General features: G+C 31.8%; 127 protein-coding genes, 5 tRNA genes, 1 other RNA gene, 4 pseudogenes, 2 riboswitches and 3 other annotated features (2 of these 142 only partly in view). Of the genes and pseudogenes, 18 read left to right on the forward strand and 119 right to left on the reverse strand.

All coding sequences use genetic code 11. The annotated features are described in order from the left end of the window. The 3 genes in view from FDN13_RS01225 to rsxC are tightly spaced (at most 14 nt apart) and all read right to left on the reverse strand, a layout consistent with a single transcriptional unit that may run on beyond the window. On the reverse strand, nt 1–426 hold the 5' portion of the coding sequence (locus tag FDN13_RS01225; protein ID WP_138978511.1) for an RnfABCDGE type electron transport complex subunit G. It extends 147 nt beyond the left edge of the window; 426 of the gene's 573 nt are visible here — the first part of the coding sequence; it begins with the start codon at nt 424–426; its stop codon lies off the left edge, out of view. Beyond that, nucleotides 427–1,359 (reverse strand): RnfABCDGE type electron transport complex subunit D, encoded by a 933-nt coding sequence (locus FDN13_RS01230; RefSeq protein WP_138978512.1) that lies wholly within the window; start codon nt 1,357–1,359, stop codon nt 427–429. It lies immediately after the preceding gene. A 14-nt stretch (nt 1,360–1,373) separates the two neighbouring features. After that, nucleotides 1,374–2,696: an electron transport complex subunit RsxC gene (gene rsxC / locus FDN13_RS01235; RefSeq protein WP_138978513.1), complete on the reverse strand. Its 1,323-nt coding sequence runs from the start codon at nt 2,694–2,696 to the stop codon at nt 1,374–1,376. A 393-nt stretch (nt 2,697–3,089) separates the two neighbouring features. Next, nucleotides 3,090–3,202, forward strand: a riboswitch (SAM riboswitch). A gap of 103 nt (nt 3,203–3,305) precedes the next feature. Between rsxC and FDN13_RS01240 the strand changes: the two are divergent. The 5 genes and pseudogenes from FDN13_RS01240 to metA all read left to right on the forward strand — a co-directional run bounded on the left by FDN13_RS01240 (nt 3,306) and on the right by metA (nt 9,555). Next, nucleotides 3,306–4,594: pseudogene (locus FDN13_RS01240) on the forward strand (homocysteine synthase). 27 nt (nt 4,595–4,621) lie between these two features. Further along, complete coding sequence (gene metF, locus FDN13_RS01245; RefSeq protein ID WP_138978514.1) at nt 4,622–5,512, forward strand: methylenetetrahydrofolate reductase [NAD(P)H]; 891 nt, start codon at nt 4,622–4,624, stop codon at nt 5,510–5,512. A 247-nt stretch (nt 5,513–5,759) separates the two neighbouring features. Next, nucleotides 5,760–6,206, forward strand: a complete 447-nt coding sequence (locus FDN13_RS01250) for a vitamin B12 dependent-methionine synthase activation domain-containing protein (RefSeq protein WP_138978515.1) — start codon at nt 5,760–5,762, stop codon at nt 6,204–6,206. Between the two features lie 37 nt (nt 6,207–6,243). Further along, nucleotides 6,244–8,622, forward strand: a complete 2,379-nt coding sequence (locus FDN13_RS01255; protein ID WP_138980996.1) for a homocysteine S-methyltransferase family protein — start codon at nt 6,244–6,246, stop codon at nt 8,620–8,622. 24 nt (nt 8,623–8,646) lie between these two features. Continuing rightward, nucleotides 8,647–9,555, forward strand: a complete 909-nt coding sequence (metA, locus tag FDN13_RS01260) for a homoserine O-acetyltransferase MetA (protein WP_138978516.1) — start codon at nt 8,647–8,649, stop codon at nt 9,553–9,555. Nucleotides 9,556–9,935: 380 nt separating this feature from the next. Here the strand turns inward: metA and FDN13_RS01265 are convergent, their stop codons facing one another. Together FDN13_RS01265 and FDN13_RS01270 are read right to left on the reverse strand one after the other, a co-directional pair. Further along, entirely contained in the window at nt 9,936–10,340 is a 405-nt protein-coding gene (locus tag FDN13_RS01265; protein ID WP_138978517.1) for a hypothetical protein, read from the reverse strand. A 39-nt stretch (nt 10,341–10,379) separates the two neighbouring features. After that, the gene (locus FDN13_RS01270; RefSeq protein WP_243120241.1) at nt 10,380–11,006 is read right to left on the reverse strand and encodes a hypothetical protein; all 627 of its coding nucleotides are present in this window, start codon (nt 11,004–11,006) and stop codon (nt 10,380–10,382) included. Nucleotides 11,007–11,320: 314 nt separating this feature from the next. On the opposite strand from FDN13_RS01270, the gene FDN13_RS01275 reads away from it, so the two are divergent. Next, a protein-coding gene (locus tag FDN13_RS01275; protein ID WP_243120242.1) for an IS3 family transposase occupies nt 11,321–12,465 on the forward strand; the annotation gives its coding sequence in 2 pieces (ribosomal slippage) (nt 11,321–11,567 and nt 11,567–12,465; 1,146 coding nt in all). 21 nt (nt 12,466–12,486) lie between these two features. Here the strand turns inward: FDN13_RS01275 and FDN13_RS01280 are convergent. From FDN13_RS01280 to FDN13_RS01440, 36 genes are all read right to left on the reverse strand, one after another. Further along, a complete protein-coding gene (locus FDN13_RS01280) occupies nt 12,487–12,777 on the reverse strand; it encodes a hypothetical protein (RefSeq protein WP_138978519.1) in 291 nt (96 codons plus the stop codon). Nucleotides 12,778–12,906: 129 nt separating this feature from the next. Next, entirely contained in the window at nt 12,907–13,095 is a 189-nt protein-coding gene (locus tag FDN13_RS01285; RefSeq protein WP_138978520.1) for a hypothetical protein, read from the reverse strand. A 178-nt stretch (nt 13,096–13,273) separates the two neighbouring features. Beyond that, a complete protein-coding gene (locus FDN13_RS14475) occupies nt 13,274–13,396 on the reverse strand; it encodes a hypothetical protein (protein ID WP_256372268.1) in 123 nt (40 codons plus the stop codon). Between the two features lie 208 nt (nt 13,397–13,604). After that, nucleotides 13,605–13,928, reverse strand: coding sequence for a phage holin (locus FDN13_RS01290; protein ID WP_138978521.1), 324 nt, complete (start codon nt 13,926–13,928; stop codon nt 13,605–13,607). 13 nt (nt 13,929–13,941) lie between these two features. Further along, nucleotides 13,942–14,673 carry an N-acetylmuramoyl-L-alanine amidase gene (locus tag FDN13_RS01295; protein WP_138978522.1) on the reverse strand — a complete coding sequence of 244 codons (732 nt, stop codon included), beginning with the start codon at nt 14,671–14,673 and terminating at the stop codon, nt 13,942–13,944. A gap of 12 nt (nt 14,674–14,685) precedes the next feature. Then, complete coding sequence (locus tag FDN13_RS01300) at nt 14,686–14,949, reverse strand: hemolysin XhlA family protein (protein WP_138978523.1); 264 nt, start codon at nt 14,947–14,949, stop codon at nt 14,686–14,688. Nucleotides 14,950–15,011: 62 nt separating this feature from the next. After that, the gene (locus tag FDN13_RS01305; protein ID WP_138978524.1) at nt 15,012–15,308 is read right to left on the reverse strand and encodes a hypothetical protein; all 297 of its coding nucleotides are present in this window, start codon (nt 15,306–15,308) and stop codon (nt 15,012–15,014) included. Between the two features lie 145 nt (nt 15,309–15,453). Beyond that, complete coding sequence (locus FDN13_RS14285) at nt 15,454–15,567, reverse strand: CD1375 family protein (protein ID WP_207670900.1); 114 nt, start codon at nt 15,565–15,567, stop codon at nt 15,454–15,456. A gap of 39 nt (nt 15,568–15,606) precedes the next feature. Then, nucleotides 15,607–16,751 (reverse strand): IS3 family transposase gene (locus FDN13_RS01310; RefSeq protein ID WP_243120242.1). Its coding sequence is split into 2 segments (ribosomal slippage): nt 15,607–16,505 and nt 16,505–16,751, totalling 1,146 coding nucleotides; the frame shifts between segments, so codons are not numbered across the junction. Between the two features lie 76 nt (nt 16,752–16,827). Beyond that, a complete protein-coding gene (locus FDN13_RS01315) occupies nt 16,828–17,154 on the reverse strand; it encodes a hypothetical protein (RefSeq protein WP_138978525.1) in 327 nt (108 codons plus the stop codon). An 18-nt stretch (nt 17,155–17,172) separates the two neighbouring features. Further along, on the reverse strand, nt 17,173–18,621 hold the full coding sequence (locus tag FDN13_RS01320; protein ID WP_138978526.1) for a hypothetical protein: 1,449 nt from the start codon (nt 18,619–18,621) through the stop codon (nt 17,173–17,175). Then, complete coding sequence (locus FDN13_RS01325) at nt 18,621–19,691, reverse strand: hypothetical protein (protein ID WP_138978527.1); 1,071 nt, start codon at nt 19,689–19,691, stop codon at nt 18,621–18,623. Before FDN13_RS01325 ends, FDN13_RS01320 begins: the two co-directional genes overlap by 1 nt. Next, a complete protein-coding gene (locus FDN13_RS01330; protein WP_138978528.1) occupies nt 19,684–19,998 on the reverse strand; it encodes a BppU family phage baseplate upper protein in 315 nt (104 codons plus the stop codon). Before FDN13_RS01330 ends, FDN13_RS01325 begins: the two co-directional genes overlap by 8 nt. Nucleotides 19,999–20,011: 13 nt before the next feature. After that, entirely contained in the window at nt 20,012–20,257 is a 246-nt protein-coding gene (locus FDN13_RS01335) for a hypothetical protein (protein WP_138978529.1), read from the reverse strand. A gap of 118 nt (nt 20,258–20,375) precedes the next feature. Then, entirely contained in the window at nt 20,376–21,113 is a 738-nt protein-coding gene (locus FDN13_RS01340; RefSeq protein WP_138978530.1) for a LamG-like jellyroll fold domain-containing protein, read from the reverse strand. Nucleotides 21,114–21,136: 23 nt separating this feature from the next. Next, the gene (locus tag FDN13_RS01345; RefSeq protein WP_138978531.1) at nt 21,137–22,618 is read right to left on the reverse strand and encodes a hypothetical protein; all 1,482 of its coding nucleotides are present in this window, start codon (nt 22,616–22,618) and stop codon (nt 21,137–21,139) included. Between the two features lie 17 nt (nt 22,619–22,635). After that, nucleotides 22,636–22,977, reverse strand: coding sequence for a DUF6711 family protein (locus tag FDN13_RS01350; protein WP_138978532.1), 342 nt, complete (start codon nt 22,975–22,977; stop codon nt 22,636–22,638). Beyond that, nucleotides 22,974–25,898, reverse strand: coding sequence for a tape measure protein (locus tag FDN13_RS01355; protein WP_138978533.1), 2,925 nt, complete (start codon nt 25,896–25,898; stop codon nt 22,974–22,976). The genes FDN13_RS01350 and FDN13_RS01355 overlap by 4 nt, the downstream gene beginning before the upstream one ends. A 13-nt stretch (nt 25,899–25,911) precedes the next feature. Beyond that, on the reverse strand, nt 25,912–26,169 hold the full coding sequence (locus tag FDN13_RS01360) for a hypothetical protein (RefSeq protein WP_138978534.1): 258 nt from the start codon (nt 26,167–26,169) through the stop codon (nt 25,912–25,914). A gap of 86 nt (nt 26,170–26,255) precedes the next feature. After that, nucleotides 26,256–26,594, reverse strand: a complete 339-nt coding sequence (locus tag FDN13_RS01365; RefSeq protein WP_138978535.1) for a hypothetical protein — start codon at nt 26,592–26,594, stop codon at nt 26,256–26,258. 12 nt (nt 26,595–26,606) lie between these two features. Further along, on the reverse strand, nt 26,607–27,221 hold the full coding sequence (locus FDN13_RS01370; RefSeq protein WP_138978536.1) for a hypothetical protein: 615 nt from the start codon (nt 27,219–27,221) through the stop codon (nt 26,607–26,609). Nucleotides 27,222–27,233: 12 nt separating this feature from the next. Next, nucleotides 27,234–27,620 carry a phage tail tube protein gene (locus tag FDN13_RS01375; RefSeq protein WP_138978537.1) on the reverse strand — a complete coding sequence of 129 codons (387 nt, stop codon included), beginning with the start codon at nt 27,618–27,620 and terminating at the stop codon, nt 27,234–27,236. A 2-nt stretch (nt 27,621–27,622) separates the two neighbouring features. Further along, nucleotides 27,623–27,997 carry a minor capsid protein gene (locus FDN13_RS01380; protein ID WP_138978538.1) on the reverse strand — a complete coding sequence of 125 codons (375 nt, stop codon included), beginning with the start codon at nt 27,995–27,997 and terminating at the stop codon, nt 27,623–27,625. Nucleotides 27,998–28,001: 4 nt separating this feature from the next. Next, on the reverse strand, nt 28,002–28,364 hold the full coding sequence (locus tag FDN13_RS01385) for an HK97 gp10 family phage protein (protein WP_138978539.1): 363 nt from the start codon (nt 28,362–28,364) through the stop codon (nt 28,002–28,004). Nucleotides 28,365–28,507: 143 nt separating this feature from the next. After that, entirely contained in the window at nt 28,508–28,981 is a 474-nt protein-coding gene (gene tnpA, locus FDN13_RS01390) for an IS200/IS605 family transposase (RefSeq protein ID WP_138978540.1), read from the reverse strand. 96 nt (nt 28,982–29,077) lie between these two features. Beyond that, nucleotides 29,078–29,389, reverse strand: a complete 312-nt coding sequence (locus FDN13_RS01395) for a hypothetical protein (protein WP_138978541.1) — start codon at nt 29,387–29,389, stop codon at nt 29,078–29,080. Beyond that, the gene (locus FDN13_RS01400; protein ID WP_138978542.1) at nt 29,386–29,859 is read right to left on the reverse strand and encodes a DnaT-like ssDNA-binding protein; all 474 of its coding nucleotides are present in this window, start codon (nt 29,857–29,859) and stop codon (nt 29,386–29,388) included. Before FDN13_RS01400 ends, FDN13_RS01395 begins: the two co-directional genes overlap by 4 nt. Before the next feature lie 99 nt (nt 29,860–29,958). Beyond that, on the reverse strand, nt 29,959–30,924 hold the full coding sequence (locus FDN13_RS01405) for a major capsid protein (protein ID WP_138978543.1): 966 nt from the start codon (nt 30,922–30,924) through the stop codon (nt 29,959–29,961). Nucleotides 30,925–30,948: 24 nt separating this feature from the next. Further along, a complete protein-coding gene (locus FDN13_RS01410; RefSeq protein ID WP_138978544.1) occupies nt 30,949–31,563 on the reverse strand; it encodes a phage scaffolding protein in 615 nt (204 codons plus the stop codon). A gap of 135 nt (nt 31,564–31,698) precedes the next feature. After that, on the reverse strand, nt 31,699–31,950 hold the full coding sequence (locus FDN13_RS01415; RefSeq protein ID WP_138978545.1) for a hypothetical protein: 252 nt from the start codon (nt 31,948–31,950) through the stop codon (nt 31,699–31,701). Next, on the reverse strand, nt 31,940–33,328 hold the full coding sequence (locus tag FDN13_RS01420) for a phage minor capsid protein (RefSeq protein WP_138978546.1): 1,389 nt from the start codon (nt 33,326–33,328) through the stop codon (nt 31,940–31,942). The genes FDN13_RS01415 and FDN13_RS01420 overlap by 11 nt, the downstream gene beginning before the upstream one ends. Beyond that, nucleotides 33,328–34,065 (reverse strand): phage portal protein, encoded by a 738-nt coding sequence (locus FDN13_RS14290; RefSeq protein ID WP_207670901.1) that lies wholly within the window; start codon nt 34,063–34,065, stop codon nt 33,328–33,330. The genes FDN13_RS01420 and FDN13_RS14290 overlap by 1 nt, the downstream gene beginning before the upstream one ends. A gap of 162 nt (nt 34,066–34,227) precedes the next feature. Further along, nucleotides 34,228–34,764: a phage portal protein gene (locus FDN13_RS14295; RefSeq protein ID WP_207670902.1), complete on the reverse strand. Its 537-nt coding sequence runs from the start codon at nt 34,762–34,764 to the stop codon at nt 34,228–34,230. A 4-nt stretch (nt 34,765–34,768) separates the two neighbouring features. Then, entirely contained in the window at nt 34,769–36,034 is a 1,266-nt protein-coding gene (locus FDN13_RS01430; protein WP_168190031.1) for a PBSX family phage terminase large subunit, read from the reverse strand. Then, nucleotides 36,015–36,473 carry a terminase small subunit gene (locus tag FDN13_RS01435; protein ID WP_138978548.1) on the reverse strand — a complete coding sequence of 153 codons (459 nt, stop codon included), beginning with the start codon at nt 36,471–36,473 and terminating at the stop codon, nt 36,015–36,017. Before FDN13_RS01435 ends, FDN13_RS01430 begins: the two co-directional genes overlap by 20 nt. A gap of 49 nt (nt 36,474–36,522) precedes the next feature. Beyond that, nucleotides 36,523–36,807, reverse strand: coding sequence for a hypothetical protein (locus FDN13_RS01440; RefSeq protein WP_138978549.1), 285 nt, complete (start codon nt 36,805–36,807; stop codon nt 36,523–36,525). Between the two features lie 719 nt (nt 36,808–37,526). Between FDN13_RS01440 and FDN13_RS14555 the strand changes: the two genes are divergently transcribed. Genes FDN13_RS14555 through FDN13_RS14565 form a run of 3 tightly spaced genes read left to right on the forward strand, consistent with a single transcriptional unit; the run spans nt 37,527 to nt 38,692 of the window. Then, nucleotides 37,527–37,655, forward strand: coding sequence for a hypothetical protein (locus tag FDN13_RS14555; protein ID WP_371414831.1), 129 nt, complete (start codon nt 37,527–37,529; stop codon nt 37,653–37,655). A gap of 18 nt (nt 37,656–37,673) precedes the next feature. After that, complete coding sequence (locus FDN13_RS14560) at nt 37,674–37,988, forward strand: hypothetical protein (RefSeq protein ID WP_371414832.1); 315 nt, start codon at nt 37,674–37,676, stop codon at nt 37,986–37,988. After that, nucleotides 37,985–38,692 carry a tyrosine-type recombinase/integrase gene (locus tag FDN13_RS14565; protein ID WP_371414833.1) on the forward strand — a complete coding sequence of 236 codons (708 nt, stop codon included), beginning with the start codon at nt 37,985–37,987 and terminating at the stop codon, nt 38,690–38,692. Before FDN13_RS14560 ends, FDN13_RS14565 begins: the two co-directional genes overlap by 4 nt. A 145-nt stretch (nt 38,693–38,837) precedes the next feature. Here FDN13_RS14565 and FDN13_RS01450 read toward each other — a convergent pair. The 6 genes from FDN13_RS01450 to FDN13_RS01470 all read right to left on the reverse strand — a co-directional run bounded on the left by FDN13_RS01450 (nt 38,838) and on the right by FDN13_RS01470 (nt 44,007). Further along, a tRNA-Sec gene (locus FDN13_RS01450) sits at nt 38,838–38,934 on the reverse strand. A 69-nt stretch (nt 38,935–39,003) separates the two neighbouring features. Further along, a complete protein-coding gene (locus FDN13_RS14530; RefSeq protein ID WP_305781723.1) occupies nt 39,004–39,678 on the reverse strand; it encodes a SelB domain-containing protein in 675 nt (224 codons plus the stop codon). Between the two features lie 155 nt (nt 39,679–39,833). Continuing rightward, nucleotides 39,834–40,910 carry a selenocysteine-specific translation elongation factor gene (gene selB, locus FDN13_RS14535; RefSeq protein ID WP_305781724.1) on the reverse strand — a complete coding sequence of 359 codons (1,077 nt, stop codon included), beginning with the start codon at nt 40,908–40,910 and terminating at the stop codon, nt 39,834–39,836. Nucleotides 40,911–40,914: 4 nt separating this feature from the next. Then, complete coding sequence (selA, locus tag FDN13_RS01460; protein WP_138978550.1) at nt 40,915–42,306, reverse strand: L-seryl-tRNA(Sec) selenium transferase; 1,392 nt, start codon at nt 42,304–42,306, stop codon at nt 40,915–40,917. A gap of 21 nt (nt 42,307–42,327) precedes the next feature. Next, complete coding sequence (selD, locus tag FDN13_RS01465; protein ID WP_138978551.1) at nt 42,328–43,362, reverse strand: selenide, water dikinase SelD; 1,035 nt, start codon at nt 43,360–43,362, stop codon at nt 42,328–42,330. A 63-nt stretch (nt 43,363–43,425) separates the two neighbouring features. Continuing rightward, nucleotides 43,426–44,007, reverse strand: coding sequence for a helix-hairpin-helix domain-containing protein (locus FDN13_RS01470; RefSeq protein ID WP_138978552.1), 582 nt, complete (start codon nt 44,005–44,007; stop codon nt 43,426–43,428). A gap of 115 nt (nt 44,008–44,122) precedes the next feature. On the opposite strand from FDN13_RS01470, the gene FDN13_RS01475 reads away from it, so the two are divergent. Further along, the gene (locus tag FDN13_RS01475) at nt 44,123–45,352 is read left to right on the forward strand and encodes a D-alanyl-D-alanine carboxypeptidase family protein (RefSeq protein ID WP_138978553.1); all 1,230 of its coding nucleotides are present in this window, start codon (nt 44,123–44,125) and stop codon (nt 45,350–45,352) included. Between the two features lie 9 nt (nt 45,353–45,361). Here the strand turns inward: FDN13_RS01475 and FDN13_RS01480 are convergent, their stop codons facing one another. Continuing rightward, the gene (locus tag FDN13_RS01480) at nt 45,362–45,745 is read right to left on the reverse strand and encodes a RidA family protein (RefSeq protein ID WP_138978554.1); all 384 of its coding nucleotides are present in this window, start codon (nt 45,743–45,745) and stop codon (nt 45,362–45,364) included. 84 nt (nt 45,746–45,829) lie between these two features. Beyond that, nucleotides 45,830–46,035: a binding site (T-box leader), on the forward strand. Nucleotides 46,036–46,081: 46 nt separating this feature from the next. Here FDN13_RS01480 and leuS point away from each other — a divergent pair. Continuing rightward, complete coding sequence (gene leuS, locus FDN13_RS01485) at nt 46,082–48,499, forward strand: leucine--tRNA ligase (protein ID WP_138978555.1); 2,418 nt, start codon at nt 46,082–46,084, stop codon at nt 48,497–48,499. A 24-nt stretch (nt 48,500–48,523) separates the two neighbouring features. Here leuS and rsfS read toward each other — a convergent pair whose 3' ends face one another. From rsfS to FDN13_RS01690, 41 genes are all read right to left on the reverse strand, one after another. Beyond that, nucleotides 48,524–48,865: a ribosome silencing factor gene (rsfS, locus tag FDN13_RS01490; RefSeq protein WP_138978556.1), complete on the reverse strand. Its 342-nt coding sequence runs from the start codon at nt 48,863–48,865 to the stop codon at nt 48,524–48,526. A gap of 64 nt (nt 48,866–48,929) precedes the next feature. Then, on the reverse strand, nt 48,930–50,108 hold the full coding sequence (locus FDN13_RS01495; RefSeq protein ID WP_138978557.1) for an LCP family protein: 1,179 nt from the start codon (nt 50,106–50,108) through the stop codon (nt 48,930–48,932). Nucleotide 50,109: 1 nt separating this feature from the next. Continuing rightward, nucleotides 50,110–50,682: a bis(5'-nucleosyl)-tetraphosphatase (symmetrical) YqeK gene (gene yqeK, locus FDN13_RS01500; protein WP_243120243.1), complete on the reverse strand. Its 573-nt coding sequence runs from the start codon at nt 50,680–50,682 to the stop codon at nt 50,110–50,112. A 1-nt stretch (nt 50,683) separates the two neighbouring features. After that, nucleotides 50,684–51,286: a nicotinate-nucleotide adenylyltransferase gene (gene nadD / locus FDN13_RS01505; RefSeq protein ID WP_138978558.1), complete on the reverse strand. Its 603-nt coding sequence runs from the start codon at nt 51,284–51,286 to the stop codon at nt 50,684–50,686. Between the two features lie 100 nt (nt 51,287–51,386). Further along, on the reverse strand, nt 51,387–51,677 hold the full coding sequence (gene yhbY / locus FDN13_RS01510) for a ribosome assembly RNA-binding protein YhbY (RefSeq protein WP_138978559.1): 291 nt from the start codon (nt 51,675–51,677) through the stop codon (nt 51,387–51,389). Nucleotides 51,678–51,687: 10 nt separating this feature from the next. Further along, entirely contained in the window at nt 51,688–52,956 is a 1,269-nt protein-coding gene (gene obgE, locus FDN13_RS01515) for a GTPase ObgE (protein WP_138978560.1), read from the reverse strand. A gap of 111 nt (nt 52,957–53,067) precedes the next feature. Beyond that, entirely contained in the window at nt 53,068–53,334 is a 267-nt protein-coding gene (gene rpmA, locus FDN13_RS01520) for a 50S ribosomal protein L27 (protein WP_138978561.1), read from the reverse strand. A 34-nt stretch (nt 53,335–53,368) separates the two neighbouring features. Further along, the gene (gene rplU / locus FDN13_RS01525) at nt 53,369–53,680 is read right to left on the reverse strand and encodes a 50S ribosomal protein L21 (RefSeq protein ID WP_138978562.1); all 312 of its coding nucleotides are present in this window, start codon (nt 53,678–53,680) and stop codon (nt 53,369–53,371) included. 120 nt (nt 53,681–53,800) lie between these two features. Beyond that, nucleotides 53,801–55,177, reverse strand: coding sequence for a ribonuclease E/G (locus tag FDN13_RS01530; protein WP_138978563.1), 1,377 nt, complete (start codon nt 55,175–55,177; stop codon nt 53,801–53,803). A gap of 4 nt (nt 55,178–55,181) precedes the next feature. Then, the gene (locus tag FDN13_RS01535; protein WP_138978564.1) at nt 55,182–55,880 is read right to left on the reverse strand and encodes a TIGR03936 family radical SAM-associated protein; all 699 of its coding nucleotides are present in this window, start codon (nt 55,878–55,880) and stop codon (nt 55,182–55,184) included. Beyond that, on the reverse strand, nt 55,852–57,717 hold the full coding sequence (locus FDN13_RS01540) for a TIGR03960 family B12-binding radical SAM protein (protein ID WP_138978565.1): 1,866 nt from the start codon (nt 57,715–57,717) through the stop codon (nt 55,852–55,854). Before FDN13_RS01540 ends, FDN13_RS01535 begins: the two co-directional genes overlap by 29 nt. Nucleotides 57,718–57,816: 99 nt before the next feature. After that, nucleotides 57,817–58,461 carry a murein hydrolase activator EnvC family protein gene (locus tag FDN13_RS01545; protein ID WP_138978566.1) on the reverse strand — a complete coding sequence of 215 codons (645 nt, stop codon included), beginning with the start codon at nt 58,459–58,461 and terminating at the stop codon, nt 57,817–57,819. 151 nt (nt 58,462–58,612) lie between these two features. Then, nucleotides 58,613–58,972, reverse strand: coding sequence for a methylglyoxal synthase (gene mgsA, locus FDN13_RS01550; RefSeq protein ID WP_138978567.1), 360 nt, complete (start codon nt 58,970–58,972; stop codon nt 58,613–58,615). A gap of 13 nt (nt 58,973–58,985) precedes the next feature. Continuing rightward, nucleotides 58,986–60,104, reverse strand: a complete 1,119-nt coding sequence (gene rodA / locus FDN13_RS01555; protein WP_138978568.1) for a rod shape-determining protein RodA — start codon at nt 60,102–60,104, stop codon at nt 58,986–58,988. Between the two features lie 133 nt (nt 60,105–60,237). Continuing rightward, nucleotides 60,238–60,513, reverse strand: coding sequence for a cell division topological specificity factor MinE (gene minE, locus FDN13_RS01560; protein WP_138978569.1), 276 nt, complete (start codon nt 60,511–60,513; stop codon nt 60,238–60,240). An 11-nt stretch (nt 60,514–60,524) separates the two neighbouring features. After that, a complete protein-coding gene (gene minD, locus FDN13_RS01565) occupies nt 60,525–61,322 on the reverse strand; it encodes a septum site-determining protein MinD (protein ID WP_138978570.1) in 798 nt (265 codons plus the stop codon). Between the two features lie 13 nt (nt 61,323–61,335). After that, nucleotides 61,336–61,959 carry a septum site-determining protein MinC gene (minC, locus tag FDN13_RS01570; RefSeq protein WP_138978571.1) on the reverse strand — a complete coding sequence of 208 codons (624 nt, stop codon included), beginning with the start codon at nt 61,957–61,959 and terminating at the stop codon, nt 61,336–61,338. A 212-nt stretch (nt 61,960–62,171) separates the two neighbouring features. Continuing rightward, complete coding sequence (locus tag FDN13_RS01575) at nt 62,172–64,568, reverse strand: penicillin-binding transpeptidase domain-containing protein (RefSeq protein WP_138978572.1); 2,397 nt, start codon at nt 64,566–64,568, stop codon at nt 62,172–62,174. 13 nt (nt 64,569–64,581) lie between these two features. Further along, a complete protein-coding gene (gene mreD / locus FDN13_RS01580) occupies nt 64,582–65,088 on the reverse strand; it encodes a rod shape-determining protein MreD (protein WP_138978573.1) in 507 nt (168 codons plus the stop codon). Between the two features lie 10 nt (nt 65,089–65,098). After that, nucleotides 65,099–65,932 (reverse strand): rod shape-determining protein MreC, encoded by an 834-nt coding sequence (gene mreC / locus FDN13_RS01585; RefSeq protein WP_138978574.1) that lies wholly within the window; start codon nt 65,930–65,932, stop codon nt 65,099–65,101. A gap of 14 nt (nt 65,933–65,946) precedes the next feature. Continuing rightward, nucleotides 65,947–66,978 (reverse strand): rod shape-determining protein, encoded by a 1,032-nt coding sequence (locus tag FDN13_RS01590; RefSeq protein ID WP_138978575.1) that lies wholly within the window; start codon nt 66,976–66,978, stop codon nt 65,947–65,949. A gap of 38 nt (nt 66,979–67,016) precedes the next feature. Beyond that, nucleotides 67,017–67,709 carry a RadC family protein gene (gene radC / locus FDN13_RS01595; RefSeq protein ID WP_138978576.1) on the reverse strand — a complete coding sequence of 231 codons (693 nt, stop codon included), beginning with the start codon at nt 67,707–67,709 and terminating at the stop codon, nt 67,017–67,019. A 1-nt stretch (nt 67,710) separates the two neighbouring features. Next, on the reverse strand, nt 67,711–68,301 hold the full coding sequence (locus FDN13_RS01600; protein WP_138978577.1) for a Maf family protein: 591 nt from the start codon (nt 68,299–68,301) through the stop codon (nt 67,711–67,713). Between the two features lie 8 nt (nt 68,302–68,309). Beyond that, nucleotides 68,310–68,570, reverse strand: coding sequence for a DUF4321 domain-containing protein (locus FDN13_RS01605; protein WP_138978578.1), 261 nt, complete (start codon nt 68,568–68,570; stop codon nt 68,310–68,312). Between the two features lie 178 nt (nt 68,571–68,748). Beyond that, a complete protein-coding gene (locus tag FDN13_RS01610; protein ID WP_138978579.1) occupies nt 68,749–70,485 on the reverse strand; it encodes an NADH-dependent [FeFe] hydrogenase, group A6 in 1,737 nt (578 codons plus the stop codon). A 21-nt stretch (nt 70,486–70,506) separates the two neighbouring features. Then, on the reverse strand, nt 70,507–72,300 hold the full coding sequence (gene nuoF / locus FDN13_RS01615) for an NADH-quinone oxidoreductase subunit NuoF (protein ID WP_138978580.1): 1,794 nt from the start codon (nt 72,298–72,300) through the stop codon (nt 70,507–70,509). A 14-nt stretch (nt 72,301–72,314) separates the two neighbouring features. Next, nucleotides 72,315–72,716 carry a (2Fe-2S) ferredoxin domain-containing protein gene (locus FDN13_RS01620; RefSeq protein ID WP_138978581.1) on the reverse strand — a complete coding sequence of 134 codons (402 nt, stop codon included), beginning with the start codon at nt 72,714–72,716 and terminating at the stop codon, nt 72,315–72,317. Beyond that, nucleotides 72,716–73,237, reverse strand: a complete 522-nt coding sequence (locus FDN13_RS01625; RefSeq protein WP_243120244.1) for an ATP-binding protein — start codon at nt 73,235–73,237, stop codon at nt 72,716–72,718. Before FDN13_RS01625 ends, FDN13_RS01620 begins: the two co-directional genes overlap by 1 nt. A 31-nt stretch (nt 73,238–73,268) precedes the next feature. After that, nucleotides 73,269–73,772: an NADH-quinone oxidoreductase subunit NuoE gene (nuoE, locus tag FDN13_RS01630; RefSeq protein WP_138978583.1), complete on the reverse strand. Its 504-nt coding sequence runs from the start codon at nt 73,770–73,772 to the stop codon at nt 73,269–73,271. 53 nt (nt 73,773–73,825) lie between these two features. After that, nucleotides 73,826–74,599, reverse strand: coding sequence for an SPOR domain-containing protein (locus FDN13_RS01635; RefSeq protein ID WP_138978584.1), 774 nt, complete (start codon nt 74,597–74,599; stop codon nt 73,826–73,828). Nucleotides 74,600–74,746: 147 nt separating this feature from the next. After that, nucleotides 74,747–75,133, reverse strand: a complete 387-nt coding sequence (locus tag FDN13_RS01640) for a C40 family peptidase (protein WP_138978585.1) — start codon at nt 75,131–75,133, stop codon at nt 74,747–74,749. Next, complete coding sequence (locus FDN13_RS01645; protein ID WP_138978586.1) at nt 75,097–75,279, reverse strand: hypothetical protein; 183 nt, start codon at nt 75,277–75,279, stop codon at nt 75,097–75,099. Before FDN13_RS01645 ends, FDN13_RS01640 begins: the two co-directional genes overlap by 37 nt. Before the next feature lie 74 nt (nt 75,280–75,353). Continuing rightward, a riboswitch (cyclic di-AMP (ydaO/yuaA leader) is annotated at nt 75,354–75,479 on the reverse strand. Nucleotides 75,480–75,541: 62 nt separating this feature from the next. Next, on the reverse strand, nt 75,542–76,060 hold the full coding sequence (locus tag FDN13_RS01650; RefSeq protein ID WP_168190032.1) for a GNAT family N-acetyltransferase: 519 nt from the start codon (nt 76,058–76,060) through the stop codon (nt 75,542–75,544). A gap of 220 nt (nt 76,061–76,280) precedes the next feature. Further along, nucleotides 76,281–76,364: transfer RNA gene (locus FDN13_RS01655), tRNA-Leu, on the reverse strand. Nucleotides 76,365–76,464: 100 nt separating this feature from the next. Next, on the reverse strand, nt 76,465–77,031 hold the full coding sequence (locus tag FDN13_RS01660) for a lytic transglycosylase domain-containing protein (RefSeq protein WP_138978588.1): 567 nt from the start codon (nt 77,029–77,031) through the stop codon (nt 76,465–76,467). Then, nucleotides 77,032–77,634, reverse strand: a complete 603-nt coding sequence (gene coaE / locus FDN13_RS01665; RefSeq protein ID WP_138978589.1) for a dephospho-CoA kinase — start codon at nt 77,632–77,634, stop codon at nt 77,032–77,034. A gap of 9 nt (nt 77,635–77,643) precedes the next feature. Beyond that, nucleotides 77,644–80,220, reverse strand: coding sequence for a DNA polymerase I (polA, locus tag FDN13_RS01670; RefSeq protein WP_168190033.1), 2,577 nt, complete (start codon nt 80,218–80,220; stop codon nt 77,644–77,646). A 100-nt stretch (nt 80,221–80,320) separates the two neighbouring features. Beyond that, complete coding sequence (locus FDN13_RS01675; protein ID WP_138978591.1) at nt 80,321–81,220, reverse strand: hypothetical protein; 900 nt, start codon at nt 81,218–81,220, stop codon at nt 80,321–80,323. A gap of 1 nt (nt 81,221) precedes the next feature. Continuing rightward, a complete protein-coding gene (locus FDN13_RS01680) occupies nt 81,222–81,770 on the reverse strand; it encodes an RNA polymerase sigma factor (protein WP_138978592.1) in 549 nt (182 codons plus the stop codon). 4 nt (nt 81,771–81,774) lie between these two features. Then, nucleotides 81,775–82,317 (reverse strand): hypothetical protein, encoded by a 543-nt coding sequence (locus FDN13_RS01685; RefSeq protein ID WP_138978593.1) that lies wholly within the window; start codon nt 82,315–82,317, stop codon nt 81,775–81,777. A gap of 208 nt (nt 82,318–82,525) precedes the next feature. Next, nucleotides 82,526–84,238, reverse strand: a complete 1,713-nt coding sequence (locus tag FDN13_RS01690) for an IS1634 family transposase (protein ID WP_138978594.1) — start codon at nt 84,236–84,238, stop codon at nt 82,526–82,528. Between the two features lie 335 nt (nt 84,239–84,573). On the opposite strand from FDN13_RS01690, the gene FDN13_RS01695 reads away from it, so the two are divergent. The 3 genes from FDN13_RS01695 (at nt 84,574) to FDN13_RS01705 (ending at nt 86,286) form a co-directional block, all read left to right on the forward strand. Next, complete coding sequence (locus FDN13_RS01695; RefSeq protein ID WP_138978595.1) at nt 84,574–84,903, forward strand: hypothetical protein; 330 nt, start codon at nt 84,574–84,576, stop codon at nt 84,901–84,903. A 71-nt stretch (nt 84,904–84,974) separates the two neighbouring features. Next, nucleotides 84,975–85,061, forward strand: a tRNA-Leu gene (locus tag FDN13_RS01700). 274 nt (nt 85,062–85,335) lie between these two features. Then, nucleotides 85,336–86,286: an L-threonine 3-dehydrogenase gene (locus FDN13_RS01705; protein ID WP_138978596.1), complete on the forward strand. Its 951-nt coding sequence runs from the start codon at nt 85,336–85,338 to the stop codon at nt 86,284–86,286. Between the two features lie 11 nt (nt 86,287–86,297). Here FDN13_RS01705 and FDN13_RS01710 read toward each other — a convergent pair whose 3' ends face one another. From FDN13_RS01710 to rnhA, 14 genes are all read right to left on the reverse strand, one after another. Further along, nucleotides 86,298–87,704: an aminopeptidase gene (locus FDN13_RS01710; protein ID WP_243120245.1), complete on the reverse strand. Its 1,407-nt coding sequence runs from the start codon at nt 87,702–87,704 to the stop codon at nt 86,298–86,300. Between the two features lie 15 nt (nt 87,705–87,719). Further along, nucleotides 87,720–88,664 carry a magnesium transporter CorA family protein gene (locus tag FDN13_RS01715; RefSeq protein ID WP_138978597.1) on the reverse strand — a complete coding sequence of 315 codons (945 nt, stop codon included), beginning with the start codon at nt 88,662–88,664 and terminating at the stop codon, nt 87,720–87,722. Then, complete coding sequence (locus FDN13_RS01720; protein WP_168190034.1) at nt 88,664–89,224, reverse strand: 5-formyltetrahydrofolate cyclo-ligase; 561 nt, start codon at nt 89,222–89,224, stop codon at nt 88,664–88,666. The genes FDN13_RS01715 and FDN13_RS01720 overlap by 1 nt, the downstream gene beginning before the upstream one ends. Before the next feature lie 17 nt (nt 89,225–89,241). Continuing rightward, entirely contained in the window at nt 89,242–89,469 is a 228-nt protein-coding gene (locus FDN13_RS01725; protein WP_138978599.1) for a DUF896 domain-containing protein, read from the reverse strand. A gap of 4 nt (nt 89,470–89,473) precedes the next feature. Beyond that, the gene (locus FDN13_RS01730) at nt 89,474–90,115 is read right to left on the reverse strand and encodes a TVP38/TMEM64 family protein (RefSeq protein ID WP_138978600.1); all 642 of its coding nucleotides are present in this window, start codon (nt 90,113–90,115) and stop codon (nt 89,474–89,476) included. A 46-nt stretch (nt 90,116–90,161) separates the two neighbouring features. Continuing rightward, on the reverse strand, nt 90,162–90,713 hold the full coding sequence (gene thpR, locus FDN13_RS01735; protein WP_138978601.1) for an RNA 2',3'-cyclic phosphodiesterase: 552 nt from the start codon (nt 90,711–90,713) through the stop codon (nt 90,162–90,164). Nucleotides 90,714–90,910: 197 nt separating this feature from the next. After that, nucleotides 90,911–91,891 carry a class II fructose-bisphosphatase gene (gene glpX / locus FDN13_RS01740; RefSeq protein ID WP_138978602.1) on the reverse strand — a complete coding sequence of 327 codons (981 nt, stop codon included), beginning with the start codon at nt 91,889–91,891 and terminating at the stop codon, nt 90,911–90,913. Between the two features lie 112 nt (nt 91,892–92,003). Further along, nucleotides 92,004–92,363: a phage holin family protein gene (locus tag FDN13_RS01745; protein WP_138978603.1), complete on the reverse strand. Its 360-nt coding sequence runs from the start codon at nt 92,361–92,363 to the stop codon at nt 92,004–92,006. 92 nt (nt 92,364–92,455) lie between these two features. Continuing rightward, nucleotides 92,456–92,530 (reverse strand) — tRNA-Glu (locus tag FDN13_RS01750). A 9-nt stretch (nt 92,531–92,539) separates the two neighbouring features. Further along, nucleotides 92,540–92,614, reverse strand: a tRNA-Glu gene (locus FDN13_RS01755). A 55-nt stretch (nt 92,615–92,669) separates the two neighbouring features. Further along, nucleotides 92,670–92,846, reverse strand: a non-coding RNA gene (gene ssrS, locus FDN13_RS01760) — 6S RNA. A gap of 91 nt (nt 92,847–92,937) precedes the next feature. Beyond that, entirely contained in the window at nt 92,938–93,366 is a 429-nt protein-coding gene (locus FDN13_RS01765; protein ID WP_138978604.1) for a YaaR family protein, read from the reverse strand. An 84-nt stretch (nt 93,367–93,450) separates the two neighbouring features. Further along, nucleotides 93,451–95,025: a phosphoenolpyruvate carboxykinase (ATP) gene (gene pckA / locus FDN13_RS01770; RefSeq protein WP_138978605.1), complete on the reverse strand. Its 1,575-nt coding sequence runs from the start codon at nt 95,023–95,025 to the stop codon at nt 93,451–93,453. A 96-nt stretch (nt 95,026–95,121) separates the two neighbouring features. Beyond that, nucleotides 95,122–95,583, reverse strand: a complete 462-nt coding sequence (gene rnhA, locus FDN13_RS01775) for a ribonuclease HI (RefSeq protein WP_138978606.1) — start codon at nt 95,581–95,583, stop codon at nt 95,122–95,124. A gap of 178 nt (nt 95,584–95,761) precedes the next feature. Between rnhA and FDN13_RS01780 the strand changes: the two genes are divergently transcribed. Continuing rightward, nucleotides 95,762–97,507 (forward strand): ATP-dependent metallopeptidase FtsH/Yme1/Tma family protein, encoded by a 1,746-nt coding sequence (locus tag FDN13_RS01780; protein ID WP_138978607.1) that lies wholly within the window; start codon nt 95,762–95,764, stop codon nt 97,505–97,507. Nucleotides 97,508–97,652: 145 nt separating this feature from the next. Here the strand turns inward: FDN13_RS01780 and FDN13_RS01785 are convergent, their stop codons facing one another. After that, a complete protein-coding gene (locus FDN13_RS01785; RefSeq protein ID WP_138978608.1) occupies nt 97,653–98,204 on the reverse strand; it encodes a hypothetical protein in 552 nt (183 codons plus the stop codon). Beyond that, complete coding sequence (locus tag FDN13_RS01790; protein ID WP_168190035.1) at nt 98,204–98,611, reverse strand: hypothetical protein; 408 nt, start codon at nt 98,609–98,611, stop codon at nt 98,204–98,206. The genes FDN13_RS01785 and FDN13_RS01790 overlap by 1 nt, the downstream gene beginning before the upstream one ends. Before the next feature lie 150 nt (nt 98,612–98,761). Here FDN13_RS01790 and FDN13_RS01795 point away from each other — a divergent pair. Then, a pseudogene (locus FDN13_RS01795) lies at nt 98,762–99,993 on the forward strand (nicotinate phosphoribosyltransferase); the annotation flags it as partial. Here the strand turns inward: FDN13_RS01795 and FDN13_RS01800 are convergent. From FDN13_RS01800 to FDN13_RS01845, 10 genes and pseudogenes are all read right to left on the reverse strand, one after another. Further along, nucleotides 99,975–101,111, reverse strand: coding sequence for a hypothetical protein (locus tag FDN13_RS01800; protein ID WP_138978609.1), 1,137 nt, complete (start codon nt 101,109–101,111; stop codon nt 99,975–99,977). The pseudogene FDN13_RS01795 and the gene FDN13_RS01800 sit on opposite strands and share 19 nt — an antisense overlap. Before the next feature lie 110 nt (nt 101,112–101,221). After that, entirely contained in the window at nt 101,222–101,926 is a 705-nt protein-coding gene (locus FDN13_RS01805) for a PHP domain-containing protein (protein ID WP_138978610.1), read from the reverse strand. A 1-nt stretch (nt 101,927) separates the two neighbouring features. Next, nucleotides 101,928–102,260: a DRTGG domain-containing protein gene (locus FDN13_RS01810; protein ID WP_138978611.1), complete on the reverse strand. Its 333-nt coding sequence runs from the start codon at nt 102,258–102,260 to the stop codon at nt 101,928–101,930. After that, nucleotides 102,250–103,275: a [Fe-Fe] hydrogenase large subunit C-terminal domain-containing protein gene (locus tag FDN13_RS01815; protein ID WP_371414839.1), complete on the reverse strand. Its 1,026-nt coding sequence runs from the start codon at nt 103,273–103,275 to the stop codon at nt 102,250–102,252. The genes FDN13_RS01810 and FDN13_RS01815 overlap by 11 nt, the downstream gene beginning before the upstream one ends. Next, entirely contained in the window at nt 103,214–103,504 is a 291-nt protein-coding gene (locus tag FDN13_RS01820; RefSeq protein WP_138978613.1) for a 4Fe-4S dicluster domain-containing protein, read from the reverse strand. The genes FDN13_RS01815 and FDN13_RS01820 overlap by 62 nt, the downstream gene beginning before the upstream one ends. Nucleotides 103,505–103,513: 9 nt before the next feature. Then, the gene (locus tag FDN13_RS01825) at nt 103,514–103,942 is read right to left on the reverse strand and encodes an ATP-binding protein (protein ID WP_138978614.1); all 429 of its coding nucleotides are present in this window, start codon (nt 103,940–103,942) and stop codon (nt 103,514–103,516) included. A gap of 73 nt (nt 103,943–104,015) precedes the next feature. Then, a complete protein-coding gene (locus FDN13_RS01830) occupies nt 104,016–104,291 on the reverse strand; it encodes a DRTGG domain-containing protein (protein WP_371414834.1) in 276 nt (91 codons plus the stop codon). Between the two features lie 172 nt (nt 104,292–104,463). After that, nucleotides 104,464–105,246 (reverse strand): annotated as a pseudogene (asnA, locus tag FDN13_RS01835) (aspartate--ammonia ligase); the annotation flags it as partial. Nucleotides 105,247–105,254: 8 nt separating this feature from the next. After that, a pseudogene (locus FDN13_RS01840) lies at nt 105,255–105,988 on the reverse strand (aspartate--ammonia ligase); the annotation flags it as partial. Nucleotides 105,989–106,081: 93 nt separating this feature from the next. After that, nucleotides 106,082–106,338: a binding site (T-box leader), on the reverse strand. Between the two features lie 206 nt (nt 106,339–106,544). Continuing rightward, on the reverse strand, nt 106,545–107,267 hold the full coding sequence (locus FDN13_RS01845; RefSeq protein ID WP_138978616.1) for a gamma-glutamyl-gamma-aminobutyrate hydrolase family protein: 723 nt from the start codon (nt 107,265–107,267) through the stop codon (nt 106,545–106,547). 156 nt (nt 107,268–107,423) lie between these two features. Here FDN13_RS01845 and FDN13_RS01850 point away from each other — a divergent pair, with 156 nt between their 5' ends. After that, complete coding sequence (locus tag FDN13_RS01850) at nt 107,424–108,578, forward strand: aminotransferase class V-fold PLP-dependent enzyme (protein WP_138978617.1); 1,155 nt, start codon at nt 107,424–107,426, stop codon at nt 108,576–108,578. 26 nt (nt 108,579–108,604) lie between these two features. Here the strand turns inward: FDN13_RS01850 and iadA are convergent, their stop codons facing one another. Continuing rightward, complete coding sequence (iadA, locus tag FDN13_RS01855) at nt 108,605–109,783, reverse strand: beta-aspartyl-peptidase (protein WP_138978618.1); 1,179 nt, start codon at nt 109,781–109,783, stop codon at nt 108,605–108,607. Between the two features lie 351 nt (nt 109,784–110,134). Continuing rightward, a complete protein-coding gene (locus FDN13_RS01860; RefSeq protein ID WP_138978594.1) occupies nt 110,135–111,847 on the reverse strand; it encodes an IS1634 family transposase in 1,713 nt (570 codons plus the stop codon). Nucleotides 111,848–112,144: 297 nt separating this feature from the next. After that, nucleotides 112,145–112,353 (forward strand) — a binding site (T-box leader). Between the two features lie 66 nt (nt 112,354–112,419). On the opposite strand from FDN13_RS01860, the gene argS reads away from it, so the two are divergent. Further along, on the forward strand, nt 112,420–114,111 hold the full coding sequence (gene argS, locus FDN13_RS01865) for an arginine--tRNA ligase (protein ID WP_138978619.1): 1,692 nt from the start codon (nt 112,420–112,422) through the stop codon (nt 114,109–114,111). A gap of 20 nt (nt 114,112–114,131) precedes the next feature. Here argS and FDN13_RS01870 read toward each other — a convergent pair whose 3' ends face one another. Further along, nucleotides 114,132–114,845, reverse strand: a complete 714-nt coding sequence (locus FDN13_RS01870; RefSeq protein ID WP_138978620.1) for an ABC transporter ATP-binding protein — start codon at nt 114,843–114,845, stop codon at nt 114,132–114,134. Further along, on the reverse strand, nt 114,838–115,343 hold the 3' portion of the coding sequence (locus FDN13_RS01875) for an ABC transporter ATP-binding protein (RefSeq protein WP_138978621.1). 265 nt of this gene lie beyond the right edge of the window; the window shows 506 of its 771 coding nt (coding positions 266–771); its start codon lies beyond the right edge, outside the window; its stop codon occupies nt 114,838–114,840. The genes FDN13_RS01870 and FDN13_RS01875 overlap by 8 nt, the downstream gene beginning before the upstream one ends.

A 115,343-nucleotide genomic window follows, 5' to 3' on the forward strand; every position in this document is an offset into this window, starting at 1 on the left:
TGGATCTATTGCTTTATCTTTATACTGTCCAGAAAACTCTTTACTTGGTGCATTCGCTCCAAGACCTGGAGTTTCTGAGTGAGATAATATTTTTATACCACTAACTTTCCCGTCCGTTGATATTCCAACCATCATTTCTATCATTCCACCATATCCCTTTGGTGTTACTTTAATTGCATACCCTACAACATCATTTCCTTTTTTCCCTTCATTAACTTCTTTAACTATACTACCATCTGGTATTGTTGCTTCTAATTTATTAAATTGTTCTGCTATTGGGAGTATTTCTCGCATGGCTTCATTGTTAGCTTTTATTGCCTGCTGAGCTATTGGTTCTTTAGTAATTGAGTAAGCCCATCCAAGTAGACATCCAGCTATTGCTGTAACTATTAAAAGTATTGCACCAAGTTTTAAATTTTCCTTCATTTACTTCACCTCCCCAAAAACTTTTGGGATTGTATATTTATCTATAATAGGTACGAATAAGTTCATTATTATTATTGAATAGGAAACTCCTTCTGGATATCCTCCATATATACGAATTATTGATGTTAAAAGTCCACATCCTATTCCCATTATTATCTGACCTAAAGGAGTTATAGGTGATGTAGAATAATCAGTTGCCATAAATATAGCACCAAGCATAAGTCCACCTGCAAATATTTCATACACAGGATTTCCTGACATAAATCCATGTCTACCTAATATTCCCATTAATACAAATACTGTTCCTATATAAGTAACTGGTATTCTCCATGATATTACTCTCTTATAAAGAAGATATAACCCTCCAATAATAAGAGCAAGGGCTGAAGTTTCACCTATACATCCTCCAACGTGACCGATAAAAACATCAAACAATGATGGGAGAGCAGATCCACCCTCTTTTAATATTCCAAGTGGTGTTGCGCTTGATACTCCATCAACCACCCATGAAGTCATCTGAACTGGCCATGATGCTAATAAAAATGCTCTCGCAGCAAGGGCAGGATTCATGAAATTCTGTCCTAATCCACCAAAAAACTGTTTTACAATTATTATTGCAAATATTCCTCCAACTACTGGAATCCAAAGTGGAACTGTTGGTGGAAGATTAAATGCAAGTAAAAGCCCGGTTACAGCAGCACTATAATCTCCTATAGTTATCTTCTGCTTTGTTAGTTTTTGCCAAACATATTCAGAAAGAACACATGATGCAACTGATACAATCATTACAAATAATGCCTGAATTTTAAAGAAATAAATGCCAGCAGCTGCAGCTGGAAGTAGTGCAATTATAACATCTCTCATAATCCCCTTAATAGTATCATTTGAACGAATATGAGGGGAAGATGAGACCGTAAATTTCATTTCAGCCATAATATCCCTCCTATTTAGCTTTTCTTTCTATTTGCAAGTATTGTTCTCTTTGCCGTACGGAAAGACTGAACAAGGTGTCTTTTTGCCGGACAAACAAAGGAACAACTTCCACATTCTATACAATCCATTCCATGAAGTTTTTCAAATTGCTCTAAATCATTTCTTAAAGCAAAAGAATTTAATGTTGCTGGTAGTAAATTCATCGGGCATGCCTCAACACACTTACCACATCTTATGCAGTTAAATTCCTCTGGGATAGCAGCTTCTTCTTCAGTTAAACATAATATTGCAGAGGTGCCTTTAACAACTGGAATATCTATGGAAAAAACTGCTGTTCCCATCATGGGACCTCCTGCAATTATTTTTGCAGGCTCTTTCTTAAATCCACCGCAAGCTTCAATAAGTTCTCTAAACGACATACCAAGCCTTACATTAAGATTTTTAGGTTCAGCAATAGCACCGCCCGTTACAGTTACAATTCTTCTCATAAGGGGCCTTCCTCTAAGAACAGCTCTTTCTATTGCAACCATTGTTTCCACATTTTGAACTATGCATCCAACATCTGCAGGAAGCTTTCCTGATGGAACTTCTCTTTTTGTTATTGAATATATAAGCTGTTTTTCTGCTCCTTGAGGATATTTAGTCTTTAAAACTTTAACTTCTATGTTCTTTTCATCTTTCACTATCTTTTGTACTGCTTCAATCGCATCCATCTTATTATCTTCTATTCCAATGTATCCTTTAGCTTCTGGGAATAAATGAAGTGCGATTTTTAGACCATCCACAACTCTTTTAGTTTCTTCAAGTAAAACTCTGTGGTCAGATGTAAGATATGGCTCACATTCTGCAGCATTTACAATTATTGTATCTATCTTCTTATCAGGAGGTGGTGCAAGTTTTACGTGAGTTGGGAATCCTGCTCCTCCCATACCTACAATACCAGCTTCTTGTATTATTTTTAGTATTTCTTCTTTTGTAAGATTCTTATAGTCCTCTCTTTTTTCCATACCTTCTACTTTTTCATAAAGTCCATCGTTTTCTACGATAACAGAAAGTACCTTTGAACCATTTGGATGAAGTACTGGTACAACATCTTTAACAGTTCCTGATACACTACTGTGTATTGGAGATGAAACAAATCCCTTAGCTTCTCCAATTTTTTGCCCCAGTAATACCCTATCTCCTTTCTTTACTATAGGTTCACATGGAGCACCTATATGCTGTATCATTGGAAATACAAGAATCTGTTTTGGTAATAAATATTCAATAGGCTTATGTTCTGTAAAGTGCTTACCATGAGGTGGATGCACCCCTTTTTTAAATGTTAGAACGCTCATAACAAATCCTCCATTCTTTTTTGAAAATGAAGCACATCTAATGTTAATCCCATCCAATACGGTGACAACATTCGACCATACAATTTTTATTTTATATTATTATAATAGCCATTGCAACATAGTTATTTTATTAACTAAATGCATTATGTTTTAATTTTCATACAATAAATGCTATACTTATACCATGCTTAATTTATATATCAATATTAAAATATGCTTCTGTATCAATTCCTATAATAAATAGTGTAATTTTGCATTTTAAATAAAAAACTACTCTTTTAAGTTGTAAATATTCAAAAAGTAAACCTTAAGTTTATATGATGTCTGCATATAAAAAATACTTGACAAAGTTATAAAGTAATGCTAATATTGAACAAAATTATTTATATTAAATTCTCATCAAGAGAGGTCGAGGGACTGGCCCAATGAAGCCTCGGCAACCTACAGGCTCATTTGCCTGAAAGGTGCCAATTCCTGCGCTTGATAAAACAAGCGAAAGATGAGAGAGGAAGGCTCTTATTAAAAGTACAATAACCTCTTTCATCATACTATGATGAAAGAGGTTTTATTTTTGGTTAATAAAATTTTATATAGAAGGAGAGATATATTATGAGTAAAAGAGAATTAAAATTTGACACGTTGCAAGTTCATGCAGGTCAGCAACCAGATCCTGCAACAGGTTCAAGAGCTGTTCCAATTTATCAAACTACATCTTATGTTTTTAACGATTCAGATCATGCAGCTAACTTATTTGCTTTAAAAGAATCCGGAAATATATATACAAGAATGATGAATCCAACAACTGACGTCTTTGAAAAAAGAATAGCAGCCCTTGAAGGAGGAGTTGGGGCTTTAGCCGTAGCATCTGGATCAGCTGCAATTACTTATGCAATTTTAAATATTGCTAGCTGTGGAGATGAGATAGTATCTTCCAACACCCTTTATGGAGGAACATATAACCTATTTAATTATACATTATCAAAATTAGGAATCAAAACTATATTCGTTAATTCCGATGACCCTGATAATTTTAAAAAAGCAATTACTGAAAAAACAAAGCTTATATACATTGAAACAATAGGTAACCCAAAATAAACCTTGTTGATATTGAAGAGGTTGCAAAGATAGCTCATGAAAATGGAATTCCTCTTATTATTGACAATACTTTTGGAACTCCTTATTTAATAAGACCAATTGAGTTTGGTGCAGATATAGTAATTCATTCTGCAACGAAATTTATAGGTGGTCATGGAACATCAATTGGTGGTGTAATTGTTGATTCGGGTAGATTTGATTGGGCTGCAAGTGGTAAATTTAAAGGTTTGTCAGAGCCTGATCCAAGTTATCATGGAATTAATTATTATGAAACTTTTGGAAAACAAGCTTATATTGTAAAAGCAAGGGTACAACTATTAAGAGATACAGGAGCTTCAATTAGTCCATTTAATTCTTTTTTACTTTTACAAGGACTTGAAACACTTTCATTGAGAGTAGAAAAACATGTATCAAATACTAAAAAAATAGCTGAATTTTTAAACAATCACCCCCTTGTATCATGGGTTAACTATCCAAGTTTGAAAGGAAATAAATACTATCATTTAGCTCAAAAATACCTTCCAAAGGGTGCTGGCTCTATATTTACATTTGGTGTTAAAGGGGGAGCAGAAGCTGGTAAAAAATTCAGTGAGAGTCTTGAAATTTTTTCACTTCTTGCTAATGTTGCAGATGCTAAATCTCTTGTTATTCATCCTGCAAGTACTACTCATTCTCAATTATCTAAAAAAGAGCAAGAAGCATGTGGGGTTACCCCTGACATGATAAGACTTTCAATAGGAATTGAAGATGTAGATGATCTAATTTATGACATAGATCAAGCATTACATAAAGCAACTCGTTAAATAAACATTAGGATAGGAGTGATATTATTGCTTATAAAAGATATTTTTAATCAAAAAAGGCCTGTTATATCCTTTGAAATATTCCCTCCAAAAAAAGAATATCCTATATCCACTATATATGAAACAATAGAAAAGCTGAAAGACTTAAACCCCGACTTTATCAGCGTAACTTACGGATCCGGTGGAGGAAATAGAGATAGAACTGTTGAAATCGCATCTACCATTAAAAATAACTATGGAATAGAATCTCTTGCACATCTTACATGTATAGCTTCTTCAAGAAATGAAATACAGGAAATTCTACATCATCTTAAAAATAATGGTATAGACAATATTCTTGCACTAAGAGGAGATTTACCAAAAGATTTAGATTCCAATAGCTGTATGTCATATATGTATGCAAAGGATTTAATCTCTCAAATTGTTAAAATGAACGGTTTTTGTATCGGTGCAGCTGCATACCCTGAAGGACATATTGAGTCTGAGAACTTAGAAGAAGATGTTAAATACTTAAAGGAAAAGGTAGATGCAGGCGCTGATTTTCTAATTACACAGCTGTTTTTTGATAATGAAATGTTTTATAATTTTAAAGATTTAACTGTCAAATACGGAATAAATGTACCCATTACAGCAGGAATCCTTCCTGTACTTAATAAAAGCCAAATATTAAGAATTATAACTTTATCTGGTGCATCTCTCCCCAAGAAATTTATAAGGATTTTGGATAAATACGAATACAGTCCCAAGGCACTATTTGAAGCAGGAATAGCTTATGCTACAGAGCAGATTATAGATTTACTCTCTTGGGGAGTTGATGGAATACACCTTTATACTATGAATAAAGCCGAAGTTGCTATAAAAATTATAGATAATATTAGTGAAATAAAAAATGCTCTTAATCAAGTAAATTTTGCATAATAGAAAGTGATAATATGAATATAAACAAAAATGAAGTTTTAAGATACCTTGGGATAAAAAGTAACCTTAATGATAAAAAACTAGATTCAATTGTTGACTCATGTATACAAGAAACATTAGAGTACATTGACCCTAAATATATCTTTAAGATATTTAATTTGGAAAAAAAATAAACTATATAGCTATTAATAAAACAACATTAGTATTAAAAGGAAGAGATATTTATAATCATCTATCCAAATCAGATATGTGTGCTTTTTTAGCAGCAACTTTAGGAAGTAATATTGATAATAAAATAAAATATTATGAAAAAACAGATTTTACAAGAAGTATAATATTGGATGCATGTGCTACAACAGCAATAGAAGAATTATGTGATATGGTAGAAGAAGAAATAAAAGCAATTGCTTTAGAAAAGTATAAAAAAAATATAACAAATAGATACAGTCCTGGATATGGAGATTTAAGTCTTGAATACCAACCTTCTATCATTAATTTACTTGATGCAAACAAAAGGATTGGCCTTACAGTAACTGATAGTTTAATACTAATACCTAGGAAATCAGTAACAGCTATTATAGGATTTCAAGATGATTATATAATAAAAGAAAGTTCAAAATGCAACAAATGCAAGAATAACTCTAACTGTTTCTATAGAAAAGGAGAGAACTACTGTGAAAAACAAGATACATAATATTTTAAATAAGAAAATTATTTGTTTTGATGGAGCAATGGGAACAATGCTTCAGGAAGCAGGACTTTTAGGAGGAGAAATACCAGAAGTTTATAACATAATTCATCAAGATATAGTTGCAAACATTCATAAAAAATACAAGGATGCTGGTGCTGATGTTATTACTACAAATACTTTTGGAGCAAATAGATATAAGCTAAAAAATACTGGATATACTGTGGAAAAAATAATTACAGAAGCAGTTAAAATAGCAAAGTCTTATTGTAGCGATAAATTAATCGCACTGGATATTGGTCCTATTGGACAACTTATTGAGCCCTCTGGAACTTTAAAATTTGAAGAAGCCTATGATATTTTCAAGGAACAGGTAATAGCCGGAACTAAAGCAGGTGTTGATTTGATACTAATAGAAACAATGACAGATCTATATGAGACTAAAGCAGCTGTTCTTGCTGCAAAAGAAAACAGCAACCTTCCAATTTTTACAACAATGACCTTTGAGAAAAATGGCAGAACAATGATGGGAACTGACGCAAAAACAATGGTTTTTGTACTTCAAAGCCTTGGAGTTGATGCTGTTGGAGTTAACTGCTCGCTTGGACCTAAAGAAATAATGCCAATTGTAGATGAGATACTAAAATATTCAACAATACCTGTAATGGTTCAACCTAATGCAGGTTTACCAAGCTATGATGGAGAAAAAACATTTTATAATATAACACCAGATGAATTTGCATTTTACATAGACATTATGGTAAAAAAAGGAGTAAAAATTGTAGGCGGTTGCTGCGGTACTACTCCTGAGTTTATTAAAAAGTGCAAATCATATATTGAAAAAGTTGAGCCTAAAGAAATTGATGTAAAACGCCTAACAGTAGCCTGTTCTTCAACAAAAAGTGTTATTTTTGATGATGGCATAAAAATAATTGGTGAAAGAATTAATCCAACAGGAAAGAAAAAATTAAAAGAGGCTCTTAAAGAAAGCAATATAGATTATGTATTAAATGAAGCAATCCTTCAAAAGGAAGCTGGTGCAGATATACTTGATGTAAATGTTGGACTCCCTGAAATAAACGAAAAGGAATTGATTACCAAAATAATTCGTGAAATTCAAGGTATTATGGATATTCCTCTCCAAATTGATAGCTCTAATTATGAGGTACTTGAGGCAGCAGCAAGGATTTATAATGGTAAACCAATAATTAATTCTGTAAATGGAAAAGAAGAAAATATGAAAAAGATTTTTCCTATAGTAAAAAAATATGGTGCATTAGTAATTGGATTGACTATTGATGAAAAAGGAATTCCTGAAACAGCAAAGGAAAGGGTTTTAATTGCAGAAAAAATAATTAAAACTGCAAATAATTATGGTATACCAAAAGAAGATATATTAATCGATTGTCTCGTTTTAACAGCATCTGCACAGCAAAAAGAAGTAATTGAAACAATAAAGGCTGTTGAAATAATAAAAAAAGAGTTTGGAGTTAAAACTGTGCTTGGAGTAAGCAACGTTTCTTTTGGACTTCCAAACAGGGAAATACTTAACAGAACTTTTCTTGCAATGGCCTTAACAGCTGGACTTGATGCCCCAATAATTAATCCTCTATCTTATGATATGCTTGAAACTATATATTCCTTTAAAGTTTTGTCAAATATGGATAAAGAAGCAGAAGAATATATTAAATATTGCAGTAGCTCATCATACACAGCTATCAAAAGAGAATATAAAAATACCTATGAAAAAGAGCAAAAAAATATAGATACGAATTTAATTCCAGTAACTGATAATAATGATTTTTCAAATATACTAATCAATGCTTCAAAAGAACAGATTACTGAAAAAACAAAGGAACTTTTAAATAGTTATAAACCTCTTGATATTATTAACCTTTTTTTGATACCCGCACTTAATGTTGTGGGATTGAAATATGAAAAAGGAGAATTATTCTTACCCCAACTAATAAAAGCTGCTGAAGTTGCAAAGAAATCCTTTGAAATACTTAAAGAAAATATGAAAGAAGATAGTAAAACAACATTTGGTAAAATAGTTCTTGCAACTGTAAAAGGTGATATACACGATATAGGAAAAAATATCGTAAAAATATTACTTGAAAACTATGGATTTAAAGTTATTGATTTGGGAAAAGATGTACCGCCTGAAGAAATACTAAAAGCAGTAAAGGAAAATAATATAAAACTTGTTGGTCTTAGTGCTCTTATGACAACTACAGTTAAAAGTATGGAGGATACAATAAAATATTTATCGGATTCCAACCTATCCTGCAAAGTAATGGTAGGTGGTGCTGTATTGACACAAAAATACGCAGATATGATAGGTGCAGATTTTTATGCAAAGGATGCTATGGAAGCCGTTAGAATTGCACAGAAAGTATTTAATGTTAATACTGATATTTAACAAAGCATATAAGGAGGAATAAAAATGCCAATTAATATACCTGATAATCTTCCAGCAAAAGAAATTTTAAAAAATGAAAATGTTTTTATTATGATGCATGAACGTGCTATACATCAAGACATCCGTCCACTAAAAATCGCAATACTTAACTTAATGCCAACTAAAATAATTACAGAAACTCAGCTATTAAGGCTTCTTGGCAACACTCCACTCCAAGTTGAAATTTCACTTATTCATACAAAGACACATACATCTAAAAATACACCTGCTGAACACTTAATTACGTTTTATAATACATTTTATGAAATAAAAAATCAAAAATTTGATGGACTTATAATTACAGGAGCACCAGTTGAAAAAATGGAATTTGAAGAAGTTGAATATTGGGATGAACTCACTGAGATTTTTGAATGGAGCAAAACAAATGTGACCTCAACATTCCATATATGTTGGGGAGCTCAGGCAGGGCTTTACTATCATTATAATATAAGAAAATATCTACTACCTGAAAAAATGTTTGGTGTGTTTCCTCATCATATTACTAAGAAAACAGAACTCCTAAGTGGTTTTGATGATGAATTTTATGTACCACATTCGAGACATACAGAAATTAGAAGAGAAGAGATTGAACAAGTTGAGGAACTTTCAATTTTATCAGAATCTGTAGAAGCAGGTGTTTACATTGTTGCATCAAATGATGGAAAACAAATATTTGTAACAGGTCATTCGGAATACGATCCTTTAACATTAAAAACTGAATATGAAAGGGATTTAAATCTAAATTTAGAAATTAAAATACCTAAAAATTACTTCCCCAATGACGATCCTACAAAGGAACCTATTGTTAGATGGAGAAGTCATGCAAATTTACTTTTTTCAAATTGGCTTAATTATTATGTTTATCAACAAACACCATATAATCTTTACGAATAAGTATTTATTATAATTACATATCAACTAAATAAAAAGGTTATAACTACTTTAGTAAAAGTAATTATAACCTTTTTATTTTACTAAATTTTGGCGGGAGTATGTGGGAATCGAACCCACCCGTCGAATTTTTTGTATTTATATATTTCTACAAATCCCTAAAAGCATTGATAATACTGGATTCTTTCACTTTATCAAACTAAAGCATTTTACCTTTATCTAAAACTATTGTGGGAAAAGTGTGGGAATAAAAATCAGCTTAAAATGCAGTTATTTCATATACTCATCTATAAACAGTCAAAAGCAACTCACACTTTTAGACCACATTTCCCCCCGCCAGCTCACGCAAAAAGAAAAAGCCCACTGGGAGCCTACACATAAAATTAATTATTTTTAAATTTACCAAATTTTTTTTGAAGATATTCACAAATAACTTGTTTATCAAATTCGTTTGTAATTTTATTTATATATAATATTGGTTCAAACTCCACATCAACTAATTGATTGTTTTCTTCTATAAAACTCCATTTATACAACCAATACTTACAATTCACACCATAATAGTTTGATAAATCTACATAAATATAGTTTGTTTTGGTAAAGTTAATATCTCTAAATTTATTATATATTTGTTCAAGATAATCTGCTGGGTCATCGTATTTATTAGCTTCCAATATAACAGTAACTATTCCATTTATATTATAAATGTAAAATTCAAAATCTATATTATCAGTATTTTGTTCAAAAATACACTCTTTTTTAAAAATAAATTCATGTTGTGATCTCATAATAATCACCACCTTTATAATTTATATTATAGATTATAATTAATTATTACAATCAAAAATTTTTTTATATGTATCTTTTATCAATAATAGAATTTCATCATATTTATGTTTTGCATCATTATAATTATCTACAATTAATTGATTTTTTAAACCTCCACTACTATGACTAATATTATTTCTAAATGTTTGTATTTCATTATAAACGTCTATTATAGTGCATTTTATATTTTCTATATTTGTTTTATATTTTTGTTTAACCTTATTTAAACATTCCTCTTCTATTTTTCTATTATGTATAATATTTCCAAAAGTCCAATTACTTTTTATAATATTTTTTCTATCTTCTAAACCAATTTCAACCAATGTCTTTTTTAAATACCCTTCTAGTGCTTTTGCTACTGGGCATAAAACAGGACTATATTCATTTAATATAATATTTTGACTTAATAGTATTTGTGCAGATACAATATACATTCTATCATATTCAGATAAATAATTATATGCTGCTTGTCCTAAATAATTTTTTACTTTTTCTTCATAGCTATTATAATTCTTACCCTGTTCTTTTTGTTTAGTTTCATTTAACATAATTCTATCAATTATATCATTTACAGTTAAAGCTTCCTTATTTCTTTCAATAATTTGGCATACATCTTCCCACAACATATGATTTAATCCTTGAAGTTGTATTGTATTATTTGTATAACAATTTATGCACAACTTTTGCCTATTTACTTTATTCTGTATTTCTATATTCCATTTAAAATTTTGGCCTTTTTTAACCTCAATAAAAATATATTCATCAGTATCAAAAAATTCTTTTATTTTTTCGTAAATTGTTTGAGTTTCTTTATTTTTTAATTTGTAGTAACTATAACTTATGTTTTTAACTGTTTTAATTTCTCCATGGTGTTAGTATATTAGTGTAGACACAAAAAGCCGAACGCCTTAAAATATAAAAAGGGAAGGAAGTGTCTACAATGGCAAAAGGGCAAAAGTATTATACAGAAGAATTTAGAAAGACAATTGTAGAGCTCTATAACTCTGGTAAGAGTTTGGCAGAGCTTAACAGCGAATATGGCATATCAAAATCAACAATCAATGGATGGATTAAGAAAGCTAAACCAATAACTGTGGATAAAGATACAATTATGACATCAGAAGAGTATCAGGCAATGTTAAAGAAGATGGCAAGGCTTGAGGAGGAAAATGAAATATTAAAAAAAGCCATGGCCATATTCGCAAAGAAGTAACCTCTATTTTTGAGTTTATCAATGATCATAAAGAAGAGCACGATATCAAGCTAATGTGTGAAGTCTTAAAGGTTTCAAGAAGCTCTTTCTATAAGTATCTATACAAAACCGAAAGCAAAAGAAGCATAGAAAACAAGATGTATGAGGAAGAAATACTGAAGATCTATAAAGATAGTAAAGGTCGTTATGGTGCTCCAAAAATACATAAAGTGTTGCGTGAGGAAAGAGGACATGCCATAAGCCTTAAGAGAGTCCAAAGGATTATGAAAAAACTAAATATAAAGTCCATAATTATCAAAAAATTCAGATCTCAATCTTCCAAAAGCAAAATAGAAGCTAAAGAAAACGTTTTAAAAAGAGATTTTTCAACAACTACAATAAATGAAAAATGGGTTACGGATATAACTTATATTTATACACTCAAGGACAGATGGTGCTATCTTGCTTCAGTTTTGGATCTTCATACAAAGAAAATTATTGGCTATGCTTTTTCAAAGACTATGGATACAGAACTAGCTATAAAGGCTGTAGAAAATGCCTATATAACTCAAAAACCAAAGAATACTGTTATACTCCACAGTGATTTGGGCTCACAGTATACAAGCTCTAAATTTGATGATTATCTTAAAGAGCATAATATAATTCATTCCTTCAGCGGCAAGGGATGCCCCTATGACAATGCTTGTATAGAATCCTTTCATGCTACACTAAAAAAGGAAGAAGTAAACTTAGCTACATACTATGACTTTGATGCTGCAAGGATAGCTATATTTGAATACATAGAATCCTGGTATAATAGAAAAAGGCTTCATAGCAGTATCGGTTATATGACTCCTCAACAGCTTGAAGATGCCTTAAGAAAAACTGCATAAAAGTTTGAGTTTTTGTGTCTACTATATTGACATAAATCCACCATTTAATAATCTTGTATTTAATTCTTTCATAATTGTCGCATTTATTTTTTTATTTTCTCCCAAAGTTGGATCTATCGTTAATCCAGATTTAGTATCATAAATCCTTATTAATCCTCTATCTTCTTCATAACTTGGCATAAAATGCACTTCTTTGTCATGCTTTTTTTCTACTGAATACGTCATACCAAGTGTAGCTGCAATTTCTCCTAAAGAACTTACACAACAATCAACTGTCATTTTTACATTTTTTATTGGTTTCAAAATATCCATATTCCCCACCCCACTAAATTAGATATTTTTCTTTTTAAGATTATAGTTTTATAAATACAAAAGTCAAGTGTATTACGTAAACAAAACAAAAAAATCCTGGCACTATCTTTCGACAGCACCAGGTTAAAATTATACGTTTTCTTTTAAAGCTTCTTCCCTCTCTTTGATAAGCTCTTTTAATTCCTCTAAATCTTGTAAAGTGGCTTTGTTCCTTATAAAACTTCTTGCTGCAGTTCTTGCTTTTAGGTAATTTGCATATTCCTTGTTCTTAGCTTCCCATTTCTGATTAGCTACTGTCTGCTTTGCTTTTTCTGGCATTAGATATCCCTCCTTATTTTGTAAATAAATACTTAACTGCATATACTAATAAGGCTATAGCACCTATTAACTGTACGATTTTAAATGCTAATCCTATGCTTTCTTTGAATAATTTATTCATATTGTAATGAAGACGGATATATGTTATATTGGGATTAAGGGAGGTTTTATCCCCCCTCTACTGTTTTAGGCTCCCTAATACCATCTTTAGAACTGCTATCAGGGTACCTATTTCCAGTATGAGTTCTACAAGTGCCGCTATCACTTGTTTGAACTCTTTTATTTTTTGCTCCATCTTCATTTCCTCACCTCCTTCCTACAATTATATTATACTACTTGTAGTAACTACTGTCAATATTATTTGGGATATTTTGTTAAAATTTCAAAAAAAGAAAAGCCCCGGCATTACACCGGGGTTTGGACTCTCCAAAATTGGATAGTCCTCCAATTAATAAATTTGCTAAAAATTGCTATTGAGTGCAGGTTGTTATCCTGCAAGTCCGTTATAACTACTTTTCCAAGCCTTTATTTTTTAAGAATAAATTCATTTCATGCACTGCACTTTCTATTAATAAATCAATATCAATTATTGATAGCTTACCTTTTGTTTTGTTTTTAAGATAACTTAATACCCATGCTTTTTTATCTTTTCCGCAGCCTGCACCGAAATACTGTTCGGCAGCTTGTACTGCTTTTTTTGCCAAGTCATAATACTTTTTAACCTTTTCATTGCCTATTTTTTTATTTAAGTAATTAAAAAGTGCTCCCATAACAAAGAGCACCACCAACTGAATAATAATTGTTAAGCCTTGCATTAATAAATCTTTTAACATTCTAAAACCTCCCTTAAGTTATATTTATATATTTTCCGCAAACCCACTGCGGATTAAGTTTATTAACTAAATACCAATCGCCCTGCTCTGCATAAATTGTAACTACGGCTCCCATTTGCAGCTTTCCGTTTATAGTTGCTGATGTTGAAGGCTCTGCTCTGCAATTTAAGACTGTTGCAGTTACTACGCCTTTTTTATACTGCTGTTGCTGTGTTTGTGTCGTTTTTACAGGGTTTAATACTGCATTTACTGCACTCTTAAACTTTGCCCACTCATTCTCATTTACCATCATTCTTGGACAGTCCTTGCCTGTAATGTCATAGTGCCTATATAAATCATTCAATGTTAGGTTATATTTTTTCAAAAGATATGCAGCAAGTTCTACAGTATTTTGATAGGTCTTTTTAAAGTCCCCATCACTATTTACACACATCTCTATACCAATGAGAAAGTAGTTAGGACTATACGGCTTTTCTCTGATTTTTTCTCCTGTTGCCGTATACTTGCTCGCTCCAACATGCCAAGCAACCTCGCCGTCTGGTATGCACTGTATAATTTTGCTATCATCAACAATGTAGTGAGCTGATGCTACTGTTTTAGTCGTGTTAAAATAGTCCCTATTCGCTTTAGCATTTGCACCTTTGCCTGTGTTTGCAGTCCAATGAATTACTACGCCTTTGAGTTTTTTAAGTTTTATTTTGGGTCTGTTATGGTTTACAAGTAACATTTGCGTTATTGGTAGCATTTAATCATCTCCCTACTTAAATAATCCCTTTTCAATTGCATAAAAAAAGAAGCTTACTAAAGCTCCTACCGTTAAACCTATATACCATTTCATTATTGCTACTAAAGACTTTATCTGGTCGCAAAGGCTCTCAATTTTTGCGTCTACTGCTGCTCCTCTCTGCTCTATTTTATCAAGCCTTTCAGAATGATTATTTAGCCTGAATTCATGAGTATCAATTCTCGATTCAAGCTGTTTATGCTTTTCATTACAAAGTTTTTCGCTGTATTCACTCATTGTTGAACCTCCAAAGTAAAATTAAAAAAGCCGGATGCTCCAGCTTCTTTGTTATACCTTTGTTATAAAGCTTTTTTCCCGCCTTCTATTACTTGTATCTTTATGTCATGCTTATCTACTTTTTCTGATATTTCATCTAATTTAATTTCGATTCTTTTAATGCTTTCTGTATTTTGAGCATAACCATCGTATAAAGCTTTCTTTGTCTCTTTTAATTCATATTCTAACCCTGTAACGGCATTTTCAACTTTTTCAAGTCTTTCTTTTACTTCCTTAAATCCATTTTGCATTTCAGTCTTTGTAGATTGTAATTCTGAATACATCTTAGTCATTAATTCAAATAACTTTTCATTATCCACTTTATCCCCTCCAATGAAAATATTATATCACCTAAGAGAATGAAGAGGAAGGGCTATCTTCTGTAAAATAGTCCTTGTAAACAAAATTTATGTTTATTCTGATATAAATCTACCACATTTCCCTCCTAATATTGTTTTTAAAGAATTAACCATTGCTTTCACTATCCAATAATGCTTGTACCCCTGCTCTAAATTTTTCGGGTACTTGTTCAATTGTTCTTTTGCCTGCTTTTATTAAAGCAACATATAATTCAACCATGGATTTATGTCAATATAGTAGACACAAAAACTCAAACTTTTATGCAGTTTTTCTTAAGGCATCTTCAAGCTGTTGAGGAGTCATATAACCGATACTGCTATGAAGCCTTTTTCTATTATACCAGGATTCTATGTATTCAAATATAGCTATCCTTGCAGCATCAAAGTCATAGTATGTAGCTAAGTTTACTTCTTCCTTTTTTAGTGTAGCATGAAAGGATTCTATACAAGCATTGTCATAGGGGCATCCCTTGCCGCTGAAGGAATGAATTATATTATGCTCTTTAAGATAATCATCAAATTTAGAGCTTGTATACTGTGAGCCCAAATCACTGTGGAGTATAACAGTATTCTTTGGTTTTTGAGTTATATAGGCATTTTCTACAGCCTTTATAGCTAGTTCTGTATCCATAGTCTTTGAAAAAGCATAGCCAATAATTTTCTTTGTATGAAGATCCAAAACTGAAGCAAGATAGCACCATCTGTCCTTGAGTGTATAAATATAAGTTATATCCGTAACCCATTTTTCATTTATTGTAGTTGTTGAAAAATCTCTTTTTAAAACGTTTTCTTTAGCTTCTATTTTGCTTTTGGAAGATTGAGATCTGAATTTTTTGATAATTATGGACTTTATATTTAGTTTTTTCATAATCCTTTGGACTCTCTTAAGGCTTATGGCATGTCCTCTTTCCTCACGCAACACTTTATGTATTTTTGGAGCACCATAACGACCTTTACTATCTTTATAGATCTTCAGTATTTCTTCCTCATACATCTTGTTTTCTATGCTTCTTTTGCTTTCGGTTTTGTATAGATACTTATAGAAAGAGCTTCTTGAAACCTTTAAGACTTCACACATTAGCTTGATATCGTGCTCTTCTTTATGATCATTGATAAACTCAAAAATAGAGGTTACTTCTTTGCGAATATGGCCATGGCTTTTTTTAATATTTCATTTTCCTCCTCAAGCCTTGCCATCTTCTTTAACATTGCCTGATACTCTTCTGATGTCATAATTGTATCTTTATCCACAGTTATTGGTTTAGCTTTCTTAATCCATCCATTGATTGTTGATTTTGATATGCCATATTCGCTGTTAAGCTCTGCCAAACTCTTACCAGAGTTATAGAGCTCTACAATTGTCTTTCTAAATTCTTCTGTATAATACTTTTGCCCTTTTGCCATTGTAGACACTTCCTTCCCTTTTTATATTTTAAGGCGTTCGGCTTTTTGTGTCTACACTAATATACTAACACCACCATTATACTGTACCTCCTTGCATGTTCAAGATTTCCTCATATACAGTAGCCAATGCATCCATAAGAATAAGAATATCTTGCTTTAACTGATTATTTTCAACTTGGAGTTGATTTATTTGTTCCTGTATTAGCCCTCTTTGCCTTATCATTGCCGAAGATGTCACATTACCGTTTTCATCAATTCCATTAACATAAATCGTATAAGTAAATTCATCACCAGGTTTAAACTGGTCTGAAGTTGCTACTCTATAACCTTCTGTTATGGTTGGTATTATATCAGATATACTTACAACTAAACCATCTGATTCTCGATATAATAAATATTTCATGCTATCACCTCATTTATATTAATATTCAAGCCATATAGAATAAAGTTTTATATTACTATTTGATGTACCACCTTTACGTGCTTCTACTGCAACAAAATAATTTCCGCTAAGTGAAGACACGTCTAACGACTCAGTAACTCTTGTGAATGCACCCGATTTATTAATTTTCGCTATACCAAAAGTATAACAATCTGTAGTTTTAGTAGTAATTAATCCAAATGAGGAATTGACACTTAAACCAGAACCGGTATTTACCCAATCAATCCATATTTTCTTTGCACCAGTTATATTAATTGCTTGTGATGTTACTGCTGTTATTGTTGCTGAAATATCAGCGGTTGGAGTATAAACATTTATATTATCACTATTTTTTGTTACTGTTCCGCCTATACCAGCCGTATAACCTGTTTCAAAAGGTACATATTCAACCCCAGAATTATACAAATAGTTATATCCGTTAAAGAATTTAACCCACTGCGTTCCGTCCCAATAATAAGCATTTTTAGCCTTCCATACTCCTGATTCTCTGTGGAGTACATTGTTAGGATAAGGAAGCTTTATACTAATATTCTTATCAGAATACATCTGCCAAAGGTTATTACTACCTTTATTTATATTAAACTTTGCCTGAGCTATATTTTTTGCTATTATATCAAGTTCAAGGTTATCAATATATGTCTGTCCAGCAAGAATTCTGAGCCACATATCATCATCCTGAATTGTCCAATCAGCAGGTATATCCTGAGATATTAAAGCCTGTCTTGCAGGCGTTGTTGACATTTCAACCCATATTGCACCAATTACGCTTGTTGTAGGGGCAGTTGCTGAATAATAAATGGGTACTAACCCCTTTAAACCACCTCCTTTACCCTGTAATATAAAATTTGTACCATTATAACGGAGAGTATATATACTTCCCGCCTTTAAATCTCCAGAAACAACATCATCCCCATCTGCTGTTTTAATGCTTTTTACACCTATTCCATTTACATTAATAGTGCTTGCACCTGTATTATCAACATTTATTTTTACCGATACTGCTATTCCTTCTGTATAACTTGTTATTCCACTTACAGTAACTGTATAGTTATTTGCACTTCCATCACAGACAGCATAAAATATATGAGTATTATTCGTTGCGTGTGTATTCAAATCTATAGTTGTTGCATGTCCAGTATGAGGTGATGCTGCGTTAATATGATTATTTAGGTCCTCAAGTGTCTTACTTGGTGCATCATACCAGTTTGTTTTTCCTGTTATAGCTTTGATTCTGTTTGCAAACCAGTCTAAGAATTGCCTTAAATTTCCTTGATTACTTGACGGTGTTTGTGCCTGGTCTATTGTTCTACTCCCTTCTTCTACTGCATATATGTTACCTTCTATCCTATTAAAGTCAGAAGCTGCTGGAACATTTCCAGCAGCCCAGTTTGTTTTCGGTGTATTGTATCCATTTGGTGCTGTGCCCATTATGTAGCCCTCCTTCCTGAAAGTTTTGCTCTCAATGCTCCAATATATTCTATCTCTTGATTTATAACAAAATATTCATTTGTTTCGACATTGTCTGTTATACTTATCCTATCGCCAAGTAGCAGTGCAGGATTGCCTCTCCACTCAACCTCTACATCCCTGCGTGGGTCTTTGAAGCTTTGCAGTAGCTTATTGGCTATTGTCTGTGCCATGCTCAAAGTCTGTATCAAAGGATTAGTGGGGAATGTATATCGTATCAAGCCATTATCTGTGATTGAAGCGTCATCTTTTGCTATTGCTTTCTCCTTGTTCATTATTTTAAGTGGTTGTGCGTTGATAACTATCGTTATGCTTTCCGCTGTTGTGCCATTGTTTTTGAGCGTTATATTTGCTCCCCAAGCGTAATATGTTGCAGCAGTCATTACAGTATTTGTTGCACCTACAAGGCTTGCTGTTGCATTTATACACGGTGTTTGATTATAATATACCGTTAGCGTCAATGTTTGCCCTGCCTCTATGCTCACAAGGTCATTACTGTGGTATATCTCTTGCAACACATCAGGTCTTAATGGGTTGGTTTCTACTTCCACATAATTTGCAATTTCACCCCACTTCACAGGGTTATCCTTCCTAAAATAATCATCTTGCGTAATTGTCAAATCTGCTGTAATCTTGCTTGCAAGATAGCTTGGTCCTTCTACTCTTACTATACCGTTTCTATCGCAATAAACTTGTCCTAAACAAGCTTCAGCTATCTTTCTTAAAGCTTCTCTGTGACTTTGGCTCTCAAAATATGCATAAGGGATTGTGTATTGCTTAAGTTCGGTATCAATCCAATATTCCTCTGGCTTTAATCCTGCATCCTGGAATATTGCAACTGCTAAATCGTATAGCGTCTTGTTTTGTTGTACTGTGCTTGTGCTATATGTGGACTTGCGAAGCAGTTCCAGCCTATCCCTGCCTGTTGTCTGTGCATAAATACCGTCCTCGGGAGCAGACCAGTCGCCACTCCAAAATGTGCCAAGAGGTACCCATTCCTCGTGATTGACTATAAACGCTAAATTAAACATTAGCTGTCAGCTCCTTATATATGTGTATCTCGATTGTACCAACTGTTGGTATGGTCTGCCTCGTACCGTTTGGGTATTGTACCTTAACCTCTGCAAGATACACCCCAGCTTTTGATGTGTCTGTTACCTGCCAATCATATCGGGCAATACATTGTACTGCGTCCTCTATCACCATTGTTTTTTCGCCTATCCCATTGATGACAAGTTTCACCGTTGCTCCTGACAAATCAAGAACACTGCCGTCCGTTTGGGTCAATTTGACTTTCAACGGTGGCAGTGTATCGTTTTGTTTTATCTCAAATTTCAAAGCTATCACTTCCTTATATTTGTGGGATTACGCCTTCAAATGTCTTTGCTAGTTCAATAGCTTCAACCCTTGCAGTAAAGCCTGATGTTTTTTGTTTGACTATATCTTTTATCTGTTCAGGCGTCATATCAGCTGTAACATCAACAATGACAGGCTCCGTCCAATATATCTCACCTGTGTCAGAATTTTTTACTGTTGCAATAGTCGTTAGCTGTGCGTTGTTGTTAGCCTCGAATGGTGTAAACTCAATAACAAACATATTATTTTACCTCCTTTAAGTCTGCTTTGTTCTGGATAATTTCTGCTGTTGTATTATGTCCATATAAGTTTACCACAATAGGCTTTAATTCTTTAATTTCAAACATCATATTCTGCATTTATACCACCTTCAGTAATTTAGTTTTAAGTTGCAGTTTCCTCCCTGTCAACAAATCACCAGCATTAATAGGCAGTTTACCACCATTTATCACTTCTACCCAATTAGTTTGGTTGTCTAACTTTGCATATACTGTTCTCTGTATCCCGTCTGCATCTTCTTGCCATGATATAGCACTTGTTGCAGCTGTACCAACCGCTGATAGGTCAAATTCTGGGCTGATGTAGTAGCCTCCTTGACCGAAATTAAGGTTATTATCAAAATTAAGTTTATATGTTGTCCACTCATCCACAGGTAATGCCTGCTCACTCTGGTACGCCTCCATTATCTCTTCATCTGTTCTGGTACGGTTGGAGATGCGGAGGGTGTCAATGAGAGCTGAATAGTTATTTACAATAGATACTGTTGAAGGAAAACTTGTTGCTACACCATTAGGTAAATTTTTCTCATATTTAATTCCATTTACAAACAAAGCTTGTTTACCTATAGTTACCGACCAACGTAAAGCAATATAATGCCAATTATTTACTCTAATAATATTAGAAGAAGTGAATACCCCAGAATTATCAGGACCATAATCAAAACATGCACTACCATTAGCACAGAAAAATAATAGAAATCTACCATTACTTGTTAGCATATAAAAGTAATTATTCCAATCTTTTAATACAAGTGGTTTCACCCGAAATTCAATTGTCCCCTCTTGTGGATTTAATATCCCCGCTGTCGGTATCTTCATAATTTCTGACTGTCTTGTGCCATCTACAAAGCTGGTAGGATATGGTTTTTTTCTACTTGTAAATTTTTAAGTATAATATAATCCCCTGCTTTTATTTTTGAATAATCATAAGAATGTAGTCCTAATGTATAGTGCCAATCAGTTGTATGAGTTATTGTTCTCCAGTAAAAATTATTTATACTACCATATACACCTTCCTGTATAGAACCAAAACCAATGCATTTAACAAATAAATAAGGATTTGTATTCTCTTCAATTATACAAGACAAAGTGCATGGTGTATTAGCAGGTATTAGAGTATTATCTTTTGTTTTGAACAAAAATGCTTGATATTGTGAAATTGGTGTTGGATTATCTTTTAATACTGTTACTTTTACTGTATAATTATCTAATAATTGAATACTCCAGCTACTTGTATCATAAATATCTGGCTCTAATGGATATTTAATACTGTTTGTAGTCCCTTCCTCAATCATCAATGCCTTATCTCCTGCAAAAGCACCTTGTTCAAATCTGGGTAAGTTACTATTAACCAATGTTCCGTCACTTAAATAAGCAATGCTGTTTCTTGAAAATGTTGGTGCATCAACAGAAGGCAATTGTAATTTGTTGTTCACTACAATAAGATTATTCAATGTGCCTTGATTGAAATCTACGCTTTGCTGAATATTCACACCATCACCATCTCCTTTCAAGCCAAGCCATGCTTTTATTCGCCTGTTCTGTTTGAGCAATTGATATAAAGAACTTTGCTTATTCCCTGCATCGAATTTCCTACTTGCGTTGTTCAAGCGGATATCTATTTCGTTTGACGATATATTCCCTACAGGAAGCGAACCCTGCGATACTTCCCTTTCTTCTAACAAGTGAATGAGTAGTATGTCGTCGCCTTCGTAAACTTCTTGAATTGACGTAAAGAACTCGAGTATCTTCACCTGCCTGCCGGGATGAGACCATTTCTTTACAATCAAATCCATCTTTGTAACCTGCGTTACAGGATTTGCTAATGTATTTTGCCACACTACCTGTGTATTGTCTGTTACCGTTTCTGTATAGAGAATGGTCCCGTTTGTGTCATATAGATTTATGTCAAAGTCAACGGGGTATTCGTCTCTTTTGCTATCCCCGACTACCTTTAATTGAGTGATTGGTCTGCTAAAAAATGTTACCGTCAACGTCGGATAATGTGCTGTAAAGCTACCATCAGCACCGGCAAGCTGACTTCCCCACCAGCCCATCTGCTTTGTTTCAATTTCATCTGCTCCAGGTGCAAGAACCCAATCTTCACCTAATACCCATGTGCCATCAAGAGATGCAATTTTACCGACTGGCTCTGTAACTGCATCGGCTGTTTGTGCTGGATAGGATACGTTTGCCTGCTCATTAGCAGTGCATTGGATACTCTGGTCTAGGAAGGGGTCTGTGTAATCAATTTGGCATTTAGCGTATATACGTCTTTCATTTGCTTTGACCTTATTAAGAAAATCTTCTGTTACTTGATACACTAGACCATTCCTCCTTTCTATTGTTCAATGAGTGCCAAACTAACATTCTTGTAATACCTGTTCCCTACCTTTTGCCACGCTTCCATGTTTATATCACCCACATAAGCAGTTATCGTTGCAGTTTCACCGTTTTGTGGATCTGGATAAACAACAGTGTGAAATACTTTACTTTCAAGAATATTTAATATTATTTGTAAATCTATATCACTAATAATTTCCCATCGCAAATCTAATCTTCTTTTAACTGCAATAATTTCCATCATCATTTTCCCAGATGCAGTTCTTTCGCTTTTTGTTATACGAAAAACGCCTACTTTTAAATCCGTAGGCGTTTTAATTGTAATTCCATTTATAGTCATCTTCTATCAGCTCCTAAACGCTGTTCTTCATTTATTCTAAACTCTCTTAACTTTTGCTCTAATTTTTTAAGCCCATAATCATCAGCAATTAATGTTCCTATGTGCAGATGTATTTCTGGTTGTGATACTACATTTGTCTGTGTTGAATTTTTTATTCCTTGTAGTACTGCTCCATATATGTCATCTTTAAGTTGTGTTATTGGTACGATAGCTTCTGGCCCTGCCTCACCAACTAAACCTACTGTTGGTTGTGTTACTATTCCACCATTTGCAAAAGCTGGTATTGCTGCTAGTAGTGCAGCACCTGCTGCTCCGCCTGTTGCTATTGTAGCAATCCCAGCAGCTGTAATACCAGCTGCAATTGTAACTGGAATAAGCCAGTTTTTATTTTCGCTTGCCCATTCACTAACAGCCTGAAATCCTGTTTGTATTTTTTCAAATGTAACATTTAATGCACTCCCTATACTTGCTCCAACTGCAGAAGCTAAAGATGCAATTGTTGAAAATGCTTCACTTGCCCATTTTGCTAAAGTTTCTCCTACTGAATTAGCCCAGTTAACAACATTTTTAGCCGTTGTATCCAAAAAGCTATTAAATACACTTAGTGAATTGTGCCCCCAGTTATAGATAAGACTGTAGCCCTGACTTGCAAAATTGTATATATTTGTTCCGATATTTTGTGCCCAGTTTGCTACATTTGAAGATGTAGTAGTTATCCAGTTTGCTATGATATCACTTGTATTTATTGCCCATTCTCCAATATTAGTTGCTGTACTTATTATCCAATTACATATATTATCATAAGTGTTTTTTGCCCAATTTTGTAATGCTGTTTCTGTATTTATAATCCATTCATTAATATTTTTAATTACATTTTCTTTCCATAATAAAAATGCAGTTTTAGTATTTGTTGCCCATGTACTAATTGTTGTCCATGTTGATGTACTCCAGTTGGCAATACTCTGTATAATTACATTTTTCCAATTACTAATTGTTGACCATGTATTTTGAACCCATGTGTTTATTGATAACTCTGTATTTGTAACCCAAGTTCCTATTATGTTTGCAGTATCAAGTACCCATAAATTAATTTCTGTCAATGTATTAATTGCCCATCTTGATATTACTCCAATCCCGTTTAATAACCAGTTATTTAAAATAGTTGTAACTGACAAACTCCACTGATTAAAACAAGTACTTATTTCATTAGACCAATTATTAATTACTGTTTGTGTTTCTGTTGCCCAGCTGTTTATTGTATCTCCTAAGCTTTTTATTAAACTGTTTACAGTTGCAAGACTATCTGTAACTGGTGAAATGTTCGGTGGTGGTATTTGTGGTGGTTGCATAGAACTTATTTCAGCAAAAAATATAATAAGCTTATTTTTTATATTATCAAGAGTTTGACTTAAATCATCTGCAAGCCATTGCCAAAATCCTTTCTGTTCAGTTGGCTTTAAATTACTAAGAGAATTTTCCACATCAGGTAACTGTAAATTATTTGCAACATCTGTAAAACTATTTGCTGCTCCTTCTGCTGCATCTTCAATGCTATCCATAATATTATGAACCTCATCAAATGATTGTATATTTTTTTCAGCTGCTTTTTGTGCATTTTTTAATGCAGTAGTTTCCTCGTTTGTAGCATTAGCAGCACTTTTTGAACTATCAGTATATTCCTTCATAGCAGCATTGTATGAATTCATTATATCCTGTATACTTGCCTGTTCCATAGAATTTAAATACTGATTCCAAATAAGTGCTAATGCAGTCATTCCTACTATTGCTAAAGCAACAAGAATGTTCATTGCTCCTAATCCTGCATCAATAAGATTTATTACATTTCTAACTGCACCTAATAAAGGTATAACAACTCTAAATAGTAAAAAAGTATTTAAAACAATAAGTAACACAGGTCTAATTTTTTCCCAATGCTTTCGTATAAAACTTGCAACAGTTATCATTGTTTTACCTAATGCTTGTATTGACGAAATAAATGTATATACGATATTTGCCAAATCTGTACCAAATGTGTTGCTAATTGCAATTCTTAAAGCATTTGTTGTATCTATCCCATGTTTTTTTAAAAAACTAAATAAGTTATAAAAGTTTGCAGCAGTATCTCTTATTTTTGTTAACCAACTTGTTAATCCTTTAAACAAATCCTGTGTAATAGCTCCTATTGTCATTCTCCATATATCTTTTATGGTCGATGTAACCCCTTGCCATGTATTTTCCATATTTTTCATCATGTTAGGGAAACGCTTTTCCATTCCATTGATAAGAACATTTACTGCATAATCAGCAGGAATTAACCCTTGTTCAGACATCTTTCTAATTTCAGCTGTAGTTTTGCCCATTTCTTCAGCGAGAATCTGCCATGCTGGAATACCTTGATTAACAAGCTGCATCATATCTTGTGCATTAACTCTTCCCGCCATACGCATTTGGCCTAATGCGTATATCACACCATTAATTTCATTCGTACCTTTTCCCATTCCCGCCATTGCATCTCCAATAGCTTTTAATGTTGGAAGTACTTCATCAGCTGTAAAACCCATTGCCATAAGCCTTTGAGATGCATCTAATAGGTCAGGATACTCAAATGGTGTTCCTGCTGCAAATTTGCCCATTTTATCTAAAAAACTTTGAGCTTTTTCAGCACTACCAAGCATTGTAGTAAAACCTATTGTTGCTCTTTCTATCATACTGTTAAAGTCTAATGCACTGCTTGTAATAGTTTTAAAGCCTGATTTAACAGCTTCAAACATACCCATACCTATGGTAAATGATAATGCATTTTTAAATATATCCCCTATATTAGCCCCTGTCTTTTGGGCTCTTTTTTCTGCCTTATCTAAGTCTTTTTCATATTGTGAAAAATCAACACCCATTGCTACAAATAATTCCCCGACTTTCATTTTATCACCACCTTTACCACGGCCCCTTTAATCCTTTCATTTTCGCTTCTTTTATTAAAGAGGCCCATTTATCATCTTGAGCCTCTTTGAAATATCCTTTTATTTTTGCTGCATATTTTTTATCTATAAAATCATCTATCTTGACTTCTTTTGGTTTTCTTTTACTAAACATACTTGCTATTGCTGCAAATCCGTTAGTTATTATTGCCGCTAAAAACGCCCACTTACCTTTGAATTCTACATATTCTTGAATTTCTCTTTGCTTTTGCAACTCTTTTATTACCGCTTCAAGCTCACTTGGTCTTAATTGTTTTATATCTTCAACATTCCACCCAAACTCTCTTGCAAGTAATACAACTATTTCTGTTGTAATGAAGTCTGAATTAAACGCATCATTTGATTTGCTATCTTCTTTATCCCGAAAAAATTTACATCAATAAACCCTTGGACTAACGATTCTATTTCAGACATATACGCATTTTTAATATCATCTTTTGTAAGTTCAGGGAATATTATTGGTAATTTATCATAAAGTAAATCCCAATCTATCTCTAAGTTATTTAAGGCTTTTTGAATATCCTTTATCTTTCCTTTTGAACCAGGGAAAAGCTCTGCTGTAAGCTTTTCAAGTTCGCCTATTTTTTTTTCAGTAACACTTATATTTTTACCTGCTACAGTAACAATTCTATCTCTCATGATTTAGCCTCCTTATAATCTTATAAACAATTCTCCTACGCCTTCAAAATCAATTTTATCCTTAACAAGCTCATCAATAGACGTTTCGATTCCTTCACTTGTTATTATCGCAAATCCTTCAAAGCATTTTTGACTTGCACCTGAATCAGTAAAAAGCTTAACAACAATTATGTTTCCAAGCGACTTAAAGAATCTGTCGTCTCCCCAATAAGCTTCTGCTGATCCTTTCCAACCTTTTATTGTTGCAGTATATTCTTTCCATCCGCCACTTGCAAATGTAGTTGATTCTGTTGTTTCTTGTTCAAAATCAATACTCCAATCAAAAAATCCGCCGCACTGAACAAGTGTTAATGCCTGTCCTGAAACTGTAACAACATCTGTCCCTTGTAGTGGTGAATCAAATACAACATATCCACCTGCTCTTTCAAGTTTATAACCACTTGATACAACAGTACCATTCTTTTTTACTGTAATCGTTGCATCCAATGGCCAATATCTATATGCTGTATTTGTTACTTGATATCTTGTCAACGTTGCATCTTTAGTTGTAGCTTGATCTGTAAAAGAAATAGGAGCGGTATTTATATCGCTCACATATACCGCTCCTATCATACCAGTTATAGCCATGTTATCACCTCATTATGTTAAGGTTATAGTTAATGCACCTGTTCCTTGGAAATCACATTTAAATGTTCCCTTATCATCAACAGGCATTTCGATTGAAAAATTTATATAAGCTGTCCCTGCAAGTTTCTTTGTAGCATCAATTCTAAGTTCAAGGGATACTGTTTGCCCATTTTGCCATGCCGTAATAAGTGCTCTTTGCCCATTTGTATCAGAAGGATTGAAGTTTCCTTCAAAACTACCGCTCCACTCTTTTAATCCAGTGATAAATTCCTTCCAACCGTTTGAATCAAAATTTGTTGTTTCAATATTGTCTGCTCCACAGTCAATAGACCATTGTGAAATCTCTGTAACTTTGTTTGTACTAATATATACACTTCCGCCTTTACCGCTAATTGCCATAACTATACCTCCTTTATAATTTCAAAATTACAAACAAATTCGGATCTGTTATTTTCGTCATAGCCTAAAAATTCAGGACATTGCAAAGCCATGATTAATAGATATCTTTTACCATTGATAATTTGTTCTGATAAACCATGTAATATATTTTTTATCTGTTCAATTGTCATTCTTCCTGTTTGATAATCAACATTCCTTACCATTGCCTGCAACCTTGGTTTTTCAATATTACTATGCAGTTCTGGTGCTTCACCACCATATTCAAACAATGCTATGCAATTATCTATATCTTCTGGCAACAGTGATAAAAAAATATCGGTTCCTAATCGACCGATGTTTTGCTCTTCTAAATATTGTCCTATATCATCAAGCAACATTCAATCACCCCTTCTTGAGGGCATATTTTATCGTTTTTTGAATATATGAGTCATACTTATCTATATTTTCATTGAATGGATCCTCTAAAAATTTTGCTTTGCCACCTTTAGGATGTTTAAAATGCAATCCTTCATGTTGTCTTCGTGCATAAGGCAAATCATAACCTATTTTTATATTAATTTCTCCATTGTTATCTTGAATTGGACTTACGCTGCAATTCCTTCTCAAATCCCCATTATCAATAGGAGCTTGCTCTGCTGATTTACCTTGTAAATCAGCACCACATTTTAATAAAACCTGTTTAGCTGTTTCTCTCACCATATCTTTTGCTAAATTACCTCTCCATTTCAGGTCAAAACCACTCATACCCACACCTTCCTGAAAATCATGACCACCCGTAAAACGGGTGGTTTGCATTAGCCCTATAAGGGCATATTACTGGCTGTGTCTAAAGACACGCTGAATTGTCTGCCAACCGCATATTTTTTTCAGGCTGCCCCTAAAGGGGCTTATTTTTTGCCTTTGTTCACCGGCTCACCCGTAAACGGGTCTATATATTCTTTCAAACTTATTTGATCATACGCTATGTCTTCCTGTAATTGATTCTTTATATACTCTTCTATCACTTTTTTATTTCTGCCTACTGTATCTACATAATATCCTTTACACCAAAACTGTCTATTCCCATACTTATATTTTAAATTTGCATGTCTATCAAATATCATCAATGAACTTTTCCCTTTTAAATATCCCATAAACTGTGCTACGCTTAATTTAGGTGGTATACTTACAAGCATATGTATATGATCCTTACATGCGTTTGCTTCTATTATTTCTACTCCTTTATATTCACATAATTTTCTTAATATCTTGCCTATGTCTTCTTTTATTTTCCCATATATTATTTGCCGTCTATATTTTGGTGCAAATACAATATGATATTTACAATTCCATTTGGTATGTGATAAACTTTCATTATCCATATTGTTTTCCTCCTTTGATTTGATTTCGGTTGGCAGACCGTTATCATTTATTCTATCAAAGGAGGAAAATTTTTTCTACCCATAGCTATAAGCTTTTTAGAACCACGGGCATAGCCCGTGGTATTCATAAAACAAAATAAAAACACCGTCTAAATCGACAGTGTCTGAATAGTTCATAACATTATATTGTTTACCTTCATATTCAAGCTTATCATCAAGTTCTACCTTTTCTTCTAAGTAAAATACCCCTTGTGATACTGATTCTTTACCTTGTTTGTCTTTTATAAGCTTCATTCCACCCTGAAACCTGCACATTACTTCAACTGCTGGAGCATATACAGGTTGCCCATAGGCATTGTTACCTGTTTTCTTATACCATTTAACCTTTTGATTAAAATATTCCTTCATCTTATCACCACCGCCCCAGCAATGTAAGGCTTTAATAAATCTAACGCTTCTTTACTAAGTAATTTCCCATATCCCGCATATTCTTCTGATACATCTCCAAACGTAACTCTAACTACATTTTGCTCTTGTGCTTTAGTCCTTGCACTATTCCCATATTTAAGTAGTGCTAAAGCTTCTTCGCAAGTTGCAGCTTTAACTTCGTCTGGAATTGTAGGCTGTTCTATAACTCCAAAAAAGCCTATCCTTTGTCCAATGTTAACTATTATCCTTGGAAACTGCAGTATTTGTCCTGGATCTGCTTTCATTCCTTTAAAACTTAGTTTATTTATTCGTCTTGTTGCTTCTTTGAGTGCTTTTTCTTTTGTTCCTTGGTCTGCTCCTGTCCATTCATCGCAGTAAAGTTTTTCTCCAAAATATTCTTCTGCCCATTCGAGTGTGCAGAAGCTGTCAACTCCTTCTGTGAGTGCCATTGTTCTTCACTCCTTAATCTTCTCACTCTATTGAATGCCGTTACGCTCATTATACCACTCCTATTAAAATTTTATAAGGCAGGATTACCCTGCCTTATATCATATCTTATGTTTAAATGCAACTATTCTGATGTTCTTATTTTCATATACTCTATTCCAATTTGCAGCTGTAGCAAGTTCAGCATTGCTTGGAGATGAACCTGCAACTGATGCTGACGTAAATGCTACTCCTCTTGGATGTAATATAAATGTCTTTCTATTGATTAAGTAATCTTCTCCAGCAAGTGAGTCTCTATCTGTTTCTGTTGCTACAAATCCTACTGGATTACCACTACCATAAGCAATTGCACCTTCTCCAAAGATGTAGGTTGTAAATATACCAGTTCCACTGTCGTATGGGCATCCATCATCAACAATAACTCTCTTACCCATGTATGTTTTAATTGATGGTGAACCATCTGATGGTTGAACAGTTTGAATAAGATTTTGCTTTGCAAGTGAAGCTTCAACTGCTGAATGCATAATAATTGCAGTTAATTTATCTTTTGCATCACCAAGCTTTTGAACAGCATCTATAAATGTTCCCCCAGTAAATTTTGCAGCATCTCCTGTGGCTGCTGACACATCATGTAAATTTCCTGTCATTGAATTTGAAGCAAATACCCCATTAAGTAATGATAATAATGTTCTTTGCATTTGTCTTGCCCAATAGCCAGCAACTAAATCTGCTATTGCTCTCATTGGGTCATCTCCTGCTAAATTTGCTGCTAAATCATTTACTGCCCAAGCTTTTCCTCTTCTTAATATTACCGCTACATCTTGACCTGCAGTAATCTTATCTGGTGTTAATGCTGAATTATCACTTAAAACTTCATCATCACCAGTCAAATCATTCCAAAATGGCATATTTATTGTTTTTGCTCCTGCTGAAGCTAATCTGTCAAACTCAGGTGTATGTGATAAAATACCACTTTGATATAGGGCTGAAAGTTCAGCTGTTCTTTGAATTACATAAGGATTAAATACCTCTGGAATTATAACATCTTGAATTTTTGTAATAGCCATAATTTGTTCCTCCTTTTTTGTTTATCATTTTACTCCTGCTGAAGCCTTAAGTTGTTCCGCTAATGCAGGATTTTCCTTTAAAATTTTTGCTTGTTCTGTTAAATTAAATGTTTCTTTTGCCCATGGGTTTTTAATTGTTGAATTTGCTCCTCCTGCAGGATTAGAACTACTACCTATTTTGCTTTGCACTTCACCAAATAAAAAAGCCTTTGATTCAGCAATTGATTTTAATTGCTCATCAAGGCCTTCGATGGATCCATCTTCTTTAATATTTAATTTTGACTTATCAATAAGCATAGAAACAATATCTGGGTCTTTTGCGTTTGATTTAATTGCAGCCATTTTTATTGCTGCAGTTAGGCTTACATCTTTAATCTTATTCTCTGATTCTTGAAGTTTTGCTTGGAGCTCCTGAATTTGATTTTGCAATTCTTCATTACCTTTTGCTTGTTTTTTCATCTCTTCAAGTTGCTTATTTAAATCATCGGCTTGCTGCTTATAGAGTTTCTTCTGTTCGTTAATCTCATCAAACTTTGCCTTTGGGATATATGAGCCATCATTTAATATTAGCTCCTTATCCCCTATTTTTTCTTTTACTTGTTTGTATAGTTCCTCTCCTAAAAGTTCTTTTAAGTCCATAACATTAACCTCCTTTTTTTATTCCCACTTGCCTTTTATGCTGGTCGGCTCCAGCTGCGGTCTTGTTCTTTAGGCCCTGCAATACCAAAAAGGGCAATATAAAAAGCACCTGCAATCGCAAGTACTTGAAAACAATTAATGGAATACAATTTTTAATTCTTTAAAAATATCCTTTATTTTTTCCCCTTCACATGTAAATTCATTTAAAAATAATTCTATACTATCAAAAACTCTTTCTGTTTCTTGTTTAAAACTTTCAGCTATATATACTTTTTCTCCATCATAATTAAGCGAATATTCTTTTTTGCCATATCTAAAGATTATTTCTCCTATCTCTTTTATGTCATCAATAAATTGTTTTAAACTATCATACTTATCATATTCCATCTTCATCACCAACCAATAAATCTTTTATTGAATTATATTCATCTTCATTTAATTTTCGCCACTTTTTATTACGTTCTCCATTTACCCAATCGTGAGCATGTGGTTTAGCATGTGCCCATGGCTTATTATGGTCTGTCAAATCTATATCTAATTTAGGAAATCCTTTATTATCAAAAATTCTTCTTTGTATAATTTTATTCTCAATTTTTAGGTCTATAACTGCATTTGGAATAGCTTCTTTTGGTATTCTTCTTCCTTCTATTGTTATTATACCACTTTTTTCATCTATATTCACTATATTACCTAAATTCAACTTTTCTATATATTCTTTGTATTGCTTAATTATACTTGCATCTTTACCAACAGGCTTTGTTCCCGTTTTTTCATAACTCTTTTTTAGTTTCTCGGCAGCTTTTATCTTCTCTAATAATGGTGCATTTTCATTATATAATACTTCCCTTGCTTTGCGTCTATTACTTTGAATAGTTACCTTATCCCTTATTTCTTTGTATGCTTCTTTTTCTTTTTCGTTGCGTGGGTCTTTTGTAAGGGAAGTATTGCTAAACTTTTCTGTTTCTTCTGCATTATCGTCAAATTCTCTTACATAAGGATGAATCGAGTGCCTGCAATTAGGGTGAATCGGTGGCCTATATCTATCTTCAAGCTTTGGATAACGTTTATCTTTACCGCTTATACTAAACACTTTCCCTTGCAGCGGTGCACATTTTTCACATGTTGGATAATGTGTTGTCATTTTTACTAAGTCAATTCCTGCTTCCTCACAAGTATTTAATGTCGCAACACTTGCTATTTCTGCTGTTGTCGTCCTTGCAACCATTTCTGCATATCTATCTAATCGCCACTCTCTACCTAACTTATCCTTAAATCCAGTAAGACCTTGTGTTAATAATTTTTGTTGCAATTCTTTTTTCATATCTTTTATAGTCTGACCTGATGAATATTTTTTAGCTGACGCTTCAAGTGCTGCTTGTCTGTAATAATCATTTATTCTTCTACCTGCAAACTGTGTTGCTTGCTTTAAATTATCATACATATTCTGTGCAATAACATCTATTGCTCTTTGGTGAATTTGAGCAAACTCTGGTCTTATGTCTTTTTGCATACCTACTTTATTGATGTATGCTAAAACTTGTGTGTAATTATCTTGATAAACTTGAGGTATAACTTCTTGTATCCACTTTGCAGCATCTTTATCTATCTGATTAAGTATCTTCATTATTTGCTTTAATTGGTCTTTATAAAATACTGTATTTTGCTTTTTTGCTTCCTTTTGTAATAACACTTTCAATACTTCAATAAAACCTTGTCTATATATTTCAACCAAAGCCTGTATTTGTTTTTCAACATCATAAGGCATTATTCTTCACCGCCTGTTTGTTCACCTTCTTGCAAGTTAACTTTAAACAATGCTGGAGCTTCTTGATTAGCTTCAACTGCTATCCTCGTAAGTTCTTCTCTTAACGCTTCCGCATCAAATTCAAATAATCTCTTTAATGCTGTTTCCCTTGAAATTAATCCATTTTGAATAAGTGTTGAGTAAATATCAGCCTGCTCTTTTTCATCCTGTGGTAATCCATCATTCCAAGCGATATTTATATTTTCAAGTTTAACACCTTTTCCTAAGTTAGCATCAAGCTGACTTGCTATCATTAGCACCTTCTTTATAGCTGGATCAAGCCTCATTCTAATTCTGTTCACTTTTGATAAAGGTGCCATCATTAGACGCCTTAATGCTGTTCCACTCTCTGCAAGTCCACTCTTTAGTTGTCCAAATGCAGCTGCACTTGTTTCACTTAATGCATAAAATTGCTCTAATAGCTGCTCAATATGTTTAAATGCAGCTTCAAGTTGTCCATCCCATGTTACATATCCTGGCGGTTCTTCACCTTGTCCTATTGGGAAGTACTTACCACCACCTTTTACATACCAATTGCCGTATTCGTCTTGCTCAAGTGCTGTATCAGGGCCATACATATTAGGGTCTGCATGTTTATCGAGTATTCTGCTTATTTGAGAAAGCCTAATTTCTAATTCCTGAATAATTCCGTCTAAATCTTGATAATCGTCTAACCCATAAGCTCTATCGCTTGTCATTAAGTTATAAACAGGAATAACAAGAAAATCATCTATACCTGTTTCTTGTTTATCTGGAAGGTCAGGATAAAATGTTGCAAGTAGCAGCTTTAATTTTATAACGCCATTATCAAGTTCAAATAACTTATTTGTTATTTTGCCTTTCTCATGTATTTCAACCCTTTAAAATGTTCTTTTTCTTTGACCACCAAGTAAAGTTTTTTCTGTTATTTCAAATGTCCATGCTAATACATGGGCTTGAACATCTTTTATATTGTCTGGGCTCACAACAGGAAACCATAGAGAAGGTGGCACTGCTTCTATAATGGGTCTTTTATCATATCTAACCTTGAATATACCTGTCCCATAACGTGAAATATCAAGTGCAACTTCATAAGCAACATTGAAAAAATCATTATCATTTATTATCTTTTCTAATTGTTGCTGCTCTTTAGATTTTTGCTCTCCTGCTGTTATCCTTGGCCTTTCTCCTAAAAGTAAATCCGCCCATAATGTTGATAATCTCTTCGCCCAGTTAGTAACTATAAACACCGCTGTATTATATTCATCTCTATACAATCTTCTAACCCAATCCCCAAAAACTAAATCATGATAACCCTCAAATAAGTTTTTGTTTGCTTCATATCTTCTTAATCTTTCTATTTCACTTTCTGCTGGCCAAGGCTTTCCTATATCTATTTGATTTAGACTTGTTAACATATCATCACCATCCTTGAGGTTTACTTATTACAGGCTTTCTGTTTAACATTTCATCTTCTAAAGCATACCTAATTGCATCGATACTATGATTATTCTTATCTGGGTAATCAGCTTTAAAATTACCGTTACTATCTTTATCTAATTCATAGTTTAAAAATTCTCTTAATGTATTAGGACATCTCTCTGGGTCAATTATTATTTCTTCTAAGTCTTGTAAGAACTTTATCCCATATTCAACACTATCTGGTCCTTTCTTAGCAGGCTTTACTCGTAATCCATATTCTTTAAGTTCTGCTATTGACTTTGGTTCTGCACTATCTGCTGTTATCCAACCATTTGAAATATTTTCTTTTTTAATTAATTCTGCTGCCTTTCTATTGCTTAACCCTGCTTGATGTATTTCATAGAAAATATATAACCTTCTACGTGTTTTATCAAAGTGGCAAACTGCATAATGAAGCGGATCCACTGCATAACCAAAGTCCAATCCTCGTTTTATCCTATCAAATGTTTTTATTTCTTCGTCTGGTATCTTTCTTGCGGTTATGTTAGTAAATATTTCTCCACCTGTTCCTGTTACTTCCCCTAAATATTCATGTCTATATGCTTTTTCATTAACTTTTTTAAGATGTTCTGCTTCAATAAAAAATTGTTCACCAAGCCACGCCCTCGGAACAGTTAAATATGTGCTATGATGAACTTTTCTGTCTTCCCTCTCAATTAAAACTTCTTCGTTTACCCAGCTCCTTACACTATTAGGTGGATTGTATGTATAAAATACAATAAACTTTTCTCCACCTCTCATTAAAGACTGGTTAATCATTCTTATTTCTTCTATGCCATTAAATTCATCTACTTCTTCATACCATATAAATTTTATATATCCTTTACTTACCTTGGTTGACTTTATCTTTTTAGGCTTATCTGCTCCTCTGAAAAGTATCTTTTGCCCCGTTGGAATGTATGTTAGTTCCATAGGATTATGTTTAATATCCCAGTATTCACTTACCTGCAGCTTTTCTATAGCCCATACCAGCTGCTCAAATACACTATCTTTAAGTGTTTCTTTTACCTTTCTTAATACAACTGCATTTGCCTTTGGGTCTTTCATAATCCCTGTTATTGTTTCAATACTTACAAAAGATGACTTAGTTGATCCTCTACCACCTTTTAACCAATAATGTGTATATCTATCATTTTTTATATCTTTGTGTATCTCATAAAAAGAAGGTGCTATTATTTCACTTAACTTAATTTTCATCTGCACCATCTTCCTTTATATCATCTATAATCACAACTCCCATATTACCATCTACATTTACCTTTTCAGTAAATAATGCATATCTTTTGCCTAACAGCTCTGCAGCTTTTATTCTATCTCTTGCCGCTATTTGCTTTTTAATTATCCTCGCTTCTGTTGCACCTTCTCCAACTGATTCTACAACTACAACTTCCTCTTTTATTTCTCCTCTCATTGATTTTGATAAAAATTCAAGTACTTCTTCAGCCTTGGCTATACGTTCATCATTAATTTGTTTTAATCTTTCTGAAATATAATTTTTAATACTAGTTTTTACTAGCAATTTAGGACCATTTATGTTTGCGACCCTGTCACTACAATTATAAGCTTTTTTATATGATTCTGTGGCATTCAGCGACTCGATGTAATAATCGCAGAATGCCTTTTGTTTTTCTGTAAGTTTATTCACTGAATGCCACCTCCTATTTATTTCCCCTTTATTTTATTATTTAATTTATCTATTCAAAACTAATCTTATTATCCTTAAATACTTGATACAAACAGCTTGCTAAACTTGTAATTTGTCTATGCTCTAACTCCAATTGATGCTCCTTATTAATTACTTCTAATATCTCATGCAATAACACTACATCTTTATGGTCGTCTGGTTGTGTCCCATCAATAACTATCCTTCCTCTTATTAAATCACATTCCCCAAATCTATCATCGGCTCCTGCTAAATGCTCATCTGTTATCGCATTAAGTATTATCCCACCAATTTTTAATTTATCAGGCAACTTCATTTTTATCACTCCCAGATACCTTTTTATATTTTAAAAAGGAGGTTTTTAATTTAAATGCATTTATAGCCATTTTAAGCAATTATTCCTTTTAAATTGACCTATTATACCTTTTTGCGATCTTTATCTTTCTATGGGCTTGTATATGCGTTTCAGATATATTGTAGTTAGTGGCATTAGGTTAGCCGAAGGGTGAAAAATATTTTAAAAAATTGTGGAGGTCATCCAGGCACTACAACCCTCTTCAAAATTAGAACCCTACCCCCTTTTTAAACTCTATTCAAAAACATTATGCTAAATCAAAATTTAGGTTATAAAATGAATGAGAAAATAATATCAATAAGAGAAAATAATACTCTTGAGATATTAAATTTTTATATTGTTTATATCTTCACATTTGTGAATTCGATATTTTCTGATTTTTCTAAAGCTAATGCTCAATCTGTAATAGTATTTACTTTATTATTATTTATTGCTTTCTTTTTTATAAAAAACAACCTCATTTATATCAACCCTACTTTATATTTACTTTTTAAATATAATATTTATCTAATTAACAACGATAAAGAAGAAACTATCATTATACTTTCAAAAATTACTTATAAAGATATGAAAAAAAAGAAGGAACAATATTATCATTGCATCATATAGTTAATGGTATATATATATATAACCACCAAATATAGGCGGTTATCTTTTCTTTTACTGTGTGAGGTGATACCATGGCCAGTAAAACAAACTATAATAAAAACGGAAATGAATATTTTAGAGTTACGGCAACAATCGGGCGTGACGCTAACGGGAAACTAATCAGAAAAGAATTCTATGGTAAATCAAAGAAAGAAGCATAAGACAAAAGAGATGAATATTTGAATGGTATAAAGCAAGGATTAAATATTAATTATCAGACTGCAATCCTTGGTGATTTAATACATTGCTGGCTATTTGAAATTGTAAGAATAAAAGTTAAACCTGCAACTTTTGAAATATATGAAGGTATTTATAGAAATTACATATTGAACAGTGAAATTTATGGCCTAAGATTGTGCGATATAAAGACAATTCAAATACAAAGATATTATAATAAGTTATATGAAAGTGGTAAGAGTAGTAATATAATAGCAAACCTTAACAAGCTCTTAAGAACTTTTTTAATTTTACCATTAATGAAGGTTATATTTTGAAAAATCCTTGTTCGGAAAGTAAAATTATTATTCCCAAAAACAAAAGTGAAATAGAGAATAAAGAAATTGAAATTTTTTCAGATGAAGAAATTAAGGCCTTTAAGGATGCACTAAAAAATCATAGGCTAAAATGTCTATTTTTAATGGCATTAGGAACAGGTATGCGACAAGGTGAGCTATTAGCCTTAAAATGGGACGACATAGATTTTAATAATTGTGAAGTTAGAGTTAATAAATCGATTAAAAATGTAAAAATAATTGCTTCTGATGGAACAAGTAAGCGTGAAATTATAGAGCAAACTCCAAAAACACAAACATCTAATAGAATTATCCCACTCCCATCAAATTTAATTAATATTTTAAAAGAGCATAAACAATTACAGGAAAAAGAAAAAAAAGAAGCTGGAAATTCATATAATGATAATAAATTAGTCTTTGCAACAGGAATTGGCAACCCTATTACTACAAAGAATCTTTTTAACATCTATAAAAGTCTTCTTAATAAAGCAGGAATAAAACATAAAAAATTTCACTCATTACGCCATACTTACGCCACAAAATTATTTGAGAAGGGAGTACCTTTAAAAACCGTACAGACACTATTAGGGCATAGTGATATATCAATTACAGCAGAAATTTATACTCATGTAATGCCAAAAGAAAAAATTTCTGCCGTAGAAAAACTTAACGATTTATTCGAATAGCTATTGTGGGAAAATTAACCCTTTTTATTTTATACTTTTTTAGTGTGGGAAAAGTGTGGGAATGACCTAAAATTATCAAAAAATCAAGAAGCCGTAAAACCTTAAATCCCTTGATTTAACTGGCTTTACGGCTCATATTTTCTCTTGGCGGGAGTATGTGGGAATCGAACCCACCCACCGTGGTCTTAGCACGGCAACACGGTTTTGAAGACCGGCAGGCACACCAGCACCTATCTACTCCCAAAGACACGTTTTATATTATATCACACTATTATTATATTATCAAATGCATTATTTGGAACTTATTATTTTTATCTATATAATATCCTCTTATCTTCAAGCCTTTTAGTAAATTTAATAGAATCAAAGTGTTCTAATAAAGCAACAGCATATTTTCTACTTGTTCCTACTTTGTCTCTAAATTCTCCTGTAGTCATAAAGCCTTTTTCTTTTATTAAATTCTTCGCTATATTCTTAGCTTCAAGATATTTTTCTTTTAATAAATACATTTCTTCGTTTATCTTTATTATTTCATCTATATCAACAAGACATTCAAAAACCATCTTAGCTGTTTTTTCTTCCTTACCATAGCCTTTTAATATATCTTCAACTTTTGGAGGTTGAAAAGCTGCATTTTTATATATATTTAAAATTTCATTTTTAATATATTCTTGTCTTTTATCAAACTTTATTTCAAAACCTTTCTTCCATATATAATTTTCACTCATATTTATTGAATCATTTAAAATAATAAGTATCTCATCATATATCTTTTGTTTTACGTTTTTCCCAAAAATCTTCGTTTTAAGCTCTTCTTTTAAAATTCCAACTTTAAGAGGATTTAATCTATGGTACTCTTCAAGTTGCATTTCTATATCTTTTTGTATTTTCTCTATATAATTTTTATGTATATATACACTACCTTCACTAATTTTTATCTCATAAACTTTCTTATCCTCAATTAAAGTGTTTAAAATATTATCCAAATCAGCAACACCACAACCTACAAATTTTATTATATCCTCTTTTTTAGGAAATTGGTTACTATACTTTTCAATTGTCTTTTCAACAACTTCTTTAGGGTTCCCCTTCTCCTTTAAAAGCAGCTCTTCAATAACCTTTTCATCAAAAGGCTTATGTTTTACAGCATTAGGTTCAAGTATGGTTCCCCCCCTATAGTATGCATAGGAGAATAACTTCTTATTACATATTTATCTCCTCTTCTTGCTGCAATGCTTTTTTCAAGCCTTATTTGTATAAGAGCAGTATCGCCTGGATTAACAATTTCCTTATCAAGTATTATAACTCTTCCTAATATTTCAGATGTACCATGATATATCCTAATCCTGTCTCTATTTTTTAAAGATTTTGGTGCATCCTTTAAATATTTTAACCTACAGTCTAATATTAGAGAGTTTTCCATTGCACCTATTTTAGATACTACATCTCCTCTCTCCACTTCATCTGTTTTTATTGAAGCAAGGTTTACTGCAACTCTTTGGCCTGCAAATGCTTCTTTTACTGGGTTTTCATGAACCTGTATGCTCCTGATTTTAGTTTTTATCCCCTTAGTATATATTTCACAGGAATCGCCTTCTTTTATAACACCTGATATTAAAGTACCTGTTACAACTGTACCAAATCCACTAATTGTAAATACCCTATCTATTGGAAGTCTAAAATCAGTTACCGTATCCCTTTCTTCAACTTTTTCAGTCATATCATCTATAGTTTTAGTCAATAGATCAAGTCCAAATCCCGTAACAGAAGATACAGGGATAATAGGCGCATCCTTTAAAAATGTTGAATTTAAAAATTTCTTTATATCTTCTGTTATCATTTTAATCCATTCATCATCAACTAAATCCTTTTTAGTTAAAACAACTATTCCCCTTTTAATATCCAAAAGTTCTAGTATATTTACATGTTCAACAGTCTGAGGCATAACTCCTTCATCTGCTGCAATAACAAGAAGAACTACATCTATCCCTCCAACACCTGCAAGCATGTTTTTAATAAATTTCTCATGTCCTGGAACATCTACTATACCTGCCCTTTTTCCAGAAGGCAAATCAAAATAAGTAAATCCTAAATTAATAGATATTCCTCTTTCCTTCTCCTCTTTTAATGTATCAGTATCCCTTCCAGTTAATGCTTTAATAAGTGTGGTCTTGCCATGATCAATATGTCCTGCCGTCCCAATAACTATATGCTGCATAAAATCACTCCTGAAAAATATTATATAAAGAATCTGTAATAATCCTGTACTCTTCTTCAAATAACGTCCTAACATCAAAGAGCATCTTATCCTTATATATCCTTGCAATAATCGGTATTTCAAGGTTTCTTAACTTACAATCTAATTCTTCCAAAGATATATTATATGGCTTAATTGCAATAACATAAGTTTCAAGATTTTCAAGGGGCATTGCTCCTCCACCAACTTGAGAGTATTCTTTTATAATTTCAATATCGCACCTATCCCCAATTTTTGATTTTATCATCTTTAAAAGCTTTTTAGAATTTCTTTTTATAGTTTCAATATCCAAAGTAAGCATTCTAAGCCCCGGTATCTCCTTAATTGCAACACTTTCATCAATATATAACCTTAAAGTTGCTTCAAGGGCTGCAATGGTCATCTTATCAATCCTTAGAGCTCTTGTAAGCTGATTTTTTTTCATCTTATCAATATATTTTTTCTTTCCTGCTATTATTCCTGCCTGAGGGCCTCCAAGCATCTTATCTCCACTAAAAGTTACCACATCAATTCCTTTTTTTATGCTTTCTTGAACAGTTGGTTCATAAGTCAAACCATATTTTGACATATCAACAAAAACTCCGCTGCCAATATCTTCTATTACAGGTATGTTATATCTATTCCCAAGCTTCATAAGCTCCTCTATTGAAACTTCTTCAGTAAAGCCTAATATCTTATAATTGCTTTGATGAACTTTTAGAATAACCCCCGTATTTTCGTTAATTGCATTCTCATAATCATATAGATGAGTTCTATTTGTTGTTCCAACTTCAACTAATTTTGCACCACTTTGCTCCATAACAGCAGGAACCCTAAAGGAACCTCCTATTTCTACAAGCTGTCCTCTTGAAACTATTGCCTCCTTACCCTTACATAATGTTGAGAGAGCAAGCATAACGGCGGCAGCATTATTATTTACAACCATTGCAGCTTCAGCACCTGTTATCTTACATATTAATTCCTCTACATGGCTGTATCTTGAGCCTCTCTCACCTTTTTCAAGATCAAACTCAAGATTACTATATCTTGAAGCAATATTAACCACTGCATCTATTGCAGATTTTGCCAAAACTGCTCTTCCAAGATTAGTATGGAGCACTGTACCTGTCGCATTAATTACCCTTTTAAGATGCATAGAATTTTTTTTCTTAATTTTTATTAGAGCATCTTTAACAATATCCTCAAAGGTAAAGCTATTAATACTTCCTTCAAGTATATTTTTTCTATAATCATCAATTGTTTCTCTTATTCCATCAAGAACTATACTTCTTGGAATGTCCTTAAGGGAGGATATACTTTTGTCATTTAAAATAACATCAACCTTTGGAAGCGATGATAGTAGAGTTTTATTTTCCATTTTAATGTCTCCTTCCTAAGCTTACTCAATATACAACCTCTTATTTCTAAATTCCTCCACATATCCTGCAATAAAAGCATCTACTCCTGAATTTTTAAGATCCTCTAACAATTTTAAGCCTTCCTTTTCAGGAAGTGAGTATAAAAGTCCCCCTGATGTTTGAGGATCTGCTAAAATATCTATTAAATACTCATCATCTATTAATATTTCCAAATCCTTTTCAACGTGTTTTTTGTTTCTATAAGCTCCTCCTGGAATAATCCCCATCATTGCATAATCCTTTGTACCACTTATATATTCTACATTTTTACTAATAATGTGTATCGATACATTACTCCCCTCAGCCATTTCAAGAGTATGACCTAAAAGTCCAAAGCCAGTTATGTCGGTACATGCATTTATGTCATATTTGGCTGCAACATCAGCAGCATATTTATTTAAAGTAGACATGACCTTAATAGCTTCATCTATCTCTTTTTGGCTTGCAAGCTCTCCTTTTATTGCTGTATTTATAATCCCTGTTCCTAAAGGTTTTGTAAGTATCAAAATATCTCCTACTTTAGAATTAGCATTAGGTAAAACCTTATCTGGGTGAACAATTCCCATAACAGAAAGTCCATACTTTGGTACTTTGTCATCAATTGTATGTCCTCCTGCAATAACAGCCCCCGCTTCAATTACTTTATCTGCCCCACCCTTTAAAATCTCTGTAAGTATTCTCATGTCCATGCAGGATGGAAAGCATACAACATTCATAACAAGTACAGGTTTCCCTCCCATAGCATAAACGTCACTTAATGAATTAGTAGCTGCAATCTGACCAAACATATAAGGATCATCAACTATAGGAGTAAAAAAATCTATAGTTTGTATAATTGCTGTATTATTATCTATCTTATAAACCGCAGCATCATCATTGGTGTCTATTCCAACTAAAAGCTTTTCATCATAAGTTTTAGGTAAATGACACAGAACCTGTGCCAGAGCATCGGGCCCAATTTTTGCAGCTCATCCGGAAGCTTCTGTTAATTGTGTAAGTTTTATTTTATCAGACATAATATCCCCCCTTATATCAAACTTACAAACTTATTTTATATGACATACAGATATTCTTCAATATTAATAAATCGTTATTTTATCTTTAATATTTTCAAACATTTTTTCTCCAATGCCACTCACTTTTTTAATGTCCTCAATTCTTTTAAAAGGTCCGTTCTTATCCCTATAATCTATAATTCTTTGGGCAAGTGCATCCCCAATCCTTGGAAGAGACTTTAACTCTTCCTTATTTGCTGTATTAATGTTAATTTTTGAATTCTTTAATTCATTTATAGTGTTTACACTCTGTTCAAAAGAATTTAAGTTTACTTTTAAAACTTTTATAAAGTCTTCATCTTTTAGTTTCATTGCAAGATTGATTGAATTTTTATCTGCATTTTCTGTAAAACCTCCTGCAAGCTCTATTGCCTTTTCAAGTCTGTCACCTTCTTTTAAAGAATAAACCCCTGGATTTTTAACTTCCCCAGTTATATAAACTTTAATATAATTTATTTTTTCTTTGTTAATTTCTTCCTCATTTTTGCTGCTTATAATTTCAATATTAGTTTTACTTTTATTCAAATGATATGAAAATATTAAGCTCCCTATTAAAATTAATACAAAAATTGAGATTCCTATTTTTTCACGTTTAGTTAAATCCATATACACCACCTTATAGAATTTTTTACATAAAAGCCACTTTTTAAACTTTTAAAGTCTGTATACTGATAATTTTTTTTGATATAATAAATAAAGCACAATAAAAAGGAGGCTAGACATGACAAAAAAAATAATTACTTTCTTAATTTTACTTTCTCTAATAATTAATCCAACAATGACCTTAGCTGCAAATATAGATGTAGCTGCAAAGGGCTGTTTGCTTATGGATTTAGATTCTGGTAAAATTCTATACAGCAAAAATATAAATGAAAAATTTGCACCGGCAAGCACAACAAAGATCATGACTGCACTTATAACCCTTGAAAGGTGTAATCTTGATGAAAAAGTTATAGTCGGTAAAAATCCTCCTTATGAAGATGGAAGTAAAATATATCTAATTGAAGGTGAAGAACTTACAGTTAAGCAACTTTTATATGCAATGATGATAGAATCCGCTAACGATGCTGCCCTTGCACTTGCAGAATATATAGCAGGTTCAAAGGAAGCATTTGCACAAATTATGAACGAAAAAGCTATACAGCTTGGCTGCAAAAATACCCATTTTGTTAATCCAAATGGACTTTATGACGATAATCATTACACCTGTGCTATGGATCTTGCAATAATTGCAAGAAAGGCTATGGAAAATCCAATATTTAGAGAAATAGTTGCAACCAAAAGCTATCAAATACCCCCAACTAATAAGCAATCACAAACAAGATATATTTTAAATCATAACAAACTACTTACTACCCGCGGTTATATTTATGAAGGGGCCAACGGAGTAAAGACAGGATATACGATTAAAGCAAGGCATACTTTTGTAGGCTCTGCAAATAGAAACGGTATGAATTTACTTGTAGTATTTTTAAATAGCGATAAAACCTACTACAATGATGCTAAAAAGTTATTTGATTACGGTTTCAATTACTTTACAACAAAAAAGATTATAAGCAAAGATGAGCCAATAACTCAAATTAAAATTGAAAATAATGTATCAATCCCTGTATTTTGTGAAAAAGACTACTTTGTTACTTTGCCAAAATCTGCTCAGTTTGATGTAAATAAAAAAATAGTTCTAGATACTTCATATAAATCAATAACAAAAGGACAAGTAGTAGGATATGTAGAAATATCCGATAATGATAATAATATAGAAAATAAAATAAACCTTATTGCAGGAGAAAATTATGATTTTGGACCTTATGTTATAAAATCACAAGACAATAATAATTATAAAAAAGTCCTTATTAAAAAATACCTATATATACCTATAGGAATTTTCTTTAGCCTTTTCATTGCAAGAGGATTTTATATTAAATATAAAAAAAGGTCAGGTAAAATCTGACCTTTTAATTTAAGATATTATTGCAACAGCTTCAATTTCAACCATTGCATCCTTGGGAAGCTTTGCAACTTGAACTGCTGACCTTGCTGGCATCTTTTCGGTAAAATATGTAGCATAAATTTCATTAACAGCAGCAAAATCATTCATATCTTTTAAAAATACTGTTGTTTTGACAACTTCATTAATACTACTTCCAGCAGCTTCAAGAACAGCTTTTAAATTCTCAAGGCACTGTATTGCAGCAGATTTTATATCTTTGGAAACAATCTCTCCACTTTTTGGATCTATCGGTATCTGACCTGAAGTAAATATAAAATTTCCTACTTTTATAGCCTGTGAATAAGGACCTATTGCTGCTGGTGCATTTGAAGTATTTATAACTATTTTTTCCATTATCAAGCTCCTTTCTATTTTAATAATTATATTATATACCATTGATTTTTATAACACAATTTGTTAAAATACATTATAAATCTAATAAAGGCTTTGAATGGAAGTAGTAAGATATAAAAAGCTTGAGAGAGCTGCTGTATGGTGCAAAGCAGTGCTTTATATATCTGAACTCGTCCAGGAGCTGCTTAGATGAAACTTAGTAGTCTAAGCCGGTTTTTCCGTTATAATATCGAGTGGATAGTTTTTACTATCAATTAGAGTGGTACCACGGAAATTCTTTCGTCTCTAAATCGAAAGAATTTTTTTATTTTTACATATAGTTAAGGAGGAAAAAACATGGCAAACATTGAGTATAACCCAAAATTTATTGAGAAAAAATGGCAAGATATTTGGGATAAGGAAGAAGCCTTTAAAACAAGCTATGAAAAATCAAAGCCAAAATACTATGCCCTTGTTGAATTCCCATATCCTTCTGGTCAAGGGCTTCATGTTGGTCATCCAAGGCCTTATACAGCATTAGACATAATATCAAGAAAAAGAAGGATGGAAGGATATAACGTTTTATTCCCTATGGGTTGGGATGCTTTTGGACTTCCAACTGAAAATTTTGCTATTAAAAACAAAATACATCCAAGGATTGTTACAGAAAATAACGTTGCAAGATTTAAAAATCAGTTAAAATCTCTGGGGTACTCTTTTGATTGGTCAAGAGAAATTAATACTACAGATCCAAGCTATTATAAGTGGACCCAATGGATTTTCTTAAAACTTTTTGAAAAGGGGCTTGCCTATAAAGCAGAAATGCCTATAAATTGGTGTACCCAATGTAAAGTTGGTCTTGCAAACGAAGAAGTTGTAAACGGCGTCTGTGAGCGTTGCGGAGGAGAAGTTGTAAGAAAGGTTAAAAGTCAGTGGATGCTTAAGATAACCGATTACGCTGAAAAACTATTAAAGGACTTAGATTTAGTTGATTATATTGAAAAGGTTAAAGTTTCTCAAAAGAACTGGATTGGCCGTTCTGAAGGTGCAGAGGTAGATTTTAAGATAGAAGGTAAAGATGACATTATAAAAATATTTACAACTCGCCCTGATACTCTATTTGGTGCAACCTATATGGTTCTGTCACCAGAACATCCTCTCATAGATAAATATAAGAATATAATTACAAATTATGATGAAGTTTTATTGTACAGAGAAATGGCAAGTAAAAAATCTGATTTTGAAAGAACTGAGCTTTCAAAGGAAAAAACAGGAGTTCCTCTTAAAGGAATAAATGCAATAAATCCTGTAAACGGAAAATCCATTCCTGTTTGGATATCTGACTATGTTCTTATGTCTTATGGTACTGGAGCTATTATGGCCGTTCCTGCACATGATGAAAGAGACTGGGAGTTTGCTAAAAAATTTAATCTTCCAATCATTGAAGTTGTAAAAGGCGGAAATGTTGATGAAGCAGCTTTTACCGATACAGAAACTGGTGTACTCGTTAATTCTGACTTTTTAAATAACATGGAAGTAAAAGATGCAAAAGAAAAAATAATAGTTTGGCTTGAAGAAAAAGGCATAGGAAAAAGAAAAATTAATTACAAGCTAAGAGACTGGGTATTTTCAAGGCAAAGATACTGGGGAGAACCTATTCCACTTGTATATTGTGAAAAATGTGGTTGGGTTCCAATTCCTGAGGATCAGCTTCCTCTTACTTTGCCAGAGGTTGAAAACTATGTACCAACAGAAACTGGTGAATCACCTCTTGCTAATATTAGAGAATGGGTTGAAACTACTTGTCCAAAATGTGGTGGTTATGCTGAAAGAGAAACAGATACTATGCCTCAATGGGCTGGTTCCTCTTGGTATTTCTTAAGATATACTGATCCTCATAACGATAAGGCATTTGCTTCAAAGGAAGAACTTGACTATTGGCTTCCTGTTGATTGGTACAATGGTGGTATGGAACATACAACACTTCATCTTTTGTATTCAAGATTTTGGCACAAATTCTTATATGATTTAGGATATGTTTCAACACCAGAACCTTACCAAAAAAGAACTTCTCATGGAATGATACTTGGTGAAAACAACGAAAAGATGTCAAAATCAAGAGGAAACGTTGTAAATCCTGATGATATTGTTGAAGAATTTGGTGCTGATACCTTAAGAACTTATGAAATGTTCATTGGTGCCTTTGATCAGAGTGCTGCTTGGTCCTCTCAAGGAGTTAGAGGTTGCAGGAGATTTCTTGATAGAGTATGGAGACTACAAGATTTAGTAGTTGAAGGAGATAGATACTCAAAGGAACTTGAAGTTAAAATGCACCAAACTATAAAAAAGGTTAGCCTTGATTTTGAACAAATGAAATTTAATACAGCAATAGCAGCTATGATGGCACTTATAAACGATTTTTATAGCATAGGAAAGATTACAAAGGCAGAAATAAAGACTTTCCTTACTCTTTTAAATCCAGTTGCTCCACACATTACAGAAGAAATGTGGCAAATATTAGGTTTTGAAGGTAGAATTTATCAGCAAAAATGGCCTGTATGGAATGAAGAAAAAACTATTGAAGATAACATTGAAATAGCTATCCAAATAAACGGCAAGCTAAGAGCAACTACACTTATAGCTCTTAATGAAGAAAAAGACTCTGTAAGAGAAAAGGTTATGTCTGTCGATAAGATAAAGGAATTACTTGAAGAAAAAACAATAGTTAAAGAAATATACGTACCAAATAAAATTTATAACATAGTCATAAAATAAAAATGAGCCTAAAAGGCTCATTTTTTATACGTTAACAGCTACAGCGTCTGCCCACAACCTTTCTATATTATAAAATTCCCTTTCATCCTTATGAAAAACATGAACAATTACATTACCATAATCTAAAAGTACCCATCTTGCACTACTATATCCTTCTCTATGATTTATTGAATATCCCTTCTCGTTCATTTTTTCTTCAATTTCATCGGCAATAGCTTTTACCTGAACCTGTGAATTCCCACTGCAAATTATAAAATAATCAGCTATAGGTGAGATATCGCTTACATTTAAAATTTTAATGTCAAATGCTTTCTTATTTGCAGCAGCACAGCTAATATAGTAGGCAATACCTGCAGAACTTTTCAACAAAAACCCTCCTCACTTTTCTTCTTAATATATTTATATGCTAATAATTATATTAAAGCAATACTTATTTTATAGCATCCTTCCCTAAAATTACAATAATATCTGCTTCATTTTCTTTTTTATCCTCATTTAACTTTCCAAATCCCAAATCATGTAAAACCTTATTTCCTTTCTCTTCATCGCTATAATAATTAATTAGTGTAGTATTTAGCTTTTTAGAGTAGTTACCTATTTTAACAACCTCATATCCAAGTGAAATTAATTTATTTTTATATTCTCCAGCAAGTCCACTTTTTCCTGTAGAATTTAATATCATAACTTTAATTTTTTCTTCTAATATGTTTGTATTATCTTTAAAATTGGCAATGTAATCTTTATTTTCCTCTTGGCTGTATATAAAGTAAGATACTCCTCTTATATACCTTGGCTCCCCTTGTAAGAGCTTTTTTTCTATCTTTGAAGTATCTATATCTCTTAATACAAAAGCATATCTTATCATAGTTTTACTGTCCATATTGGTTTTTACATATTTAGAAAAAGTATTTATAAGATTTGGAATCCTAATTATTCCTGATATTGTTTTAAGCTTTTTAACTACGTTTATAATAAACTCTTGCTGTGTTGCAATCCTTCCTAAATCTCCCATAGCATAACCACTGCCATCATTATTTTTTCTCCATCTTATAAACTTTTCCGCTTCTTCACCATTAAGATGAACCTTTTCCCCTTTTTTAAAATGTATGCTTATATCATAAGCATCATAATTCATGTCATAAGGTACTACAACGTCAACTCCTCCTATTGCATCTATACACTTTTTAAATGCCTCATAGTCAATCTTAATATAATAATTAATTTCTATACCAAGCATTTTTTCAATTGTTTTAACAGTAAGAGGCACCCCTCCTATTGCATGGGCAGCATTTATCTTTTCATAGTGTCCGTTTATGTTTACTCTCGTATCACGGGGTATAGAAAGTATATATATCTTATCTTTAGTTGGATTATACCTTGCTATTATTATGGTATCAGACCTTTTACAGTTGTTATTTTTATTATCATAATCTCCAGCATCAACGCCAAGAATTAATATATTTACAGGCATGTTCCCATAAGTTTCCTTAGAAGGCAGTTCTGATGAAGCTATGTTTTTTTCAATAGATGTTATATATCCTATTGATGCGATAAATAATATAAAAATTAATAACAAAATAAATATAAAAACCCTTTTAACTTTTCTCATCTCATTTAACCCCTAACAGCAAACTATTCCTAAACTCAATTGTAAGAGGATGAATAAGACATCTTCTTTTTATAACATAAGTTATTGTACTGTCAGCTGACATTATTAATGCATTATCTAAATCTTTATAGGCTTCATGTCTTATACTTTCAAGTTGAGGAAAATATTTCCTATTTTCCTCAATGATATCTGCAATATAAATTATCTTTTCAAGTAATGACATGTTCTCCCTTCCCGTTGTATGATAGTAAACTGCATTTATTATTTCTTCATCTTCTATTTCAAACTTTTCCTTTGAATATAAAGCCCCAACAGGGCCATGAAGAAGCTGAGGAGATTTTAGCTGTATTTTATCTACATCTATTTTATATTCCATTGCCTTTTTAATAAGTTCCTCATCACTTAAATCTTTCTGACAATCATGAACTATTGCAGCAATTCTACATTTATTAATATCAACGCCATATCTTTCCCCAAGCTTTATTGCTTCTTTTTCAACCCCAAGAGAATGTATGAATCTATCAAATGTAAGCATATTTTTAACCTCATTTTGTATGAAGTAATAATCCTTCAACTTATTCACCTCTGTATAATTTATTGTCTTTTATATAAGTAAGTACGCTATCTGGTACCATGTATCTTATATTTTGTTCTTTTGATACCCGATATCTTATTTCTGTAGACGAAATGCCAATATTGGGTATTTTTAAGGCATTAACATCAACTCCAAAATTTATCCTTATTTCATTTATCTCTTTCTCTAATTTGTCATTTAATTCTCCTCTATTTACAACGATAAAAGATACCATTTTATAAACTTTTTCTGCATTTTTCCAAGTAATAGAATCTTTAAAAGCATCATAACCGGTTATGAAAAACATTTTATCATTATACACATTTTTAAGATTTATTAACGTATCATAAGTATAGGTGTATCCTTCTCTTTTAATCTCTATATCGCTAACTTCAAAACCACTGTTACCAGATATAGCAAGTCTAATCATTTCATACCTATCTAAAGCAGGGGCAACCTCTTCCTTATCCTTATGGGGTGGATTCCCCGTTGGTATAAACACTATTTTATCAAGCTTAAAAGCTGAAAGTACCTCTTGTGCTACAATAAGATGTCCTATATGAATAGGATTAAAAGTGCCTCCAAAAATACCAATACCTCTCATAGTATATTCTTCCTTTTTTGTTCTTTTTTCATTAGCTTTTTATATTATAGCAAAAAAACAGATATAATAAAATATTAAGGTGGACTCAAATCCACCTTTACTATGGAAGCTTTATAGACGGTTTTTCTTTTGAAGGCCTATAGATTATAAACCTATTACCTATTACCTGAACAGGTTCAGCCCCCAAGGCTTCACATATAATATCACAGGCTTCCCTTGCTGTTAAAAGAGAATTTTTAAGCACATTACATTTAATAATTTCTCTTGCTTCTAAAGCCTCATCAACCTGCTTTAATAAAGCCTCATCAACTCCATTCTTACCTATTTGAAGAATGGATTCTATATTATTCCCAAGGGATCTTAAATAACTTCTTTGCTTTCCTGTAAGCATAGCATCCTCCTTATTCAATAAATTCAAACTCAAAATCGTTCATTCTTACTATATCCCCTTCTTCAATTCCCATATCTCTTAACTGTTGGATTATACCTCTTTTCTCTAATACTTTATGGAAATATTTTAATGATTCACTATCATATATATTGGTACTTTGAAGGAGTCTATCGACAAAGGAACCAGTAATAACAAATGCACCATCATCATCTCTTTTAATTTCATAAGTAAACCTTTTTTCCTCTGGAAAATATTTTTCTTCAACTTCTTCTTTTTCAACAGGTAAAGACTGTAAAAGCTCTGCAGCATATAGCATAAGCTCCCTTAATCCTTGGTTTGTTGCAGCTGAAATCTTAAATACCTTTAAATTCTTTTTTTCCATCTCAGCTTTAAATCTTTCATAATTTTCTTCATCTTCCATTATGTCTATTTTATTAGCCGCAACTATTTGAGGCTTTGAAGCAAGCTTTTCACTATATAGCCTTAATTCCTCATTTATTTTATTAAAATCATCAATAGGATCTCTACCTTCTATGCCTGATACATCAACAACATGTATAAGAAGCCTCGTTCTCTCAATATGCCTCAAAAAATCAATTCCAAGCCCTGTTCCCTCATGGGCTCCTTCAATAAGGCCCGGTATATCTGCCATAACAAAACTATTTATCCCAGGCATATCTACAACACCAAGGTTTGGAGTAAGGGTTGTAAAATGATAATTTGCAATTTTAGGTTTTGCCCCTGTTGTCATAGAAAGGATAGTTGACTTTCCAACGTTAGGGAAACCAATTAAGCCAACATCAGCAATAAGTTTAAGTTCTAATGTAACCCACTTCTCCTCTCCAGGCATTCCAGGCTCTGCAAAGTCAGGAGCTTGCCTTGTAGGTGTTGCAAATCGGGCGTTTCCTCGTCCTCCTCTTCCACCCTTTGCAACTACAACACTTTGTCCATCCTCTGTTAAATCTGCAATAACCCTGTTTGTTTCTGCATCCCTAATAACTGTTCCAGCTGGAACCTTTATAATAAGATCTTTACCGTCTTTTCCAAACATATTGCTTTTTCCGCCATCTTGTCCCCGTTCTGCTTCGTATTTCTTTTTATATTTAAAATCAAGAAGTGTTCTCATGTTCTTATCGACTAAAAAAACCACATCTCCACCTTTCCCTCCATCACCACCATCAGGTCCTCCAAAGGGTACATACTTTTCTCTCCTAAAGGATATAGCTCCATTCCCGCCATTTCCAGATTTAATAAAAATCTTTGCAACATCAACAAACACAGTATCACCTACTCTCAAATTGAATAAGTTCCTTCTATTATTTTCTCAAAAATTAAAAATATGTATACAGATTAAAATCATAATTAAAAAGCACCCTTATGGGTGCTGATATTATTGGGCAATTTCCTTTGGATATACGCTAACCTTCTTGCCATCTTTTTTATATCTTTCAAACCTAACGATTCCATCCTTTAAAGCAAATAAAGTATCATCTTTACCGATACCAACATTTTCACCTGGATGTATCTTAGTTCCCCTTTGTCTTACAAGTATGTTTCCTGCAAGAACGAATTGACCGTCTGATCTCTTGACTCCAAGTCTTTTGGACTCGCTATCTCTACCGTTCCTGGAACTACCCACTCCTTTTTTATGTGCCATTTATTCCACCTCCTCTAAAAAGGTTCTATATAAGTTATGCCTCTATTTTTTCAATCTTTAACTGAGTATATGGCTGTCTATGACCTTGCTTTTTCTTGTAGTCTTTCTTTGGCTTATACTTGAAAACTATTATCTTTTTAGCTTTTCCCTGCTTTACAACCTTAGCAGTAACCTTAGCTCCTTCTACAACTGGCTTTCCAACTACAAGCTTACCATCCTTTAAAACAGCAAGTACATCAGTGATTTCAACAGTAGAGTCTACTTCAGCAGCAAGTTTTTCAACGAATATAATATCTCCTTCTTGAACTCTGTACTGTTTTCCTCCAGTTTTAATTACAGCGTACATAAGTGCACCTCCTCTATCCAGTCTCGCCATGACAAAGGCAGCATAATGCTTTTAAAGCCTTTCATGAGCGGTCTACAAATTGCATTGTAACATAATGTAAAACTAATGTCAATCTTAAACTTAATTAATTTCAAATTCACGAACCTCACTCGAAGGAAATAAATTTATCTCAATACTATAGATATCTTTCATGTCAGATATAAAATTAGGAAACACATTATTAGCTTCTATATATATATCTTCATTTAATGTGACGTTAAACTTATATTTATTATAGTGTTTTAACATTCTTAAACACATATTTTCTATGGACTTTAAAATATATGCCGAAGAATATGTATCGTTATTTTCATTATTATATATAAGTTCCCTTAAACTTTTTCCTTTTTTAGCCCTTGTCATCTCAAGCAATCCAAGTTTTGTAAACCCATAAATTTTATGTTGAATATTTCCCTTTGAAAGATGTTCATTTAAATATTTAATGACTTTTTGTCTTGACTTTTCATCCTTCATATCAATAAAGTCAATTATAATTATACCTGATATGTTTCCAAGCCTAATTATATCAGCAATTTCCTTACAAGCCTCAATGTTTGTATTTAAAACGTATTCCTCCTTATTTACATTAGATTTTATGCTTCCTGAATTAACATCTATTACTGTTAATGCTTCTGTTTTATCTATAACTATATTTCCTCCTGACGACAGCTTTTTTTTTCTTTCAAGTACTTCCTTTATCTTTTTTTCAATTATCGATACTTTAGAAAAATCATATTCATTGCATAAGACTTCACAATCCTTGCAAAGTTTATTAAAAGATAACATATCTGAAAGTATTTCAACGTCTCTTTTCCTATTTATATATACTTTATCAGTATTGCTTTTTATATATTCTCTAACTGCAAAACTTAAAAAATCCCTAATATCATAAAGTAAAAAAGGTGATTTTATATAAACGGACTTTTTAATATTTTTTTCCCATATATCTATTAAGTATCTATATTCTCTTTGTATATCATCCCTCTTTGCATATTGAGACTCTGTCCTTAATATCAATCCACAACCATTAATATATATTTCTTGTGCTAGTTCCTTAAGTTTTTCTCTTTTCTCTGCATCTATTTTTTTAGAAATACCTATGTAATCAATATTCGGTATAAGTACTATTAAATTTCCAGGTATGCTTATATTTTGAGACAGTTTAGGTCCCTTTTCTTTGCTGTCCTCTCTAATAACTTGCACAATTATCTCTTTTCCAATTTTAAGTTTACTCTTTTCCCTTGTTTCATTTATATGAAGTATTCCGTTTTTTCCTATACCTATATTTACAAAAGCTGCTTCAAGGGAAGAAGCTATGTTCTCTATTCTACCCAAATAAATATTACCTGTTAGGTTTATATTATTATGGTTTTCAACATAAAGTTCTTCAATGTTATTATCACTAAAAACTGCAATCCTACTTTGAGCTATACCTCTATCTATGTATATCTCTCTCAAGCAATCACTTCCCCTTAAAATAAGACAACAAATCTATCCATTTATTATTCTTTATACAATATAGTTCATCCCTTGTTATACCTTCACAAGTCAAATCATTATTTAATTCTTCTTGCATAAGCTCTATAACAGCATTTGGTGCAAGATTACCTCTGCTACCAGTAAAAAGTAAAAACTCAAAATTAAAAGTTTCTTCTTCATACCCCGTTAATACTATATCTTTTATAAGAGGCCTTATATTTTCAATTTTTTCACCAGACTTTGTTTTCTTTACTCTCTCAATATTTTGAGAAGCTAATATATTATTAATACTCCTTTTAATCTCTTCTGCTTTTCCTTTAAATTTAAGTTGTACTGTATATCTTGCTCCTTCAACAAGTGCCATTGAAGATGGCATTTTTCCTTGAATGTGTAAAGAATCTATAATCCTTATTCCATCAGGTAAAGATGAATTAAGTAAGTTTTTAACTCTTTCTTCATCTATTATACTTTCAAATTCCACATCAGCATATTCGCCACAGCTTGCAATACCTAATGATAAAGGAGCTGCTATTGATATACTTGGATGAGGATTAAAACCTTTTGAATAGCTTATTGGAAGTTGAGCTCTTCTAATTGCCCTATGTAATGTACGCATTGTATCAAGATGTGATATATATTTTACTGAATCTTTTTTACTGAACTTTATTAAATATCGCTCCATTGAAGCATTTTACCTCCTTTGTAAATCCTGTTATCCCACAACCAGTACATGATAGCCTACAGTCCCTTGTAAGCTCTCCCTTTTGAGCCTTCCTTAGTTCATTTTTTAGATATTCTTTGCTTACACCAATATCAATAAAATCCCATGGAAGTACTTCATCAATATTTCTTTCCCTTGTAGCATAAAAATGTGGATCTATGTTACATTCTCTAAATGCCTCCATCCAAGCATCATATTTAAATAACTCCTGCCATCCATCAAATTTGCACCCTTTTTCTACGGCTTTTATTAAAACCTTACTCAGCCTTCTATCTCCTCTTGAAAAGACGGCTTCAAGAAAACTTATGGATGGTTCATGCCAATTGTATGTTATATATCTACTTTTTATTTTATCCTTCAAATACTGCTGCTTTTGTATAAACATTTCAGTAGTATCCTGCCCTTTCCACTGAAAAGGAGTAAAAGGCTTTGGTACAAAGCAAGAAGTACTTAAAGTAACGTTAAGCCCTTTGTTTCTTTTATCTTTTGGAATAGAAAAATAGGTATCAACAACCTTTTGCCCAAGATGAGCAATACCCTCAACATCTTCCATTGTTTCATAAGGAAGACCTATCATAAAATAAAGTTTTATAGTACTCCAACCAGACTCAAAAGCACTTCTAACTGATTTTATTAAATCTTCTTCAGTAACCCCTTTATTTATAATATCTCTCATTCTCTGTGTCCCTGCTTCTGGAGCAAAGGTAAGTCCTGTTTTCCTAACCTTTTGAATTTCATTTATAAGATCAACAGAAAAAGAATCTATTCTTAAAGAAGGTAGGGATATTGAAACCCTATCTTTTTCATACTTTTCTATAAGGCTTAATACAAGATTTTTGATATCAGAATAGTCACATATACTAAGGGAAGTTAAAGATATCTCATCATAGCCTGTACTTTTAAGCAGCTTTTCAGCAAATTCCATAAGTTTATCAACTTTTTTTTCCCTGACAGGTCTATATATCATGCCTGCCTGACAGAATCTACATCCTCTTGTACATCCTCTAAAGGTTTCTAACATTATCCTATCATGTACTATCTCTGTTAAAGGAACAATCATTTTTTCTGGAAAGTAGGACTCATTCAAATCCTTTATAAATCTTTTTCTTATCTTATCAGGTATCCCACTTTTTAAAGGTATTCTTCGTTTTATAGTACCATCTTCGTTATATTCTATATCATAAAGAGAAGGCACATATATTCCCTCACAAGATGCTGCTTTTACTAAAAATTCCTTCCTGTCCTTTTTAGACTCCTTCCAGTTTATATATAAATCAAGCAGTTCATCTATTACTTCTTCAGCTTCTCCTAAAACAAATATGTCCCCCATATCCGCTAAAGGCTCTGGATTATATGCACAAGGTCCTCCAAATATAATAAAAGGATCATCATCACCTCTATCTTTTGACATTAACGGTATCTTCCCAAGATTAAGCATATTAATTACATTAGTATAGCTCATCTCATACTGAAGAGTAAATCCAACAAAGTCAAAGTCCTTTAAAGGGCTTTTTGTTTCAAGAGTGAATAAAGGTATATCATTTTTTCGCATCAATTCCTCCATATCAACCCATGGTGCAAAAGCCCTTTCACAGTAGCAATCTTCTCTATCATTTATTTTATGATAAAGTATCCTTATACCAAGATGAGACATGCCAACTTCATATACATCTGGAAAGCACATAGCAAATCTTACCTTAACATCCTTAGGATTTTTAATAACCTGATTTACCTCTCCTCCTGTGTACCTTGCAGGCTTTGTTACTTTGCTTAGTATCTCATCCTTTATATGTACCATTTAAACTCCTCCTAAGTATATAATAATTAGAACATAATTTTTAAATTAAATTTACCAAATATAATAATATTTAAAATAAATATTGCTTAAATAAGTATACTACTTTTTCATATATTCCTCAACGTTTACAGGTTCATCATTTTTTAATAGTTCAAAATACAAACAGGATTTTGAACTATTGTCCTTTCCCGAAAGACCAATAACTGTTCCTTTAGTTACGTTTTCACCTTCGCTTACCTTAATATCTGACAAATACCCATATCTTGACTTGAAATTATTTCCATGATTTATAATTATTGATACTCCCAATTGATCATCATAATCTATCCTTTCAACCTTACCACTATAAACTGACTTAACCTCACTTCCTTCTGCTACTTCTATTTTAATTCCATTGCTGTTATACTTTTTATTTGCTTCTATGTTCTCTCCAAAATGTGTTGTTATCTTTCCCTCAACTGGTAAACTATCAATAATAAATTCATTTTTTTTAATTATTATTTTATTAAATACATCTTTAGTATTTGGAATAAAAGTATTAAAGACTTCAACCGTTTCATTAGTATAATCCTTATAAAAGCTATCTTTTATTCTCATATTTATTGTGGATGCAACATCGTTATTTACAAATTTAATTATCAATAAAAAAAGCATTATGATTAGTACAATTAACAGCTGTAATGAAAGTCTTTTTAAATAAGAATTATCGTTTTTATTTTTATAATAAGGATTTTGATAGCTCATATTCCCCCTCCTACTAAACAATATTTTATGATTTTATTACTAAATATATATTTTTACAATAATGATTAAATTACATTTATTATTATGTTTATAATCTGTTAAATTAATATAGCCCATATACTTTTAAAATTAAAAAGTACATGGGCTATTCTTATATTGCTTTGATTAACATCTTTGCTGTTCCAAGATTTGTTGCAAGAGGTACATTGTGAACATCACAAATTCTTAAAAGTGCTGTAATATCTGGTTCATGAGGCTGAGCTGTTAAAGGATCTCTTAAGAAAATAACAAGATCCATCTCCCCGCATGCAACCTTTGCTCCTATTTGTTGATCTCCTCCCATTGGTCCAGACAAAAACCTATTAACTTCAAGACCGCTTGCCTCGCTTATAAATTTCCCTGTTGTTCCTGTAGCATAGAGCCTGTGATTTTTTAATATTTCCTTAAACTCCTTCACAAACTCAACCATATCCTGCTTTTTCTTATCATGTGCAATAAGTGCTATATTCAATTCTTCATCCCCCTTAAAAGTTTATTTTTTGTCTTCTCATTCCTATGTTAAGAATTAAAGCTATAGATACCACACTTGTTAAAAGAGAACTTCCTCCATAGCTTACAAGTGGAAGTGGGATACCTGTTATAGGCATAAGCCCTATATCCATTCCTATATTTTGAAATATTTGAAACAAAAACATTGTAACAATTCCTGTAATCACATAAAATCCGAACTTATCTTTAGATGTTTTTGCAATTGTTATACTTCTTAATACTATATTAAGATAAAGAGCAAGAAGAATCATAGCCCCTAAAAAACCCCATTTTTCTGCAAAAACACAGAATATAAAATCAGTGTGTGATTCAGGAATGAATTTACCATTTGTAAGCCCTCCTCCCCATCCTGTACCAAAGAATTTACCTGATGCAATGGCAGTTTTAGCAAGAAGAGCATTATATCCTTTTCCAAGCTTATCTGTTTCAGGTCTTAAAAATACAAGAATCCTATCCTTTTGATAAGGTTTTAAAATGTTTAGCTTCCATATTGCAACTATAGATACAACTGCTGTGGCTGCTCCTCCATAAATAAATCTTAAATCAAGCCCAGCTATAAAAAGCATACCTAATATAGTCATAAAAAATATAATATTCGTACCAGTATCAGGTTGAAGCTGTATAAGCCCCATAGGGATAAGTGCTGTCAAAGCAAGCTTTAACAAATTCTTAGGCTTATTTATGTTATCCATTTCCTCCATTAACTTTGAAATCGTAATAATAGTTGTAAGCTTAGCAAACTCTGAAGGCTGTATACCAAAAGGGCCTATACCGAGCCAACATTTTGCATTATTTCTAACAGATCCTACTGCAAGTACAAGTATTAATAAAAATATACTCACAATATAGAGTAATTTATAATAACTTCCAATAGTATTATAATCTATTGTTAAAATTACAAAACCAAGTATCATGGCAACAATAAAATACATTATTTGAAAGGCAGTACTTTTTAAAGCACTCATGCTAATACCATCGGATGTTGTAATAATAGTTGCACTAGCAATTGTTGTAATACCTATTAAAACAATTATAATCATACTTAAAGCTATACTATAATCAAGGTTTTTTAACAGCTTTTTATTTATAATCATAAATATCGCACCTCATAAACATAATCATAAAAGATTATAACACAACTCTTATTTTTTTTAAACAATAAGTAAGAATAAATAGTTAGCTAAAGCAAAAAAGATAAGAATATTTGCAATTCTTATCTTTAACAAATTAATACCTTCCTACTTCTTTCATCTTTTTTATTGGAATGTTAGCTACAAGAGCTGGGACTTCACTACCCTTTTCACCTGACCTTGTAAACTTTATTTCAAGTCCACTTTCATCTATCTCTGCATAATCAGATATTACCTTTATTATATCTCCCTTAACCATTTCAAGGAACTGTGGAGATACATTTGCTCTGTCATGAATTAATATAAGCTTTAACCTTTCTTTTGCAATATCCTTCGATGGAGGTTCTTTCCCAAACATTTTTAATATATCCATTATTTCCCTCCTTACCTCTTAAAGAAGAATTTTTTAATAGCCATAAAAAATCCTGTATCTTCATCCTCAAGCTCCATAAATGGAACTTCCTCTCCCAAAATTCTTCTAACTATATTTTTATAAGCTTGTCCTGCTTTTGCATTCTCATCTGTAACAACTGGTTCTCCTCTGTTGGTAGATATAACTATTTTTTCATCTTCTGGAACAATTCCAAGGAGCTTTATTGCAAGTATATCTGTCATATCATCAATATTAAGCATCTCACCTTTTTTAGTCATTTCATATTTTATTCTATTTATAATAAGCTGATGATTGTCAAGTCCCTTTACTTCAAGTTTACCTATTATCCTGTCTGCATCCCTAACTGCCGAAACTTCAGGAGTAGTTACTACTATTGCCATATCAGCTCCTGCTACTGCATTTTCAAAACCATGTTCAATACCTGCTGGACAATCAATTATAACATAATCAAATTCATTTTTTAAATCCTCAACCAACTTTTGCATTTGCTCTGGTTTAACAGCAGTTTTATCCCTTGTTTGGGCTGTTGGAAGCAGGTAAAGGTTTTCAAAACGTTTATCCTTTATTAATGCTTGTTTTAGCCTACATACTCCTTCAACAACATCAACAAGGTTATAGACTATTCTGTTTTCAAGGCCGAGATGTAAATCAAGATTTCTAAGACCTGTATCAGCGTCAACTGCAACAACCCTTTTACCAAGCATTGCAAGCCCTGTACTTATATTTGCAGTTGTAGTAGTTTTTCCAACACCGCCCTTACCGGATGTAACAACAATTGATACTCCCATCTTAATCCCTCCATCACCAAACATGTTTATTAGGCAAGTATGGTTCAATTATTATAGAACCATCTTTTATTTTAGCAATCTCAGGTACTATCGGCTTATCTTCATAGCTATCTGGAGATCTTGCAATTAAATCTGCTATTCTAAGTTGTGAAGGTAAAAGCTTATATGCTGCAACAATTGCCCTTTTATTGCCGTTGCATCCTGCATGTGCAATTCCCCTAAGTACCCCAAGTACTATTATGTTGCCTGTAGCGATTACTTCAGCCCCAGAATTAACATCTCCAATTATTACAACATTTCCATTATAATCGATATGCTGTCCAGATCTTATTGTTGATTTATAAAATTTCGTCCTGCCTTCATATATACCTGAAAAAACTCTTTCATTCCCTTCAATTATTTTATCGGAATTATAACTTAATATATTTATATTAAACATTGTTTTTAATTGAGCTTTTAGTTCCTCGTAGTCTTTTAATACCTTACCCTTATCTACAATAAATATATCACTTCCAGCAAAAAAATCCTTTGCATTTTCAATTTTAAATTTCAGCTCTTTAATAACTTCATCATAGCTGCCTGAATTTATATATACTACAATCCCATTTTTATTACCTTTAATAGTTATATTGTCCATTGCAAACCTCCAGAGGCTATATATTTTTATATTCTTCAAATCATCCTTTTTTCCTTCTTTTTGTATCTTTTATGTCTACTATTTTATCATACAAATCATTATAAAAAAATATAATAATCAATAATTTTCGACAAAATGCAAAAGTCCATATACTGCTTCAGTATACGGACTTTGAAAAAGGTATTCATCCTCTACTATAATATTTACTTTTGCTACTTAACTGTATCATTAAGCCCAAAATAAGCTTCATATATAGATCTTGCAACCCCTGCAACATATCCACCATGGCCAGCATCATATATTACAACTGCAACAGCAATTTTGGGATTTTCAACAGGTGCAAATCCAACATACCAACCATAAGCAGCTCTTCCAGCCTTTTTTTGAGCGTTACCCACAGATGCACTTCCTGTTTTACCAGCCGTAGGTATAGAAAAATTTGCAAAAGCAGAAGCAGCAGTACCACCTTCTTCAGTAACCTTAGCCATACCCAGCTTTACCGCCGCTAAATTATTAGGATTTAAATTAATCTTACTTATTACTTCTGGCTGAATATCCATTTTTACCGAGCCATCAGAATTTAATACCTGTTTTATAAGATGTAGCTTATATCTTGTTCCTCCATTAGCAAGGGTTGATATATATCCAACCATCTGCAGTGGAGTAAGAAGCGTAGATCCTTGACCAATAGCAGCATTTAAAAGTTCCCCTCTGCTATTTGCTTTTGTTTCAAATGATTTTACCTGAAGCCTTATAAAATCTATCGCTTTCTTTCCCGAAGGAGTGTTTTTATTAATTTGTAGCTTTTCAAGCTGCGATTCGTCAAACTCACCATCCATAAGCATCTGCTCTATTATCTTATATTCTTGCGTTCCCTTTGTTATAACAATTGAACCATATTTTTCAGTAGCAAGTTTTTCTATGATATTGTTCATAGCACTATTTATATTTTTAATCTTATAATTGAAAGGACTACTTACATCCCCTGGTTTTTCATCGATTTCTATGCCTGTATATGGGAGTTCTCCTGTCTGTGGGTTTGATGCAAGCCCAAATTTCCATGTCCAGTTAGCAAACTTCTCATATCCTAATCTGCTTCCAAGTTCAAAGAAAAAATAATTACAAGAAACCTGTAGCGCCCTTGAAACATCAACAGGTCCATGACTTCTATGTTGCTCATTCCATATCCAACAAGCTCTGTAGGAATCATACTGCCCTTTACATGTAATTATAGTTGAAGGAGTTATAACATTTTCTTCAAGCCCAGCTATAGCTGTTAAAGGTTTAAAAGTAGAACCTGGAGGACCTGACCCATAAGTTGCATAATTAAACATAGGTTTAGGCTTTAAATCATATATATCTTTATCATTAGGATCACCAAAAAGCTTTTTGACAATATTAGGATCCTTTATAGAACCTGTTTCAGCAAATAAATTAGGATTATAAACTGGATCCTCTGGACTGCTTCTTAAAGTTGTACTTGCAAGGGCAAGTATTTCACCAGTATTTACATCTACTACAACTGCAGCTCCTCTATTAGCATTAGGGTATGGCTCATCAGTCTTAATCTCTCCTGTTGATATTTTTCTCATTGTATCTTGAAGTGCTTGTTCGGCAACTTTCTGAAGTTTTAAATCTATCGTTGTTTTAACGCTATCACCTGATATAGGTTCGAGGGCTGCAATTTCTTTCATTATCCTCCCGTACTTATCAACTTGAACATACCTTACTCCCGGTTCTCCTCTTAAAGCAATATTTAAATCTTTATTATTTTCAAGTGTTTTTTCAAGTCCAAGTTTACCAACCAGTTCCCTACTTATATCATATCCCAGACTTTTATAATAATCTGATTCGCTCTCATCAATTTTACCAAGATATCCAATAAAAGCCGCTCCAACTTCATTATTAGGATAATATCTCATAGGATCAACTTTGCATATTATCCCTGGTATATCTTTGTTTTTACTTTGTATTGTAAAAGCAGTTTTCCTGCTTACATTTTTTGCTATATATATAGTTTTATATTGTGAATAACCAACATCCTTTATAGATAATCTTAATGAAATTAGTTTTTGTATTTCATCAATATTAATATCTTTTCTTTCAGACAATCCAAATTCCTCTTCAAGTGCTAAAAAAGTCTCCTTTGCATCAAGGTCTTCATCTATTTTATATTTTTTCTTAAAATTCCTTTCAAGAGTTGCTTTTAATTTATCACTATTTGTGTTGAATTGGAAAAAATAATTATTTCCCTCTACTTTGATAGGAAGGTTTTGGATATTTATTTTGTCTCCATCTCCATTATTATTTATTATTCTTATAACTTCGAGTAATATATTATTTATCTCATCATTTTTTTGTTTTTGATTTATATTAGCATATATAATATTAAAGCTTTGCCTATTTGTTGCAATCTTTACCCCGTTTCTGTCTAATATCTCACCCCTTGGTGCAAGTTCAAGTATCTCTTTTCCACCCATATCTTCAGCCACGCTTCTATAATAATCCCCTTTTATTATCTGAAGATATACTAATCTGGAAATAAGAAGGCTAAATATTATTGAAACAATTACAACATATACTGTTACTCTATCTGGTTTTTTTTCCATTTTATCACCATTCCTAAAATTTCCATTCTTCTTGCATTACATCCTTAAGACATATATTTTTAGTAATTCTATATAAAAATATGCTTACAATCGAATTATAAACAGACTCCAAAAAAATGAGCTGGGAAACATGAACTTTAAAATCAAATTTAATTGATGCAATGTAGAAATATGAATAGTAAAGAATTGTTTTTAATATAGTAAAAACAAAAGTAAAAAAAACAGGTATTATTAGAGAATCCCTATATATTCGTTTCTGCAGCTTTGCTAAAAGAAAAGCAGTTATAATATATATAATACAATTTATTCCAAATACAAAAGGAAAAAAGCTATCTCTAATAATACCACAAATCAATGCAAAAACAACACTCTCTAATTCATTTCTTAATAAAGAAAAACATATAATTAATACATATACAATGTCAAATTTTGCTCCAAATATATTGATACTTGAAATCAAAGATTGTTGTATAACAATTGCAATTATGGCAATAAATATAATATAAGCATATTTTTTCATCTTTATCTCCTCATCTAATAACAACTAAAACCTTTTCAAGCCTTGAAAAATCAACAGCTGGCTTTATATAGGCCGCATTCATAAGGTTTGATTTTTCCTCTTCAACTTTTATTATTGTTCCTATTAATATATCTGAAGGTATTAATACATCTTCATTGTTTATTATATTTGATGTTACAACTAAATCTCCAGGTTTTGCCTTAGTTTCAAGAGGAAGATAATCCATTTTGCAAATCTTATCCTTTAGAGAATTCCCTTCCCCAATTATCATTCCATCTTCACCAGTTGAAGATATTTTTCCTGGGATATTAGACTTCTCATCAAGTATAGTAAGGACCTTTGATGTATTTTTATTAACTTCAATCACTTGTCCAACAAGTCCTTGCCCTGCAAATACATATTGGCCTTTTTTTATCCCATCATCTTCTCCTACATCTATAATAATAATATCAAACCAATTTTCTCCTACTTTTCCAATAACATTTGCGGATAAAAATTTAATATTCTTATAGGTATTCTTCAGGTTTAGCAAACTTACTAACTCCTGGTTTTCTCTTTTGTATCTTTCATATTCTATTAATTTTTGATTTAAATTTTGAACCTCAGTGTTTAACCTTATATTTTCCTTCCTTAAAGAAGATATTGAAAGTATATAATAAAACATATTATTTATCCTTTGCCCTGCAATATATATATACTTTTGTATAGGAGTAATTGTAGAAGTTATTGCTCCCTGAATAATACCTGTATTATCCTTTTTATTTGCAGTTATACCAACAAAAATAGTAAAAGCAAGGCAAAGAACAAGTACTATTGTAAGTAACTTGTTCTTTAAAAAGTCCATCTATATCCCTCTTTCTACCTTGATTTTCGTGATGAAGCATAAGCTCTTCCATATTTATTAATATGCTCAAGAGACTTTCCTGCTCCAAGTGCAACACAATCAAGAGGATTTTCTGCAATATGAACAGGCATGTGAGTTTCCCTATTTATAAGTTGATCAAGACCTTGAAGCAGTGCTCCTCCTCCTGTTATCATAATTCCCTTATCCATAATATCTGCTGCAAGCTCTGGAGGAGTCTTTTCAAGGGTAGACTTTATTGCATCTATTATTGCTGAAACTGGCTCTTTAATTGCCTCCCTTATCTCCTCTGATGTTATCGTTATAATTTTAGGAAGCCCAGTAACAAGGTCTCTCCCTTTTATTTCCATAGTCTTTTCTTCTTCTCTTGGAAAAGCTGAGCCTATTTCCATCTTTATCTGTTCTGCAGTTCTTTCACCTATCATAAGATTATATTCTTTTTTAACATAAGTAACAATTGACTGATCAAGTTCATCTCCAGCTATTCTAAGCGATTTACTTGTTACTATTCCTCCGAGGGATATCACTGCAACCTCTGTTGTACCTCCACCAATATCAACAACCATACTACCAGTTGGCTCACTTACTGGAAGTCCTGCACCTATTGCAGCAGCCATAGGTTCTTCCATAAGATACACTTCACTTGCTCCAGCTTGCTTTGTTGCCTCCTCAATTGCTCTTTTTTCAACTTCAGTTACTCCTGATGGAAAACATACAACTATTCTTGGTCTAACAAAAGTACTATTATTTGTAACCTTTTTTATAAACATCTTAAGCATAGTTTGAGTAATATCAAAATCAGCAATTACTCCATCCTTTAATGGACGTATCGCAACTATATTTCCTGGGGTTCTTCCAATCATTTCCTTAGCTTCATTTCCAACTGCTAGAACAGCTTTAGAATTATCATTTTTTATAGCAACAACAGAGGGCTCCCTAAGTATAATTCCTTTACCCTTTACATATATTAGAGTATTTGCTGTACCTAAATCTATTCCCATATCCTTTGAAAATCCAAATAAAGCCATTTTATTTCTCCCTTCATTTTAGTATTGATAAATCTATTTTAAAATATTATACCTTTTTCTTTTAAACTTATAAAGCAACCATCCCCTATAATTATGTGATCAAGAAGATCTATTCCTATTATTTTTCCAGCCTCAACAAGCCTTTTTGTAATATTTATATCTTCCTGGCTTGGAGTTGGATCCCCAGAAGGATGGTTATGAATAGCAATAATCGATGCACTGCTTTTTTTAATTGCTTCATTGTATACTTCTCTTGGATGTACAATAGAAGAATTTAAATTGCCAATCGATAAATCTTTTACATCAATAACAACGTTTTTTGTATTTAGAAAAATAACCTTAAAATGCTCTTTTTTATAGTATCTCATATCTTCCATAACTATTTCTGCAGCATCTTTAGGACTATTTATAGTTATTGTCCTATCACTACGATAGCTTCTTAATCTTTTTCCAAGCTCAATAGCTGCTTTAATCTGAGCAGCCTTTGCAGTTCCAATACCTTTTATTTTGCTAAGCTCTTGTACAGTACAATTTGATAAAAATTCTAATCCTTTACCATAAGCAATCAACTTGTTAGAAAGACTTAATGCATTTTCAGCTTTTGTACCTGTTCTAATTATAATAGCCAAAAGCTCTGAATTAGATAAGGCTTCTGGACCAAACTTTATAAGTCTCTCTCGTGGTCTGTCCTGTATGGGTATATCCTTTATAGTTAATTCTGTTTTCTCCATATCAACTTTCTCCTGTTAAAAGATTTACCCCCATATTCCCTAATGCATTATATATTTTATTTATAGGAAAGCCAACCACATTAAAGTAGCAACCTTCTATTTTTTCAACAAATAAACTTCCAAATCTTTGTATACCATATGCACCAGCTTTATCAAAAGGTTCTCCTGTTTTAATATAATCCATAATCTCTTTATTAGTCAATGGTTTAAAATATACCAAAGTCTCTTCATAACTTTTGTATATGTCCTTATTCATTTTATCAATAATACATATACCTGTTATTACATTGTGAGAATTACCACTAAGAAAAGAAAGCATTTTATATGCATCCTTTTCATCTATTGGCTTTCCTAATATATTTCCATCTTTATATACAATTGTATCTGCACCAATTATAATGCAATCTCCATCAACCCTATCCGCAACAGCTGATGCTTTTTTCTCTGCAAGAGTACACGCCATTTCATAGGGTGACATATCATCTTCAATTTTTTCATCACATTCTGAAGACATAACTTCAAACTTGATATTGAATAAACTTAAAAGCTCAATTCTTCTTGGAGAGTTAGATGCAAGTATAATTCTTTTCATAAAACCACCTACATTTTTTTATATATAAAAATTCCTAATATCATTCCAATAATTGATAATATATTTATATTAAAATTAATTCCAAAGGTTAAGGATAAAAGCTTTAAATTAAAAGTTATAGGCTTTGCCATCCCAATAGTTGAATAATGCCCTAAATAAGAAAGGCTTTTAAAGTTTCGTCCTATTATTTCTCCTAATGCACCTCCTGCAAGTCCAAAAAGCAATAATAAAAGTATAAGATAACCTACTCCCCTTAAAGATCTATTCATATTAAATCCCCTCTTATAATTATTGATTATTCTGTTGTTTTTTAAACAGATTTTTTAATTTTTTCTACCTATAATAGTTTAGCATTTTACATTATTAAGAACAAGTCGCATAAAAGTCAATATATAAAATTAATATAATATTTAAAAATAAACCAGGGAAAAATCCCTGGTAACCAATTTAATATTTTTCTCTTTTTACATAATGAGTATGCAGATATTTATGGCTTACTTCACTATTAGGTTCTTTTAAAAATTCCTCATAGAGCTTTTTAATATATGGGTTCTTATGAGACTTTCTTAATGGAAGATCCTTATCCTCTCTATATATTCCCTTTGCTCTTTCTAATCTAACATCTATTTTTTCTCTCACCTTAGCATTAACTATTGGCTGTCCGCCTCCATTTACACAACCTCCAGGACATGCCATAACTTCAATGAAGTCAAAATGCTTTTCACCGTTTTTAACCATTTCAAGAACTTTTCTTGCGTTAGAAAGTCCATGAGCAACAGCTGCATTTATCTTTCTTCCATCTGGGAGCTCAATAACTGCTTCCTTTATATCTTCAAGCCCACGAACTGCTGTATAATCAACTGTTTCAAGCTCTTTGCCTGCAAGAAGTTCAAATATTGTTCTTAATGCTGCTTCAGCAACTCCTCCAGTTGCACCAAATATTACAGCAGCTCCAGTTGATTCTCCAAATGGATTATCAAATTCTTCATCAGATAGATTTACAAAATCAATTCCAGCTTCTTTTATCATCTGTGCAAGCTCTCTTGTTGTTAAAACATAATCAACATCTGAAAGTCCATCACAGGATAATTCTTCTCTTTGTTCTTCAAACTTCTTAGCAACGCAAGGCATTATTGATACAACAACTATATTTTTAGGATCTATTCCCATCTTTTGTGCAAAATAACTCTTTATTAATGCTCCTTCCATTTGATGAGGAGACTTACATGTTGAAAGATTATCTATCATATCAGGATATTGGTGCTCTACAAACTTTACCCATCCTGGACAGCATGAAGTCATAAGTGGTAAGTTCTTTCCTGTATTTAATCTCTTTAAAAGCTCAGTACCCTCTTCCATAATAGTTAAATCTGCAGCAAAATCTGTATCAAATACTTTATCAAATCCAAGCTTTCTAAGTGCTGCTGCCATCTTTCCAGTTACTCTTGTCCCCATTGGAAGCCCAAACTCTTCTCCAATTGCAACTCTAACCGCAGGTGCTGTCTGAACAACAACATATTTATCTTTATCATTTAAGGCCTTCCATACATCTTTTATATTTTCTTTTTCATGTAAGGCTCCAACTGGACACGCAATTATACATTGTCCACAATTTACACAAACAGTATCAGCTAATGGCCTACTATAGGCAGGGGTTACATTAGTTTCAAAACCTCTTCTTGCCCAGCCAATAGCATGTACGCTTTGAATGTTTCCACATGTACTTATACATCTTCCACAAAGTACACATTTTTCCTGATCTCTTACAACTGAAGTCGAAGAGTAATCAGCTATACCCTTTGTTCTTTCTCCTTCATATTCAACGTCTCTTATATTAAGTTCTTTTGCAAGCCTTTGAAGTTCACAGTTTTCACTTCTTATACAAGTTGTACATTCTCTCTTATGATTTGACAAAAGAAGTTTTATAACTGTTTTTCTTGCTTCCCTAACCTTTGGAGTATTTGTTTTAACGTCCATATTATTCTCAGCAACAAGAGCACAAGATGCTATAAGTCTTGGTCCTACTTCTACTAAACATGCACGGCAGGAAGCAGGATTATTTACATCCTTAAGATAACAAAGAGTTGGTATTTCTATTCCTATTTTTCTTGCAGCTTCAAGAACCGTTGTACCTTTTGGAACTTCAAGTTCAATCCCATCTATTTTAAACTTAACCATTTCCATATCATTCACCTCTTATGCTTCTTACTTCTTAATAATAGCCTTGAAAGGACATTTTTCCATACATGCACCACATTTTACACACTTATCCTGATCAATTTCAAAATGTTCTTTAACTCTTCCTTTAATAGCTCCAACAGGACATGCTTTTGCACAAATTCCACACTTTTTACATATATTATCAACTATAGTGTATCTCATTAGTGCTTTACATACTCCAGCTGGACACTTCTTATCTACAACATGGGCTACATATTCATCTCTAAAATACTTTAATGTTGAAAGTACAGGGTTTGGAGCTGTTTGTCCAAGTCCGCAAAGTGCAGAAACTTTTATTTCCTTCGCAAGTTTCTCAAGCTTATCTATATCCTCTAATGTTCCTTTTCCTTGTGTTATCTTTTCAAGTATCTCAAGCATTCTTTTTGTACCAATTCTACATGGAGTACATTTTCCACAAGACTCGTCTTTTGTAAATTCAAGGAAAAATCTTGCAACGTCAACCATGCAGTTATCTTCATCCATTACTATCATACCACCTGAACCCATCATAGAACCAAGAGCTGTAAGTGTATCATATTCAATAGGAGTATCAAGATGCTCAGCTGGTATACATCCACCGGATGGTCCTCCTGTTTGAACAGCTTTAAACTTTTTACCCTTTGGAATTCCTCCACCAATTTCAAATATTATCTCTCTTAGTGTTGTACCCATCGGTATTTCAACAAGCCCAGTATTTGTAATCTTACCTCCAAGAGCAAATACTTTAGTTCCTGGGCTCTTTTCAGTTCCAATACTTCTAAACCATTGTGAACCATTTAATATTATTGGAGGAATATTAGCATAAGTTTCAACATTATTTATTACAGTTGGCTTCTTCCATAACCCTGATTGTGCTGGGAAAGGTGGTTTTGGTACAGGCATACCGCGTTTTCCTTCAATTGACTGCATAAGAGCTGTTTCCTCTCCACATACGAAAGCTCCAGAACCCAATCTTAACTCTATATCAAATTTAAATCCTGTTCCAAGTATATTATCTCCTAAAAGTCCATAATCTCTTGCTTGTTTTATTGCAACTTCAAGTCTTTGAACCGCTATCGGATATTCAGCCCTTACATAAATAAACCCTTTATTTGCACCAATTGCATAGCCTCCTATTGCCATAGCTTCAAGCACAGAGTGAGGATCTCCTTCAAGAACTGAACGATCCATAAATGCCCCTGGGTCACCTTCATCAGCATTACAAATTATATATTTTTGAGCTGCTTTTTCCTTAGCTGTTAGTTCCCATTTTAATCCTGTTGGGAAACCTCCGCCTCCTCTTCCTCTAAGGCCTGAATCTTTTACAACTTGTACTACTTGTTCAGGAGTCATCTCTGTTAAAACCTTTTCAAGAGCTTTATACCCATCAAAAGCAATATATTCATCTATATTCTCTGGATCTATAACTCCACAGTTTCTTAATGCAACCCTGTATTGCTTTTTATAAAATCCGAAATTATTTAATGACTTAATTCTATCATCTTCCATTGCTTCATGATATACAAGTCTTTTTAAAATTCTACCCTTTACAAGATGCTCCTCAACTAGCTCTGGAACATCTTCTGGCTTTACTTTGCTATAAAATGCTCCTTCAGGATAAACAATAACAATCGGCCCTAATTCACAAAGTCCAAAGCATCCCGTTCTAACAACTTCAATTTCATTTTCAATTCCATGCTTTTTTAGTTCATTTTTCAAGTTTTGCAATATAATCATTGATTCAGACGAAGTACATCCTGTACCACCACATATTAATACCTGTGAACGATAAAATGCCATATTTTACCCTCCTATCAATCGTTTTGTACCGAATAATCATTCAGTACTTTTCCATCAACAACGTGCATCACATATTCATCAACGACTTTACCTTCAACTACATGTTCTTTTACAATTCTTCTTGCTTTTTCAGGAGTCATTTTTATATAAGTAACTTTTTCTTCTCCCGGTCTTATAACTTCAACAATCGGTTCAAGCCTACAAAGTCCAATACATCCAGTTTGCGCAACAATAACATCAGTAAGGCCAAGTTTACTAACTTCGTCCATTATAGCTAAAAGTACAGGTCTTGCTCCTGCTGCTATACCACAAGTTGCCATTCCAACTACTATTCTTGTTGTTGTTCTATCTTTTCTCTGGTTTACAACTTCAAGGGTTTTCTTTCTTATCTCTTCAAGTTCCTTTATTGTCTTCATTAAAATACACCTCCACCTATTTCTTGAATACCTTCTTTTATATATTGTCTTATCCACTGAAGTACCTCAGGTATTGTCAAATCTTCTCCAGCTATTTTTTTTACTTCTCTGCTATCAAAGTGAAATTCATTGCCATCTACAATATGTTTATAAACAATATCAATATTTTGATAGAGAAGAGCACTTATTATTGTATCTTCTATTTTTCCTAAAGGTGCCCTATCTATATGGTTATACTTCATAATAGCCTCTACTTCTGTTCCTTCACCCTCAATTGAATATATATTTAATTTGCCATCACACCTTAAACATGCTGCTTCAAATAGCGATATTCCCAATCCAACTTTTCTTGTCTTTCGTGATGTAACAAAAGGATCCTTTACCTTGTCAATATCTTCTTTTTTTATTCCAACTCCATTGTCCTTAATTACTATTTTTAGTATGTTTTTACACTTGTCCTCTATAATTTCAATATATACAAGAGTTGCCTTCGCATTTATTGAGTTCTCAAGTATATCCATAATGTGAAGAGATAGCTCTCTCATATTTTTTCTATTCGAATTCCTTTATTATATTTGGAATATCATCTGGTGTTAATCTACCGTAAACCTTACTGTCTATCATCATTACAGGTGCAAGTCCACATGCTCCAAGGCATCGAGTAGCCTCAAGTGTAAACTTCCCATCTTTTGTTGTATCATTAACCTCTACACTTAATACTTCTGATAGTTTATCAATTATTTGCTGAGCACCTTTAACATAACATGCAGTACCAAGGCAAACTCTTATTATATGCTCACCCTTTGGTTTTAAAGAGAAAAATGAGTAAAATGTAGCAACTCCATAAATTTCTGTCATTGGAATATTAAGTTCCTCAGAAACTTTCTTTAATATATCTTCAGGAAGGTAACCATAAACATTTTGTATCTGCTGTAGAACAGGCATTAACCCACCCTTAACCTCTTTGTAAGATTTTATTATTTCCAGAGCCTTTTCATATCTGTCATCTTTTTCATTGCAACTGCAGCCACAACAGCATTTTTGTTCATTGCCCATAATAAACTCTCCTTTCGTTTGTTATTTGACTAACAATATCATGTTTTATTTATTCAGTTTATATAATACTGGCTAACAAAATCATAAAAGGATTTTATAGTAAAAATTTCATTAGCCAGATTTTCAAGCATACTTTCTTTAGCTCCTTTTTGTTTATTTGCAGTAAAATTTTCAACGTCCTTAATTATTATATTGTTACATGTTTTAAAATTTTCCTCAATTTTATTATCTATGTTATTCATTGCCATATTCTTCATAAGCTGTATTATATTCTGCAAATTTTTATCGTCTTGTTCTAAATCCTTGCTATAATACATATCTATTTGCTTATATAATACATCAGATATCTGCTCTATATATTTATTGATTACTTGTAATTCTTTACCATTATTAATAATACTATTTATTTTAACTTCTTTTACTATGTAATCTATTTTAAGCTCTTTAAGCCTTTTCTTTAAATCTTCAAATTCATCTTTATAAGATATGGATACAATTACTCTATATACATCCTTATCCTTAACAATTGCAGAATCTATTTCATTACGGTTCAATTCTTTTTTAAGCATTTTTGCATTTTCTTGATTTGTAAATACTCCAGTTTGAACATAATAATAATTATAGATATGGTTATTTATCGTTACAGCTTCTGTATCTTGATTTTTACCTTCTATACTTTTATTTGTTATAGGAATAATAATTTTCTTTGCTATAATACTACCACATATAATTGAAACTAAAGGAAGTACAACAAAAAACATTAATAAGGCTTTTGCTCTTTTGGAGTTTTTAACTTTATCCCAAATATCTTTTAAATTAAACCTCATAATAATACCACCTCATCCTCTATGAGGTTCTCTAAAATTATACCAAAATATTGCGGATAATAAAAGTAATTTTTTATTTTTTATTTTTCTGAAAAATTACATTGACAAATAATAGTTAATTAAAAAGATACCTTTAATGGTATCTTTTTAATTAACTATTCGTGTCGCACCTCTATATCTTGAAGCATAATAAGTATCTGAAAGGCTTGTTATTACAACATGTCCAGCTCCTGATGAAGCATGTATAAACTTATTGCTGCCTATGTAGATACCAACATGGGATATCCCCCTATTACTAGTTTCAAAAAACACTAAATCACCAACTTTTAAATTGTCCTTAGATACTGCAAGTCCCTTCTTAGACTGCTCAGATGCTGAATGAGGAAGGTTAATACCTAATGACTTGAATACATACATAGTAAATCCTGAACAATCAAATGCTTTTGAAGATGAAGATCCGTACACGTACTTTACTCCTAAAAACTTTTTAGCATAATTTATAATTCTTTCTGTATCCCCTTTTCCAAGTACCATTCCCGATCCTCTGGAATAGGCAACCCCTCTTTTTGTAGAATAGCTTTTTTGTTTCTTTTTAGTGCTTTTAGTTGATTTTTTGGTATTCTTTTAACATTAGTTGTTTTCTTTACCGTTTTAGTCTTTGAGCTTTTCGTCTTTGCCATTACTTTAAAATCTGTAGTTGGTACTATGAGCAAAAAAATTAAGCAAGATACAATTTAAAAAACTGCTTTCTTCATATCTTTCTCCTTCCTGTCCTCCGAAGTTAGTCTGACGGGTTCGGAGAAGGATTCCCTACTGGAAAATACCAGATTCACCCCACCTTTGGTTCCTCGTACCTTCAAGGATTCGGCAATAAATTCTATTAATATAATATAATAAAATAACTATTTTTTCAATAATATTAATAATTGTTCTATATGGTAATTATTTCTGTTCAACATCTTTTTTGTATATTATTATATTTTTATTATTCGTTACCATTCCTTTAATAATCCTTGATTTTATATATCCATTTTTAACCCAAAAACTTATACCTGAAATATTGTCATCAAAAACAATTGCACAAAATATTTTTATATAATAACTTTTTAAAAAATAATCTTCAAATGATTTTAATATATTTGTTCCTAACCCCTTGTTCCTATATTCTTCCATAATTATAAAAGACATTATCCAAATTTCTTTTTGCATATTATTTTCAATTCTTCCTTTAATTATTCCTATTAACTTTTCATCTATAAAAACTCCACAAAAAAACTCTAAGGAGTTGGTTAACGTTTCAAGATAACGCTCCATAATATAGTTATATGAAATATACTCTTCATTTCCAAGGATTTTACAGTTTTCCTCTGATTGATTTATGCAATCAAGGGCTTTTTCTAAATCCTCTAAGCAAATATTCCTAATTACATAGTTATCATTAACAATTTCAATAGGAATCAATATTTTCCACTCCTATCACTACTTTTACAGTTTATTTAATATAATTTGTATTCTATATATAACAATAAATTCCTTTTCTAATTTTAAGAATATTTTTGTTTCTAAGAATAAACACTCACTATCCTAATCTTCTATTAAAACTATCATAAAATATTTAAAAAATAATGCTTAAAAATAAAAATCGCAAGATCTTAATTCAAAAGATCTTGCGCTAAATTCTTGGTGCGAGAGACGGGACTTGAACCCGTACGTCATGGACACACGCCCCTCAAACGTGCGCGTCTGCCAATTCCGCCACTCTCGCTCGACACGATTTATTATATCAAAGATATAATTTTGTGTCAACAAAAATTTCATTATTCTCCTTAATTTTTTTAAATAAAATTTTTTGTCTTAATTTTTTATTATAAAAAGAGATAAAATGCTTTTATTTTATATATATAATTATATATTTTATAGTTTCGCTTTACCTTTATTATATATTTTCTTGTTTCATCAAAGGGTAGCTCTTCAATTTTTAAATTAAATCCATCTTTTCCTTCCTTAAGCCATTTTCTTACATTTCCTTCTCCTCCATTATATGCCGCAAGTACACAATCTATATTCCCATTAAAACTATCAAACAACTTTGCAAGATAAAAACATCCATATTTTATATTTATCTCTGGATCATAAAGCATTTCACTTTTAAAATCACTATCACCTATAAGCTTTGCAATATAAGCCCCTGTGCTTGGAGTTATCTGCATAAGCCCAAGGGCTCCTTTATTTGATTTTGCTGATGGATTAAACTTACTTTCAGCCCTAATCAATGAATAAACTAGATAAGGATCCAAATCATACTTTTGAGAATATTTACTTACTTTTTCTTCAAAATAAACGGGATAAAATCTTTTTAATACAGTTTTATGGTTTACTATCAAAATAAATATAAAAATTATTAATACAAACTTAATTATTCTTTTAATCATTCAGTCCTCCATAGAAATTATTTCCTCTATAATTTTACATATCTGTTGCTTTGTATATTCTCTACTTCCGTTATTATCAATTATATAATGTGAATATTTCATTTTTTCTTTAAAACTCATTTGAGACTCTATTCTTTTTTCAGCTTCTATTAAGGATATATTATCTCTTTTTATCAGTCTTTCCACTTGTGTTTGTCTATCTACATAAACAAGTATTACAATATCTGTTATACGATAAAGTCCAGTTTCAATCAAAAGTGCTGCATCTATAAAGCACAACTTAAAACCTTCTGATTTTATTTTTTCAACCCTTTCTGATATTTCCTTTATTATCTTGGGGTGCATTATTCTATTTAACGTCTCAAGTTTGTTTTTATCAGAAAAAACTATACATCCAAGCTTTTTTCTGTTTAAAGTGCCATCTTCATTTAAAATTTCTTTACCAAATTCACTTTCTATCTCTTTTAAGGCTTCACTACCTTTATTTACTATCTCCCGTGAAATAGCATCAGCATCAATTACAGGTATACCTTTACTTTTTAGTATTTCCGATACATAACTTTTTCCTGATGCTATTCCTCCTGTAAGTCCTATTATTTTCATACTTCTCACCTACTTTGCCTCATACCAATCTTTTCCCCATTTAACCTCAGCTACTAATGGAACTAAAAGCTCAACCGCATTTTCCATTTCTTCTTTAACCATTTCTGCTACATACTGCAACTCATCCTTATGGACCTCTAAAACAAGCTCATCATGCACCTGTAGCAAAAGTCTTGATCTTAGCATTTCATCTTCAAGCCTTCTATCAACATTAACCATGGCTATTTTTATTATATCAGCTGCTGACCCCTGAATAGGAGTATTCATAGCAAGGCGTTCCCCAAATGCCCTAAGCGTTCTATTGCTTGAATTTATTTCTGGTATATATCTTACCCTGTTTAATATTGTCTTTACATATCCGTTTTTACGCCCTTCCTCTATTGCACTATCTAAATATTTTCTTACTCCTTCATATCTTTTAAAATAATTTTCTATATAACTCTTAGCTTCCTTTCTACTTATTTTTAAATCTTTAGCAAGACTAAAGTCACCAAGACCATATACTATCCCAAAATTAATAGCCTTAGCTCTGCTTCTTTGCAGAGGGGTAACCTCTTCCATAGATACTCCAAAAATTTCTGATGCCGTTCTCCTATGTATATCCTGATTATTTCTAAAAGCATCTATCAAATTATCATCCTTTGATATATGAGCAAGGACTCTAAGCTCTATCTGAGAATAATCAGCAGATAGTATAACATAATCCAAAGACGAAGGTTCAAAAGCTTTTCTTATTTGTCTTCCCTGCTCCATTTTTATAGGTATATTTTGAAGATTAGGTTCTGTACTTGAAATTCTTCCTGTTGCAGTAACAGTCTGATTAAAACTTGAATGAATTTTGTTATCTTCTGAAATACATGCAAGTAATCCATCTACATAAGTTGATTTTAATTTTACCATTTGTCTATAGTTTAAAATCTTCTCAACTATCTCATGTTTATCATAAAGTTCATCTAATACCTCAGCATCAGTTGAATAACCAGTTTTTGTTTTTTTAATTACTGGTAAGTTAAGCTTTTCAAACAAAATAACCCCTAGCTGTTTTGGAGAGTTTATATTAAATTCTTCTCCCGCCAAGTCATATATTTCCCCAGTAAGTCTATCTATTTCCTCACTTAATTCAAATCCAATATTATGTAAAGTTTCCCTGTTCACTTTAAAGCCTCTAATCTCCATATTAGCTAAAACTTTAATTAAAGGCATTTCAACTTCTTTGAAAAGTGTATTCATCTGTAAATTATCAATTTTATTTAGCATATTCTCCTTAATAGCATCAAAATTTTCAATAAATAGTGCTCCTAATTGTTTTATATCATTTAAATCCTCATCGTACAATATACCTGCAAAGTTTTTTAATATATTTACTAAATCATAACTATTTTCTGTCGGATTTAAAATATATGCTGCAATTTCAGCATCAAAAGCTAAATTATTCAATTTAATACCTTTACTGATTAAATAATTGTATACATACTTTGCACGATATGTATTTTTACCTACTGCTTCAGATTCAAAAACCTCCTTAAAATCAGTGATAAAGCTATCTGAAACAAAATACTGCCCGTTAATTATCATTCCTTCAACTTCTTTATTATCGTCATATATAAAAATAAAATTAAATACTTTCTCTTCAACTATTTTATTGATTATTTTAATGTCTCTTTCATAAGGCTTTATTTCACACTTTATTTCTTTATTTATCTTGGCATTATTTAGTGTTACGGTATTTATTCTCTCCATCAAACTTTTAAATTCAAGTTCAGAAAATAACTGCTTTATCTGTAAAACATCATAGTCTTTCGTTCTTATTTTATTCAGATCAATATCAATAGGTACATCTCTATTTATTGTTGCAAGCCTTTTACTTAAAAAAGCCTGTTCTTTATGCTGCATAAGAGTTTCTTTTAGCTTTTTACCATTTATATTTTCAACATTATTAAACACATTTTCAATAGTTTTATATTCGTGTAGCAGTTTTAAGGCAGTTTTTTCTCCAACACCAGGAACACCTGGAATATTATCTGAAGAATCTCCCATAAGTCCTTTTAAATCTATAATTCCTTTAGGTTCGAGCCCGTATTTTTCCATTATAAACTCTTTATCGCAAATATCCGTTTCAGAGATACCTTTTTTAGTTATCACAACCTTTGTATAGTCAGATACAAGTTGAAGGGCATCTCTGTCTCCTGTATATATAATAACCTCAAGATTTTCACTTTCAAATCTTTTAGATATTGTTCCAATTATATCATCAGCCTCATAACCTTCTAGTTCAAATATTCCTATGTTAAAAGCATTAAGAAGCCTTTTTACTGGTTCAAACTGCTTTGATAGCTCCTCTGGCATCTTCTTTCTTCCAGCTTTATATTCTTCATATTCTTTGTGCCTAAAGGTTACTTTTGATTTATCAAAGGCTACAGCTATATAATCCGGCTTTATTTCATCATAGATTTTTAAAAGCATCGTAGTAAATCCAAATACCGCTCCTGTCGGCTCCCCCTTTGAAGTTGTCATAGGAGGGAGAGCATAGAATGCTCTATTTAATAAGCTATTTCCATCTAATATTACAAGTTTTTCCTTATTCACTATAATCTCTCCTAACATTAGAAAAATAAAAACAACTTTACATATTAATTATATATAAAAAAAATAATATATAAAAGGACAATAAAAAATAGCCCGAAGGCTATTTTATTACAATTTTAATAAAATAATATTCTTTATTTTGGCTGTAGCTATTTATTCCCGAAATACCTGTATTACTATACATTGATGATTGACTGTTTATCATATCATATAAAACACTAAAATCCTGCCTTTGAATTCTATATATGCTATTCTTTGTATCTATCAGTACTATATTAGGATTGTTATATATAAAGGATAAAACGCTTCCCTGATTTTTATCAACCGTTGCTATATAATCAACTGGAATTGAAGTTGCAATTAATGTAGTAAATAAGGAGCTTTTTGATACACCACTATCAGTACCTGTGCTTTGCAAAGAAAATAATGCTTCATCTGAATTTGAATTATCCTGAACACTTTGACTATCTTCTGAAGTTATCGTATATATATTACCACTTCCAACATCGCTAACAACAGATTTTTCAACTTTTTTATTATCTAATGCTATTAATGTTTTTGTAGTCTTTGTAGTTTTTTTAGAAGTCTTTGCTCTATTACTTGTTGTATTATTTTGTTTTTCACTTACAAGAGAAGTTGCATTACTATTTTCCTTTGCTACAATATTATTGGTTTTTATATGACTACTATCATCTTTTATTTCACTATTAGATACATTTAATTCAATATTGCTCTTTACAGTTTCATTTTCAGATTTTTGAGGAGATTTCAATGTATCCTTAATTCCAGTAATTGAAATTATAAAAACAAGTATCGCAGCTGCAATTGAAGAAAAGGTTTTATACCACAGATTTCTTCTCCTTACTTTTTCATTTCTTATTGTTTTCATAATGCTTCCATGAAGTTCATCAGGTACTTCAATTTCAAGCTGGGAAAGCATTCCTGCTTCAATGTCATATTCTTTTTGCTTAATTTTATTAACATATTCATGATACTTCATTTCAGCACCCCCTTACTATACCACATTTTATAAGTTCATTTCTAAGGCTTTCCCTTGCCCTGTTTAGCCTTGATTTAACAGTTCCTACTTCAATACCTAATACATCTGCTATCTCCTGATAGGATAAACCGCTTATATCCCTTAAAATAATTATAGTTCTAAAATCATTGCTAAGTCTTAATATGCAATTTTTAATATCATGCTGCAATTCTCTATTTTCAATTACATTCTCAACTTTACTTTCTATATGACCTTCTGAATTTAAAATATCTTCAAAGGAAAGTTCTTCCTTTCTTCTCTTTATGTAATCCATACATGTATTATATGTAATCCTGTACACCCAGGTCGAAAACTTGCTTTCCCCTTTAAATTTTTGAATTGATCTATATATCTTAAGGCTTACCTCCTGTGATGCATCCTTTGCATCTTCCATATTTTTCAACATATAATAACACAGGTTATAAATCTTTTTTTCATAGCTTAATATTAAAGTTTCAAAAGCTTCTATATCGTTCTGCTGGCATCTATATATAAGTTCTCTCTCTTCCATATCCCTACCCCCTTACTACTATGCCCACATAAATGTCATAGGAGTTTTTTGTTTTCTCTATTAGATAACCAGAGAATTTCTTAAAAAATTCTGTTATAAATTCAAAGATAATTACACTATTGCTAATAACTCCATGGGTGGGGATTATGTATAAATTCTTAAATATATTCTTTATATTGTTTTTACATAAATCAATATATCCTACAATTGAAGATTTTAATTTAAAATAAACATGAATAACTTTAAAGTTAACCATACTACTATCAATTATATTTATAATATTTATTGTCCTATTTATTATTTTGACGATTAATTCTTTTAAAAGTTCCATACATATCGTATCAATTAAAACTCCTATTGAAATTTTCCTATTACTTGAATTTTCATAAATATAATTTATATTATTAATTTTATTTATAATCCTTTGACTTCTTTTAAGCTTCTTATCTTTTATATCTATATCAATCACATTCTTAAAAAGAAAAATATTAAAAAATTCAATAAGAGCTCTCCCCATGGATTTGCCGGCATCAAGTAACCATATCAAAAACATCACCCCTAAAAATCAAAACAAAGTTTTCTTATTTATTTTATCATATAATAAGACTAACATCATTAGATAATTATATGCAATTTTGTACAATTGCTGATATAATCTCATCTTTGACAGTTGCGAGAAGCAAAAAGCCTGTAGAACCATTGAATATCAAGGGCTCTCAGGCTTTTATACTTTTCAAAAAAGTGAACAATGTTTTTTATTTTTTCGTGTCTTTAAAAATTTTCTTCATTTGTTTCATATTAATTATTTGATAATCCGTTCTAAAGCCAAATTTGTCATGTAAATCATCTGTAAAATCAGTCCTTGTATATATTGGAATATAGCCCTCATTCTTAATCTCATAAAAATTCATTTCTCTAAGTCCTGATATAATATCGCTACACGTATATTTTTCTGAAAGCTTTTTTTCTAATAGCCTATATATCATCAGGGAAATGAAACAAGTTGTAAAATGCGCTTTTATTCTATCATCTCTTCTTAAATATACTGGTCTTGCCTTAAACTCTGATTTCATAATACGGAAGGACTCTTCTATTTCCCAACGCCTTCTATTAATTTTTATAATTGCGGCAGCATCATCACTTATATTTGTACATACTGCGTAAAAACCATCATACATTGCCTCTTGTGCTATTAAATCAGCATTAATGCTGTATAATTCTTTTTCAGCTACTTCACCGTCAGGTGTGTAGTGAGTCTTTGAAATAAAGCGTTTGTAATCATTAGCATTACATTTCTTCAATTTTGTAGGATTGGTATCAATAACCTCTTGAGCTCTCTCTATTTGGTTACCTCTTATAGTTCTTTGATAGTTTCTATATTTCAAGGAAAATGTTACAATAAGTTTTTGTTCAAGCCCGTCTTCTTTTATCCAGCGTTCCTTATAAAAAATTTTATTAATATCTGCTTCTTCGTTAATTTCGTTTAAATTATATACTTTGTCTGAATCGCTAAGATGCCATCCTTTGGGGTCTAACGCCCATTCTTTTAAATGTGATTTTAATTTTTTAATAGATTGTGTAGTAATAAAAGCTCGATTTTGTATATTATTAAATTTTCTATTAGCTGTAGATGCAAGCCCTGCATCTGTACAAATGATAAATTTTGAAAGCCCAAATTCGGATATAATTTTTTGCTCTAAAGGTTTTAAAGTTACTTGTTCATTAGTATTACCTTTGTTTATACAAAATGCAAGGGGGATGCCGTCTCCATCCATGAAAAGTCCCATTTGAACAATTGGATTGGGTCTATGTTCCTTCGATACTCCATACTGTTTTAATCCTTCTTCCTGTTCAATTTCAAAGAAATAGTTGGTGCAGTCATAATAGAGAACTCCTTTATTACGATTGCAAACTTTAAGACTGTTCTTATATAATTCTGACTGAATAAAATCTGTTTCTTCTGAAATTACTTCTAAAGCTCTATAAATATGCTGAAGCTCAAAATCAGGCTGCTCAATAAATTTTTTTGATAGTTCGTATGTAGCAAGCTTAGATGATGGATAAATAATTCTTGCATAAATTAATCTTGATAGTATTGAATTTAGATTAAAATTAAATTTATGTTTATCCGAAATATTTTTACAGATATTTTGCAGCCCAAGCTCGTTATATATTTTTTGTAAAAACAAGTAACTACCATTAAAAGTATGCTGTTCGTCTTTGTTAATTTGTTTAACAGGCGAGTATTTTACTAATATTTCTCTTTTCTCTTCTTTTTCTTTTCTATTTAACTCTTCAACGTACCTCTTCCCCCATTCTATAGGGTCTTGTCCGTTTAGTTTTTTTAAAAGTTCATCATAAGTGCCAAGCTTCTCAACTACTTTTGAAGTACGATTGCCTTTTTCATAAACAGATTTAACTACGTATAAGGATGCTGCATTTTTTGATTTAACAATTTGTAATCTCATTTTTTCACATCTCTTCATATATTTATATCTATATTATAACACATTGTTACACATTGTGCACTATAAAAATTTAAAATTTGACAAAAAAATAAGCCTATATCAAGGCTTTAAGGCACTTTTTTTGTCTTGCAACTGTCAAAGACCCGAGCTCTCCCCATGGATTTGCCGGCATCAAGTAACCATATCAAAAACATCACCCCTAAAAATCAAAACAAAGTTTTCTTATTTATTTTATCATATAATAAGACTAACATCATTAGATAATTATATGCAATTTTGTACAATTGCTGATATAATATATATAGTTTTATTTAATAATGAAAGGAGGTAATATTATGTTTTGGAAACAATTGCTTATTGTATTTGGGCTTGCCACATTTTCTTTAGTTATATTCTATTACATAAGAGCAACCATACTATTAAAATACAAAATTAACAAGAATTATTTTCTTGTACTTTTAATAATTATATTTATTCTTCCGCTAATTTTTCAAAAACAATTTACGTCATCAATTTGGATTCAATATTTGCAAATCTTATTAGTGTCTTTATCTTTTCTTTCATATATGGAAATTGTAAAAATAAACAAAGCCGAAAAGAATAAACCAATAATAGGTAGGCCTAAAGCAAAACCTTCAAGAGCAAAAAATAAAGATGTGAAATAGACTTCTTTTATAGAAGTCTTTTCCATTATATTGACATAATCTTATTATTGTGATATTATGATATTGTTCTTGCCGAAGTGGTGGAACTGGCAGACGCGCCGGACTCAAAATCCGGTGGAGTAAAATCCGTGCGGGTTCGACCCCCGCCTTCGGCACCAAAAGTAAAGGTTTCTCTTAATTGAGAAGCCTTTACTTTTTTTATAAAAATTTAATTATAATTTAAATAAAATAGCTCAATAATAGGTAAATCCCAATATATAACATTTAATTGTGTTTTTCTTTTTAACTATTATGTTTTATAATTAAAATATAGAATATATTTTATAATCATAATTTAATTAATTTTTAGTTATTATTTTTTATTTTATAACATTAACCACTATAATTATTTCCTCTATTACATTCAAATAAATCTTAGGGGGTAGTAATAGAATGAGAAAAATACTTGTAACTGGTGCTTTAGGGCAAATAGGTACTGAACTTGTACTATATCTTAGAGAAATATACGGAAATTTAAACATAATAGCAAGTGACATTGCCCCTAAAGGACCTGAAAAGGTTCTCAAAGCAGGACCTTTTGAAATCGTGAACGTACTTGATGCAAAACGAATAAATGAAGTTGTTGAAAAATATAAACCTGATGTTATTATCCACCTTGCAGCAATATTATCAGCAGTAGGAGAGAATAATCCAGCTCTTGCATGGAACGTAAATATGTATGGGCTTTATAATGTACTTGAAGTTGCTAAATCAAATGGTTGTGCAGTATTTACTCCAAGTTCAATAGCTGCCTTTGGGCCTTCAACTCCAAAAGATAAAACTCCACAGGATACTATTCAAAGACCTACAACTATGTATGGAGTAACAAAAGTAGCTGGAGAATTATTGTGTGATTATTACTTCTATAAATACGGTGTTGATACAAGAGGCGTAAGATTTCCGGGGCTTATATCCTACGAGGCCCTTCCAGGTGGAGGAACAACAGATTATGCTGTTCACATATACTATGAAGCAGTAAAAAACAAAAAATATACATGCTATATAAAAGAAGGAACATATATGGATATGATGTATATGCCAGATGCACTTAATGCTGTAGTAACCCTTTTGGAAGCTAACCCTGATAAGTTAATTCACAGAAATGCCTTTAACATTACAGCAATGAGCTTTGCACCTGAAGATATATACGCCGAAATTAAAAAGATAATACCTGAATTTACAATGGACTACAATATTGATCCTATAAAACAGAAAATTGCTGAGTCTTGGCCAAATTCCCTTGATGATACTGCCGCAAGAGAAGAATGGGGATGGAAGCCAAAGTATGACCTTCCTCTTATGACAAAGGATATGATAGAAAAACTTAGCATAAAATTAAAGTAGGAGATAATCTCCTACTTTTTGCTTGTAAAAAAAGCTCTGCAAGCTCTGTAGAGCTCGTATATATCTGCCTTACTTGTAATTTCAAATGGAGAGTGCATACCAATTATCGGTAAAGAAATATCTCCAGCTTCAGCACCATATTGCCCAAGTATATAGGATATAGTTTCACTTCCTCCCCCATCTACTTTTCCAAACTCTGCATGCTGCCATATTATATCGTTTTCGTAAAAAATACTCCTTAAATAATTTAAAAATTCTGGACTCGCATCATTAGTTTCAATTTTTCCTTTAACACCGTTATATTTATTTATTACAACACCACATCCAAGATAGGCAGTATTATTTACATCAAACACTGAACTATAATTAGGATCATAAGCACATATACCATCGACAGAAAGCATTTTTGAATTCTTTAATGTTTCAAGAAGCTTTAATCCATTATAACCACAGGTTAAATCTAATATTTCAGATACAACCTGTTCAAAGAATTTAGAATGAGCACCTGTGCTTCCAAAGTTGCCCGTTTCTTCTTTGTCCACTAAAAGTACCGCATTTGTTTTATAGCTATCCTTAACTTTTAACAAGGCACTAAATGATGTAAAAACCCCTGCTCTATCATCCTGTCCATAAGCCATTATCATACTTTTATCAAGACCTGAATCCCTTGCAATTCCTGAAGGTACTGCTTCAAGTTCTGCAAAAACTAAATCCTCTTCATTAATCTCATATTTTTCATTTAAAATATTTAAAATGTTATGTTTTACTTTTTCATCAACAGGGAAATCACTAGGTATGCTACCAAATACTATGTTCAAATCCTCTCCATTAATACCTGTTAATAGGTTCTTTTGCATCTGCTCCTCTGATAAATGTATTAGTAAATCGCTAATATAAAAAACAGGGTCTTTATTTTCTTCTCCAATGTTTATCTCTATTATTCCCCCATCTTTTTTTATTACAATACCATGAAGTGCTAAAGGTAATGTTGTCCATTGATATTTTTTTATTGAGCCATAATAATGGGTATCAAGTAATACATATCCTCTGTCCTCATATAAAGGCTTTGGCTTTATATCAAGCCTTGGACAATCAGTATGGGCTGCAATTAGATTAAAACCTTTAGTCATGATTTCATAACCAATTACAAAAAAAGCGGCTCCCTTGCCCCTATTTATTTTATAAACTTTATCTCCTTCTTTAAGTTTTCTACCCGTAGAAATTACTTCATCAAGGTCCATAAAGCCATGTCTCTTTGCAACTTCTATACAATAGTTTATAGTTTCCCTTTCCGTTTTAACCTTAGACATGAAATCTTTAAATTCATCTGTAAAATAATATAATTCCTTATCATTTATCCTTTGCTTCCAAAGGCACTTTCTAACCATTTTTAGATCATTATAATCTTTAAATCCCATCATTATCCCCCATATTTATAACCATTTTTTTCTTTTAAAATAAACAAAGAGGCAAATAGATACAAAAGCCATAAGAAATAAAGAATAAAAATAACCAAACTTCCAAGAGTATTCAGGTATTTTAAAATTCATACCATATATTCCTGTAATTAAAGTAAGTGGTGAAAAAAATATTGCTATAATAGTAAAAAGTTTCATAAGACTATTAGTCTTATTGGCAAGTTCAGCTTCAAAGGCTTCCCTTACAAGTACAATATACTGTATTAAACTCTCTAAAGAAAACATAAGTTTATCAATCTTTAAATTTATCTGGTTAAAATATTTGATACATACTTTTTCAATTATATTGTTTTCATTGCAAAGAAGGTTATCCCCTATATATCTTAAAGGTGCAACACATCTTCTTAATGTATGAACCTGATGCCTTAAATGCAAAAATGCCTGTAAAAAGGAGCCTTCAGGATTTTTCATCATCTGTATTTCAAGTGCATCTGCTGTATTTTCAAGTTTACTTATAATCTCATAGTCGTTTAATATTAATCTATCTAAAATATAATACAGAAATTTGGAAGGAGATCTGTCCTTTGAAAAGAATAAGCTATTTTTATAGTTTAATATTTCTTCCTTAAGTTCCTTTAGTATCTTTACATCATTTTTGGAAACCGTTATAATGTAATTTTTGCCAAGATATATGTTAAATTCATCAGGCTTTACTACTCCATTCTCATATTTTAATGAGTTTAAAACAAGAAATGTATAATTATCATAAAAATCCACCTTTGCAAACTGACTTATGCTTTCACATTCACATAAGGTATCATATTCAAATGAAAAAAGGCTTTGATTTATTTCCCTTAATTCCTTCGGATTTAAATCAATCCAGTAAAAGCATTTATCATCAAAATTAATATTTTTGTAATCGATCTCATTAATTTCCTCATCAATTGAATATACATTCATTAAATATCACCAATTTTAATTATTCCCTTTTCAGTTACCAAATAATCCATTTTTATATCATGTTCATCATGAAATACATCATCAATTAATTGAAAGCCATAACATACACCTATTTTTATTCCATCATAGTCCTTTAAATACCTATCATAATATCCAGCTCCATATCCTATCCTGAATCCTTTATAATCAAAAGCAACTCCTGGAACAAAAACAATATCTATATCGTTTTTATCTATAATCTTAGTATCATTAGGCTCTAATGTACCATAAGTACCAATAGAAAGCCCATTCATATCATTTATAGAACAGGCAATGATTTGCCCTATATCCTTTAAAGTCTTTGGCAAAGCTACCACTTTTAAATCCTCTAATGCCTTTATTATTATCTTTTTAGTTCTAACCTCACTTTTTATGCTGCTATAAAGCATTACAACTTTCGAATCTTTAAATATCTGCCAATCAAATATATTATCAGTTATTTTAGTACTAATCTCATCTAAAATTTTTTCATCATAGCTGTTCCTTAATAATATCATATTCTTTCTTATTTCTTTTTTCATATATGACTTCTCCATGCTTAGTGTTTGTGCTCATCGCAGCCACACTTTTTTTGTATATTATGTTTATATCCCTTTTCATCAACTATCTTTATATTCTCAAGTTGAGCTCTTAAATTCTCTTTAACTGCCTCTACATATAACCTTCTTAGCATTTGCTGTTCAATTTTTTCTTCTTCAGTCAATCCTTCATTAACCTGTTTTTTATAAAGCTCGTTTATTCTTTGAATTTGTTCCTTTGTTATCATAATATCATCCTCTCTTTAAAACATATTTATATATTAAAGGTATTAACGAAACTATTATAACCAAACATAATGATAAAATAAACTTTTTTGAATGTATATTAATAAGGTTACTTCCAAGATATGTATAAACGAATGCTCCTGGTAAGCTACCGATAAATGTTCCAAATATAAAGCTTGATAATTTAACATTAGAAAGTCCCGAAACATAGCTTATGGCATCAAAAGGGAATATAGGTATCATCCTTAATGTAGCAATATATAAGGCACCTTTTCCCTTTAATTTTTCTTCAATTGGCTTTATCTTATCTCCAAATAGTTTAATTAAATAATCACTTCCAAAACACCTGGATATTTCAAAAGCAAGTATACCACTTAAAGTTACTCCAACACAGGTTAATATAGAGCCCCAAAATGCACCAAATGTTATACCTGAAGCAATAGCAAAAACTCCTGCAGGAAGAAGAAATAATGAGCGTATTAGGCTCAAAATCAAATATAAGATTATAGCATATTTCCCATAAGATTTCATAAAGTCCCTGAAATATTCCGGGCTTTTTGTAATATATACTATATCTTTTCTAAAGTAAAGTATAACTATAATTAGAATGCATAATAATAATATAGTTATTGGCCTTTTTTTTAACATCTAATCATCCCCAAAGAATTTTATACTATATTATGCATTTTAACAATTACTTATTTAAAAAAATCACCTTAAGAGGTGTATAAATCCTTTTACCGTTTATTTGTTCACTTTTCATAATAACAATCTTGTCAAATAAAATTTCTTTATTAAATAGAGATATTGCCTTATCACATAGATTTTGAAAAGATACTTTAAGCTCTACATCTTGAGCTATTGTAACATGAGGTATGTATTTGTTTTCTGATTTAAATCCATATTTAGAAGTTATCTCGTCCACAATATAATATAAGTTTTGAATGCTCTCTAAAGGTTCTTTTGCTTTTATAAAAACTGTTCTTATAATTTTGTTAATTCCGAAGGCTCCTATTCCACTAAAATTCAACTTAAAACTTTTAAAGTCTTTGAGTTTTTTATTCAAATCCTCATATATCAATTCTATAGTTTTTAAATCTGTTTCTCCTAAAAATTTCAATGTTAGATGGAAATTATCTATATATTTAAACCTGCCTGAAAAACTGTTGTCCTTAATAAACTTTTGAATTTTCACTATCTCATCCTTTGTATCTTTATCAAATTCAAGTGTAATAAATGTTCTCATATTAATACCACCTTTCAAAATCCTTAAATTTTAAGTTATCAGAAAAAGTTATAATTTACAACTAAAAATTAACCCCAAAGCTATTCTTTATTGTTATTAATAACATTTATATTTATTTAAAAAATGAGCCTACATACTTCTTAAGCTCTATAGAAAATCAGTTAAGACGTATATAGACTCTAACCTACTTTATAATTTTATAAATCCTCTCTTATATTTATTAAACTGCTATTTAACTTATGAATTGCATCCACAAAACGTACAACACCCGTTTCATATCTCATAACAACAGAATGAGTTTTAACTATATCTTGCTTATAGGTAATTCCTTTTAATATGTCACAATCAGTTATTGCCGTTGCTGCAAAATATACATCATTTGTAGTTATAAGTTCTCCTATACCTAACACCTTGTTTACATCCTCTATTCCTGCTCTTTTACACATAGCTACTTGCTTTTCGTTTTCTGGTAATAGCTTTACCTGCATCTCTCCATCAAGGCACTTTAAAGCTGCTGCTGCAAGCACTCCCTCTGGTGCTCCTCCTATTCCAATTAACATATCAACACCAGTATCTTCAAAGGCTGTTGCAAGAGCAGCTGCCACGTCTCCTTCTTTAAATAGTTTTACTCTTACTCCTATTTCTCTTGCTTGTTTTATCAAATTTTCATGCCTTGGCCTGTCCTGTATCATCACAGTAATCTCAGCTATATCCTTATTTACTGCCTCTGCTACGTTATATATATTTTCTTTTAAGGATGCATTGATATCTATAACACCTTTCGCTTTTGGCCCTACTGCAATTTTTTGCATATAAATCTGAGGTGCTTTAAAAATACCTCCTTTTTTTGCAACAGCAACTACAGAAATAGCATTAGAACTTCCTTTTGCAACGAGTATTGAACCATCTAAAGGATCCATTGCTATGTCATACTCCTCTTGTCCATCTTCCCACATACCTACTTTTTCTCCGATATAAAGTATAGCATTTTTTTCAAGCTCACATTCTCCAATAACCACTCTTCCTTTAATGGGTAACAATTCAAAGGCATGTCTTACTCCATCAACTGCTGCTCTTTCTATAAGCTCAACGCTTCCTCTTCCAAGATATTTTGAGCAAGATAAAGCTGCTGCCTCTGTAACCCTTACGATACCCATTGCAATATCAAATCGTTCCATACAAAAACCTCCAAAAATTGATTCTTCAAAATATTATAACATATAATATTTTCTATTTAAATATTGTCATATACAAAATAAGCAAGTAGAGTAATCTACTTGCTTAATAATGTTACATTATCCTTGTAGGTATTATCATATCGATTAATCCGATAACCAATGCAGCCAATATTGCTCCCCATACACTTACAGCAACTCCTTTAACAACAAACTGGGTTAGATATATGATGAGTGCTGAAACCAAAAAGCCAACCAAACCTTTTCCAAAAGGCGAAGCATTAAAGTTAAATAAAGCTGCTATAAGGTAATCAAGAAGTGCTATAACTATTGCTGCTAAAATAGCTGTTCCCATTCCAGCAACAAAAAACCCAGGAACTAAAAAACTAGTTATTAGCAGAACAATAGCAGCAACAAAAAATCTTATAATAACTCCCAAAAAACTGTGATGCCTTTCGTTAGAAGTATCAGCCAATTAAAATTCACCTCCAAAGATAGTATTTACTATAAAAATAAAAATATGCCCAAAAAATAATAAAAAATCTATCCTGAATAGGATAGATTTACTGGTAGTCCTAAGGGGACTCGAACCCCTGTTACCGCCGTGAGAGGGCGGCGTCCTAACCGCTAGACCATAGGACCATATTAAATTGGTAGTCCTAAGGGGATTCGAACCCCTGTTACCGCCGTGAGAGGGCGGTGTCCTAACCACTAGACCATAGGACCACTGACAAATATTAGTTTATCATATTTTAATATAATGTCAATAGCAGAATATAAAAAAACTCCCAATATGCCGCTGCCTGTTAATTTCATACCCGCACTCTCTGCAGGTGGGTGCCCTACGAAGTACCTCTGCAGTTCTACCATTGCAGACATTGCATCATTACCTCGACGCGGACTCCCTTATTAAATCTGTCGGTTGAAATTACAGGTCTGACGAACATCTCAGGATTTATCGTAAGTTTATTATAACAAAATAAATTTATTATGTTAAGAGAAATATAAAACCAATTTTCTCAATAATTACCCAAGGGGGAGAGGGTAGCTTATTTATATATATCTATAAGCAATCCTTTTATCTCTTCAATTTTATCTGCAAGCTCAATTGTATCTTTTTGATTTTCTATAAGTTCCTTAGTTATTTCATCAAGCTTTTTATTTATTATTTCAATTCTAACCCTTATTCCATAATTAAAAGGTCCTGCCTCTTTTTTTAATATGTAAACATTTTTAACTACATAAGATAAATACTCCTGTATCTTTGATTTATATTCTTTTGCATCCTCTAAACTTCTTGTTGAAATAAGTTTTTTACCAAGCTTTTCTATATCATTAAGCAATTCTAAAAGCCTTTGCTCAGCTTGATCCTTATTTGCCATGTCAAGAGCAAGTGAAAATGATTCTGTTTTTATATTTCTACTTATTGTAGAGGTTTTATTTATATTCGTAGTATTCTTGGTCTTATTTACCTTCATAAGAATCCTCCAACCTTTTTAGCTTATTATTATATATCGTACAAAAACTTATTTTCTTAATAAAAAAGAGGCCCAGACCTTCCTTTATCTTGCAGTCTGTGCTACTTCATTATAATTTATATTATTATCATATTTTTTATAGTTATTTTCAAATTTTTCTAAAAGTAGCCTTGCAGTTTCATTATATTTTTGTTTATCTCTCCAAGTATTTATAGGATTTAATATTTCCGATGGTACATCTTTACATGTTTTTGGTATTAGTAGATTAAACACAGGATGAACCTCAAATTCTGCCTTTTCAAGTTCGCCACTTATAGCAGCCCTTACCATATTTCTTGTATATGATAATTTTATCCTTTCTCCCACTCCATAAGGACCTTTTATCCATCCAGTATTTATCAAATATACATTTACATTGTGTTTTTCTATTTTTTCTCCAAGCATTTTAGCATAGTATAAAGGATTTAAAAGCATGAAAGGCTCTCCATAGCAAGCTGAAAAGGTAGCCTGTGGATCTTTTATTCCTCTTTCTGTTCCAGCTATTTTGCTGGTATATCCTGATATAAAGTGGTACATTGCTTGATGCTTAGATAGTTTTGATATAGGTGGAAGCACTCCAAAGGCATCAGCTGTAAGAAAAAGTATTGTTTTAGGATGCCCCCCTATTCCTTCCTTAACACAATTTGGTATATAATCTATTGGATATGCTGCTCTTGTATTTTCGGTATATCTATTGTCGGTAAAAACTTCTCTTCCTTCACTATCAAGCACAACATTCTCTAAAATAGTACCAAATCTTATTGCATCCCAAATTTGGGGTTCATTCTCCTTGGAAAGGTTTATACACTTGGCATAGCACCCTCCCTCAAAGTTAAACACTCCATCTTCTGACCATCCATGTTCATCATCACCTATAAGCCTTCTTTCAGAATCTGCTGAAAGTGTAGTTTTACCAGTTCCTGATAGTCCAAAGAATAAAGCAACATCATTGTTTTTTCCAACATTTGCAGAACAGTGCATAGATAATATTCCATACTTTGGCATAAAATAGTTCATTATAGAAAATATTGATTTTTTAATTTCACCACAATACATTGTACCGCCAATAATAATTACTTTCCTTACAATATTAATAATAATAAATGCCTCAGAGTTTGTTTTATCTGCTATAATATCAGCTTTAAATCCCGGTGCACAAACAACAGTAAAATCTGGATCAAAATTTTCAAGCTCCCTTTGAGTAGGCCTTATAAAAAGTTGATGAGCAAACAAATTTTGAAATGCAAACTCATTTATAAACCTTACAGCCATTGAATATCTTTTATCTGCTCCAACAAATCCATCAAATACATAAACATCCTTATTTTGAAAGTATGCCATCAATTTTGCATATAATGTTTCAAATTTTGATTCATCAATTGGTATGTTAGAATTACCCCAATATATATCATCTCTTACTTGTGCTTGATCTACAATAAATCTATCTTTAGGTGAACGCCCTGTATATTTTCCAGTATTTACATTTAAAGCTCCTGATATTGTAAGATTCCCTTCTCCTTTTAATATTGATTGCTCAATTAATTTACATGCTGGAAGATTTCTATAAATATTTCTTATATTTATCAATCCAATTCTATTTAAATATTTTTCAATTTCCATATAAATCTCTTCCCTTCATATTTTTCTAATTATATTTTACATCATTGAAGGGATTATTTCAAATTTGAATATTTATGATGCTATTCTTTCATTTGTCTATATATTATTCTCTTTTTCCAATTCATCCATTGCAATGTTTGCAAGTTCATCACACCTATTATTCAACTCATCATCAGAATGTCCCTCAACTTTTATAAACCTTACTTTATGATAATTAGTAAGTTCTATTAGTTTCTCCCAAAGTTCTTTATTCTTTACTTTATTTTTCCCACTTGTCACCCAACCATTTCTTTGCCATTTTTCAATCCATCCGTTATTAAAAGCATTTACTACATAAGCAGAGTCACTGTATAAATCAACTTCGCAAGGTTCCTTTAACATTAAAAGAGCATCAATAACTGCTGTAAGCTCCATTATATTATTCGTAGTATTTTTAAAACCCTTTTTTACTTCTTTTAAATGATCCTTATATTTTAAGATTATTCCATATCCACCAATGGCATTATCTTTGCCGTTACCCCTACAACCGCCATCCGCATAGATTATAACCTTTTTCATAACACTATCTCCTTTTTATTGTGATTTAAATATAATTATACCAATTTTTCTATCAATATATATATATCTTCACTGTAATAACATTAAATAACATGGAAATATATATGTAAATAATTTTACAATAACAATAAAACAAATATAATATATATTATGTATACTAAATAAAGGAGGGGATTATATGAAGAATATTAAGAAAAAAGGTATACTAATTCCCTTTGTTCTTATTATATTAATTGCCGGCATTTTCTTTAATTACAAGCACTCTTTAAATAGCAAAAAAATTATTCAATACAAACAGTTCTTAGAAGAAATTGATAAAGGAAACGTAACTGATGTTTATATATCAAATAGCGAAAATATAAAGATAATATTAAAGAACAATAAGATATATTACACTCAAAACCCAAGAACTGATACTTTTAAAGAATCTCTCCTACTTAAAGGAATAAATGTACATGAAGGAGATTCTTCAGGACTTAGCCAAATTATACCTCTTTCACTTTTCTCTTTTCTTATGATATCCGCAACTTTATATTTTATCTCTTCAAGGGGAAAAAATGTTTCTGGAGCCTTTAAGCTTTCATCAATTGATGCAGAACCAGAAAAAACTACAAATATAACCTTTAATGATATAGCAGGAAATGAAGAAGCAAAGGAAAGTATAAAGGAACTTGTTGACTTCATTAAACACCCAGAAAAGTATTCAAAATATAATGCAAGAATGCCAAGAGGGGTTATACTATATGGGCCTCCAGGAACAGGAAAAACACTCATCGCAAAAGCTCTTGCAGGAGAAGCTAATGTTCCTTTCTTTGCAGTAAACGGTTCCGATTTTGTACAAATATATGTAGGAGTTGGTGCTGGAAGAATTAGAGATTTATTTAAAAAAGCACGAGATAAAGGTAAAGCTGTTATATTCATCGATGAAATTGATGCTATAGGTAAAAAAAGGGATGCAAGAGGTGATGGAGGTTCTGATGAAAGGGATCAAACTTTAAATGCACTTCTTGCAGAGATGTCTGGTTTTAAAGACAGCCAAGGAATTATTGTAATGGCTGCAACAAATAGACTTGATACTTTAGATGAAGCTCTATTACGTCCTGGAAGATTTGACAGGCACATAGAAGTAGGCCTTCCTGATGTTACGGCAAGATATAAAATACTAAAACTTCATAGTAAAAATAAACCTTTAGCTGAAGATGTAGATCTTTATTCAGTAGCCCAAATGACAGTTTATTTTTCAGGTGCTAAGCTTGAAAACCTCATGAATGAAGCTTCAATACTTGCTGCTAAAGAAAGTTCTGATTATATAACTATGGAACACATAGATAAGGCCTTTGGAATTGTAATTGCTGGTGCAGAGAAAAAAGACAGAAGCTTTTTAAAGGATGAAGATAAAAAGATAACTGCTTATCATGAAGCAGGACATGCACTTATATCAAAACTTGTTTGCCCTGAAAATATTGTAAAAAGAGTAACTATAATTCCAAGCACTAAGGGTGCTGGTGGATATACACTAAATATATCCCCTGATAGAATTTATCAAACAAAAGGCAGCCTTTTAAATAACATTAAAATAGCCCTTGGTGGAAGGGCTGCTGAAGAGATAATTTTTGGAAAAGAAAACATCACTACAGGTGCTTATAAAGATTTAGAAAATGCCACAAACACATTAATATTAATGGCAAAATACTACGGTATGTTTAACAATACAGGTCTCTTAAACTACGATTTACTCGAAAGGGAAGGTGTAAATAATTCCCAGGAAATACTAAAAATATGCCGCGAAACTATTTCAAATTTATACAATGAAGTAATCGATATTCTTAATAAGAACAAAGAAAAGCTTGATAAAATTGCTTTTGAACTTTTAGAAAAAGAAACTATTGATAGCTATGACATTGAAAGAATAGTTGCAGCATAAAATCAAAAGCTGTAGTTTACTTTTTAAGCCTGTGAACTTTTATGTCTTAACAAAAGTTCACAGGCTTTTTATGTAGTTGTCTTTATATTTATTTTAATAATTAAATCAAATTTTAAGTTTACTCAGAATAAAAAATATAAATTCATTAAAGTTTTTTTAATTTAGATATAAAAAAGCCTTCCATATCCTTAGAAGGCATTATTTTAATCATACCTTCTTTTTTTTCATCAACAAAATTATTTACTTTAAAATCAATATCAATCTTATCTAACTTTAACCCTAAATTTGTACAAGCATATTCTACTATTTTTTCGTTTTCCTCATAATTCAACGTACAAGTTGAATATACAAGAGTTCCTCCCTTTTTAAGTACCCTTGCACCACTTTCAATTAGCTTTTTTTGAAGGTTAGAAAGCCTATTCACTTCCCTTAAAGACCATCCTTTATATGTTAAAGGCTCATTATAGATAAATCTTCCCTCACCACTACAAGGAGTATCAAGAAGTACCTTATCAAATTCCTCTTCATATTCATCCTTAATCTTTTCCCCTCTTCCAATCCGTATTTCAACTATATTTACTCCTTGCATTGAAAGATTATACTTTAATCTTTCAGCCCTTATTTTATCAACCTCATTAGCAAGTATGAATCCTTCATTTCCCATCAAACAAGCCATCTTGGATTGCTTCTTTCCCATCAACAAGCATGCTGGGTTGTTTTACTTCCAGGGGCTGCTGCCATATCAAGAACTCTATCTCCATTTTTAGGATTTAATATAATAGGAGGGATCATGCTCGATAGGCTTTGAAGGTAAATGTATCCTTTTTTATATATATCAAGTTCACTAATCTGCTTTTCATTAGCATTTTTTATTATAAAAGCATCTTCATACCACATAACCCTTTCAAACTTAATATTTAGATTTCTAAAATCCTTCATAAGGCTTTGTCTATCATATTTTAAAGTATTTACCCTAAGGGTTGTATACCTTGTATTTGCCATACCTGATAAAATTCTATCAGCAGTTATTGGTGAAAACTGATTATAGAGTCTTTCTATAAAATCATTAGGCAGTCTTTTTTTAACCTCTCCTATTGAAGCCATTAACATTCTCCTTTCGATGGTTGTTCTTTATTATTATAAAAAACTAAAGGACAACTTTAAAGCTTTTATAAATATATTTTCTTGAATTTAAACAATTATAATACTAAAATATAATATAACATGATATTAAAACATAAAGGAGAAAAAGCAATGTCATATATTTTTGATTGGAAAGAGGATAGAAATTTAACACTTCTTGTTGATTTTTATGAAATTACAATGGCCAATGGATATTTAAGAAATGGTATTGGAAATAAAATAGCATATTTTGATATGTTCTTTAGAAAGGTTCCAGATAACGGTGGTTTTTGCATTATGGCTGGTTTACAGCAGCTTATTGAATACATGAGAAACATAAAATTTACATCAGACGACATAGATTATTTGAGAAGCAAAAACATCTTTGATGAAGAATTTTTAGATTATCTTAAAAATTTTAAATTTGAATGTGATGTTTGGGCAATTCCTGAAGGAACGCCTGTATTCCCCAATGAGCCGTTAATAATAGTAAGGGGACCCATTATGCAAGCCCAATTCCTTGAAACGATGATTCTTCTTACAATAAATCATCAAACTTTAATTGCAACAAAAGCAAACAGAATAGTACGGGCAGCTCAAGGAAAGCCTGTTCTTGAATTTGGTTCAAGGAGAGCTCAAGGCTATGATGGTGCAATATTCGGTGCAAGAGCTGCATATATAGGTGGATGTTGCTCAACTGCATGTACTATTGCAGAAAAACTCTTTGGAATACCTGCAGTTGGTACAATGGCTCATAGCTGGGTTCAAATGTTTGATAGTGAAATCGAAGCTTTTAGAGCTTGGGCAAGAGCTTATCCCGACAATTGCCTTCTATTAGTTGATACCTATAACGTATTAAAATCAGGAATACCTAATGCTATAAAAGTTTTTAAAGAAGAACTTCTCCCTAAAGGTATAAGACCAAAAGGTATAAGAATAGATAGTGGTGATATAAAATATTTAACCGAAAAAGCAAGAAAGATGCTTGATGATGCAGGTTTTAGTGACTGTAGTATAGTTATTTCCAATTCACTCGATGAATATATAATAAGAGATGTTCTATCCCAAGGTGCTAAAATTGATAGTTTTGGAGTAGGAGAAAGGCTTATTACTGCTAAATCTGAACCAGTGTTTGGTGGAGTATATAAGCTTGTTGCTGTAGAAGATAATGGTAAAATAATTCCCAAAATTAAAATTAGCGAAAATGCAGAAAAAATAACAAATCCTGGATTCAAGCAGATATATAGGCTTTTTGATAAAGCTACAAACAAGCAATAGCAGATATTATAACCTTTGCAAATGAGATTATTGACGAAGGAAAACCTCTTAAAATATTTGATCCTGTTTATACCTGGAAGAAAAAAGGACCATAGGTAGAAATAAACTTTATTAGTTTTTTTTCAATATTGTCATAGTCATTTCTTTTACGAATGTCAAGTCCAATTATTTCAAGTTCTAATTTTATATCTGAAATACTTTCATTATAAATTGCTTTAAAAATATTTTGTCCAAAGTCATTAGTAGAATATGTAAATACATTATTTTCATCTTGAGTAACATCTAAAAGTCCCATTCCTTTAAAACATATATCAACAAAATATTGACTAAAGGGCATAGATTCAGCCTTAGCAATTCTAAAAACATCCTTTGACATCTCTATCAATATTTCGTCTTGATTTACATTTAACAGTTCATTAATATCTACTATTAGCTCTTTTTTATCTTTAAAGATAGATGCAAAAGTTGAAACTACGTCCCTAAAATTTAAATCTATGTCAATATCATCAATCTTTAAAAAGTTCCAATTAACATAATAGAGTAAAAGATTCAAAATAGCTGCATACCTTTCTTCCGCTGGCAGCCTTGATAGGCATCTTCCCTTTTTAGTAGCTTCATAATGACTATTTTTCTGTTCTAAAAGCTTTAAATAACATAATATTGATTTTAAAACATCAACATTTTCATTTTTTTCACTTATTGGAACATCATTAAGTATTCTGTCTATTAAATCAATTGTTTCAAAATCATATACATTTACATCCTCAACAATTCTTACAACTGAAGAAGCAAACCTGTTTGTTGTTATTTCTTTTATAAATTCCTTTGAATCATCCTTTCTCCCTGTTAATCTGTCATATTTATCAAGATAATAATTTACATCTGAAAACATCTTTTTATAATAGGCTATTTTACCGCCCTTTATGAATTTATTGACTTTTAGAAATTCAGTTAGAACCATCATAGCATCTAGCATTTTAGATATTCCATCTCTTCCACCAAATTCACTGTCTATCATAGTAATCATGTCTGTAAACTCTTCAAAGCAAAATGAATCAATTGTTTCAAGGGATTCTTGAAAGAAAAACAAAACTTTATTTATTAAAAGTTTAACTACTTTTAAGTTGAAGTCTATAGTATCTTTGTCATAGCCTACATCCCTCATATATTTTTCAAAAGCCATTAGCTTTTCTTTGTCTGTCACTTATAACACCACCTATATAATATTCCTTTATCATTATTGACAAAAATGATAATTTTTAATCGTGGTGCACAAAAAAAACAGCCTATAAAAATTACTGGCTGTTAATAGCTTCATAATATATCAATAATATTAGAAATTGTAAATTCATCAACATCAATATAAGACTCTCTTTCAAGTATATCCAAAAGATAATGAGCATCAGAGGATTTTATAAAGTTATAAGTGGGTTTTATTAAATTTGCCTCCTTTAGTTTCATTAATCCTTCGGATTTATAATACTCTAATGTTTTTATAGGAAGATTTTCCGGTATAAATCCAAGATTTAATATAACACTATTGGAATTCCTATCTATATGTGCTGGAATAAAAGCCCCATTTAATTCTTTAGTTATGCAACAGGCTTCATCAAAGGACATATCAGCAGATATTAAAAGCATTCTTTCGTTTATTCCAATAATATTGTCATTACTATCGTATATTATCTGCCTTCCAAATATATCAGACTTATTTTTTATTGGTGGAAGAGAGCTATAAACCTTTTCTTGAAAAACAATAGCTGATTCAATATCTTTAAAAAGGCACAAAGCATGTACATCTTCTCTTGTTTGTATCTCCATTCCAGGGATAACAATTAACCCTAATTTTTGTCCTAATTCCATACAGGCTTTAGCATTTTCACAGCTATTATGATCAGTTATAGCAATAGCATCAAGGCCTTTTAATTTTGCCATATTTACAATATTATTAGGCGTCATGTCCTCATCTCCACATGGAGATAAAGCAGTATGAATGTGCAAATCTATATATATTCGCATATTAAACTCCCATACTATTAAGTTTTAAGCAGAGCTGATATGAATTAACACCTGCTTGAAGTATAGGTATTGCTTCCTGGTTTGATTTTTCAATAGTCACACCTTCAATTTCAATATTTTCAGGTACAATTATGCAGGATAACTCCAGCAAAGATGCAACAGCAACAATATTGGGATGTATTTGAACTGTAATCCATACATTGCCTTTTGATGCATGAGACATCACCCAGCTCAAAAGGTCACAACAATATACACCTCTTACTTCCCTATCTAAACCATCCTCTCCTGAAACAACTTTTAAATTCAATTTTTCTACTATATCCTTAACCTTCATAGTTTTTCACTCCTTTTTTAAGCATAATACATTCTTCAACCTTAGAGAAGCCTCTAACAACATCCTCAGCGAAGGCTTTACATGATGGTGATCCGCATTGTCCACAATCAATTCCAGGAAGCATATTTATTATTTCATTCATATATTTCATCTTTTTTACAGCACTTTCAAAATCATCAGCAAGCTTTAACCCCTTTGAGGTTTTTATATATCCGTCACTTAAAAACTCATTTTTATAGTGTTCACTTATTTTACTCATTCTATTTGTAAAATTAAGCTGACTACTAAACTTTTTTAAAACTCTCTTTGCATTAAAAGGATTATCCACAAGGAGTATACCTCCAAGGCACCCTTCTGTACAAGCATGAGCCTCTATAAATTCAACATCATCAAACTTTCCCTTTTCAATATCATCAAGTACCCTTATAACGTTTTTAACCCCATCAACATCTATATGCTCTTTAAAATGCATTGAGGTACTTTGACCTCCAACAGTTGCCCATCTGAGCCCAGAATAAGACATCGCTACAGTACCATTTGTTTCAATATTCTTATTATTTTTGCTAATATACCTTAATATCTTGGAATATACATCAGATATTGCTATTGCACCATTTATTTGTGATTTGGTATTCTTTTGAATATTTTTTACCTTAGTAATCCATCCAACACAAGGTGTTAAAAAAAATACTCCTACCTCTTCATCTTTAAAGCCCATCTTTCTATATTTTTCTCTTATCAATATTGCTGCCACTTCAATTGGAGTTAAAACTTTTATTACATGTTCCATAAGCTCAGGATAGCTTGCATTTATAAGTCTTACAACACTTGGACAAAATGGAGATATTGCTGGCTTTCTAACGTTTTCAATTTCCTTTCTTGTAATTTCGGTAACTATTTCACAAGCATAAGTAATATCATATACTTCATCAAAGCCAAGGCTTTTTATAGCCTCATTTACTATATTTGGATTTATATAATCTCCAAATTGTGTATATATCGTTACTGAAGGTATTACTTTTTACTTTAAATTCATCTATAGAATCTATAGTATCCTTTTGTGCAACATGAGCATTATAAGGACATACTCTTATGCATTCTCCACAGTCAATACATCTATCAGTATAAATAACGGCCTTAGAATTTTTAACTCTTACTGCTTCAACAGGACAACTCATCATACATTTAGTACAGCCTTTACAGTTTTCTTCTATCAATTTTACTGAATGGTATAAACCTTTCATTTAATCACCCTATTCAATATTTATTGTCATCTTTACAATCGTATATTCTCCTTTTACAGATTCGATAACAAACTCATCACTGCTTCTTTTCATATTAGGTAGACCCATTCCTCCACCAAATCCCATCTCACGGGCTTCTTCAGAAGCCGTAGAGTATCCTTCCTTCATTGCAAGGTCAATATCCTCAATTCCAGGTCCCTTATCCCTTGCAGTAATTTCAATTTTATTTTTATAAATAGCTACTTCAATTTCTCCTCCATAGCTGTGAATAACTATATTCATTTCTGCTTCATAGCATCCTACACAAGCTCTCCTTACAATGCTGCTATCTATCCCAAGCTGCATTAAAGCCTTTTTAAGGTTACTTGAAGCCTCTCCACCCCTAATATAATCTCCACTTATAATATCATAGTGGAGCTTTATAAACTCTTGTTGCATTTATTGATTTCAGCTCCTTTTAAACCATTTACATATAAAATACCACATGCATTGAACATTATATGTTTAGTTGTCATAACACAGATATCTTTCTCTTTTGCAAGTTTATAACACTTTCATCAGGACTTTTTCCCCTAACATATACTATACATTTTATATCCATCATTTCAGCAGTTCTTACAGCTTGTATATTAGTAAGACCAGTTAAAAGAATAGTATCTTTATTTACAAGAGATAAAACGTCACTCATAAGATCACATCCAAAAGCATAACCCACATCATAATCAAGCTTTTCATGTCCACAGAGTACTTCTGCATTTAGCAATTCTGCTATATCTTTTAATTTCATTATTAAACCCCCGATTTTAAATTTATTTTTATAATTATTATAATAATCTTTATATACAGTCAATTCAAGTTAATATTGTTCAAAATTTTATTATTTTAAATAGTAATTTTAGTATATATAAAATAAGATGCCTGCAATACAAATATCAACAGGCATCTTAATATCACTATTGTTAAAGTAAAAATATATTATTTTTTGTACATTCTTCTACCATCCAATCAGGCCATATTGCCGCCTGAACTTCTCCTATATGTGCTTTCCTTAAAAAGAACATGCATATCCTTGATTGACCAATTCCTCCACCAACTGTATAAGGTAGTTCCCCATTTAAAAGCATTTTGTGGAAAAGTAATTCCTTTCTATCTTCACATCCGCTTATCTTAAGCTGTTTTTCTAAAGCCTCCTCATCAACCCTTATTCCCATAGAAGATAACTCATAAGCAATTTCAAGAACAGGATTCCAGAATATTATATCTCCATTTAATGTCCAATCATCATAGTCAGGAGACCTTCCATCATGTTTTATTCCGGATTTTAACTCTCCTCCTATCTGCATTATAAATACAGCTCCTTTTTCTTTTGCAATAGCATTTTCCCTTTCCTTTGGAGTAAGTTTTGGATACATATCTTCAAGTTCTTGAGTTGTTATAAAGCTTATTTTTTCTGGGAGTACCTTTGATATCTGAGGATAAAGTTTTGTAACATAGTCTTCTGTAGCTTTAAATACACTATAAATATCTTGAACTATTTCCTTTAGTTTTTCTACATTCCTTTCCTCTTTTTTAATTACTTTTTCCCAATCCCATTGATCAACGTAAACTGAATGAAGGTTATCAAGATCTTCATCCCTTCTTATAGCATTCATATCAGTATAAAGCCCTTCTCCAACTTTAAACCCATACCTTTTAAGTGCTAAACGCTTCCATTTTGCAAGGGAATGAACTATCTGAACATCCCTTGATTCCAGAATATTATATCTCCATTTAATGTCCAATCATCATAGTCAGGAGACCTTCCATCATGTTTTATTCCGGATTTTAACTCTCCTCCTATCTGCATTATAAATACAGCTCCTTTTTCTTTTGCAATAGCATTTTCCCTTTCCTTTGGAGTAAGTTTTGGATACATATCTTCAAGTTCTTGAGTTGTTATAAAGCTTATTTTTCTGGGAGTACCTTTGATATCTGAGGATAAAGTTTTGTAACATAGTCTTCTGTAGCTTTAAATACACTATAAATATCTTGAACTATTTCCTTTAGTTTTTCTACATTCCTTTCCTCTTTTTTAATTACTTTTTCCCAATCCCATTGATCAACGTAAACTGAATGAAGGTTATCAAGATCTTCATCCCTTCTTATAGCATTCATATCAGTATAAAGCCCTTCTCCAACTTTAAACCCATACCTTTTAAGTGCTAAACGCTTCCATTTTGCAAGGGAATGAACTATCTGAACATCCCTTGAGCCTATAGCTTTAACATCAAAGGATACAGGTCTTTCATATCCATTAAGGTTGTCATTGATACCTGTTTCCGGTCTTACAAATAGCGGAGCTGATACTCTTGTAAGATTAAGCTTTTTAGCAAGTTCAATTTGAAAGAAATCCTTTATTTTCTTTATTGCTATTTCAGTTTCCTTTATATCAAGTAATGGTTTATATTCTTTTGGTATAATTAGGCTTTTTAGCATATCACTCATATATATTCCTCCTATAAATTTATATTTATTTGCAATATGTTCATTTTTATTCAAAGCATGGCCATGCAATAATAAAAAAATAAAACCTTTCATCCAAGGGACGAAAGGTTAATTTCCGCGGTGCCACCCAAATTAGCATAAAAGCTCACTCAATCAGTACGGAATATACAATATTCGATACTGTCCAATCTATAACGGTTTGGCTCCGTCTAAGTCTACTCTTAGGCATACATCCTAATTTTGGTTAGATACTCCGGGATGTTCTTCAGTACAGCCTTTGTGTTGATCTTCCACCATCATCAACTCGCTATAACTATCTCTGTACTTACTCTTCCCTTCACTGTATTTGCCTTTATTTATTAATAATTATACATAGCCTACTATTCCTTGTCAAGCAAAATTCTAAAAAAATAGTAAAAAAATTTAAACAAGATTTATATGATGTTCCTACCATATAATATCGCAACAATATATTAATAAGAATAATCTATTGTTTCCTTTTACACTACTCCTATTACAAATACTTTCTTTTTTCTCAAATAAACCATTCCTTATATTACCTGCACCAATTGATAAATTCCTCAAATATCCTTAACATAACCGGATGTTTTTTTATCATTATTTCCGGATGCCACTGAACAGCCATAATAGGCTTTGTTTTGTGCTCAATAGCTTCAACAACACCATCAGATGAAGTCGCAGATACAATAAAATTATCTGGTACTACTTTAGCAGCTTGATGATGAAAGCTGTTAACAAGAAGCCTATCCTTTTCAAATATTTTAAATAATCGTGTCCCTGGAACTATATCCACATAATGTCCTATATCATTTATACTTGCTCTTTGCATGTGATTTATATAAAATGTATTGTTATCACTTAAATCCTGATATAGTTTTCCTCCAAAGGCAACTGTAATAACCTGTTGACCCCTGCTTATACCAAGGATTGGCATATCCTTTTCAATTGCAGCTTTAACAATGAAAAGCTCACATAGATCTCTTGGAGTGTATGTAAACCCTACATACTTACTAGGTTCCTCTCCATAATAAATAGGATTTACATCAAACCCTCCCGACAACACTATCCCATCGAGTGAATCCATAATCTTTAAAATGTCCTCTTCTTTATTAATAATTGGAATAATAACAGGTACTCCACCTGCTTCAAGAACAGCATCTACAAATTCCTTAGATATAAAATATCTCTCCTGCCCTAATGACATTCCTTTTTCAGAAATCATATAATCCCCTGTTATTCCTATAAAAGGCTTACCCATAAAATCACCTCGATTTACTTCTAATTTATAATTAAAAATGATAAAATAATTTTATTAAGTATATTTCCGTATTCTCTTAAAATTAATTATAATGTTTTTAATTTTAACATACAATAATTTGGCTTTTAAAGCAAAAAATTTTAGGGAGTTGGTATTTTGAAAAAAGTATATCTTGATAATTCTGCTACATCCTTTCCCAAAGCACCTAATGTTTCCAAAAGCATTTGCAATTATATAGAAAGTATAGGTGGAAACGTTGGAAGAGGTACATACCAATCCTCCTATACCGCAGGACATGTTGTTTACGAAACAAGAGAACTTTTATGTCAGCTATTCAATTTTAATAAACCTTTAAACGTTGTATTTACAATGAATATAACAGTAAGCCTCAATATCCTTTTAAAAGGGTTTTTAAAACAAAATGACCATGTTATTGTTTCTTCTATGGAACATAACGCAATAATGAGACCATTAACCTCCCTATTAAAAGAAGGAATAACCTTTGATAAAGTTCAGTGTGATGTTCATGGAAGATTAAACCCTTTTGATATTGAAAAATACATTAAACCTAATACAAAACTTATTGTTATGACCCACGCTTCAAACGTATGTGGTACAATATTGCCAATTGAAGAGGTAGGTAAAATATGCAAAAGGCATGGAATACATTTTATACTTGATTCTGCTCAAAGTGCAGGAGTACTCCCAATAGACTTTAATAAATTAAATCTTAGTGCATTAGCATTTACAGGCCATAAAGGACTTTTAGGACCTCAAGGTGTAGGAGGCTTTATAATAAAAGATGATTTTGTTAATAAAGTTACCCCATTAATTGAAGGTGGAACTGGGAGTTTATCTGAATCAGAAGTTCAGCCTGATTACATGCCTGATAAATTTGAATCTGGAACTTTAAATATACCTAACATATTTGGACTTAATGCTTCATTAAAATTTATAAAATCAATAGGGATTGACGCAATACACGAAAAAGAAATGGAACTTACAAAGCACTTTATTGAGGGTATAAAAAATATTGATGGCATAAGACTTTGTGGTCTTGACAGTATTGAAGGAAGAACAGCAGCCATCTCCCTGGACTTTACTAATCATGACAATTCCGAAGTAGCATTTATGTTAGATAAGGAATTTGGTATTATGACAAGGGTTGGTCTTCATTGTGCACCATCAGCCCATAAAACATTAAAAACCTTCCCTAAGGGAACAGTCAGATTCTCTCCAGGGTATTTTACTTCCATGGAAGATATAAACTATACAATAGATTCCATATATAAAGTAATAAAGATGTTATAAGGCAGGCTAATACCTGCCTTATAACATTAATTTTCAAAGGTTCCCCTTATCTTTAATTCTTTATTCTGCATCATCACTTGACCTTTTGCAATTACTGTATCTATATCTAAAGTTTCCTTATCAACAAGTACTATATCTGCATCAAATCCCTTTTCAATTCTTCCTTTATTTTTTAATTTTAATAAAAATGCTGGATTAGATGTTATAACCCTTATTGCCTTTTCAAATGGAACATTATCTTCAATTATTGCATCCCTAACTTCATAATAAAGAGATGTAACTTTTCCTATTCCAAGTCCTATAAACTCTTTCTTATCATTAAACATAGGCAAACTTCCTTGCCCATCAGAGGTAAAGGTTATATGATTAATATCTACTCCTTCTTCAATACACAATTTTAAAGCCTTACTTGCTTTAACTTCTCCTTTTTCCCAAAAAACTGAGTCTGAACTGGTTGTAAAATCTATAAATCCCCCTGCTTTTGCAAATTTTATTCCTTCATTAAGTAGCTGTTCATTTCTATTTATATGGGTAGGCAAAAATTGAGTGTATGGTATTTCAGTTTTTATAACAATCTCATGTAAATAATTAAGCATCCTTCCTCCTTCACCGAGATGAAAATTTACAATCCCAGCCTTCCCAGATAGTATACCTGCAACTCTTGCATCTGCAACAAGTTGCATTATCATATCGATGGTTGGCTGTGATGATCTGTGATCTGAAATAGCAATCTCACCTGCTCCTATAACCTTATCAATTAGCATTATATCCTTCATAACACTTCCTGTTATAGTAGTTATAGGAACCCTATAAGAACCTGTATAGATATAAGCAGTTATGCCTTCCTCTTCAAGCCCCCTTGCCTTTGCCAAAAGCCCCTCCATACTCCTTGTTATCCCATCGGTTCCAAGGCATCCTACTACTGTTGTTATGCCTCCGATTATTAAATCTGAAAGCATAATCTCTGGTGTTCTTGTTTTATATCCTCCCTCCCCTCCTCCTCCTGATATGTGGACATGAGAATCTATAAAACCTGGGACTGCTATTTTATTTGTCCCGTCTATTATTTCTAATTCAACCTCAGCAATTTTATCTATATCAATAAATTTTGATACTGCACCTATCTTATCACAGATTATAAGTATATCTCCCTCTCCTAAATAATCTGGAGAAAAAATTTTTACTCCTTTTATAAGCTTTATCATCAATATCCCTTCCTTGTATATCTTATAATTCAATAATATTTTTCATATATTTTATTATTCCATATTTTCAAAGCCATTAACAGCAGCTATATTAATATTTTCAAATTGTCAACAAAGCCTTTTTGTTTTAGGACTTTGCAACAGCTTGATTAATATTTCTTCTTTATAATTATATCTTTAGTATTTTATTTTTACTTTTCTTTAAGTAATAGTTCAAACATTATTGATTTATTTTTATATTTAATGTATAATCTCATCTTTGACAGTTGCGAGAAGCAAAAAGCCTGTAGAACCATTGAATATCAAGGGCTCTCAGGCTTTTATACTTTTCAAAAAAGTGAACAATGTTTTTTATTTTTTCGTGTCTTTAAAAATTTTCTTCATTTGTTTCATATTAATTATTTGATAATCCGTTCTAAAGCCAAATTTGTCATGTAAATCATCTGTAAAATCAGTCCTTGTATATATTGGAATATAGCCCTCATTCTTAATCTCATAAAAATTCATTTCTCTAAGTCCTGATATAATATCGCTACACGTATATTTTTCTGAAAGCTTTTTTTCTAATAGCCTATATATCATCAGGGAAATGAAACAAGTTGTAAAATGCGCTTTTATTCTATCATCTCTTCTTAAATATACTGGTCTTGCCTTAAACTCTGATTTCATAATACGGAAGGACTCTTCTATTTCCCAACGCCTTCTATTAATTTTTATAATTGCGGCAGCATCATCACTTATATTTGTACATACTGCGTAAAAACCATCATACATTGCCTCTTGTGCTATTAAATCAGCATTAATGCTGTATAATTCTTTTTCAGCTACTTCACCGTCAGGTGTGTAGTGAGTCTTTGAAATAAAGCGTTTGTAATCATTAGCATTACATTTCTTCAATTTTGTAGGATTGGTATCAATAACCTCTTGAGCTCTCTCTATTTGGTTACCTCTTATAGTTCTTTGATAGTTTCTATATTTCAAGGAAAATGTTACAATAAGTTTTTGTTCAAGCCCGTCTTCTTTTATCCAGCGTTCCTTATAAAAAATTTTATTAATATCTGCTTCTTCGTTAATTTCGTTTAAATTATATACTTTGTCTGAATCGCTAAGATGCCATCCTTTGGGGTCTAACGCCCATTCTTTTAAATGTGATTTTAATTTTTTAATAGATTGTGTAGTAATAAAAGCTCGATTTTGTATATTATTAAATTTTCTATTAGCTGTAGATGCAAGCCCTGCATCTGTACAAATGATAAATTTTGAAAGCCCAAATTCGGATATAATTTTTTGCTCTAAAGGTTTTAAAGTTACTTGTTCATTAGTATTACCTTTGTTTATACAAAATGCAAGGGGGATGCCGTCTCCATCCATGAAAAGTCCCATTTGAACAATTGGATTGGGTCTATGTTCCTTCGATACTCCATACTGTTTTAATCCTTCTTCCTGTTCAATTTCAAAGAAATAGTTGGTGCAGTCATAATAGAGAACTCCTTTATTACGATTGCAAACTTTAAGACTGTTCTTATATAATTCTGACTGAATAAAATCTGTTTCTTCTGAAATTACTTCTAAAGCTCTATAAATATGCTGAAGCTCAAAATCAGGCTGCTCAATAAATTTTTTTGATAGTTCGTATGTAGCAAGCTTAGATGATGGATAAATAATTCTTGCATAAATTAATCTTGATAGTATTGAATTTAGATTAAAATTAAATTTATGTTTATCCGAAATATTTTTACAGATATTTTGCAGCCCAAGCTCGTTATATATTTTTTGTAAAAACAAGTAACTACCATTAAAAGTATGCTGTTCGTCTTTGTTAATTTGTTTAACAGGCGAGTATTTTACTAATATTTCTCTTTTCTCTTCTTTTTCTTTTCTATTTAACTCTTCAACGTACCTCTTCCCCCATTCTATAGGGTCTTGTCCGTTTAGTTTTTTTAAAAGTTCATCATAAGTGCCAAGCTTCTCAACTACTTTTGAAGTACGATTGCCTTTTTCATAAACAGATTTAACTACGTATAAGGATGCTGCATTTTTTGATTTAACAATTTGTAATCTCATTTTTTCACATCTCTTCATATATTTATATCTATATTATAACACATTGTTACACATTGTGCACTATAAAAATTTAAAATTTGACAAAAAAATAAGCCTATATCAAGGCTTTAAGGCACTTTTTTTGTCTTGCAACTGTCAAAGACCCGCCTTTTTGTTTTAGGACTTTGCAACAGCTTGATTAATATTTCTTCTTTATAATTATATCTTTAGTATTTTATTTTTACTTTTCTTTAAGTAATAGTTCAAACATTATTGATTTATTTTTATATTTAATGTATAATATTTAGCAAAATTATACTAAAGTCGATGATGGGGAGGAGTACCATTGTGACGGCTTTAAGCGAGCAGAGGAGGGTGTAAGCTCTGTAGCCTTAGCCTTGGGAAAAGAGCCCTTAAGACGCTGCCGGAAAGTGCACTGCATCAGTATGGTAAGCCCCTTAAAAGGGTTATAATATCAAGTGGGCAAATGCCAATTAGAGTGGTACCGCGGTTAAACCGTCTCTTTTTAGAGACGGTTTTTTATTTATTATTCTTTTGAATATTTAAACACCTAAAATATAAGGAGGTATACCATGAACTATAAAAGAATAATTGCAGAAAAAATAAACGAAAAAACTAACATTGGAATTGAAACTATAGAAAGACTTATTGAAATCCCTCCAAAGCCCGAAATGGGTGATTATGCTTTTCCCTGTTTTCAGCTTGCAAAAACAATGAAAAAAGCTCCAAATATTATTGCTCAAGAATTAAAAGTGAGCATAAACAATGACTATCTTGAAAAGATTGAAAGTGTAGGAGGATACTTAAACTTTTTTATTGACAAAAGTGCATATACAAAGCATGTATTTGATTTAATTTTATCCGAAAGAGATAAATACGGATCTTCTGATATTGGAAAGGGTAAAAACGTTGTTGTTGAGTACTCTTCCCCTAACATTGCAAAGCCGTTCCATGTAGGACATCTATATTCAACAGCAATTGGAAATGCACTTTATAAAATGATGAAATTTGAAGGATATAATACTATAGGAGTAAATCACCTTGGAGATTGGGGAACACAATTTGGTAAATTAATAGTTGCTTATAAAAGGTGGGTTGATGAAGAAGCCCTTGAAAAGGAACCTATAAAAGAGCTTCTTAGAATTTACGTTAAATTTCATGATGAGGCTGAAAAGGATCCATCCCTTGAAGATCTTGCAAGGATGCATTTTAAAAACCTCGAAGATGGCTGTAAAGAAGAAACTGAGCTATGGGAAAGGATGAAGGATCTAAGCCTTAAAGAGTTTAACAAAATATACGATATGTTGAATATAAAATTTGATTCCCTTGCAGGTGAAAGTTTTTATAGTGATAAGATGGATGCTGTTGTTGATGAAATTCAAAGTAAAGGACTTCTTACTGAAAGTAATGGTGCTCTTGTTGTAAATCTTGATGAATATAATATCCCTCCTTGTATAATAAAAAAATCCGATGGTGCAACTATATATGCAACAAGAGATTTAGCTGCAGCAATCTATAGAAAGAAAACCTACGACTTTTATAAAAATATATATGTCGTTGGTTCTCCTCAAGCTCTTCACTTTAAACAGATATTTACAACATTAAAGCTTATGGGACATGAGTGGGCTAATGACTGTGTTCATGTTGGCTTTGGTCTTGTTAAATTTGCAGATAAAAAACTATCAACAAGAAAAGGAGATGTAATATTCCTTGAGGATTTATTAAATGAAGCCGTATCCCGTACATTAGAGCTTATTACTCAAAAAAATGCAAACCTTGAAAACAAAGAAGAGATTGCTAAAAAGGTAGGTATAGGTGCTGTTGTGTTTGCTTATTTAAAGAATAATCGTGAAAGGGATATAATGTTCAGCTTTGATGATATGCTAAACTTTGATGGAGAAACAGGGCCTTATGTTCAGTACACTTACGCCCGTGGTAAAAGCATATTAAGAAAGGCAGAAGGCTTTGAAGCTGTTCCAGACTATAGCAAACTTAATTCAACTGATGAATTTGAGCTTATTAAACTTCTTTCAGGATTTAATGAAGCAATATTATCTGCTATAAGCAAATATGAGCCTTCAATACTTACAAGACATATAATCGATATAGCTAAAACCTTCAATAAAATATATAACCTCTATCCAATACTATCCTGTGAAGACGAGTCTTTAAAAGCTGCAAGATTAAAGCTTGTTGAAGCTACAACAATTGTAATTAAAAATGGTCTTTCTCTTCTTGGAATCGATGTAGTAGAAAAGATGTAAAAAGAGCCTTAGGGCTCTTTTTATTTCGTACTCTGTCCAAGATATGCTTTTTTTACATCTTCATTTTCTAAAAGTTCTCTTCCTTTTCCCTCCATAGTTATTCTTCCTGTTTCAAGTACATAAGCATAATCTGCAATATGAAGGGCTGCATTTGCATTTTGCTCAATTAAAAGTATAGTAACACCTTGTTTATTTATTTCCTTTATTATTTCAAATATTTCTTTTACTATTAAAGGTGCAAGTCCAAGGGATGGTTCATCCATCATCATAAGTTTAGGTCTTGACATTAAGGCCCTTCCTACAGCAAGCATCTGCTGTTCTCCTCCAGATAGTGTTCCTGCAAGCTGCCAGGTTCTCTCCTTTAACCTTGGAAACAAGCTGAATACCCACTCCATATCCTCTTTTATCTTATTCTGGTCTTTCCTCGTAAAAGCTCCTATCTTTAGGTTTTCCAATACAGTTAAATCTGGAAATACTCTCCTTCCCTCAGGTACAAGCACTATTCCTTCCTTGACCATATCCTTAGTTTGGAGAGTTAACAAATCCTTTCCTAAATAATTTACCTTCCCAGATTTGGCTTTTACAAGTCCCACTATAGATCTTAAAGTAGTACTTTTACCTGCTCCATTGGCTCCTATTAAAGTAACTATTTTACCCTGATCTACATTAAAGCTAATTCCTTTTAAAGCTTCAATTCCTCCATAGCATACAACAAGGTTTTCAACACTAAGCATCTTCACTCACCCCCAAGTAAGCCTCAATAACTTTAGGATTATTCTGTATCTCATTAGGGCTTCCTTCTGCAATAGTTAAGCCATAATCAAGCACATAAACCCTATTTGAAATTCCCATAACAACCTGCATGTGGTGTTCAATCATAAATATTGTTAAATCAAATTCATTTCTGATATCCTTTATAAATTCAGTTAAATCTTCAGTTTCTTTAGGGTTCATACCAGCTGCAGGTTCATCAAGAAGAAGTATTTTGGGCTTAGTTGCAAGTGCTCTTGCAATTTCAAGCCTTCTCTGTTTACCATAAGGAAGAGAAGATGCCTTTTCATCCTTTAAATCAGCAAGTCCTACTCTTTCAAGAAGCATTAAAGAGTATTCAATCATTTCTCTTTCTTCATTTTTATATTTTGACAATTTTACTATTGCTTCTATAAAATTAGATTTAATCCTAAGGTGATTTGCTATAAGAACATTGTCAAGAACACTTAAATCCTTAAAAA

The sequence above is a fragment of the Caloramator sp. E03 genome (genome assembly GCF_006016075.1).
Classification (GTDB): domain Bacteria; phylum Bacillota; class Clostridia; order Clostridiales; family Caloramatoraceae; genus Caloramator_B.

Bases quoted from the DNA above. Each gene is read 5' to 3' on its own strand.
- FDN13_RS01355 (WP_138978533.1), bottom strand. From the start codon at position 25,898: ATGAAAGTCGGGGAATTATTTGTAGCAATGGGTGTTGATTTTTCACAA.
- FDN13_RS01675 (WP_138978591.1), bottom strand. From the start codon at position 81,220: ATGAAGTATCATGAATATGTTAATAAAATTAAGCAAAAAGAATATGAC.
- FDN13_RS01385 (WP_138978539.1), bottom strand. From the start codon at position 28,364: ATGAGTGGTTTTGACCTGAAATGGAGAGGTAATTTAGCAAAAGATATG.
- coaE (WP_138978589.1), bottom strand. From the start codon at position 77,634: ATGAAAATAATAGGACTTACAGGAGGAATAGCATCAGGAAAAAGTTAT.
- FDN13_RS01680 (WP_138978592.1), bottom strand. From the start codon at position 81,770: ATGGAAGAGAGAGAACTTATATATAGATGCCAGCAGAACGATATAGAA.
- FDN13_RS01535 (WP_138978564.1), bottom strand. From the start codon at position 55,880: ATGGAGCGATATTTAATAAAGTTCAGTAAAAAAGATTCAGTAAAATAT.
- thpR (WP_138978601.1), bottom strand. From the start codon at position 90,713: ATGAGAACATTTATTACACTTGAATTTGATAAAGATACAAAGGATGAG.
- selB (WP_305781724.1), bottom strand. From the start codon at position 40,910: ATGCAGCATATAGTTATTGGGACGGCAGGACATATTGATCATGGCAAG.
- FDN13_RS01660 (WP_138978588.1), bottom strand. From the start codon at position 77,031: ATGATTAAAAGAATAATTAAGTTTGTATTAATAATTTTTATATTTATT.
- minC (WP_138978571.1), bottom strand. From the start codon at position 61,959: ATGGACAATATAACTATTAAAGGTAATAAAAATGGGATTGTAGTATAT.
- FDN13_RS14295 (WP_207670902.1), bottom strand. From the start codon at position 34,764: ATGTTAACAAGTCTAAATCAAATAGATATAGGAAAGCCTTGGCCAGCA.
- FDN13_RS01370 (WP_138978536.1), bottom strand. From the start codon at position 27,221: ATGGCTATAACTGGTATGATAGGAGCGGTATATGTGAGCGATATAAAT.
- FDN13_RS01265 (WP_138978517.1), bottom strand. From the start codon at position 10,340: ATGAGATCACAACATGAATTTATTTTTAAAAAAGAGTGTATTTTTGAA.
- FDN13_RS01715 (WP_138978597.1), bottom strand. From the start codon at position 88,664: ATGAATGTATATTCAATTGATGAGGAAATTAATGAGATCGATTACAAA.
- FDN13_RS14290 (WP_207670901.1), bottom strand. From the start codon at position 34,065: ATGACAAGCGATAGAGCTTATGGGTTAGACGATTATCAAGATTTAGAC.
- FDN13_RS01720 (WP_168190034.1), bottom strand. From the start codon at position 89,224: ATGAAAAAAGAAATAAGAAAGAATATGATATTATTAAGGAACAGCTAT.
- FDN13_RS01640 (WP_138978585.1), bottom strand. From the start codon at position 75,133: ATGGTACTTGGAAAAGGGGATACAGAAAGAATTATAAATTATGCTAAA.
- FDN13_RS01480 (WP_138978554.1), bottom strand. From the start codon at position 45,745: ATGGAAAAAATAGTTATAAATACTTCAAATGCACCAGCAGCAATAGGT.
- FDN13_RS01860 (WP_138978594.1), bottom strand. From the start codon at position 111,847: ATGAGATTACAAATTGTTAAATCAAAAAATGCAGCATCCTTATACGTA.
- FDN13_RS01605 (WP_138978578.1), bottom strand. From the start codon at position 68,570: ATGAATAGATCTTTAAGGGGAGTAGGTTATCTTATACTTTTATTATTG.
- FDN13_RS01400 (WP_138978542.1), bottom strand. From the start codon at position 29,859: ATGGCACTCACAGAAGGAGTTGACAGCTTCTGCACACTCGAATGGGCA.
- FDN13_RS01315 (WP_138978525.1), bottom strand. From the start codon at position 17,154: ATGAAATATTTATTATATCGAGAATCAGATGGTTTAGTTGTAAGTATA.
- argS (WP_138978619.1), top strand. From the start codon at position 112,420: ATGAACTATAAAAGAATAATTGCAGAAAAAATAAACGAAAAAACTAAC.
- pckA (WP_138978605.1), bottom strand. From the start codon at position 95,025: ATGGAAATTGAAAAATATTTAAATAGAATTGGATTGATAAATATAAGA.
- FDN13_RS01575 (WP_138978572.1), bottom strand. From the start codon at position 64,568: ATGGAAAAAAAACCAGATAGAGTAACAGTATATGTTGTAATTGTTTCA.
- FDN13_RS01610 (WP_138978579.1), bottom strand. From the start codon at position 70,485: ATGGAAATGGTTAAGTTTAAAATAGATGGGATTGAACTTGAAGTTCCA.
- nuoE (WP_138978583.1), bottom strand. From the start codon at position 73,772: ATGGGCAATGAACAAAAATGCTGTTGTGGCTGCAGTTGCAATGAAAAA.
- FDN13_RS01285 (WP_138978520.1), bottom strand. From the start codon at position 13,095: ATGCCAGAAAAAGCAAAGCAGACAGTAGCTAATCAGAAATGGGAAGCT.
- FDN13_RS01710 (WP_243120245.1), bottom strand. From the start codon at position 87,704: ATGGGATTTAAAGATTATAATGATCTAAAAATGGTTAGAAAGTGCCTT.
- FDN13_RS01230 (WP_138978512.1), bottom strand. From the start codon at position 1,359: ATGGCTGAAATGAAATTTACGGTCTCATCTTCCCCTCATATTCGTTCA.
- FDN13_RS01870 (WP_138978620.1), bottom strand. From the start codon at position 114,845: ATGCTTAGTGTTGAAAACCTTGTTGTATGCTATGGAGGAATTGAAGCT.
- FDN13_RS01405 (WP_138978543.1), bottom strand. From the start codon at position 30,924: ATGGCTATTACAAAAATTCAAGATGTTATAATTCCAGAGGTATTTAAT.
- FDN13_RS01320 (WP_138978526.1), bottom strand. From the start codon at position 18,621: ATGGGCACAGCACCAAATGGATACAATACACCGAAAACAAACTGGGCT.
- leuS (WP_138978555.1), top strand. From the start codon at position 46,082: ATGGCAAACATTGAGTATAACCCAAAATTTATTGAGAAAAAATGGCAA.
- radC (WP_138978576.1), bottom strand. From the start codon at position 67,709: ATGGAGAAAACAGAATTAACTATAAAGGATATACCCATACAGGACAGA.
- FDN13_RS01730 (WP_138978600.1), bottom strand. From the start codon at position 90,115: ATGTTAAAAAAAAGGCCAATAACTATATTATTATTATGCATTCTAATT.
- FDN13_RS01830 (WP_371414834.1), bottom strand. From the start codon at position 104,291: ATGAAATTAAAAGATATAGCAGAATTGCTAAATGCAGAAGTACTCTGT.
- FDN13_RS14475 (WP_256372268.1), bottom strand. From the start codon at position 13,396: ATGAAGATGGAGCAAAAAATAAAAGAGTTCAAACAAGTGATAGCGGCA.
- FDN13_RS01250 (WP_138978515.1), top strand. From the start codon at position 5,760: ATGTGTGCTTTTTTAGCAGCAACTTTAGGAAGTAATATTGATAATAAA.
- FDN13_RS01295 (WP_138978522.1), bottom strand. From the start codon at position 14,673: ATGCTACCAATAACGCAAATGTTACTTGTAAACCATAACAGACCCAAA.
- rpmA (WP_138978561.1), bottom strand. From the start codon at position 53,334: ATGGCACATAAAAAAGGAGTGGGTAGTTCCAGGAACGGTAGAGATAGC.
- FDN13_RS01495 (WP_138978557.1), bottom strand. From the start codon at position 50,108: ATGAGAAAAGTTAAAAGGGTTTTTATATTTATTTTGTTATTAATTTTT.
- FDN13_RS01430 (WP_168190031.1), bottom strand. From the start codon at position 36,034: ATGGTGCAGATGAAAATTAAGTTAAGTGAAATAATAGCACCTTCTTTT.
- mreD (WP_138978573.1), bottom strand. From the start codon at position 65,088: ATGAAAAAATATGCTTATATTATATTTATTGCCATAATTGCAATTGTT.
- FDN13_RS01325 (WP_138978527.1), bottom strand. From the start codon at position 19,691: ATGTTTAATTTAGCGTTTATAGTCAATCACGAGGAATGGGTACCTCTT.
- FDN13_RS01280 (WP_138978519.1), bottom strand. From the start codon at position 12,777: ATGGATATTTTGAAACCAATAAAAAATGTAAAAATGACAGTTGATTGT.
- FDN13_RS01540 (WP_138978565.1), bottom strand. From the start codon at position 57,717: ATGGTACATATAAAGGATGAGATACTAAGCAAAGTAACAAAGCCTGCA.
- FDN13_RS01790 (WP_168190035.1), bottom strand. From the start codon at position 98,611: ATGGCTTCAATAGGAGAGGTTAAAAAAAGACTGCCTAATGATTTTATA.
- FDN13_RS01470 (WP_138978552.1), bottom strand. From the start codon at position 44,007: ATGGATTTAACTAAACGTGAAAAAATAGGAATCTCAATTTTTGTATTA.
- FDN13_RS01645 (WP_138978586.1), bottom strand. From the start codon at position 75,279: ATGGCAAAGACGAAAAGCTCAAAGACTAAAACGGTAAAGAAAACAACT.
- FDN13_RS01335 (WP_138978529.1), bottom strand. From the start codon at position 20,257: ATGTTTGTTATTGAGTTTACACCATTCGAGGCTAACAACAACGCACAG.
- FDN13_RS01780 (WP_138978607.1), top strand. From the start codon at position 95,762: ATGAAGAATATTAAGAAAAAAGGTATACTAATTCCCTTTGTTCTTATT.
- FDN13_RS01545 (WP_138978566.1), bottom strand. From the start codon at position 58,461: ATGAGCTATCAAAATCCTTATTATAAAAATAAAAACGATAATTCTTAT.
- FDN13_RS01825 (WP_138978614.1), bottom strand. From the start codon at position 103,942: ATGCAACAAGAGTTTATAAAGCTCCACTATGATATTATAAGTGGAGAT.
- nadD (WP_138978558.1), bottom strand. From the start codon at position 51,286: ATGAGAGGTATTGGTATTTTTGGAGGCACTTTTAATCCTATTCATATA.
- FDN13_RS14285 (WP_207670900.1), bottom strand. From the start codon at position 15,567: ATGGTTGAATTATATGTTGCTTTAATAAAAGCAGGCAAAAGAACAATT.
- FDN13_RS01705 (WP_138978596.1), top strand. From the start codon at position 85,336: ATGAGAAAAATACTTGTAACTGGTGCTTTAGGGCAAATAGGTACTGAA.
- FDN13_RS01695 (WP_138978595.1), top strand. From the start codon at position 84,574: ATGTTTTGGAAACAATTGCTTATTGTATTTGGGCTTGCCACATTTTCT.
- FDN13_RS01620 (WP_138978581.1), bottom strand. From the start codon at position 72,716: ATGAAGACAATAAAGGAACTTGAAGAGATAAGAAAGAAAACCCTTGAA.
- FDN13_RS01300 (WP_138978523.1), bottom strand. From the start codon at position 14,949: ATGAGTGAATACAGCGAAAAACTTTGTAATGAAAAGCATAAACAGCTT.
- selA (WP_138978550.1), bottom strand. From the start codon at position 42,306: ATGGAAAATAAAACTCTACTATCATCGCTTCCAAAGGTTGATGTTATT.
- tnpA (WP_138978540.1), bottom strand. From the start codon at position 28,981: ATGGATAATGAAAGTTTATCACATACCAAATGGAATTGTAAATATCAT.
- FDN13_RS01395 (WP_138978541.1), bottom strand. From the start codon at position 29,389: ATGAAGGAATATTTTAATCAAAAGGTTAAATGGTATAAGAAAACAGGT.
- rplU (WP_138978562.1), bottom strand. From the start codon at position 53,680: ATGTACGCTGTAATTAAAACTGGAGGAAAACAGTACAGAGTTCAAGAA.
- minE (WP_138978569.1), bottom strand. From the start codon at position 60,513: ATGGATATATTAAAAATGTTTGGGAAAGAACCTCCATCGAAGGATATT.
- FDN13_RS01785 (WP_138978608.1), bottom strand. From the start codon at position 98,204: ATGGGAAAGAAGCAATCCAAGATGGCTTGTTTGATGGGAAATGAAGGA.
- glpX (WP_138978602.1), bottom strand. From the start codon at position 91,891: ATGGAACGATTTGATATTGCAATGGGTATCGTAAGGGTTACAGAGGCA.
- FDN13_RS01600 (WP_138978577.1), bottom strand. From the start codon at position 68,301: ATGAAAAGAATTATACTTGCATCTAACTCTCCAAGAAGAATTGAGCTT.
- FDN13_RS01635 (WP_138978584.1), bottom strand. From the start codon at position 74,599: ATGAGGTTTAATTTAAAAGATATTTGGGATAAAGTTAAAAACTCCAAA.
- iadA (WP_138978618.1), bottom strand. From the start codon at position 109,783: ATGATAAAGCTTATAAAAGGAGTAAAAATTTTTTCTCCAGATTATTTA.
- FDN13_RS01340 (WP_138978530.1), bottom strand. From the start codon at position 21,113: ATGAAGATACCGACAGCGGGGATATTAAATCCACAAGAGGGGACAATT.
- FDN13_RS01625 (WP_243120244.1), bottom strand. From the start codon at position 73,237: ATGGATATACTTGAGAACTCAATAAATGCGAAGGCAACTCTTGTATAT.
- FDN13_RS01415 (WP_138978545.1), bottom strand. From the start codon at position 31,950: ATGGAATATGATAAGTATGATAGTTTAAAACAATTTATTGATGACATA.
- FDN13_RS01765 (WP_138978604.1), bottom strand. From the start codon at position 93,366: ATGAAGGTAAATAAGACCAAGAATACTACGAATATAAATAAAACCTCT.
- FDN13_RS01805 (WP_138978610.1), bottom strand. From the start codon at position 101,926: ATGCGAATATATATAGATTTGCACATTCATACTGCTTTATCTCCATGT.
- FDN13_RS01375 (WP_138978537.1), bottom strand. From the start codon at position 27,620: ATGGCAATTAGCGGTAAAGGCGGAAGTGTATATATTAGTACAAACAAA.
- minD (WP_138978570.1), bottom strand. From the start codon at position 61,322: ATGGGAGTATCAATTGTTGTTACATCCGGTAAGGGCGGTGTTGGAAAA.
- rodA (WP_138978568.1), bottom strand. From the start codon at position 60,104: ATGATTATAAATAAAAAGCTGTTAAAAAACCTTGATTATAGTATAGCT.
- rsxC (WP_138978513.1), bottom strand. From the start codon at position 2,696: ATGAGCGTTCTAACATTTAAAAAAGGGGTGCATCCACCTCATGGTAAG.
- FDN13_RS01410 (WP_138978544.1), bottom strand. From the start codon at position 31,563: ATGGACTTAAAAGAACTTTTAGGAGAGGAACTATACAAACAAGTAAAA.
- FDN13_RS01350 (WP_138978532.1), bottom strand. From the start codon at position 22,977: ATGACTATAAATGGAATTACAATTAAAACGCCTACGGATTTAAAAGTA.
- FDN13_RS01690 (WP_138978594.1), bottom strand. From the start codon at position 84,238: ATGAGATTACAAATTGTTAAATCAAAAAATGCAGCATCCTTATACGTA.
- mreC (WP_138978574.1), bottom strand. From the start codon at position 65,932: ATGGACTTTTTAAAGAACAAGTTACTTACAATAGTACTTGTTCTTTGC.
- FDN13_RS01365 (WP_138978535.1), bottom strand. From the start codon at position 26,594: ATGAGAGATAGAATTGTTACTGTAGCAGGTAAAAATATAAGTGTTACT.
- yhbY (WP_138978559.1), bottom strand. From the start codon at position 51,677: ATGCTTACAGGAAAGCAAAGAAGTTATTTAAGATCCCTTGGGAATAAT.
- FDN13_RS01255 (WP_138980996.1), top strand. From the start codon at position 6,244: ATGGGAACAATGCTTCAGGAAGCAGGACTTTTAGGAGGAGAAATACCA.
- FDN13_RS01725 (WP_138978599.1), bottom strand. From the start codon at position 89,469: ATGATAACAAAGGAACAAATTCAAAGAATAAACGAGCTTTATAAAAAA.
- rnhA (WP_138978606.1), bottom strand. From the start codon at position 95,583: ATGAAAAAGGTTATAATCTATGCGGATGGCGGTTGTAGGGGTAACGGC.
- FDN13_RS01810 (WP_138978611.1), bottom strand. From the start codon at position 102,260: ATGAAGGTTAAGGATATAGTAGAAAAATTGAATTTAAAAGTTGTTTCA.
- metA (WP_138978516.1), top strand. From the start codon at position 8,647: ATGCCAATTAATATACCTGATAATCTTCCAGCAAAAGAAATTTTAAAA.
- FDN13_RS14555 (WP_371414831.1), top strand. From the start codon at position 37,527: ATGGCCAGTAAAACAAACTATAATAAAAACGGAAATGAATATTTTAGA.
- FDN13_RS01820 (WP_138978613.1), bottom strand. From the start codon at position 103,504: ATGAAAGGTTTATACCATTCAGTAAAATTGATAGAAGAAAACTGTAAA.
- FDN13_RS01590 (WP_138978575.1), bottom strand. From the start codon at position 66,978: ATGGCTTTATTTGGATTTTCAAAGGATATGGGAATAGATTTAGGTACA.
- FDN13_RS01845 (WP_138978616.1), bottom strand. From the start codon at position 107,267: ATGGGTAAGCCTTTTATAGGAATAACAGGGGATTATATGATTTCTGAA.
- FDN13_RS01270 (WP_243120241.1), bottom strand. From the start codon at position 11,006: ATGTTGTGGGAAGATGTATGCCAAATTATTGAAAGAAATAAGGAAGCT.
- FDN13_RS01380 (WP_138978538.1), bottom strand. From the start codon at position 27,997: ATGTTGCTTGATGATATAGGACAATATTTAGAAGAGCAAAACATCGGT.
- FDN13_RS01290 (WP_138978521.1), bottom strand. From the start codon at position 13,928: ATGTTAAAAGATTTATTAATGCAAGGCTTAACAATTATTATTCAGTTG.
- FDN13_RS01475 (WP_138978553.1), top strand. From the start codon at position 44,123: ATGACAAAAAAAATAATTACTTTCTTAATTTTACTTTCTCTAATAATT.
- FDN13_RS01420 (WP_138978546.1), bottom strand. From the start codon at position 33,328: ATGCCTTATGATGTTGAAAAACAAATACAGGCTTTGGTTGAAATATAT.
- FDN13_RS01440 (WP_138978549.1), bottom strand. From the start codon at position 36,807: ATGAAGTTGCCTGATAAATTAAAAATTGGTGGGATAATACTTAATGCG.
- nuoF (WP_138978580.1), bottom strand. From the start codon at position 72,300: ATGGCATTTTATCGTTCACAGGTATTAATATGTGGTGGTACAGGATGT.